Source organism: Aquabacterium sp., from assembly GCF_041909175.1.
Classification (GTDB): Bacteria; Pseudomonadota; Gammaproteobacteria; order Burkholderiales; family Burkholderiaceae_C; genus Aquabacterium.
Map to the genome: position 1 here is coordinate 1 of NZ_JAYRDZ010000002.1, position 114,148 is coordinate 114,148.

The following is a 114,148-nucleotide window of genomic DNA, read 5'->3' on the forward strand; positions in this document are numbered from 1 at the left end:
GCTTTTTCTGGCACGGTCTGCATCGCATGGTGTAGTCGCCATTGAAGATTCATCTGCGTTGGTGACCATCGTCCTGTCTAAGTAGCTCGTTTTGCGAGGCACGGCATGTATTCGAAGAGCCTGACGCGTAGATTGACACGTGAAGTGCAACACCCCGTCATCCGTGATGGTACGCCCAGTGAGGGGATTTAAAACCCAATCTCTTTCTGGGTCTCATATTTAGTTGACGGGCCACTTCATCACAATCAGCCTGGGTAATCTTGCTCATACACATCCCCTTGGGGAAATACTGCCGCAACAGCCCATTGAAATTTTCATTGCTCCCCCTCTCCCACGAGTGGTACGGCGTCGCGAAGTAGCACTTGACGGGGTGAGTCTGCTCGATGACCTGGTAATCATGGAACTCCGTGCCGTTGTCAAAGGTGATCGTCTTGAAGCGCTGTCGGTGCTCGGAGATCGCCATGATCGCCGCCTCGTTGACTTCGGCCATCGAGCGGCTCGTCAGCTTCTTGACGATCGCCATGCCCGTCTTGCGCTCCACCAAGGTCAGTACACAGTGATGCTTGTCCGACCCGATGACTGTGTCACCTTCCCAGTGCCCGATGCGCTGCCTCGACTCCACCTCACGCGGACGCTCACTGATGTGCCGCTTGCCAGGCATCACGCCTCGGTGGTCAATGCTGCGGTAGCGCTTGCGCGCAAACTTCGACATGATCCTCGTATGGCGCCACAGCGTACCGCCCAGCCTGCGGTCTCGCAGGATGTGCCGGTAGATCGTCCGGTAGCTGATCGCCAGTTCCGAGCGCATGCGCAGCGCTCCAGCTATTTGCTCCGGGCTCCACTTCTTGCGCAGCAAGGCATGGATGTAGGCCCAGTCGTCGGCATTGAACAAGCTCCAGCGTCGACATCGCCTTCGCCTCGCTTGCGCGTACTGCTGCGCCTTCGACGGGCGGTACGCCCCGTCATGCCGCGTGGCGTTTCTGGCCACTTCTCTGCTGATCGTCGAGGCACTTCGCCCCATTTCCCGCGCGATCATTCTCATACTCGCGCCACTGCGCAAACGCGTGGAAATGAAGTATCGTTCCTCTCGGGTGAGTTGGTGATACGTCATGTTGCAGCCCCTGTCTTGCCGGAAAGAGGAAGCAGCAGTATCTCCGCTCCCCCACCTTATTCAAAACAGGTGTTGCACTTCGGATGTCAATCCGCGTCAGCCTAACTGGGCGTTCAACGCGGACGCGAAGCTTGTCTGACTTTTGTGGACAGTCAAACCTAACGGAGTGGACGTGAACATCCATCACCGCGCACAGGTCGCGATATGACACGCGAAGTGCATCCACATGACGAACATAAGTGGCATTTCTTCAGCACACTCATAACCGCTCGACGTGCTGAAACGGGCAGTCAACCAGCCCCGTAAGCAAAGCCAGCCCTCATCAGCAAGGACGCACGCATGGACGATGACCTCGACGCCCTCTCCCGCGAAGAGCTGCTTTCAGAAGTCAAAAAGCTGAGGCAGGCGATCCGGGCACACCGTGATGCAACGGGCCATGATCTCTGTTGGCATCACCCTGCGCTCTGGGGTCTCCTGCCTGAGCAAGTCAGCCCCAACATTGCGGTTCCCGCCTGGCCGCAGTTCATTCGGGGGTGCATCCAGTACCGGCAGTCGCTTGATGAACAGGCCCCTGAAGCCCCTCGCACAGACCGTGACTACCCCGCTGCGTGAAAGCGCGCGCCCGTTGGACTACAGTGTGGAGCACGTCAGGCGCCAGACCTGATAACGACCCCACACAGGAGCCAACGCATGTTCAGTCACATCATGGTCGGATCAAACGACATCGAGCGCTCGAAGCGCTTTTACGATGCCGTGCTCGCGGTGCTGGGCGCCGGTGAAGCCGTGCGCAACCAGAACGCCACCGGCCACACGCGGCTTTTCTACCGCCACGATGGCAACACCTTCGGCGTGGTCGAGCCCATCAATGGCGAGCCGGCCACCGTGGCCAACGGTGCCACCATCGGCTTCAAGTGCACGTCGCCCGAGCAGGTGCAGGCCTTTCACGACGTGGCCGTGGCACACGGCGGCAAGTCGATCGAAGACCCGCCCGGCCTGCGCCAGTCGCCCATGGGCTCGCTCTACCTGGCCTATGTGCGCGACCCGGACGGCCACAAGCTCTGCGCCCTCTTCCGGCCTAAGTAAGCCCTAACCCAACTCGTGGGGCCACCATGCTGTACCGGTGCCTGTCGATCTGTGCTGTGCTCTGGCTCGCCTTCGGCGAGGCCTGGGGCGCCGAGCAGCCCATTGAGTTGAACACGCCCACCGGCGTGATCAAGGGCACACTGACCACGCCCGAGCGCGCCGAGCCGGCACCGGTGGTGCTGATCGTCGCCGGGTCGGGCCCAACCGACCGCGACGGCAACTCGGCCATGCTGAAGGGCCCGAACAACAGCTTGAAGCAACTGGCTGCAGCACTGAGCGAGCAAGGCGTGGCTTCGGTGCGCTACGACAAACGCGGCGTGGGTGGCAGCAGCGCAGCCTTGCCTGACCGCACAGCACTGCGGCTGGAAACCTATGTGAGCGATGCCGAAGCCTGGGTGAGGCTGCTGGCTCAAGATGCACGCTTCAACAAGGTGGTGGTGCTGGGGCACAGCGAAGGAGCCTTGATCGGCCTGCTGGCAGCCCAGCACAGCCCGGCGGCAGGCTACGTGTCGCTGGCAGGCTCGGCGCAGCGCGCCTCAGACCTGCTGCGCCGGCAACTGCAGGGGCACATGCCGCCCGAGCTGGCCGAGCAAAACGAAGCCATCCTCACCGCACTGGAAGCCGGCCACACTGTGGCCGATGTGCCGGCGCCGCTGTTGGCGCTGTACCGCCCCAGTGGCCAGCGTTACCTGATGTCGTGGATGTCATACCAGCCAACCGACGAGCTGGCACGTTTGAAGATGCCGTGCCTGATCGTGCAGGGCAGCACCGATATCCAGATCAGGGTGGCCGATGCCGAAGCCCTGCACACCGCCAACCGTGCCTGTGGGCTGAAGGTGATCGATGGCATGAACCACGTCTTGAAGCGGGTGCCGGCCGACCGCCCGCAGCAACTGGCGTCTTACAGTGACCCCACGCTGCCGCTGGCGCCCGAGCTGGTTCAGGCAGTGGCGGCCTTTCTGGCTGCAAAGCCCTAGCCCCCAAAGGAAGCGCACACCGTGCCCAGCTTTTCTACTGCCACCGAGGCAGACATCCCCGCCCTCTGCCATCTGCTGAGCATCCTCTTCACGCAGGAAGCCGAGTTCAAGCCTGACGATGCGGCCCAGCGCCGGGGGCTGGGCATGATCATCGGCAACCCGCAGAGCGGCGCCATTCTGGTGGCACGCGAGGGCACGCAGTTGCTGGCCATGGTGAACCTGCTCTTCACGGTGTCCACCGCCCTGGGTGAGCGTGTGGCCATGCTGGAAGACATGGTGGTGGCACCCGCTGCGCGCGGCACGGGTGTAGGCTCGGCACTGTTGCAACATGCCATTGCCTTTGCTCAGCAACAAGGTGCCCGGCGCATCACCTTGCTGACCGACCACGACAACATGGTCGCCCAGCAGTTTTACGCCAAGGCCGGCTTCACCACGTCACCCATGATCCCCATGCGGCGCCTGCTGCCCCCAGGTGCATGAGGCCCTTGGCCCGCACACCGTTTCACCACCATGTCTCACGCCCTGTTGTTTCGCGAAGTTGAGTTCAGTGCCGTGCGGTCTCAAGGGCCGGGCGGACAGAACGTCAACAAGGTGTCCAGCGCCGTGCACCTGCGCTTTGACATCCAGCGCTCGTCGCTGCCCGAAGCCGTGAAGGAAAGACTGCTGCAGTTGCAGGACCAGCGCATCACCAAGGAAGGTGTGGTGGTCATCAAGGCGCAGTCATCTCGCAGCCGCGACCAGAACAAGGCCGAAGCCCTGGCCCGGCTGGAAGAGCTCATAGCCAAGGCCAGCCATGTGCTGCCACCGCGCCGGCCCACCAAGCCCACCTTCGCATCCAGGCAAAGGCGGCTGGAGTCGAAATCGCTGCGCGCCAGCGTCAAATCAGGTCGAGGCAAGGTACACCTCTGATCTAGGGGGCTGCCGCCGCCCTCGCCTCTTCGTGCATGTGCTGCGCATGACAATGCCGCAACACATACAAAACCCACGGAGAAGCCCCATGGCCACCTTGCTTGACCCCACGTCAAACGAGCAGAAGCACCCCAAGCTCACCAGCGCCGTCATCATTGGCGCCACCACGCCCATCAGCTCCAGGCTGTGGGTGCGTGTGTACCAGCCCGGTCGCTGGGCACTGGTCGTCACCACCCAGCCCTTGACGGGTGACCTGGTGCGGCTCAACAACCAGCCCGTTGCCGACTTCATGGCCAGCCAGGGCGTCCGGCCGGTCTTCATGGGCAGCATCGACATCACGTACGCCAGCAACCTCACAGCTGTATTCGAGGTGAACCCATTGCTGCCCGACACGCGCTACTACTACGCCGTGATCGCCGACACCACCGACGCCAGCGTCGTCCCACGTCGCACGGAAATCGGCGGTGACACGCCGCAGTGCTTCAACACGCCCCCAGCCAGCCCGCGAGAGGTGGTCTTCGGTTTTTACAGCTGCCATGACCACATCAGCGCGGGCGGTGACAGTGGCGCCTGGCCGCACTTTGCCGAGCAACTCAGCGATGCGGGCGCGCACTTCGTGATCGGGGGTGGCGACCAGGCCTATGTGGACACCAATGGCAAGAATGGCTTCCTCGACATCTGGAGCTGGCTGAAGGACAACAAGGCCGCCTTGCTGGAGAAATATGCCCTGGGAGGTGGCCAATACGACGAAGCGGCCATTGAGCAATACCTGCTCAACATCTACCGCTGGTACTACCGGGTTTACTGGGCGGTGCCGGCGCTGCGTGAGGTGTATGAACGCTTCCCGCAGTACATGATCTGGGACGACCACGAGATCATGGATGGCTGGGGCTCGTTGACGAACAAGGAGCGCCGCGCGCGTATTTCCGGCTTTTTTGAAGAGCGCGACAGCAAGACCAACCAGTTGCTTGTGGACTTGATGTGGCGTGCGGCTTGCCGGGCCTATTACGAATACGAGCACAGCCACAACCCGGTCACCCCGGTAGATCTGAACGCCCCCGACAACTGCCAGTGGGACTACGCCTTCCGCCACGGCGATGCGGCCTTTTACGTGCTCGACATGCGCGGCCACCATGATGTCGAGAAGAACAAGGGCAAGAAGGCAAAGGCGGACCCCAACATTTTGTTGGGACAAGCCCAATTCGACCGCTTTTGCGCCTGGCTGCGCAGCCCTGACACCAAGACCGCACGCAGCCTGTTTGTGGTGTCACCGGTGCCCGTGCTGCACTGGGTAGACCGCCTGGTCAACTATGTGGACCTTGGTGAGGCCAAAGACGACTTCATGGACGAATGGGGCCATGAGAGCAACTGGAAGGAACGCAACCAGTTGCTCGACACGGTGTTCAGTGAAGTGGCCAACAGTGGTCGCCCGCTGGTTTTCCTCAGCGGGGATGTGCACTGCGCTTCGGCCTTCAGGCTGCAGCACCGCAAGCACCCAGCGGCGCGCGTCTACCAAGTCACTTCCAGCGCCATCTCACGCAAACCAGCACCCAAAATCAGCCTGCTGGGCATTTCATCAGGCGGCCCCATGGATGGCCACACCGACGTGAGCAGCGAGCGCCTTTACGCCCTCACCGGCAACAAGAATTTCTCGCTGCTCCGGGCTCGCACCAAGGACGATGGGCGGGCCGAAGTGGTGGTGGACTTGCATTGGCCCGGAGGCGAAGAAGGCGAAGTCACCAAACGGCGCTTGGTGCTGGGGTGACAGCGTCGATGCCGGCGGCTTACTCGCCAGCCGGCTTCGGTGCAGGCTCGGGGCTACCGCGGGCCGCGTCGATACCGGCCCCCACAACCTTGCCGGTGACGGTGACACCGGTGCTGACCACCGCCCCCGCCACCGAAATGGCCGCACCCGTTGCGGCACCCGCCACTTCAACCACGGCGCAGCCACCCAGGCTGGCGCCCAGCAACAACGCGGCGGCTACAGACATCCAGAAACGAATGGGCTTCACAGGTGCTTTCTTCAAGAGGAACGCCATTTTCAACCGGATTGGGCTTGCTGAGGCACCAACAGCACCAGGGCACTGTGCAAAGTATGGCTAACGTCACACAAGGGCTGTAAGCTGAAGTAAGCATCACAGCAAGGGGAATGACATGGGATTTTTCGACCCCATTGCCGGGCAGGTACTGAACTCGCTGTCCGGAGCCGGTAGCAATAACGGGCAGCAATCTGCCCTGATCGAGGCCATTGGCGGCCTGCTGAACAACCAGCAAGGCGGTTTGGCCGGGCTGGTGTCGGCCTTTGAGCAGCAAGGGCTGGGCGGCATCATCGGCTCGTGGGTGGGAACCGGGCAGAACCAGGCGATCTCAGCGGATCAACTGCAGTCGGTGCTGGGCAATGGGCAGATTCAGGCCATGGCGGAAAAGCTGGGGCTGTCGCCCGACGCGCTCTCGGGGCACCTGACCGAACTGCTGCCACAGGTGATCGACAAGCTCACCCCGGGCGGGAACGTGCCGGAAGCCGGTGCGTTGGGCGGCTTGCTGGACCTGCTCAAAGGCAGTGCCACTTGAAAAGTTGAGCCTTGAAACAAAAAAGCCCAGCTCTTGCGAACTGGGCTTTTTGTTTTGATCAGATGGTGCCGGAGAAAGGAATCGAACCCTCGACCTTCTCATTACGAATGAGCTGCTCTACCGACTGAGCTACACCGGCGTCCAAGCTTTTAATTCTAGCATGGGTTTTTAAGGCCCATGCATACGTGAAAACGCGCTTATTGAGCTTCGCGGTGGTAAGCCGTGACGCGCTCGACTTCGTTCTTCGAGCCCAGCACCACGCTCACACGTTCGTGCAACTGCGACGGTTGCACTTCCATGATGCGCTGCAGGCCGTTGGTAGACGCGCCGCCAGCCTGTTCGATCAGGAAGCTCATGGGGTTGGCTTCGTACATCAGGCGCAGCTTGCCGGGCTTGTTCGGCTCGCGCTTGTCCCAGGGGTACATGAAGATGCCGCCACGGGTCATGATGCGGTGCACGTCGGCCACCATGGAGGCGATCCAGCGCATGTTGAAGTCTTTGCCGCGCGGGCCTTCCTGGCCCTGCAGACATTCGTCGATGTAGCGCTTGACCGGGGGGGCCCAGTGGCGCATGTTCGACATGTTGATGGCAAATTCCTTGGTGTCTTCCGGAATGCGCACCTTGTCTTCAGTCATGACCCAAGCGCCTTGCTCGCGGTCCAGCGTGAACATGACCACGCCCTGCCCCACGGTCAGCACCAGGGTAGTTTGCGGGCCGTAGACACAGTAGCCAGCAGCGACTTGGGCGGTGCCAGGCTGCAGGAAGCTATCGTTGCTGACGGGGCCGCCTTGGTGCTTGAGCACCGAGAAGATGGTGCCGATGCTGACGTTCACGTCGATGTTGCTGGAGCCGTCGAGCGGATCGAACAGCAGCAGGAATTCACCTTGGGGATAACGGTTGGGCACGGCGTGCATGTCGGTCATTTCTTCCGACGCCATGCCGGCCAGGTGGCCGCCCCATTCGTTGGCTTCGATCAGCACTTCGTTGGCGATGATGTCCAGCTTCTTCTGAACTTCGCCTTGCACGTTTTCGCTGCCAGCGGTGCCGAGCACTTCACCCAGGGCGCCCTTGTTGACGCTGATGGCGATGCGCTTGCAGGCGCGGGCCACCACTTCAATGAGCAGGCGCAGCTGCGGCGGCAACTGGGCCGCGCCCCGCTGCTGCTCGATCAGGTACTGCGTGAGACTGATGTGTTTGGTCATGAAAAAGACTCTTGTGGAATGTGGATTCGTTGACGCCTTCAGGCCTGCAGCGCGCGGGTCACGATTTCGCGCACGTCGTCCGACAACTCTGGGCGCGAGGCCACGCGGTTGAGGGCTTCACGGGCTGCTGAGCGGTAAGGCTCGGCCAAGCGGCTCCAGTGGTCCAGCGCGCGCGCCAGACGGGCTGCGAGCTGCGGGTTCATGGCATCGACCTCGATGACGCGGTCAGCCCAGAACACGTAGCCACCCGCATCAGGACGGTGGAAGGCAGCTGGGTTCATCTGACACAGGGCCATCAGCAGGCTGCGGGCGCGGTTGGGCGTGCGCAGCGTGAAATCGGGGTGCTGCATCAGGGCCTTCACGCGGGCAAAGACCTGGCCGTCCTTTTCCGGGGCGGTGGCCTGCAGGGCAAACCACTTGTCGATGACCAGGGCTTCGTTGCGGAACAACTCATGGAAGCGCTGCAGAGCCGCGCCAGCCAGCTCGCTGTGCGCATTCACCAGGGCGCTGAGCGCACCCAGGCGGTCGGTCATGTTGGTGGCGTCCTTGAAGCGCTGGTAGGCGCGGCCCGGCCAGATCGGGTTGGCACGCACCACGCCGTCGAGCGTCAGCATCATCAAGGCCTGGTTGGCCAGGGCACGGCGGCCCATGCTGACCGCGTCGGGCGTGTAGCCGCCGTTGTCGTGGTGGGCTTCAAAGGCCCAGGCCCAGTCTTCATGCAGGGCATGCGCCAGCTGCAGCTTCATGCTTTCGCGGGCAGCGTGGATGCGCTGCGGGTCGACCACTTCGAGCTGCTCGGCAATGTAGCTTTCGCTCGGCAGCGTCAGCACCAGGTCCTTGAAGGCAGCGTCCAGCTCGGGGTTGCGCAGGATGTGGCGCATGGCGCTCACAAAGCGGCCATCCAACTCGACGTGGCCACCGGCGTGCACACCGGCCAGCAGACGGCTCAGGGCCAGCTTCTGGCCAGCTTCCCAGCGGTTGAAGGGGTCACGGTCGTGCGACAGCAGCGTGAAGAGCTCGTCGTCACCCAGGTTGGCTTCGAGCACCACCGGGGCCGAGAAGCCCTGCAGCAGCGAGGGCACCGGTTTGACCGGCACATGCACGAAGGTGAAGGTCTGCTCGGCTTCCGACAGCACCAGCACGGTGTGCGGGCCAATCGGCATGGCATCGCCTTCCTGGTGCAGGGTGATATGGCGACCGTCATCGGCCACCAGGCCCATGGCCACCGGAATCACGCACGGTGCCTTGGCAGGCTGGCCCGGGGTGGCGGGGCAACTCTGGCGCAGGCGCAGGGTATAGACGTGGTTCTCTGCGTCGTATTGGCCTTCGGCCTCGACGCGGGGCGTACCGGCCTGGGCATACCAGTTCTTGAACTGGGGCAGGCGGCGGGCGAGTTCGGATTCGGGGTTGGCGTCGGCAATGGCCTGGGCGAAGTCATCGCAGGTGACGGCGTGGCCATCGTGGCGATCGAAATACAGCCACATGCCCTTGCGGAAGCCTTCTTCACCCACCAGGGTGTGCATCATGCGCACCACTTCCGCGCCCTTTTCATAGACGGTGGCGGTGTAGAAGTTGTCGATGGCCATGTAGCTGTCAGGACGCACCGGGTGGGCCATCGGGCCCGCATCTTCGGGGAACTGCAGCTGACGCAGGTTGCGCACGTCTTCAATGCGCTTGACGGCACGGGCGCTGGAGCTGCCGGCCATGTCCATGCTGAACTGCTGGTCGCGGAAGACGGTGAGGCCTTCCTTGAGCGACAGCTGGAACCAGTCACGGCAGGTGACGCGGTTGCCGGTCCAGTTGTGGAAGTATTCGTGGGCGACCACGCTTTCGACGTTGGCGAAGTCGACATCTGTGGCCGTGGCCGGGTTGGCCAGCACGAACTTGGTGTTGAAGATGTTCAACCCCTTGTTCTCCATGGCGCCCATGTTGAAGTCGCTGACGGCAACGATCATGAATCGTTCCAGGTCCAGGCTGAGGCCGAACTTGGCCTCGTCCCAGACGATGGAGGCGATGAGGGAATTCATCGCGTGCTCGGTCTTGTCCAGGTCACCGGCGCGCACATAGATCTGCAGCAGGTGGTCCTTGCCGGAGCGGGTGCGGATGCGCTGCTCACGGCGCACCAGGTCAGCCGCGACCAGGGCGAACAGGTAGCAGGGCTTCGGGTGCGGGTCGACCCACACGGCGTAGTGCTTGCCGTTTTCCAGCGGGCCTTCTTCCACCAGGTTGCCGTTGGACAGCAGCACGGGGTACTTGGTCTTGTCCGCCTTCAGGGTCACCTTGTAGGTGGCCATGACATCGGGGCGGTCCAGGAAATAGGTGACGCGGCGGAAACCCAGGGCTTCGCACTGCGTGAAGAAGCCGTTGCTGCTGGTGTAGAGGCCAGACAGTTGGGTGTTCTTCTCGGGCGAGCAGGTGGTGCGGATCTCCAGCGTGAAAGGCTGCTCCGGCAGGTTGTCCAGCACCAGCTGCTGGTCTTCCACCCGGAACGACACCGACTCGCCATCAACCAGCACACGGGTGAGGTTCAGGTCTTCGCCGTCCAGGCGCAGCGGACCGGCGGGTTGGCCGGGGTTGCGCTCCAGGGTCATGCGGTTGATGACCAGGGTCTTGGCCGGGTCCAGATCAAAGGTCAGGTCGACCGTCTTGATCCAGAACGCCGGGGCCGCGTAGTCTTCGCGGCGAATCAGAGGGGCAGTGCCTTCACGCATGGGGAGATCTCTCAGATGCCTTGTTTCAGGCTGGCTTCGATGAACTGGTCCAGGTCACCGTCCAGCACCTTCTGGGTATTGGAAATTTCCACGTTCGTACGCAGGTCCTTGATGCGGCTCTGGTCGAGCACATACGAGCGAATCTGGTGACCCCAACCCACATCGGTCTTGGTGTCTTCCAGTTTCTGCTGTGCTTCCATGCGCTTGCGCATCTCGTAGTCATACAGACGAGAGCGCAGACGGCGCCAGGCCACGTCGCGGTTGCTGTGTTGCGAACGGCTGTCCTGACATTGCACCACGATCCCGGTCGGAATGTGTGTCAGACGCACGGCAGAGTCGGTCTTGTTGATGTGCTGACCACCCGCGCCCGAGGCACGGTAGGTGTCGGTGCGCACATCAGCCGGGTTGATGTCGATCTCGATCGAATCATCGATCTCCGGGTAGACGAACACGGAAGCGAACGAGGTGTGACGGCCACCGGAGGAGTCGAACGGCGACTTGCGGACCAGGCGGTGCACGCCGGTTTCAGTGCGCAGGAAGCCAAAGGCGTACTCGCCTTCCACCTTGATGGTGGCGCTCTTGATGCCGGCGGTGTCCCCGTCGGTGAGGTCTTCCACCGTGGCGGTGAAACCCTTGCGTTCGCAATAGCGCACGTACTGGCGCAGCAGCATGCTGGCCCAGTCGCAGGCTTCGGTGCCACCGGCGCCAGCCTGGATGTCGATGAAGCAGTTGCTCGGGTCGGCAGGGTTGCTGAACATGCGGCGGAACTCGAGGTTCTCGACGTCACTCAGCAGGGTTTGCACATCGTCGAAGATGGCTTGCAGGCCGGCTTCGTCGCCCTCTTCTTTCGACATCTCGAAGAGTTCGCCGTTGTCGGCCAGATTGGTGGTCAGGTGGCTGATGACCACGACCACGTCTTCAAGGGCTTTCTTTTCCTTGCCCAGGGCTTGTGCGCGCTTGGGGTCGTTCCAGACAGACGGGTCTTCGAGTTCAGCGTTGACTTCAGCGAGGCGGCGGGACTTTTCGTCCCAGTCAAAGATACCCCCGAAGGTCGGCCGTCCGCTGGGACAGGTCGGCAATTTGGGCGCCCAGGGCGTTGATGTGTTCGATATCCATGGTGTGATCCAGTCAGAAATACAGGTAGGCGGCGTGCTGCGCCAAATCGCCGTATTTTCTCATGCGACCGGGCCGAGAAAGTCACCAATGTGTGCAGCCAACTCGGCAGGCTGGTCATGGTGCAACATGTGACCGGCCTCCTGGATGGTTTCCACACGGAAATCAGGCACCAGTTGCAGGCGTTCGAGGAACTCTTCCCTGCTGTATTTGGCGTTGAAGAGGAAGAAATACAGGGTCTGCGCCCCTTCGACGAAAAGCACCGGCACGCTGATGCGCTGGAAAAAGGCCTTGACCTCTTCCACCCGGTACAAAAAGGGTTGCGGTTTCTTGTGGGCGGGGTCGGCGTTGATGACCCAGCGGCCGTTTTCCTGCCGAGCCCAGCTGGCGGCCAGCCACAAGGCAAACTCGTTTCGCAGGCGCGGGTTGGTGGCCTGCAGGCGGGCGGCCACTTCTTCGACGCTGGCGTAGTCCTTCATGCGAGATGGTGAGCGGATGTCGTCGAGCCACTTGACGTAGCGGTCAGGCGCCTCGTCGGCCTGGGTGGCCGGCATGCCAAAGCCTTCGAGGTTGACCAGCTTGCGGATGCGCGACGAACGCACACCGGTGTAGAGCATGACGACGTTGCCGCCCATGCTGTGGCCGAGCAGGTCGACGGGGTGATCGGGCGACAGGGCGTCGATGACGGCATCGAGGTCGCCCAGGTAATCAGCGAAGAAATAGCAGTCGCCCTGGGGCACTTCGGTGAGGCCGAAACCACGCCAGTCCAGCGCCACGATGGGACGCTCGGCCCACCCCGGCCGCTGCCGCAATTCGTCGACCATGAACTGGAAGGACGCGCCCACATCCATCCAGCCATGCACCATGACCAGCAGCGGCTGTTCGGGGGTAGCCAGGCTGAGGTCACCCCAGACATGGAGGTGGTAACGCAAGCCTCGCACAGAGAGGAATTCGGACCGTGCCGGATATCGGGGTGAGTAGCTCATCTGTCAGGATCGGGGTGATTCGTGAATTTGTTCCTGTGTCCGCGCCCCTGCCTGAGGGGATGTGCCAACACTGCCGTTGCACATCATGCGCGATTCGACAATTTTTCACATAAGCTGGCACCACAACTGATCCGTGTTTTCCTGTGACTGCGCCTGAACCCGACACCCCTCTGCCGAGCTCCGGCACCCTGCCGGTTCCCGCTCTGGGTCGCTTTGGCCCCCTGGCTGCGGCCGTGGCTGCGGTGACGCTCACGGGTATTGGGCTGATGGCCTGGTCACACACCAGTTGGCTGGCCTTGCAAGAGCGCGGGCATGCCTTTGACAGCCAGTTGGCGGACGTGCGCCACCAGACGCAAAAGGGCCGGTGGCTCGTTGAAGAGTTGCTGGTCGACCACAGGCTGATTGACGAACAGCAGGTCAGCTCAGCCATTGAGCATGCACAGGCCTCTGCCGCCACCCTGTCTGAACACGCCCCTGACAGCCTGAAGCCCAATCTGGTGGCACTGCAGCAAAACCTGACGGACGCGGGCAAGTTGTTCCTGCAGCGGCGCAGCCTGCCACTGGATGTGGCGGCTCAACAGGTGATGGGCGCTCTGGAAACGGTTGACCACGCGGCCGATCAGGCCGCCACCCAGTGGCAGGGTGTGATGAGCCAGCAGTTGCAGCAGCAACGCGAGCTGGACATCATCAACATGGCCATCATGCTCACGCTGACGGGGGGCCTGCTTTACCTGATCTACAAGGCCTACCGGCAGCGTGAAGCCGCGACCAGCGCGCTGATTCACCGTGAAACCGAGTTGCAGGCCTTTGCCAATGCCCTGCCGGATGTGGCCTTCCTGCTCGACAAGAGCGGGCGCTATGCCCACATTTTTGGCAACAACAGCACGGCACTGCTGGGCCGCCCGAAAAGCCAGATGATCGGCAGACCGATCAGCGACTTTTTCCCGCCTGCCGCGACGGCCTTGTTCATGGGCGTGATCACCAAGACGCTGGAGACCCGCCAGACCCAGGCGCTGAGCTACCCGCTGCGGGTGATGGGTGGCGTGCGGCACTTCGACAGCCGCTGCGCCCCTGTTGGCGACACGGACCGCGTGGTCTGGATGATCTGGGATGTGACTGCGCGCCGCCGTGCCGAGCAGCGCCTCGTGCACATGACACGGCTGTACGACTTCCTCAGCCAGATCAACCAGGCCATTGTGTGGTCAACCACCGAGCCGGACCTGATTGCCCATGTCTGTCGATCTGCTCGCGAACATGGCCGTTTCAAGAAGGCCTGGGTGGCCCTCTGTGATTTCGATGACAAGTTCATGCTGCATGAGGCCATGCCGCCGGCTGACATGGACGACCCCATCATCGTGTCCTTCTGCCGCGAACGCACGGCCTTGCTGGACAGTGCGCCAATCAGCGAAGCGCTGTTCAGTGGCAGCATCTTCCACACAACCGATCTGGCGCAAGTGCCGCAACGCCCGGCCTGGGCCGAAATGGCGCTGTCTCAGGGCCTGGCAGGCTGCGCCGTCGTACCGCTGCGCCGTGACCAGGAGCTGGTGGGCCACCTGGTGCTGCTCGACACCCAACTCAACGCCCAGGATCAGGACGAAAAGGCACTGTTCGAAGAAATTGCCAACGACCTGGCTTTTGCGCTGACCAACCTGCACCGCGAGTCCTTGCGGGTGATCGCCGAAGAGCGCATCCGCCTGCATGCGGCGGCACTGGAGAGCACGCGCGACGGCATGATCGTGCTGGACCGCGCCAAGCAGATCGTGTCCATCAACCCGGCGTTCACCGACATCACGGGCTACACCGAAGACGACGTGGTCGGCAGCACCCCCGAATTCCTCTTCGCCGAGAACCCCCAGGAAGTGGTGCAGACCATCCGCGCCGGGCTCAACCACAGCGATGCCTGGCAAGGCGAGGTGTGGAGCCGCCGCAAGAATGGAGAGCTGTTCATGAACAAGCTGTCCGTCAGTGCGGTGCACAACCCGCGTGGCAAGCCCACCCACTTCGTGGCCGTGATGACGGACATCACCCAGCTCAAGGAAACCGAGGCCCGGCTGGCGCGCATGGCGCATTTCGACACGCTCACCGGGTTGCCGAACCGCGCCATGATCCACGACCGGCTCAGCCACGCCGTCAACCTGGCGCAGCGCCATCACACCCTGGTCGGGGTGATCTTTGTTGACCTCGACAACTTCAAGGTGGTCAACGACGGCCTGGGCCATGCCGCTGGCGACAACCTGCTGCAACAGGTTGCCCAGCGTCTGCGCGACCGGGTGCGCCAGGAAGACACGCTGGGGCGCCTGGGCGGCGACGAGTTCCTGCTGGTGCTCGAGCACCTGCGTCACCCGCAGCAGGCGGCCCACGTGGCGCAGGCCATTTTGCAAACACTCAATGAGCCCTTCACGCTGGAGGGCGGGCAGCAGGTCTATGTGCGCGCCAGCATCGGTATCAGCCTGTTCCCCGACGACAGCCGTGACCCGGCCGAGCTGATCCGCGATGCCGACGCGGCGATGTATGAATCGAAGCGCCGTGGCCGCAACAGCTTCAGCTTTTTCACCCAGTCTTTCACCAGCGATGCCACCCACCGCCTGCAGCTGGAAACCCGCCTGCGCCGGGCCGTGGAGCATGGCGAGTTCGTGCTGCACTACCAGCCGCAGGTCCGTTTGAGCGACAACCGCGTGGTGGCGCTGGAAGCCCTGGTGAGACTGAAATCACCCGACGGGGGCGCAGACACCCTGCCCGCCATCGGGCCGACCGAGTTCATTCCAGTGATGGAAGACACCGGCATGATCGTGCCGCTGAGCGAGTGGGTGCTGATGGAGGCCTGCCGCCAAGGCAAGGTGTGGCTGGACGCCGGCATGGAGTTCGGCCGCCTGTCGGTGAACCTGTCACCCAGCGAAATCCGTCGTGGCGGGGTGGTCGAGCGGGTGTCACGCATCCTGAGTCAGACCGGCCTGCCGGCCGAGCGGCTGGAACTGGAGATCACCGAAAGCGGGTTGATGGAATCCAGCGTGGGGGCCGAGCAGTTCCTGCACATGCTGCATGACCTGGGGGTGTCCCTGTCGATCGACGATTTCGGCACGGGCTACTCGTCGCTGGCCTATCTGAAGCGCTTCCCGGTGCACCAGTTGAAGATCGACCGCAGCTTCATCCAGGACTTGCCCGGCAATGCCAGCGATGCCCAGTTGGTGCAGACCATGATTTCACTGGCGCGGGGCCTGAACCTCAGCGTGGTGGCCGAGGGCGTGGAAATGCCGGACCAGGAAACCTTCCTGCACGCGATGGGCTGCGATGTGGTGCAGGGCTATCTGTACAGCCGGCCCGTGCCACCGATCCAGGTCGAGGCCTTGCTGCAAAACGGGTTTGCCAACAAAAAAAGCACGATCGTTCGATAATGGCCGCTCTGCATTCAATCTGAAGGAAGCGCATGAGCGATCACGCTGCACGCACGAGTGTCCTGGAACTGCTGAACGGCCGCCAGATATTGGCCAGCCGCGTCAGCTACCAACTGACCCCGGACTGGGAGCAAGGCCGCACGATCTTTGGCGGCATCCTCTCGGCCCTGGCTGCCCAGGCCATGCGCGATGTGTGCGGTGCCGACTGGCCCCTGCGCGCCCTGCAGACAAACTTCGTCGGACCGGTGTCGTCCGGTATGGTCCACGTCGACATCACCTTGCTGAGGCAAGGCAAGAACGTGCGCCAGGTCAAGGCCCAGATCCTCCAGGCTGGCCCGGACGGACAGGAACAGGTCAGCGGGGTGCTGCTGGGCGTGTTTGGCACAGGTCGTGACTCGAAGTTGACCCCCTTGTCGCCGGCCCAACCGGCGGTGGCCCATGCACCCGAGCAATCGATGCGCATGCCGGTGATCCCGGGCCTGACGCCCAACTTCACCCAGCACCTGGAAATGCATCTTGCCGAGGGTGCTCTGCCCTTCACAGGCAGTGGCAACTGGGCCAGCCGTTATCACCTGCGCATCGCCGATGGGGCTGAACTGGATGCCGAGCTGACGGCCATCATCCTCACGGATGCGGGGCCCACCCCGGCCTTGTCGCTGGCCAATGGCTTTGCGCCGGCCAGTTCGGTGTCGTGGGCGCTGGAACTGCGCCCCATCGAACTGCAGGACCGCGCCGGCCTGTGGCGCCTGGACCAGGACACCATCGTGTATGGCGAGGGCTACGCCAATGACCGCGCCCACCTGTGGACGCCGGAAGGACAACTGGCCGCGCTGGGCTATCAGGTGGTGGCGGTTTATGCCTGAACGGGATGTGGCTGACAGCATGGCGGACAGCGGCTTGAGCCGGCCGCACTCGCTTGCGGAGCTGTTCTGGGCCTTCACCTGGCTGGCCATGCAGGGCTTCGGCGGGGTGATTGCCGTGGCGCAGCGCGAACTGTGCGAACAGCGCCGCTGGCTGACCGCCAAGGAGTTTGTCGAGCTGCTGGGCACGGCCCAGGTGCTGCCCGGCCCGAACGTGTGCAACCTGTCGCTCATGATCGGGGACCGCTTCTATGGCTGGCGGGGCGCCTGTGCCGCCCTGGCCGGGATGATGACGATGCCCCTGGTGGTGATGCTGTTGCTGGCCTGGCTGGTGGGGCAGGCTCCGGATGCGTCCGGTGTGCAAGGCGCCATCAAAGGTGCGCTGGGCGGCATTGCTGCCGTGGCCGCTGGCCAGGTGGTGGGCACCGTGCTGAAGCTGGCCGCGCCCTTGCGCGAGCACCCGCTGACCTGGCCCGTGTGCGTGGCCCTGGCCGCAGCTGCCTTTGGCATGATGGCTTTGCTGCACTGGTCACTGATCTGGGTGCTGCTGGGTCTGGGCGGATGCGCCTGTGCCTGGACCTATGTGGTCCTTCGTCAACAGCAGGTGCGCGCATGAGTGCCGACATCGCAGCCCAGGCCAGCCACGCCGTGTCGCCACTGGTGTGGAACCCCGAAGCCTGGCTCGCCCTGTTCGAGCATTTCGTGTCGCTGTCGCTGATGTCGATTGGCGGAGCCATCACGCTGGTAGCCGACATGCACCGCCGACTGGTGCTGGAGAGCGGCTTGCTGAGCGAAGCCGACTTCACGGCTGCCGTGGCGCTGGCCCAGGCCGCACCAGGGCCGAATGTGCTGTTCGTGTCATTGATGGGCTGGTACAGCGCTGGTCTGGGTGGGGCGCTGGTGAGCACCTTCGGCATGATGCTGCCATCGACCACGCTGACGATGGCCGCCTCACGCTGGGTATCTACCCGCCGGCAATGGCTGAGCGTGCAGGCCTTTCAGGCCGGCATGGTGCCGGTCACGGTGGGGCTGCTCGTCGCCACGGGCTGGACCCTCGCCCCCTCGACCGGGCACCCTGTGGCCCTGGCCCTGAGTGCCGTGGTAGCACTGCTGGTATGGCGCACCAAGGTGCCCTTGATTGCCCTGGTCGGCGCAGGGGCTGTGCTCGGTGCCCTGGGCTGGATTTAGACTAAGCCTCATGAGTACCGAGATCGTGATCACGCACCGGCCGGAAGCTGGTTGTTTCGAGGCCATCGTCGACGGCCACCGCTGTGTGGCCGACTACCAGGTGCAGGGCCAGGTGATGCACATGACCCACACCTTCGTGTCACCCGCGCTGGAAGGGCGTGGCATCGCCGCTGCGCTGGTCAAGGCCGCCCTGAGTTGGGCGCGCACCCAGGGCTACAAGGTGAACCCGGTGTGCAGCTATGTCGCGGTCTACCTGCGACGGCACCCGGAGTGGTCGGACCTGAGCTGACGCTCCGGCCCGACCAGGGGCGTCAGCAACGCCAGAACTGCCCCAGGGCACGTGCCATGCGTTGCGCCGCACCACGGTGGCGCTGAGCAAAGGCCTGCGCAGCCTCGACCATGTCGGGCTGACGCTCGGTGCGGATGATGCTGTCTGCCTCATTGAGGGCCTCGGTGAAGGTCTGCACCCGAACGCCCGCTCCCGCCTCGATGCTGAGCGCTGCCGCCTCTGCAAAGTTGAAGGTGTGCGGCCCCATCACCATGGGGCAGCCACAGGCGGCCGCCTCGATGAGGTTCTGCCCACCCAGTGGCGCAAAGCTGCCACCCAGCAAGGCCACCTTGGCCGCAGCGTAATACGCAGCCATTTCGCCCATGCTGTCACCCAGCCAGACGTCCGCAGCCAGGGCTGCAGCATCAGGGCGCCCGCCTTCCCATGTGCTGCGCCGTGACAGGCTCAGCCCCTTGTCGGTGATGAGCCTGGCCACCTCATCAAACCGCTGCGGGTGACGCGGCACGATCATCAACCTGGGCAGATGGGCCTGGTCAAACGGCAGGCCATGCCACTCGGCGTGGTGTGTGCCCCAGTCGTCCAGCAAGTCCTGCTCTTCGCCTTCACGGGTCACGGCGGCGAGGATGATGGGGCGCGTGTCGGCGGCAGCCCAGTCAAGGCCACGTTCGATCAACTCTGGTTCAGGCGAGATGTCGAACTTGACGTTGCCACAGACCTGCACCTGCGACACGCCTGCCAGTCGCAGGCGTTCCGCATCGGCATCGGTTTGCGCCAGCGCCAGCGCCAGGCTGTGTGCGGCCGGCCGCAGGAGCGCAGCAAAGCGCTGGCCCTGACGCAGGCTCTTGTCGCTCAGACGCGCATTGGCCAACACCATGGGCACACCCAGCTTGCCGGCCTCGTGCAGCACATTGGGCCAGATCTCGGTTTCCATCAGCACGCCCAGGTTCGGGGTGTGCGCGCGCAAAAAGCGGCGCACGGCACCCGGGGTGTCGTAAGGCAACCAGGTCTGCAGGTCCGAGCCCTGCAGCAGCGCCCGACCGGCTTCCATGCCCGTGGCCGTGCTGTGGGTCAGCAGCAGCCGCATGCCCGGCAACTGGGCCCGCAAGGCCGCCACCAAGGGGCGCGCCGCCAGGGTCTCGCCCAGCGACACCGCATGCACCCACACCAGCGGGGCGTGTGCCGCCGAGGCATCGGTGCGGGCCAGGGCGATCTGCGCGCGGTAGCCGGGCTCATAGCTGCCCAGACGCGCAGGCCAGTGGGCCCGGTACAAGGGCTCGGCCTTGCCGCGCCGCCACAGGCGCAAAAGGTAGAAAGGCGTGAGAGATCGCAGCAGCAGGCTGTAGGCCTGCCGCGCCAGCAAACTTTGGACTGTCACGGATTCAGTGTCCTGCTCCGATGTGGGCATCCGGCTTCACCGCCAGAATGGCCGCCATGAAGTGGGCACGGATGCGTTCCAGCGCTTCAGGCGTGTGGCCTTCAAAGCGCAGCACCAGCACTGGGGTGGTGTTCGATGCACGCACCAGGCCAAAGCCGTCGTCATAGTCAGCGCGCAGGCCATCGATGGTGGTCACCTCGCGGGCCCCCTCAAAGGTGGCGGTTTCACGCAGTTTCTCGACCACGGCATGGTGCTCGCCTTCGGCGCAAGGCACGTTCAGCTCAGGGGTGCTGTAGCTGGTGGGCAAGGCGTTGAGCACCGCGCTGGGGTCGGCCACCTTGCTGAGGATTTCCAGCAGGCGCCCGGCGGTGTACATGGCGTCGTCGAAGCCATACCAGCGCTCGGAGAAGAAGATGTGGCCACTCATCTCGCCGGCAAACGGTGCACCGGTTTCCTTGAGCTTGGCCTTCACGAGCGAGTGGCCAGTCTTGTACATCACAGGCACGCCGCCGGCTTCACGCACGGTCTGGGCCAGACGCTGACTGCACTTCACGTCGAAGATGATCTGGCCGCCAGGCACCCGAGCAAGGATGTCTCGCGCAAACAGCATGATCTGACGGTCCGGGAAGATGTTGTTGCCTTCACGGGTGACCACACCCAGGCGGTCGCCGTCACCGTCAAAGGCCAGCCCCAACTCGGCACCATGCTGCTGGACGGCGGCAATCAGGTCCTTGAGGTTTTCCGGCTTGGACGGATCAGGATGGTGGTTGGGGAAGTCGCCATCGACTTCCGAGAACAGCTCGATGACTTCGCAACCCAGGGCGCGCAGGATGCCGGGGGCCGAAGCGCCCGGGATGCCATTGCCCGAATCGACCACGATCTTCATGGGGCGTGCCAGCTTGCAGTCACCCACAATGCGCTGCGTGTATTCGGCCAGCACGTTCAACTCGGTGACGCTGCCCTGCCCTTGCGCATAGTCTTCAGCCTCGATGCGCTGGCGCAGGCCCTGGATGTCATCGCCATAAATGGCACGGCCGGCCAGCACCATCTTGAAGCCGTTGTAGTCCTTGGGGTTGTGGCTGCCGGTGACCTGGATACCACTGTGGCACCCCACCTCCGCACGCGTGGCTGCCACGTAATACAGCATGGGGGTGGTCACGGCGCCCAGATCGATCACGTTGATGCCGGTAGATTGCAGGCCCTTGATCAGGGCGGCACTCAGTGCCGGTCCAGACAGACGACCGTCTCGGCCCACGGCCACGGCCTTCTCGCCCAGCTTCAGCGCCTCGGTGCCAAACGCACGCCCAAGATGCTCGGCCAGGGTCTCGTCGAGGGTCTGCCCGACGATGCCACGGATGTCGTAGGCCTTGAAGATCGAAGCGGCGGCTTGCATGGTGATCCTTTGCTGAATTGAATTGTTGTCGCGACACGGCCCTCCCGGAGGCTGTGCCCACCCGCAATTCTAGAGACCGTATGCACACGGGTCGTGACAGTTCCGGCTACGATCCCCCGATACGGATGTTCAACTGCGGCCACGCGGCCACCCGCCATGTCCGAAATCCATTCTCGACACGGTGCCCAACGCACCGCGCCCTACACGGCACAGACTGTGTGGACCTCCCCCTTGGGTGCCCTGCGCCTGGCGCGTACCGCCTGCGGGCTGGCAGGGGCGTGGTTTGTCGGCCAGAAAGACGACCCCGGCGTGCTGCCCGATGTGGCCATCGCACCCGATGACCCCTTGCTGGCGGAAGCCGTTGTGCAGCTTGATGCCTATTGGCGCGGCCAGCGCCAACAGTTCGACCTGCCGCTGGACCTGATGGGTACCCCTTTTCAGCGCAGGGTCTGGCAAGCGCTGCTGCACATTCCCTTCGGGCAGTGTGGACACTATGGCGACATCGCCATGCACCTGGGGCAACCCAAGGCCAGCAGGGCGGTGGGTGGGGCCATTGGACGCAACCCAATCTCGGTGATCGTGCCGTGTCACCGGGTGATTGGCCAGAATGGCACCCTGACCGGCTATTCCGGCGGCATGCCCCGCAAGGTGGCGCTGCTGCAGTTGGAAGGCCACATGCTTGCTACTGATCGACTCTTATAACGAAGGAAGACAACAGATGAGCAGTTCCACCGCAACCCAGGCGCCTCGCTGGCATTGGGAGGACTTCACCGATGGTCTGACCATGGAGTTCGGCCCCAAGGTGGTTGACCGTGACGAGGTCATCCGCTTCGCCACCGACTTCGACCCCCAGCCCTTCCACCTCAGCGAAGAGGCCGGCAAGGCCTCGCTGTTTGGTGGACTGGCAGCCAGTGGCTGGCACACGGCCGGCATGGTGATGCGCATGATGTGCGATGGCTTTTTGCTCGACTCCAGCAGCCTCGGCTCGCCCGGCCTGGAAAGCCTGAAATGGATCAAACCGGTGATGGTGGGTGACCAATTGCGCGCCCGCATGATCGTGCTCGGCTCACGGGCCATGAAGAGCAAGCCCCACGTGGGTCTGGTCAACACCCGCTGGGAAGCAGTCAACCAGCGTGACGAGGTGGTCATGACCATCGAAAGCTGGGCCATGTTCCGCCGCCGCGAACCTGCCGCCCCCGAGCAGGCCAGCTGACACCGACACCGACACCGACATGCTGTCGGTTTTGTCGTGATCCGCACAGCCCTGCTGCAGGGCCGCATGCAGCCAAACCCTTGATTTGGCTGACTTTTTGATCTGGCACAAGTCTCGCAAGCCTCTTTTCTGCCTGATGCAGGCGTGACAGGAGTCGACCATGCTGGATGTGGCCATTGTCGGTGGAGGACTGTGCGGACTGACCCTTGCACACAGCCTGCAGGCTGCGGGTCAGGTTGACTGGCGCCTGTTCGAGTCGCGCCCGCGACTGGGAGGGCGCGTGCTCACGGTCAAGGCCCAGGATGGCACCCCCATTGACCTGGGTGCCACCTGGTTCTGGCCATCGACGCAGCCGGCCATGACCCGACTGGTTCAGGACCTGGGTCTGCACAGCGTCGAACAGATTGACGATGGCCGGGTGCTGCACCTGCATGACCCCAACCGAACCCCTGAGCCGGTTGCCCTGACAGCCCAGCTCACCCCCGCACTGGAGGCATCTGACCCGGCCCAGCCCGGCTTCGTCCACGGCGGGGCGCGGCGGGTGGTGGGTGGCATGGCGGCCGTGATCGACGCGATTGCCCGCCCTTTGCCGGAAGCCCGCCTGCGTCTGGATCACCAAGTGGAAGCCATCATGGACCGCGGCGACCATGTCGAGCTGCATGTCCGCCATGGTGATGCCCTCTACGCCATGTACGCCCGCCGTGTGGTGCTGGCCTTGCCACCTCGAGTGGCCATGGCCAGTGTGCGCTTCGACCCACCGCTGGATGACGATCTGCAATCGGCCATGCAGGCCACGCCGACCTGGATGGCCACGGCCGCCAAGGCGGGCTACGCCTATCGCCAGGCCTTCTGGCGCGACAAAGGCCTGACCGGCAACGCATGGGTGACCCACGCTCAGGCCATGCTGGCCGAGGTGTTCGATGCCTGCGGCCCGGAAGCCGGTGACCAGACCTACCCTGGCGCAGCACTGGCCGGTTTTGCCGCGCTGAGCAGCCATGACCGCACCCGCTTCACGCTGGGCCTGAGCCTGTTGCTGGAAAGCCAGGTAGTGCAACTATTCGGGCAGGAGGCCGCTGACCCGGCCTTGCTGGTGGAGCAGGTCTGGCACGACTGGGCCACCGAACCGCAAACCTGCACCCCGACCGATGTAGCCGAAGAAAGTTGGGGCGGTGGGCACCCCAGCTATGGCGACCCCTTGCTGGCTGAGGCCCACTGGCAGAACAAGCTCTTTCTGGGCGGCAGCGAAACCGCGCGCCATGGTGGCGGCTACCTGGAAGGGGCACTCAGTGCCACGGCACGGCTGCGCCGTCAGTTGCTGAGCCTGCGCACCACGTCTGCCACAGCCGAGCAAGCCCATGGAGCCACAGCATGAGGCTGCAACTGGATCGCCCGCAGGTGCTGGCCCTGACCAGCCAGTTTCCCGAGCTGGATGGCTTGCAGGAGCAACTCAAGTTCGGTCACCGCATCGAGTTGCGCACCCGCCAGTTGCCGGTGGAAGCCCTGGAATTTCTGGCGGGTCTGTATGAGCAGACTGGCCGAGCCCTGTCAGGACGGGCGGCGCAGTTGCGCGGCCTGGTCCAGGCCTTGAAACACCCCTTGCCACGCTTTCAGGCGGGTGACCCGCTGGAGTCGGTGCTGCCGGCCCTGGTGCGTTTCATGGCGGACGGCGCAGAGCGGGGTTGGCTGTTTGCGGCCAACGTGGATGGCAAACCCCTGCCCTGGGTGCCGACCCGCATCGACTACGTGATCGGCAGCTCGGAGGAGCTGGGCAAGGTCATGGTCGAACTCAAGGCCCATGCACGGGCCACACTGGTGTCGCAGTCGCTGCGCATCACCGAGTCTGACCTCGCGGGCCACACCATCGCTGAAATCCTGGCGGCCAAGGGTTTTCTGAAAGAGACCCCGGACCTGCTGGCTGCCTATGACGCCTCGGTCAGCCGCTACTTCGAATGGCGGGGCCGCTATGGCGGCCAGTTCGCAGGCCAGGGCACGGGCTTCACCGCAGAAGACCCGACAGCCACCCACCGTGACAACGACTGGACCCGCAAGGACCAGATCATCCTCAATGCAGCCGGGGGCGCGGCTCGCCTGGTGAACGATGAAGGCATTCTGCCGCCGCGCAACATGGGGCTCGACTCCACGGGCGACATCCTCGCGCCCTACCTGCGCCGTGCGGCCAAGAGCAGTGACTACGACTACGAAGAAGAGGTCAAGGCGATCAATGCCGCCCTGCCACCGCAACTCTTCAAGGCGCTGCCCGTGCACGCCTATCTGTTTCTCTTCCACCTGGATCTGCACCAGCACCTGTGGGTGCATGCGGACGACATCGAGCTGTATGCCTACCAGCCTGGGTTGAAGCAAAAGCTGGTGCTGCCACCGGAGCAAACGGACCTGATCGACATCCTCACCGCCGAGATGGACGTGCTGCAGGACGATGTGGTGGCGGGCAAAGGTGGCGGCACCACCGTGCTGTGCGCCGGGCCGCCGGGCGTGGGCAAGACCCTCACAGCCGAGGTCTATGCCGAAGTGACCGGCCGCCCGCTCTACCGCGTGCACTCGGGCCAGCTGGGCCTGAGCGTGGCAGCCATGGAAACGGCGCTGAAGGAAGCCCTCACACGCGCCCAGCGCTGGGGGGCCGTCATGCTGATCGACGAGGCCGATGTATACATCCGCAAGCGCAGTGACGATATCGCCGCCAATGCCGTGGTCGGGGTGTTTCTGCGGGTGCTGGAGTATTTCGACGGCCTGCTGTTTCTCACGACCAACCGGATTGACGACATCGATGAAGCCATCGTGTCACGCTGCATTGCCTTGATCCGCTACCACGCGCCCGACGCGCAGGCCCGTCAGCGCATCTGGCAGGTGATGTCCGAGCAGTTCGAACTGAAGCTGGACGAGGCCACCCTGGCCGGCCTGGCCATGACCTACCCGCAAGCCAGTGGGCGGGACATCAAGGGGCTGGCCAAGCTGGTGGCGAAGTACTGCCAGCACAAGCAGCTGGCACCCAGCCTGGCGGTGTTTGCCCGCTGTGCGATGTTCCGGGCACTGGAGCCTGAGGCGGCCTGAAGAGAGGCTGCCGCTCAGCGGTAGCCTTCTTCGGCCAGCACCTGGCGCACCACCGGCCTGGCCTTCATGCGCTCGTAATGGGCCTGGCAAGGAGCGGGCATGGGCAGACCGATCTTGTCAGCCCAGAACTCGACATAGAACAAGGCGGCATCGGCCACCGACAGACGCGGGCCGGCCACGAAACCATCGTCTGGCAAGCTGGCGGCGATCACCTCGAAAGCCCGGCCGACCATGTCACGCCCCTGCGCCTGGATGGCCGCAGACCAACGCTCACGCTCTGCGGCATCCAGCCCCTGGGGCAGATAGGTGTCCGTGGTGAAGATGCGGGTGAAGCCCTGACCATGCACCGTGCCAACGACGTAGTCCATCAAGGCCATCACCCGGGCAGCCAGGAGCGGCTCGTCTGGCAGCAGCCCCGCCTTGGGATAGGACCGTGCAAGCCAGAAGGCAATGGCCTGGAACTCGGTGAGCACCTGGCCATCGTTCAACTGCAGAGCGGGCATGCTGCCCTTCGGGTTGAGCGCCAGGTAAGCAGGCTGCCGGTGGTCACCCGCTGGCAGGTTCAAAATGGTGACCGAAAAGGGCAGCTCCAGCGTCTCCAGCAAGATGTGGATGCCCGTTGAACAAGAGCCCGGTGTCATGAAGAAGGTGAGTGCCATGAGCGGTGCCATGCAAGATGCATGACAGCCCTGCACAGCCCTTGCTTAGTGGGAACAGGCTTCGGCCCCACCAGGGGGCCTGTGTATGTTTTGTCTCCTTTGTCAGGACCATGATGGATGCTGTGCGACTGCTGACCACTGACGACCTGCGCCGCTGGCGCACATGCCCCCGGCATTTCTGGCTTCACCGGCGCCAGCTTGACGAAGGGATGGTGTCAGAAGAGCCAAGCCCGGACGCCCAGGTCGTTGCCGGGCCGGCTGTCCTGGAAGCGCTGAAGGCCAGCTACCCCGGTGCAGCCGTGCTGCCGGAGCCCACCACCCCACAGGAATGGGCTGAGGCCACCCAGCACACTGCCGCCCTGCTCAACGAGGGGTTGTGGAACCTGCCTGGGCAGGCCGTGCTGGGCGCCTGCCTGGCCAGCGATGATGGCGCGCTGGTCCGCGTGGACGTGCTCGCGGCCGGGGCCCTGGGCGTGCGCCTGTTCAAGGTGAAGCTCGCCACGGTCGGCGATGAGGCCGATGTCGACGAAGTGGCCTTGTGGGCCCATGTGGCCGCACGCTGCGGCCTGCGCGTGCAAAGCGTGGGCATGCTGCTGGTGGACACGGCTTTCGTGTACCCCGGACTAGGCTGCTATGCGGGGCTGTTCCGGGAGGTCGACCTGGCACCCGTGCTGGGCTCGCGCGATGTGGCCGGCTGGCTGATCGGCATGCGGGCCTGCGAGCGCGGCGAAGAGCCGGCCAGCGACCCCGGTGCCCACTGCACGAAGACCGACAGCTGTGCCTATGTGGACCACTGCGGCAGCCTGCACACGGATCGTCTGCCACTGCGACCGGACAGCCTGGATGTGCTGGGGCGCGAACTGGCCACCGAGCTGCGGATCAAGGGCTATCAGACCATCCACCAGGTGCCACTCGATGCCCTGCCCGATGCACGGCGGCGGCGCGCCTGGCGGGCCATCCGCGAAGGCCGGGCCGAACTCGAGCCCGACGCCCGCACCGCGATGCAGGCCTTGCCTTATCCCCGTATCGCCCTGCGCATCCACACCATCGGCTTTGCGACGCCGATCTGGCCCGGCACCCGCCCGTATCACACGCTGCCCTACCTCTGGGCTGCCGACATCACCCCAGCTTCAGGACACGGCGTACAGCACCGTGCGTTCCTGGCAGACGAACGCGGTGATCCGCGGCGGGCCTTCGCCGAAAGCCTGCTGGATGCCATGGGGCAGGATGGCGTCATCTTCGCCTACAACGCAGGATTCGAGCGCAACCGGATTCAGGAGTTGGCCTTCCATTTCGAAGACCTGGCCACCGAGCTGAAAGCCCTCCTGCCACGCCTGGTCGACCTCTTCCTGCTGGCGCGTCAGCACTACTATCACCCCGCCATGTGCGGGTCGTGGTCGTTCAAATCCGTGTTTGGGGCTTTGGCTCCTGAACTCAAGCTGGACCACTTCGAGTGCCCCGGCGTGGCGGATGCCCAATCGGCGTTTGCGGAGTCCTTGCAGAAGCAGACCACCGATCAGCGGCGGCAGGTCTTGCGGCAGGCCCTGCTGCACCATGCACAGGATGAAACCGAAGCCCTTCGGCGCATGGTCACCCTGTTCGAGCAGGCTGGCCCGGCATCTCCCGACGCCTGAACCAGCCTGGCGACCCTGGATGGGTCAGTTGGCGTCAACCGAGCTGTTCAAGGCGTCGGACATCACGGTCCACAGGTTGTCCGACACGCCGATCACCTGTTTCTGATCCGACGGGTTGAGACCCTTGCTCATGCGGCTGTTGATGGCCGATTTCAGCAGGGTCAGCTGGTTTTGGGCCAGGTCGAAGGAACTCGACTTGAAGTGCTTGCTCGCCGCACCGCGCATGTCATCCATGCTCTTTTGCACGTCGCTCCAATCGCCGGACAACATCTCAGCACAGTTGGGGTCGCAGAACTCGTAGTCATATGCCAGTTCCTGCACCACCGTCTTGCCTGTGCCGATCAGCGCCGTCTGCCTGGCGCTGCCGCCCACCTTCTGCTGGGCCTGACGGCTGATGTCGTCGGCCAGTTTCAGCAGCGCCAGTCGTTTTGCACGCAAAACGGCCAGGTCGACATTGCCGCTGCCAGCAGCAGCCGCCCAGTCAGCCAGATAGGCCGACACGGTGTCACTCATCTGCTGGTGCTGCTTCTGCAGGCCCAGCTTGGTCAAGCCTGACTGAGACGATTGCACCCCACGCATGAGGCCCTGGGTGCTGTCCTTCAGCTGACCACGCAGCTTCTTCGACAAGATCGGGTCACTGGCGGTGGCCAGCACCTCACGCTGCAAGCGCACAAAACGGTAGGTCTCGGCCTTGATGTCGTACATCGACGCGACAGCCTGTACTTCCGGGCTGGCCACTGCTGTGGAGGATACAAGGCCAGCCAACACACACAGCAAAACGGAATTCAACTTCTTCATGGCAAAACTACATGAATGAAACAAGTAGCCGCCATCCTAATGAAATCCGGTCACACACCAAGTGTTACGGACACATGTTATCAGATCTGATGCAGACAATTCACGTTTTCACCTAATCGCATACCCTTATACGCCGTATTTGCCACATCATGTGTCCCGGATGGCCGGCAGGTTCTGCAACAGGCGAACCAATTCTGACTGGCGGTCCGTGCGTGTCTTGATGAAGGCCGCACGCAGTTGCGTGCGGATGGTCGACATCTTGGCACCCGAGGTCTCCACATACTCCTCCAGCGTCTCGCCACATGCCAATGCCCGCGCCAGCCGCGCTTCGGCCGGCGTCAGGCGGAACAGGGTCATCAGGTGGCGCACACTGGCCAACCGCCGCTGGTCCAGCGGCGAAACGAGGCACAACAACCCGGCGTCGGGAAGCGATGTCGGGCAAACGGCCACGCTGAAGCGCATCACTGAAACCGGCTCGGTCAGCAACACATAACTGGCCTGACGGCTGGCCTTCGCCTTGTCAACCGCATCCTGCAGCATCGTCTGGCTGGCACCATCCACCGCGGTCAACTGCCCCAGCTTGAGGGCCAGCATCGTGGCATCGCGCAGCATCTTCTCGCCACGCGGGTTCGCCCACACCAGACGCCCCTGCAGGTCCAGCGACAACACCGCCATGGGCGTTGTGCCGACGGCATCCGAACAAGCCTGCCCCTTGAATTCAAGCGAGCGCATCCGTTCAGCGAGCATCAAAGCCCGGTTCATGTGCGGAATCAGGTACCTGAGAAAGGCTTGCTCGCGTTCCTGAAACAACCCACGCTCCGGCCCCCGATGCAGGCCCAGCACGTAGTCCCCCGCCTCAGAACTGCGCAGCATCGCACCCATGGCATAGCGCAAACCGTCGGGCAGCAAAAAGTCCTGGTAGAACTCGTTGCGATCGACAAAGCGCTCATCGAACAGATTCTGGTCAGCGCAGACCATGCCCACAGGCGTGCCTCGCACATGCGCCGCGCGGGGGTCGATGGCACCGTAATACGCCTCATAGCGCTGTGCCGCCGCCGCATTGGCGCGCTCCCCACCGACAGCGCACACCTTCACCTGATCACGCACGTGCAGCAATGACCAGCCGTCCAGGCCAATCTCCTGGTGGATGCACTCCAGCACACCGGACCACGCCTGAGGCGCCAGCACCGTGGTGTAGATGGCCTCGATGAGGCCCGTCAGACTCTGCTCTTTCACGCCCTGCCCCTGCACTGGTCATGCAGAGCGGCACCCGCAACCTACCCGGTCTGCATGGACAGCACTTGCGGCTGCTCGTCTCCCACGCGCACCGTGACGGTCTGAAGCGCCCCTCCCTGTTGGTATTCGTAATCGTGGCGCATCTCAACTTCGCCATACACCAGCTTTTCCACACAGGTCATGCGCCCTGACCTGTCATACGTCGCACGGAAACAGGTGTTTCGGTTTTGCACCGCTGCGGCATCCAGCTCCTCGACCAGACACAGCGGCAACTTCACCCCGCGGTAGGTCAGAAAGTAGCGAACCTGTGCAACCGGTTCATGACACTCGGACATGGTGGATGTCGACCCTTTGTTGATTCAGGCAGACATAGCAATTTCCGATCCTGGCGTACGCGTTATAGCACGCAGGTCAGGCATGGCATGGCTCGTGCACAGTCATCACCATGAAAGCGGGCCACCGGACAAACGCCACATCGATGTCGCAAAGCCGACAGGGGGGGCCTTGCCTGCTGGAAGCGGGGCCGTGCGATGCGTGACCTGCTGGTTCAACATGCCCAGGAGGCCGCCCATCAGGCACACCCTCGCCTGGATGATCAGAGCTTGGCCACCATGTGCGTGGCCGTGCAGATGGGCGTGCTGGAGCGGCTGACACCTGATGAAGCCTGGTCCACCCTGGCCTCAGGGCTGATGGCCCCCTACCCGGCCCACTTTCTGGAAGCCCTGCGCGCCTGCGGCGGGCTCAAGCGCTTTCTGCCCGAGGTCGATGCGCTGTTCGGTGTACCGCAACTGTGCGACGGCCCGGAAACCATCGACGTAGGCCTGCACCAGTTGCGGGTTGTCAATGAAACCGCACGGGCTGAAGCGCCGCTTGATGTGCGCTTCGCCGCCTTGATGCACAAGATCGGCATGGGCGGCACCCTGCGAGACATCTGGCCCAGCCACTACAAGCATGAGCAACGTGCCCAGACGCTGCTTGACGGGTTGACCCTGCGCATGCACATCCCTGCAGAAGCCCTGGACCTGGCGCGCCTGGTGGCCGATGAATGCGACCGCGTTCACCGTGCCAGCGACATGCGTGCCGGCGCCATCACCAGCATGCTGGAACGGCTGGATGCACCTGCGCGACCAGCGCGCTTCGAACGGTTGCTGCAGGTCTGCACCTGCGACTACGCCGCCTACCCTGGCCACACGCCAGCGGACTACCCCAAAGCCCCCCGTTTGCGCCGGGCCCTGGCCGCCTACCGCGCCACCGATGTCAACGGCCTCGACGAGGACGCCGCGCTCACGGCGCGCGCCCAGGCGGTAGCCCGCGCCCTGCGTAGCCAGGAACGCCTCAGCTCATAAGGTATCGACCATGCCGAACCTCCTCAGCCACCAATCCTCCAGCTACCTGCGCATGCACGCCGACCAGCCAGTGGACTGGTATCCCTGGGGACATGAAGCCCTGGACCGCGCCCGGCGCGAGGACAAGCCCATCTTGCTGTCCATCGGCTACGCGGCCTGCCACTGGTGCCACGTCATGGCCCGCGAATCATTCTCCGACCCGAGCACAGCCGCGCTGATGAACGAGGGCTTCATCAACATCAAGGTCGACCGGGAAGAGCACCCGGAAATCGACCAGCTCTATCAGAACGCTCACCAGATCCTGCGTCGCTCGGGGGGCGGCTGGCCATTGACCATCTTCCTGTCCCCGCAAGGCATCCCTTTTTACAGCGGCACCTACTTTCCGCATGCGGCCCAGGCCGGGCAAGCGGCCTTCAAGGACATCCTGGGTTCGGTCAGCACCATCTGGCACGACAAGCGCCAGGCGCTCGCCCGCCAGGACCAGGCCGTGCTGGCAGCCCTGAGCGCACGCCAGCCACAACCCCATCCCGGCATCATGCTGGACAGCCAGGTTCAGGCGCAGGCGGTACAGCAACTCGCACTGGCCTTCGACACCCGGCATGGCGGCTTCGGCAATGCCCCCAAGTTCCCTCACCCCACCGACCTGGCTTTTCTGCTGGAAAGAGGCCGCACAGCCAACGACGCACAGGCCCGCCACATGGCCCTGTCGACCTTGCGCAAGATGGCCGAAGGCGGTCTGTACGACCAGGTGGGTGGCGGCTTCTTTCGCTACAGCGTGGACGCGGCCTGGCGCATCCCGCACTTCGAGAAAATGCTGTGCGACAACGCCTTGCTCATCGAGGTCTATGCCGAGGCCTGGCACCAGACCCACGAGGCCGTGTTCCTGCAGGTGGTGGAGCAGACGGTCGACTGGGCTCTGCGCGACATGCAGGCCACATCAGGCGCCTTCCGTGCCTCCTTGCCCGCTGACGATGCGCAAGGCATCGAAGGCGGGCTCTACACCTGGAAGGCCGACACGATCCGCGAACTGCTCAGCCCACAGGAATGGGACGTCTGCTCCGCACACTGGGGCCTGATCGACCCACCCAATATGGAAGGCCAGTTCTGGCACCTGCGGGTGGCCCGCCCCATGACCGAACTGGGGCGGTTCCTCGAACGCCCGCCCGCGGTGCTGGCGGAATACCTCGTCACCGCCCGCCCGAAGCTGCTGGCCGAACGTGCCAAGCGCCCCCTCCCGACGGTGGACGAACAGCACCTCACGAGCTGGAACGCCCTGATGATCCGCGCCCTGACCCGGGCCGCGCAACGCTGCGACCGCCCACAATGGCTGCAAGCCGCGCGTGCAGCCACCACCTTCATTGGCACGCAACGCGTGGGTGCCGATGGGCGACTGCTGTGCCTGCCTGGACAAGACGCCTTCCTCGACGACCACGCCTTCCTGATGGAAGCCCTGCTCACCCTCCATGCGGCGGTGCAGGAACCCGAACTGCTGACCTGGGCAAGCCAGCTGGCCGATGCCCTGCTCGCCCACTTCGAGGACCGACATCAAGGCGGCTTCTACTTCACCCGCCACGACGCGCCGCCCCTGTTCTTCCGAATGAAAACCGGCAATGACACGGCCACGCCCTCAGGCAACGCCAGCGCCGTGATCGGCCTGCAGCGTCTGGCCACCGTGCTGGGCGAGCCGCGCTATGCCGAGGCCGCACGCCGCTGCCTCACCGTGTTTGCAGCCCAGGTGGCCGATGATCCAGCCAGCCATCCGTGCATGCTGGAGGCCGCCGCGCTGAGCCAGCCTGAGGTCGTGCTTCCGGCCTGATCAGGCCGCGCGGCGACGTGTGGCCGCGCGCAGCAGTTGCAGACACGGCAGGCTGGCCGCCATGTCCAGCGCGGTGAAATCATCCTGCGTCTGGTTGTGCGGGTCGGCCCCCAAGGCCAGCAAGGCCTGCACGATTTCCGGTTTGCTGCTCGACGCCGCATACATCAGGCTGGTTGCCCCAGTCAGGTTCTGATGGTCCAGTGGCACACCGGCATCCGCCAGCATCTGCACCAACGCCGGCTGGTTGGACACGCAAGCCAGCCACAAGGCATTGTTGCCATCGTTGTTCACTGCCGTGCGGCTCACGCCGAGCTGCAGCAGGGAAGCCACCAGATCGCCCCTTCCCTGCCAGGCCGCCTGCATCAGGGGCGTATTGCCATGCCCGCCAGCCGTGTGGGCATCGACGAATCCCTGCGCATCCAGCCACGCGAGCAACTCGGCATCCGGTTCGGTCGATACACGGTCACCCAGAGGCTCGGCCACCGAGCGCGCCACCTGCTGCGACCAGGCCTCCCAGCCCCCAATCAGGTCCTGCACAGAGTGGAAACCGAAGTCGGCAAACATCTCGGCGTAAGTCTGACTGGCGTTCCCGTGATAGCAGTAAATGAACACGGGGCGGCTCTTGGGCTCCACCATCAGCATGCGCTCATGGTTGCGACCGTCCAGACGCACACTGCCGGCCAGATGCCCTTGATCATGGTGCGCCGCCTGCCTTGCATCGAGCAACAAGGCATCGGGGTGTTCGGCCAGCCAGGCCTGAGCCTCTTGGGCAGACAGTCGTCGGAATGCGGTCGCTGAGGTCATGGCGTTCTCCAGGCAGGCAGTTCAGCTGCGGTGTGCATAAGGGGGTTCGGTGGTGATGCGCTCGTCCGTCACCGGCACCCCTACCGTGAAGTGGTAGATCGCCTGCCAGTCCGGGCCACGCATCCCCAACAGCTCATGCACAGCGTCATCAAAATAGCAACCGATGCCGGTTCCGCGGAAGCCCTCGGCCTCGGCCTGCAGATAGAGCACCTGCCCCAGCAGCCCCGCCTCCTGCAGCACCGACCGATAGGCCCACGGGGCCGGCTCGTCATCGATGCCCGTTGCCAGCATGCTCACCGCCACGCACGCATCGCTGGCAATGGCCTGGTGACAACTCAAGGTCCGCATGGTGCCAGCGAGCGCGGAGTTGTCAGCCAGCCGCCACACCGGCAAGTCACCCGGTAGCCCCGACACTGGCTCCCATGCCAGATTGGCACCCAGCTGCGACTGCAGCGCCGGCAAGGCTGCGGCATCGCGCACCAGCAGATAGGCCCCTGCTGGCAGCCCATCCACCCGGTGTGCAAACACCACCGGATGCACCCTTGCAGGCTCGCGCCAGACATCCCAGGGGATGCCGGATTCCGGCAGCAAGGCCGCCATCAAGCGACACCAGACAGCCAAAGGCATGGTGGCCGACCGGTCGAAACGCTGGGCACTGCGGCGACCCTTGATCAGCGCACTGAGGCGCGACTGTGCCAGGCGCGCCTGGCCCGCATCCCGACATGACTGGGCGGGGTGCCACGGCAGCACCGGGCTGTCCGGCTCAGCGGGGCGTATCGTGGCACGGCTCACCTCGTCGATCACCGGCCAGCGGTACATGGGGTGCCGATCCAGGCGATTGGCCTCGCCTTGCCACGCACCCGCCAGGTCATCCGGCCAGGTGCCCTCGGCAGGCAACGCTGGCCCCACCTGGCACAGACAGACCGGCAGCTCGCGCTCAGCCTGACCAAAGTCGCCATCGCGATCCAGCCCCAGCAGATGCGCAAGCGCAGCATCTCCCTGCCCTGACACTGGGCACACCTGCCACCCCAACGCAGCTGCCGCATACCGCAGCGCACCGAGTGCATGCCCGGCATCCAGCTCGCAATACCGAAAGGCACGCTCACCATATTTCCAGGCCTCGCGCCACTGGATCAGGCTGAAAGCCAGCCACAGACGAGGTGTGGCAGGACGATCCGAGACCGGCCAGACATGGCGATGCGCCAGGGCGTGGTCCAGCGGGTCGTAGTGGTGCACGCCATCCGCCAGCCCGGACAGCCCCTGCGCCACCACATAAGCTTCGATCGGGTGCAAATTGCCACTCGACGGGTTGGCCCGCAAGGCCCACCGGTCAGGCCCAAACTGCTTCCAGGCGGTCAGCCCCAGACTGAGCTCGAGCAAGGCGGACACACCGGCCGCGTCCAGTGTGCGCGGCTCGACCTGCCCACCAGGGGCCAGATCCGCCCAGGTGGTCAACAGCCCATCGGCACACAGCGGCAAACGACAAAGGGACGCACCAGCCCACACCCGAAAGGGGTTGGGCTGCGCGTCCCAGTCCAGCGTCTCGGGCCCTGCGGCGTAGCGTTGCAACTGGTGCTTGCTGCGCTGGTGGTAAGCCGCCACCACGGAAGATGCAGCCATGGCCGCTACCCGCAGATTGCAATCCGACCCGATCAGACCGGACGGTTTTCGTACAGATTGCGCACGGGGCCCATCAGCTTCAAGCCTTCCTCGTAGGTGATTTTCGGGAAGGTTTCGGTGAAGAAGACGGCCTTGTCAGCAATGGCATCGACCTTACCTGCCGTGTCCAGACGCTTCAGCTCCGTCTTTTCCAGGTACAGCAGTTCCAGCACTTCGTTGTACACAGTGGCTTCATCGATCGGCAGGATGTAGAAGGTGGCACCACCGAAATCGACCTGATAGCGCTTGGACAGGTCGATGTTGTCGCAGAACATGAAGTACTTGCCCTTGGGCGACAGGGACTCGCCCACGACCTCGGCCAGCATTTTCAGGTATTCGAAGCTCAACAGGAAACCAGCCATGAAGGCGATGTAGTCCTGGCCCTCTTCAGCCACGGCAATGATCTGATCGGTGCTGATTTCAGGGGGACGGGCTTCGTCAGCGAGCTTGGCTTGGAACTTCAACGCGATGTCGCCACGGAAGCCGACGCGACCCGGCTTGTGGGTGGGGCCCTTGAGCACGCTGTTGACCAGGCGGCCCTCAGATTCCAGGCGGGCCAGGGCGGTGTTCATGATCGAGGCGGTGGACGTCATGGTGCGGCTTTCTTCGAACAGGTCAGGATGAAAGCGGTTCCCGACAAGGAACCGGGTGACATGGCGCACACTCCGCAGCTCCCTGGACCAACCCCCGTCGACCCGAACCACTGGCAGCGCCACAGCATCCACACTGCAACCGCCATACCAGCCCGGCACAAACACCGCAAACCCTTGATTTCAAATAGAAATCTGCCGCATCAGCATTTCAGCATGCCACCGACAAGCCCCTGCCAAACCCGCCAAGCCGATGTCGGATTCCGTACAAACCTCACGCCGAGTAGGGGTAATGGCTCGACCAACAGACCGACGCACAAAGAAAAACGCCTTGTACGTCCTTTCGGATGCACAAGGCGTTTCGCATTGATGGCGGAGTGGACGGGACTCGAACCCGCGACCCCCGGCGTGACAGGCCGGTATTCTAACCAACTGAACTACCACTCCGCAGTGGCTGACGTCTTTGGCTGCATGCGCAACCCAAGCGCCGTCAAAACTTGGCGTCCCCTAGGGGATTCGAACCCCTGTAGTCACCGTGAAAGGGTGGTGTCCTAGGCCTCTAGACGAAGGGGACTCCGTCAAAACGAATTGTATGCTGCCTGACCTGCCCCACTACCGGTCTGTCGCCACCATCACGACAGGTTGCCCTGTCGGCATCTTTGGTGGAGGTAAGCGGGATCGAACCGCTGACCTCTTGCATGCCATGCAAGCGCTCTCCCAGCTGAGCTATACCCCCTCATGCTTTCGCACTCAGGGCGCCAGACTGGCACCGAGACTGATCATTCAACCAGCACCGCTGTGTCACCAGCAATGCTCAGAATACTTGGCGGAGTGGACGGGACTCGAACCCGCGACCCCCGGCGTGACAGGCCGGTATTCTAACCAACTGAACTACCACTCCGCAGTGGTAACGACTTTGCTGACATCGCTGCCAGCCAAGTGCCGTCAAACTTGGCGTCCCCTAGGGGATTCGAACCCCTGTAGTCACCGTGAAAGGGTGGTGTCCTAGGCCTCTAGACGAAGGGGACTGAATCCTTCTTCCTGATCGACGCACTGCTCGGCAACTTGCAACCGGTACCACCTGCCCACACAAGGTTGACTGGTGGAGGTAAGCGGGATCGAACCGCTGACCTCTTGCATGCCATGCAAGCGCTCTCCCAGCTGAGCTATACCCCCATGAGGACCGCTTTTCAGCGACTCTGGTGCTTAGCCCGGCTGCTTCGTTGTTCAAACAAAGCGTCGTTCAAGCGAGAATGAGAGTATATGTCGATTTTTGCTTTTTTGGCAAGAGGCTGTCGAAATTGTTCAAGCCTTGGCCAACCGTTGCAAAACCACATCACGCTCAAACAAGGCCAGCACGGCATCCACCGACGGTGTCTGCGCGCGGCCACACACCAGCAGACGCACGGGGATCGCCACCTGCGGCATCTTCAGGCCGAACTCACCCAGCGTGTCCTTCAGAGCCTGGTTGATGCTCGCAGCATCCCAGCTCACGTCAGACAGGCGTTTGGCCAAGGCAGCGATGGCTGGTTTGACCGCATCGGTCAGCTTTTCGGCCAATTCCTGTGCCGGCGGCGTCACATCGCTTGCATACATCGACAGCCAGTCAGCCAGTTCCACCGTCGTGGCGCAGCGGTCCTTGAAGAGGTCGCACAGTGCTGCCAGGGTGTCGCCTTCCGACAGGCGGGCCGGCAAGGCCACCCCACGGCGGGCAAACTGACCGCGCACCAGCTCGGCCAGCTGGGTGCCGGCAGCCATCTTCATGTGTTGTTGAGCCACCCAGCGCAGCTTGGCTTCGTCAAACTGCCCGGCGCTCTTGCCCAGGTGATCCAGGTCGAACCAGGCCACCAGCTGTTCACGGGTGAAGATCTCGTCATCACCGTGGCTCCAGCCCAGGCGGGCCAGGTAGTTCACGATGGCGTCCGCCAGATAGCCTTCGTCGCGGTACTGCGTGACGGCCTTGGCGCCATGGCGCTTGGACATCTTCTCGCCCTGCTCGTTGAGCACGGTGGGCAAGTGGGCATAGACCGGCGGTTCCTGACCCAGGGCGCGCAGGATGTTGATCTGACGCGGCGTGTTGTTGACATGGTCGTCGCCACGGATGACGTGGGTGATGCCCATGTCCATGTCGTCTACCACCACGCAGAAGTTGTAGGTCGGCGTGCCATCCGGGCGAGCGATCACGAGGTCATCCAGCTCATCGTTGCTGATCTCGATGCGGCCCTTGACCTTGTCTTCCCACACCACCGACCCACCTTGCGGGTTCTTGAAGCGCAACACGGGCTTGACGCCTTCTGGCACAGGCGGCAGGGTCTTGCCGGGCTCCGGACGCCAGGTACCGTCATAACGGGGCTTTTCCTTGTTGGCCATCTGGCGCTCACGCAGTGCATCCAGCTCTTCGGTCGACATGTAGCAGGGATAGACCAGGCCCTGTTCCTGCATCTGCTGCAGCACAGCCTTGTAGCGCTCCATACGCTGCATCTGGTAGAACGGACCTTCGTCGTGGTCCAGCCCCAGCCACTGCATGCTCTCGATGATCACATCGACCGCTTCCTGAGAGGAGCGCTCGACATCGGTGTCTTCGATGCGCAGCACGAATACGCCCTGATTGGCACGTGCGAAGGCCCAGGGGTACAGCGCCGAGCGGATGTTGCCCAGGTGGATGAAGCCGGTTGGCGACGGCGCAAAGCGCGTGCGGACGGGTTTGGCAGCTTGTGTCATACGTTCAGAGTATCCAGACCGCGGGCCAGATCGGCCGTCAGGTCGTCAATGTGTTCGAGGCCCACGGCCACGCGGATCATGCCCTGCGTGATACCGGCCGACAGGCGTTGCTCTTCCGACAGGCGACCATGCGAGGTGCTGGCCGGATGGGTGATGAGGGTCTTGGTGTCACCCAGATTGGAGGTGATCGAGCACAGGCGGGTGCTGTCGATCACGTGGAAAGCGCCCTGACGCAGACGCGGGGCTTCCTCGCCCTGCCCTGCTGCGGGCTTGACCGTGAAAGACACCACAGCACCACCGCAGCCATGCTGCTGGCGCATGGCCAGTTCGTGCTGCGGGTGGCTGGGCAGGCCCGGGTAATAGACACGGTCGACGCCCGGCTGTTGCTCCAGCCACTGCGCCAGCTTCATGGCATTGGCACTTTGTGCCGCCATGCGGATGGACAAGGTCTCCAGCCCCTTGAGCACGACCCAGGCATTGAAAGGCGACAGGCTCATGCCGGCACTGCGCACGGTGGACATGAAGGGCCCGTTGATGAAGGACTCGGGACCACACAGGGCACCGGCCAGCACACGGCCTTGACCATCCAGATACTTGGTGCCCGAATGGATGACGAAGTCGGCGCCCAGCTTGGCCGGCTGCTGCAAGGCAGGCGTGCAGAAGCAGTTGTCGACAGCCAAGTGCGCACCCGCCCCATGAGCGATATCGGCCAGCGCAGCGATGTCGCACACCTCGGTCAGCGGGTTGCTGGGTGTTTCGGCAAACAGCAGCTTGGTATTGGGCTTGAGCGCGGCACGCCATTCAGCCAGATCGGTCTGCGACACGAAGGTCGACTCGACACCGAACTTGCCGAACTCGCGCTGCAGCAAGGCGATGGTGGAGCCGAACACGCTGCGCGAGCACACCACATGGTCACCCGCCTTCAGCAGGCCCATGATCAGCAGCAGGATGGCTGCCATGCCACTGGAAGTCGCCATGGCGGCGTCCGTGCCCTCAAGGGCCGCCAGGCGACGCTCGAACATCATCGTCGTCGGGTTCGTGAACCGCGAATAGACGAAGGCTTCTTCTTCGTTGGCGAAGCGCGCCGCCGCCGTGGCCGCATCCGGGTGATTGAAGCTGCTCGTCAGGAACAGGGCTTCCGAGTTCTCCCCCCATTGGGTCGGGGGCAGACCTTCGCGCACAGCCAGCGTCTCGATGTGCACATCGGGCGGCAGGTCCTTGCGCGGCAGTTTCTTCTTCGAATCAGATGAGGCCATGGGCCCTCCAGTGTCGGCTTACTCGCCGGGGTTCTGAAGGGCGAGGCGGGAGTTGCTGGCTTCCTCTTCACCCTTCTGGGTCAAACGTTGCGACTCGATGGCGGCAAAGTCTTCCGCACTGACGTCGCCGGTGATGTACACACCGTCAAAACACGATGCCTCGAAGCCCTTGATGGCCGGGTTCAACTCCCCCACCACCTTCTTCATGGCATCCACATCCTGATAGATCAGGGCATCACAGCCAATGATCTTGCGGATCTCCTCGATCGTGCGGCCATGGGCCACCAGCTCGCTCTTGGTCGGCATGTCGATGCCGTAGACATTGGGGAAGCGCACAGGAGGTGCGGCCGAAGCCAGGTACACCTTGTTGGCGCCCGCCTCGCGGGCCATCTGCACGATTTCCTTGGAGGTCGTGCCACGCACGATCGAGTCGTCCACCAGCAGCACGTTGCGCCCCTTGAACTCCAGTCCGATGGCATTGAGCTTTTGACGCACGCTCTTCTTGCGCACGCCCTGCCCCGGCATGATGAAGGTCCGGCCGACATAGCGGTTCTTCACAAAACCTTCGCGATAGGGCTTGCCCAGCTTCTGTGCCAGTTGCATGGCAGACGGGCGGCTCGACTCTGGAATGGGGATGACCACATCGATCTCCGACGGCGGCATGGTCGAGATGACGCGCTGCGCCAGGGTCTCACCCATGTTGAGACGCGCCTGGTAGACCGACACGCCATCGATGACGGAGTCAGGACGCGCCAGGTACACATACTCGAACATGCAGGGGTGCAGCATCGGGTTGTCTGCACACTGTTTGGCATGAACGATGCCGTCGAGATCGACGAACAGCGCTTCGCCTGGCTGCACATCACGCACGAAACGGTGGCTCGTGCCTTCCAGGGCCACAGACTCACTGGACACCATCACTTCGCGACCTTCCGGCAGGTCGGCTTCACCGTAGCACAGCGGACGGATGCCATTGGGGTCACGGAAGGCGACCAGGCCATAGCCGGCGATCAGACAGACCACGGCATAAGAGCCCTTGATACGCTTATGCACGGCACGCACGGCAGCGAAAACGGCATCCGGCGTCAGGGGCAGATCGCGGCCAGCCAGTTCCAGCTCGTGCGCAAACACGTTGATCAGCACTTCGGTGTCGCTGTCGGTATTCAGGTGACGACGGTCGATTTCAAACAACTCGTCACGCAGGGCGTGGGCGTTGGTGAGGTTGCCGTTGTGGACCAGCACCAGACCGAACGGCGCGTTGACGTAGAAAGGCTGCGCCTCTTCTTCGTTGAACGCATTGCCTGCGGTCGGATAACGCACCTGGCCCAACCCCACCGTACCCGGCAAGGCGCGCATGTTGCGGGTACGGAACACGTCCCGCACCATGCCACGGGCCTTGTGCATGTAGAACTTGCGCCCATGCGCATCCGGGCCGGCCGTCACGATGCCGGCTGCATCCTGACCCCGGTGCTGCAGCAGCAGCAAGGCGTCATAGATCAGTTGATTGACTGGCGCCTTGGAAATCACACCAACGATGCCGCACATGGTTCACCTCTCAGCACAAAACAATTCGATCGGATCAGGACTGCCTGGGCAGGAATTTGACCACCTGCTCTGGCAGAACGGGCCTCAAACCCGTCAAAAACACTCGTAACGACGCGACGCTGCGTGAAGCCTGCCACGGCTCCCAGCGCGTCAGCGGGGTCATGTCGACCAAGGTGCACACCACCAGGGCGATCAACAGCCCCCGCAAAAAACCAAAGACCATGCCCATCAGACGATCGGCACCGCTCAATACCGAGCTGCGGATCATCTGGGTCAACAACCAGGTCAACAGCGCCCAGGCCATGAGCGCTGCCACAAACACCACGGCCATCCCGGCCAGCACATTCGTGCGCGAACCAGGCTCGCCAATCGGCACCAGCTGAGCACCCGGCACTGCAAACCAATGCGCCGCAAAGTAGGCAAACACCCAACCCAGCAGCGACAGCAACTCCTTGAGCAGCCCGCGCCAGGCACCCAGGGTGATCGAGACAATCAAACCCAGCGCGAACAACAGATCGACCAGGGTCCAGGACGACAAATCGAACATCACAACGTCAGCACCGCTCCGGTCAACCCTGCCTTGCGCAGGGACGCAGCAGCCTTGTCAGCCTCAGCCTTGCTCGCGAAGGGCCCCACCCGCACGCGAACCTTCTTGGTCCCGTCCGTGGTGACTTCCTGGGTATAGGTCTTGATGCCCAGGCGCTCGACCTTCAGACGAACCTCACGCGCAGCAGAGACATCGGCAAAGGCACCCACCTGCACGATGTAACGGTCGCTGCCGGTATCCGTCGCAGGTTTGGATGGGGCAGCAGCTGTCTTGGTGGCTGCAGTCGGCGCGCTGGCCTTGCCCTTGGGCGCAGAGGCGGCTGCAGCAACCGGCTTGGCTGCAGGCTTGGAAGCCGCCTTGGCCGCCACAACGGGCTTCTCCGCGGGCTTGTCCGCAGCAGTCTTCGCCGGCGCCTTCTCTGCGGGCTTGTCTACAGGCTTCTTGGCAGGAGTGGGTTTGCTGGCCGGTCGAGCGGGCTCGACAGGTTTGTCCTCGATGAACTCTTCCTTCGGCTCCTCGCTCTGCACACGCTGAGGCGCAGGCGCTGGAGGCGTCACCGATGCGATGGCGGGGGCCGGCCCGGAGGCAGCCGATTGCACCACCACCCCACTGGCACGGTTGCCTGCTGCCGCCACCACCTGGACATCACCGGACATCGGGCGCGGTTGGGTCTCGAACAGCCAGGGGAACCCGATCACACCGGCCACCACCAGCACCACCATGCCCACCAGTCGGCGCCGGGCCTTGACCCGGGCCTGCTCGACGTCAGCAGATGACATGGGCACCGCCCCGGAGGCCGGCTCCTGGGCACCCTGGCGGAAACGCTGGAGAAACGAAGGCAGCGGCATGCTCGAATTGGGCTGGTTGGTAGCCTGATCAGGCGGACTGGGGCGAATCTGACTGCAGATGCGGCGCATTCAGCCGAGGCAAGCCCTCGTGCAGCACCCCACCCACGGTGAAGAAGGAACCAAAGACCACGATTCTATCCGCCGGGTCCGCTGCCGCCAGCGCGGCATGCAGCGCATCCATCGGAGAAGCATGCGTGCTCACGGCGACTTCCCGCTTCACCATGGATGTGGAGGTCAGTTCGTCCGATTGCAAGGCCTCCGCCAACCTGGCTGCGCTGGCAGCCCGTGGCGTAGGCAGATCACAGCAATACCAGGCATCAATGATGGGATACAGCTTGCGCACCATGCCCGCCAGATCCTTGTCGGCCATCGCCCCCCACACGGCATGCGTGCGAGGTGAAAAACCCATCTGGTCCAGGTTCGCAGCCAGCGTCGCTGCGGCATGCGGGTTGTGGGCCACATCGAGAATCAAGGTGGGCTGACCGGGAATGATCTGGAACCGACCCGGCAGCTCCACTGTGGCGAGCCCGGTGCGAACCGCTTGCGCCGACACCGGCAGTCGGTTGCGCAGGGCGTCCAGCGCCGCGAGCACCCCTGAAGCATTGAGCAATTGATTGGCGCCGCGCAAAGCCGGGTAGGCCATGCCGTTGAAACGCTTGTGGCGCCCAGCCCATGACCACTGCTGGCGGTCGCCTGCATAGTTGTAGTCGCGCCCGAACAGCCACAGGTCAGCCCCGATCTCTTCCGCATGCGCGACCACGCTGGCCGGCGGTTGCGGATCGGACACCACCACAGGGCGCCCCGCGCGCATGATGCCCGCCTTCTCGCGTCCGATCGATTCGCGATCCGGCCCCAGAAACTCCATGTGATCCAGGTCGACACTCGTGATGATGGCGCAATCCGGGTCCACCACGTTCACCGCATCCAGTCGACCACCCAGGCCGACCTCCAGCACCACGGCATCCAGCCCTGATGTAGCCAGCAGACGCATGATGACCAGGGTGGTGAATTCGAAATAGGTCAGTGCCGTTTCGCCGCGTGCCGCCTCGACCGCCTCGAAATGCGGCAACAGTTGCGAGGCCTCCACCAGCTTGCCCAACAGGCGGCAACGCTCTTCGAAGTGGACCAGATGAGGCGACCCATACACGCCCACCTTGAAGCCGGCGGACTGCAGAATGCCTTCAATCATGGCGCAGGTGGAACCCTTGCCGTTCGTACCGGCCACGGTGAACACCACCGGCGCATCGCGCCCCTCGTCCTCGGTACCGCATGGCGTACCCAGGGTCACCCCCATGCGCTGCCAGACCTGTGCCACCCGCTCCAGACCCATGTCAATGGTCACAGGGTGCAGGCGTTCGCAATGAGCCAGCCACTCGGCCAGCGTTTGAGGAGCACTCATCGATTCAATCGTCCATGCCAGAAACAAAACGGGCTGCAATCAGCGCAGCCCGCATCATGGAGGTTTTCAAAAAACAGCTTGCTGTCGGGGTGATCGCCCCGAATCAGGCCACGGCGTCGGCAGGTTGACGCTGCAACATGGCCAGCGAGCGGGCGATGGTCTGACGCAACTCGCGGCGGTCGAGGATCATGTCGACCGCGCCCTTTTGCAGCAGGAACTCGGCGCGCTGGAAGCCCTCGGGGAGCTTTTCACGCACGGTGTTCTCGATCACGCGCGGACCGGCGAACCCGATCAGGGCCTTGGGTTCAGCGATGACGATATCGCCCACAAAGGCAAACGAAGCCGACACCCCACCCATGGTCGGGTCGGTCAGCACGCTGATATAGGGCAGCTTGGCTTTGGCCAGCAGCGTCAGTGCCGCATTGGTCTTGGCCATTTGCATCAGGCTCAGCAGCCCTTCCTGCATGCGAGCACCACCCGTTGCCGTGAAGGACACGAAAGGCGTCTTTTGCTCCACAGCTGTTTCGACGCCGCGCACAAAGCGTTCGCCGACCACCGAGCCCATCGATCCGCCCATGAAATCGAACTCGAAGCACGCAGCCACCACCGGAATGCTGTGCACCGAACCACCGATCACCACCAGCGCATCGGTTTCACCGGTGGCCTCCATGCCCTGCTTGAGGCGATCGGGATACTTCTTGTTGTCCTTGAATTTCAGGGCATCAACCGGCAGTACCTCCTGACCGATCTCGAAACGACCTTCCGCATCCAGGAAGGCGTCCAGACGGGCGCGGGCGCTGATCCGGTGATGGTGCCCGCACTTGGGACACACATTCAGGTTGGCTTCGAGGTCGTTCTTGTAGAGCACCGTCTCACATGAGGGGCACTTGATCCACAGGCCTTCCGGAATCGAGCGGCGCTCGGCAGGGTCGGTCGGTTGAATCTTGGGCGGCAGCAGTTTCTCAAGCCAGCTCATGCTCAGGCTCCTTTCAAGGTATCCAGGGCAGCGCGGATGTCGGCGATGAAGTCGCGGGCAGCCGACACCACGGTGTCACGGGTCTGTTTTTCCAGCAATTGGACAATAGCCGAACCGATCACGACGGCATCCGACACGGCGGCCACAGCCTTGGCGGTCGCCGCATCACGGATGCCGAAGCCGACGCCCACGGGCGTATTCACATGCTTCTTGATCAGCGGAACCATGCTGGCCACGGCATCGGTATCGAGGTGACCTGCGCCCGTCACGCCCTTCAGCGAGACGTAGTAGACATAGCCACTGGCCACACGACCGACCTGCTCCATGCGGGACTCGGTCGACGTGGGCGCCAGCAGGAAGATCGGGGCCAGGCCCTCTTCCTTCATGTTGGCGGCGAAGGTTTCGCACTCTTCAGGCGGGTAATCGACCACCAGCACACCGTCCACACCAGCCGCCTTAGCATCGCGCACGAAAGCACCCTTGCCGTGGTGCAGGTCATGACACTCGATCGGGTTGGCATAGCCCATCAACACGACGGGCGTATGGGTGTTCTGCTCACGGAAGCGCCGCACATCTGCCAGCACATCCGTCAGGGAAACGCCCTTTGCCAGGGCACGCTCGGCGGCACGCTGGATCACCGGGCCATCGGCCATCGGATCAGAGAACGGTACGCCCAGCTCGATGATGTCGGCACCGGCATCTGCCATGGCCCACATCAGCTCCGGCGTCATGTCCTTGAAAGGGTCACCGCAGGTGATGAAGGGAATCAGGGCCTTGCGCCCCTGGTCGCGCAGCGAAGCAAACGCGGCATCAATACGGAAGGAAGCGCTCACAGCTGGCCTCCTTCCCAGATCTTTTGCTCGGAACCCTTCACGTCCAGCCCACGGCAGGAGGGGCGGCAGTAGAACTCGGCCCCGGTCAGGTCGGCGACCGTGCCGATGTCCTTGTCACCACGCCCGGACAGGTTGACCAGGATGTGCTGATCGGGACGCATCGTGGCGGCCAGCTTCATGGCATGGGCAGCCGCGTGGCTCGACTCGAGCGCGGGGATGATGCCTTCGGTACGGCACAGACGGTGGAAGGCCTCGAGGGCTTCCTTGTCGGTGATGCCGACATACTCCGCACGGCCAATGTCCTTCAGATAGGCATGCTCAGGGCCCACACCCGGGTAGTCCAGGCCCGCCGAGATCGAATGGGTTTCCGTGATCTGGCCATTCGCATCTTGCAGCAGGTAGGTGCGGTTGCCATGCAGCACGCCCGGCACACCCTTTTGCAGCGACATCGAATGCTTGCCGCTGTCAGCCCCCTCGCCTGCAGCCTCCACGCCGATCAGGCGCACCGACTCGTGAGGGATATAGGGGTAGAAAATACCCATCGCGTTCGAGCCACCGCCCACACAGGCGATGACGGCATCTGGCTGGCGGCCAATCTGGTTGGGCATCTGGGTCAGACACTCTTCGCCGATCACGCTCTGGAAGTCGCGCACCATGGCCGGATAGGGATGAGGCCCTGCCACCGTACCGATGATGTAGAAGGTGTTCTCGACATTGGTGACCCAGTCGCGCATAGCCTCGTTGAGCGCATCCTTGAGGGTGCGGCTACCCGATTCAACCGGCACCACCTTGGCACCCAGCAGATGCATGCGGTACACATTGGGCGACTGACGTTTGACGTCTTCCGCCCCCATGTAGACCACGCACTCGAAACCATAGCGGGCACAGATGGTGGCAGTCGCCACACCGTGCTGGCCTGCGCCGGTTTCCGCGATCACGCGGGGCTTGCCCATGCGCTTTGCCAGCAAGGCCTGACCAATCGTGTTGTTGACCTTGTGCGCGCCCGTGTGGTTGAGGTCTTCACGCTTGAAGTGGATCTGCGCCCCACCGATTTCGCGACTCAGGCGCTCGGCGTGGTAGATCGGGCTCGGGCGCCCCACGAAGTGGGCCAGTTCCTTGCGGAACTCGGCAAGGAAGGCCGGATCGTGGCGGTAGTGCTCGTATGCGGCCTTCAGTTCATCCAGCGCATGGATCAGCGTTTCGGAAACAAAAGTGCCGCCGTAGGGGCCAAAGTGGCCCCGCGCATCGGGCTGTTCGTAATTCAGCATGAATTTCTCGGTAACTCAAACCGCGCGAACCGCAGCAGACTCGGCACACAACCGGTCAGCCTCTCGCACGGCCTGACAAAACTGACGCATCAGCACGGCATCCTTGATCCCCTTGGCCGACTCGACGCCAGAACTGACATCGACCGCCCATGGGCGCACGCTTTGCACGCCCTCCTGGACGTTGCCGGGGTGCAGACCGCCAGACAGGATCATCGGGCAGCGCAGACCGGAAGGCAACAGGGACCAGTCAAACACCTTCCCACCGCCACCATAGCCCTCCACGTGGGCATCCACCAGCATGGCCTGGGCAGCAGGAAACTGATGGGCGAAGTCTAACAAATCGAACCCGGGTTCCATGCGGGCAGCGCGGATATATGGGCGCCCAAATTTTTCACATTGTGAAGACACCTCATCGCCATGGAATTGCAGCAGGGCCTGAGGCACCGCCTCAACAGCCAGTTCGACGAGTCTGTCATCTGCGTTGACCAGCAACACCACCGGCATGACAAAGGGGGGCAGACGCTTCGCGAGCTCGGCCGCACGGGCCACCGATACCGCTCTGGGGCTTTTGGCGTAAAGAACGAAACCAATGGCATCCGCACCGGCCTCAACGGCCGCATCCACATCGCCTTCACGGGTCAGGCCACAAATCTTGATGCGGGTACGGTGGTTCGGGGGCAGTTGCGTGTCATTCATGAGGCGGGATTGTCGCCTCAATCAGGCAACCAGGCCATACCGGGCACTTCGGTCGGCAGTTCCCAGACGGGGTCATATTGCGGCCCCAGAAAGTACAGCCCGTCAGGCGAAAAGGTGGGGGCAGCGACCTGACGGTTGCGCGCTGCCAGCACCTGCCGCATCCAGGACGGCGGCTGCGTACCGGTGCCCACCGCGATCAGACAGCCCATGATGTTGCGGATCATGTGGTGCAGAAAGGCCTTGCCCTCGAAATCAAAGCGCCAATACGCACCAGCCATGCCCACAGGCGCGACGCAACGCCGAATGCGGATGGCACGCAATTCCTTGACCGGCGTGGGAGACTGGCACTGGGCCGAACGAAAGCTGCTGAAGTCGTGCTCGCCAATCAAACAGGCCGCAGCTTGCTCCATGGCTGCCAGATCCAAGGGGCGAAACACCCATCCGACCTGCCCCGCCTCGATCGCCGGACGCACAGCCGCCTCCAGCAACACATAGGCGTAACGCCGCCCTTGCGCGCTGTTGCGAGCATGAAAGTCAGGCGTGACTTCCTTGGCCCACTGCACCGCGATATCAGAGGGCAAAAAGGCATTGGTGCCCCGCACCCAGGAAAAGGGCGCGCGGTCCAGGGTCGTGTCGAGATGCACCACCTGGTTGATACCGTGGACACCAGCATCCGTGCGCCCTGCACAGAGCACCTTGACTGGCTCGACGGCGAACGCGGCCAGAGCCGACTCCAGGGCGTCCTGAACCGTGCCGCCACCGGGCTGGCTCTGCCAGCCCTTGTACTGTGTGCCGCGGTAAGAAACGCCGAGGGCGACCCGGCGGGTCGCCCTCGGTGATGTCATGGACATAAAAACGATCAGCTGAGGCTATCGAGCATGGCTTGTGCCTTGACTTGCAATGCACCCGACGAATTGACAACAACTTCCTGCAGCAATTCCCGTGCACCGTCGACATCACCAATCTGACGGAACTCTTCTGCCAGCTCCAGCTTGCGCGCCATGGGGTCTGCAGGCTCGTCCAGCGCAGGCGCAGGCTCGCCAAGCAAATCGCCCGAAGCCGTATCGCCTTCAGACTTTGCTGGCGTATCCAGGTCGAGGCTCAGATCGAAACCACCAGCCGGAGCCACTGCAGCGGGAACCTCTGCAACAGGCTCGTCAAGTGACGGCAGATCAAAATCAAGACTGTTATCTCCCTCGACCTTGTGCTTGACAGGCTCGGGCACATCCCCGCCGGCACCGGGCAGGTCCAGCGATGGCAAGTCTGTGAACGGGTTCAGAGGTGCTGCCTGCGCAGCGCTGGGCGCCACTGGCACGGCCGCAGCCTCAACCGGCTCAGAGGTGATGTCCAGATCGAGGTCCACCATTTCCGGGGCAGGCTCTGGTGCGAGCGGAGCGGCCACCGAATCGAGCTGGCTAGGCGCAGGCACCACAGAGTGCGGAATGGTGCTGGCACCCAGGTAGTCAATCTGCGGCTCGACATCCACGCGTGCAGCAGACGGCTGACCACCAGGTTGATACAAGGGGTTTTCAGGGTCGATACCTTGACCAAGTTCTTGTGCCTTGGTCCAGTCGTCCCCCTTGCCATTGGTCAGGTCGTACAACTGCATGGCAAGTTGTTCGAAGCCCTTGGTATCGCGACGCTTGGCATACACCTCCAACAACTTGGTGCGGATCGCCATGCGTTCCGGCGTGCTGCGCAGAGCTTCCTTGAGGATTTCTTCGGCCTGCAGGTCGCGGCCATAGGCCAGGTACACATCGGCCTCGGCCACAGGGTCCACGTCGCCGATGGCGTCAAGCTGGCTGAGCGAATAGCTCATGGAAGACGGCGCGCCCGTGGCATCACGGGTGTCAACACGTTGCCCACCGCTGGCACCGAAGAATGAATCTGGTTGCAGACGGCTTTCAAGGAAAGAGGTCTCACCCGTGTCCGCACGGCGACGCGAGCGCAGGAACAAGATGGCCGCAGCCAGCACGGCAACACCAGCCCCGGCACCAAACACCATCATCGGGTCGATCGAGCTCAGGAAACCAGGCTCTTCCTCTGGCGCAGGAGCGGGCATCGGAGCCGGCTTCTTGAGTGCCGGAATCGAAGCTGCTGCAGATGCAGCCGACGCGGCCTCGGATGCTGCATCAGCGACCACCGCAGCAGTCGATGCAGCCGCACTGGCGGCCGACGCAACGGCGGGCACACTGGGAGCCGCAGGCGCCGAAGGGATCACCGCCGGAGCAGAAGGCACCACTGGCGCAGCCACCACTGGTGCAGAAGCAGCCTTGTCCTTCAGCTTGCGCAATTCGTCCAGATTTTTCGACAGCTCAGCCACACGAGCGGTGCTCTCAGCCTGAGCGCGGTTCTTGGCCAGCCGGTCTTCAGCCGCAGGCTTATCAGGGGTAGCGGCCACACTGCCCTTGCTCAGCGTGAGCTTGTCAGGCTTGGGTGCCGCTGACTGCTTCTGATCCTTGACCTCGGCCTCCACCTTGCCTGCAGCTTGTCGCTGAGGCGCTTCGGCGACCTTGGTCGACACCGTACCAGCCAGACGCTCACGATAGGCCGCGAAGTCGGCGCTCTGAGCCTGGATGATCTGGCGTGCTTCAGGCTGGCTGACAGACTTCAACTGCTCGGCCGAGGGCACATTGAGCACCACACCGGCCTTCAGCCGGTTCATGTTGCCGGCAAAAGCACTTGGATTGGCCCGGTACAGGCCAACCAGCATCTGATCCAGCGACACCCCATCCAGGGCGTTGCGACCAGCGAGACCAGAGAGCGAGTCGCCCGAGTGAACCTTGATGGCATGCTCGCCTTCAGCCCCTGCAGACGCCGCTGGTGCCGGCTTGGCTACCGTTGCAGGCTTGCTGGTCGGTACAGATGCAGGCGCACTTGCCGGCGGAGGAGCCGACTTGGCTGCCTTGGCCGTCTTGCTGGCAGAAGGCTCGGTGCTCGCCGAAGCCACAGGAGCGGGCTTGGCAGTCAGCGCGACTGGAGCCGGCGCGTCCATCACGGGCGCGGTCGAGGCGCGAGCAGGCGTGCGGGTGTTGGTGGGGGGGTCAAACAGCAGGGTGTATTCACGCACCAGTCGACCGGAAGACCAAGCCAGATCCAGGATCAGGTCCACAAAAGGCTCCTGAACCGTGCGATCACTGGAAATACGGAGAAATGGACGGCCATCAGCCCGGCGCTGCAACGTGATCGTGGCAGAAGACAGGGCGCCATTGAAATCAACACCCGCTGCACGATAGGTTTCCGGCGTTGCCACCTTGACCTGCAGAGTCGATGCCTCTTCGGATGTCAGACTGGTGACATCGATCTCGGCACGCAGGGACTCGCCCAGAGCCGATTGGACATTCAGGCGCCCGAGACCCAACGCCCAGGAGGACGCCGGCAAAGCAGACAAAACGGCACAGGCTGCTGCAACAGCAACCCGATTCAGGGCAAAGCGCCCCGTGGACAACGAATGATCTTTCAAGGCGTCTCCCAAGTCGTCGTGGGGCACTTGGCGGACCCTTGGCACGCCTAGATCATTCAAGATTCTGAGGCTAGCCAGCACCCCGTAGACGGTACGCAGCAGAAAACACAATAGCAGCAAGCAGATAGGGTGACAAGCTCATGCAAATACTGAGTTGGCACCTTATGACCGCGATTGAGACATTCTCCGCCGGCGGATCGGGATATTGTCGTCTGACGACAACAATATCCCGCTTTCTCGGCCAAGTGCGTTGTAACGCCTTGTGTCCGACGCCCTGAAATCAGGCTTATGCGCCCAGCAAGATACGCAGCATGCGGCGCAGCGGCTCTGCAGCACCCCACAGCAACTGGTCACCAATGGTGAAGGCGCCGACATATTCGGGGCCCATGGCCAGCTTGCGCACACGGCCCACAGGAATCGTCAGGGTGCCGGTCACGGCCACCGGGGTCAGATCCTTGATGGTGGCCTCACGCGTGTTGGGCACCACCTTCGCCCACGGGTTGTCTGCGGCGATCATCGCTTCGATGTCGGCCACCGGCACGTCCTTCTTCAGCTTGAAGGTCAGGGCCTGGCTGTGGCAACGCATGGCACCAATGCGGACGCAGAAACCATCGACCGGGATCGGGGCCGAACCAAAGCCTTCACCCAGACCCAGGATCTTGTTGGTTTCGGCCATGCCCTTCCACTCTTCCTTGGACTGGCCATTACCCAGGTCCTTGTCGATCCAGGGAATGAGCGAACCACCCAGCGGCACGCCGAAGTTGGCGGTCTCAGCGCCCGTCAGCGAGCGCTGCTTGGCGATGATCTTGCGGTCGATTTCCAGAATGGCGCTCTTGGGGTCATCCAGCAGGGCCTTGACCTCGCTGTTGAGTGTGCCGAACTGGGTCAGCAGCTCGCGCATGTGCTGAGCACCGCCGCCTGACGCAGCCTGGTAGGTCTGCGTGGACATCCACTCGACGAGACCGGCCTTGTACAGTGCGCCCACGCCCATGAGCATGCACGACACGGTGCAGTTGCCACCCACCCAGTTCTTGCCGCCCTTGGACATGGCGTCCTTGATCACGGGCATGTTCACCGGGTCCAGGATGATGATGGCGTCATCCTTCATGCGCAGCGTCGAAGCAGCGTCAACCCAGTGGCCGTTCCAGCCGGCAGCGCGCAGCTTGGGGAACACCTCGCTGGTGTAGTCGCCGCCTTGCGCCGTGACGATGATGTCGCAGCGCTTGAGCTCATCGATATTGAAGGCGTCCTTCAGGGTCTTCTCGTTCTTGGCCATGGCCGGGGCAGCGCCACCAGCATTGGATGTCGAGAAGAACAGGGGTTCAAAGTGGTCGAAGTCGCCTTCGGCCAGCATGCGGTCCATCAGAACCGAGCCAACCATGCCGCGCCAGCCAACCAGACCAACCAGAGTCGTTGCCATGATGTGAGTCCTCAATCAGATGTGAATATCGTGTTGCCTCAGCCTTGCGCCTTCAGGGCAGCCACCACGGCCTCGCCCATCTCCACGGTGCCGACCTTCTTCGTGCCTTCGCTGTAGATATCGCCCGTGCGCAGGCCTTGCTCCAGCACAGTCTGCACTGCGCGCTCGATGCGGCTGGCGGCTTCTTCCTGGTTCAGGCTGAAGCGCAGCATCATGGCGGCACTCAGGATGGTCGCCAACGGGTTGGCAATGCCCTGCCCCGCGATGTCCGGTGCAGAGCCGTGGCTGGGCTCGTACAGGCCTTGGCCCTTGGCGTTCAGCGAAGCCGAGGGCAGCATGCCGATCGAGCCGGTCAGCATCGAGGCTTCGTCCGACAGGATGTCACCGAACATGTTGCCAGTCACCACCACGTCAAAGCGCTTGGGCGCCTTGACCAGCTGCATGGCAGCGTTGTCCACGTACATGTGATCCAACTCGATGTCGGGGTACTGGGCATGCACTTCGGTGACGATGTCTTTCCAGAACTGGAAAGTTTCCAGCACATTGGCCTTGTCGACGCTGGTCACGCGCTTGTTGCGCTTGCGAGCAGCCTGGAAGGCAACGTGGGCGATGCGCTCGATCTCGGGGCGCGAGTAGCGCATCGTGTCGAATGCCTCCGGAGCGCCCTTGAATTCGCCGTCCGGTGCCTCACGGCGACCGCGTGGTTGCCCAAAGTAGATGTCTCCGGTCAACTCACGGATGATGAGGATGTCCAGGCCTGCCACCAGCTCGGGCTTGAGGCTCGACGCATGGGTCAGTTGCGGATAGCAGATGGCCGGACGGAAGTTGGCGAACAGACCCATGTTCTTGCGCAGACCCAGGATGGCCTGCTCAGGACGCAGTGGGCGGTCCAGCTTGTCGTACTTCCAGTCACCCACCGAGCCAAACAGCACGGCGTCAGACTCCATGGCCAGCTTCAGGGTGTGCTCGGGCAGCGGATGGCCGTGCGCATCGAAAGCGGCACCGCCTACCTTGGCCTCTTGCATCTCGAAGGTCAGGTCCAGGGCTTTGAGCACCTTGACGGCTTCGTTGACGATTTCGGGGCCAATGCCGTCACCCGGCAAAACTGCAATCTTCATGACCATGGTGTCTCGGTTAACGTGGGTTCAAACAATGCGGTTGTTCAGCCAGGGCTTTTGAGCCAGGCGTTGCGCTTCATAACTGCGGATTTCATCGGCATGGCGCAGGGTCAGACCGATGTCGTCAAAGCCGTTGAGCAGGCAGTACTTGCGGAAAGGCTGCACGTCAAAGGCCAGTTCGGCGCCATCAGGCTTCACCACGACCTGACGCTCCAGATCGATGGTGAGTTCATAGCCCGGGAAAGCGAAGACCTCGTTAAAGAGGTTGTCGACCTGCAACTCGCTCAGCACGATGGGCAGCAGCCCGTTCTTGAAGCAGTTGTTGAAGAAGATGTCGGCAAAGCTTGGGGCAATGATGGCGCGGAACCCGTATTGCTCCAGGGCCCAGGGTGCGTGCTCACGACTCGAACCGCAGCCGAAGTTCTTGCGTGCGATGAGGATCGATGCTCCCTGGTAACGCGACTGGTTCAGCACGAAATCAGGGTTGGGCTTGCGAGAGGCCGGGTCTTGTCCTGGCTCACCCACATCCAGATAGCGCCATTCATCGAACAGGTTTGGGCCGAAGCCCGTGCGCTTGATCGACTTCAGGTACTGCTTCGGGATGATCGCGTCGGTATCGACGTTCTCCCGATCCATCGGGGCCACGACCCCTTTGTGAATGCGAAAAGCTTGCATGGCAAATTACTTCTTGGAGGCGTTGGAGATGGCCTCACCAGCCTTCTCGATGTCCTGCCCCACGCCGTGCACGGTGTTGCAACCGGTCAGCGCGACGACAACCAGCAGTGCGAACAGAGAAAACAGACGCTTCATGTGAATCACTCCAGGCTTGGGGGGTTATGAAATTCAGGCGATGCGACGGATGTCGACAAAATGGCCCTGCATGGCAGCCGCCGCAGCCATGGCCGGGCTGACCAGGTGGGTGCGACCACCAGCACCTTGACGGCCTTCGAAATTCCGGTTGCTGGTCGATGCACAGCGCTCTCCCGGGTCGAGTCGGTCGGCGTTCATGGCCAGACACATCGAACAACCTGGCTCACGCCACTCGAAGCCAGCCGCCTTGAAGATCTGATCCAGACCTTCGCGTTCAGCTTGCTCCTTGACCAGACCGGAGCCGGGCACCACCAGCGCCAACTTGATGTTGGAGGCCACACGACCGCCGATGCGCTTGACCACTTCAGCGGCAGCGCGCATGTCTTCGATACGGGAGTTGGTGCAGGACCCGATGAACACCTTGTCAACGACGATGTCGTTGATGGCCTTGTTGGGCTCGAGCGCCATGTATTGCAGCGCACGCTCCATGGCCGACCGCTTGACCGGATCCTTTTCCTTGTCAGGATCGGGCACGCGATCGTCGATGGACAGCACCATCTCGGGCGAAGTGCCCCAGGTCACCTGCGGCTTGATCTGCGATGCATCGAGTTCAACCACGGCATCCCAGTGGGCATCGGCATCAGAATGCAGCGTGCGCCAGTACGCCACGGCCTGATCCCATTCCACACCCGTCGGGGTGAAGGGCCGGCCCTTGACGTAGTTGATGGTGGTGTCGTCGACCGCCACCAGACCCGCGCGGGCACCGCCTTCGATCGCCATGTTGCAGACGGTCATGCGGCCCTCCATGCTCAAGGCACGGATGGCGCTGCCGGCAAACTCGATGGTGTAACCGGTGCCGCCCGCGGTACCGATGCGACCGATGATGGCCAGCACGATGTCCTTGGCGGAACAGCCCTTGGCCAAGGTGCCTTCCACCTTGACGAGCATGTTCTTGGCCTTCTTGGCCAGCAGGGTCTGAGTGGCCAGCACGTGCTCGACTTCGGACGTACCGATGCCGTGGGCCAGCGCACCGAAAGCCCCGTGCGTGGAGGTATGGCTGTCGCCGCAGACCACCGTCATGCCGGGCAAGGTAGCCCCCTGCTCAGGGCCGATGACGTGCACGATACCTTGGCGCTTGTCACTCATCTTGAACTGCGTGATGCCCACGGCATCGCAGTTCTTGTCCAGCGTGTCCACCTGCAGGCGCGACACCGGATCAGCAATGCCATCCGTGCGGTCGGTGGTCGGCACGTTGTGGTCGCTCACAGCCAGGTTGGCTGACAGACGCCACACCTTGCGCCCGGCGATGTTCAGCCCTTCAAAAGCCTGAGGGCTGGTCACTTCATGCAGCAACTGACGGTCGATATAAAGCACGGCGGTGCCGTCTTCTTCCGTGTGGACGACATGCTCGTCCCAGATCTTGTCGTAAAGGGTGCGTCCCATGGTGGCAATCACGCGGGAGGGGCTCACGCCCCAGGTTGAAGAGAATTTGGAATTTTACGACACGGTGACAGTGATACCCCTGCCCTCATGTCAACAAGCCAACAGCTGGAGGTGTCTCTCAACGGATTCAAGCCCCCAAAAAACAAAACCCCGGCCTGGGCCGGGGTTCTTGCCGCAGGCAGCCTGAGCCGCCTGTCTGGGCTGGGGCCGATCAGCGTTGAGCGATAGGCTTGACGTCGCGCTTGTCGGAGCCGACAAACAGCTGGCGGGGACGGCCGATCTTGTACTCGGGGTCACCGATCATTTCGTCGAGCTGGGCGATCCAGCCAACGGTGCGGGCCAGCGCGAAGATGGCGGTGAACAGCGGCACGGGGATGCCGATGGCGCGCTGCACGATGCCCGAGTAGAAGTCGACGTTCGGGTAGAGCTTGCGCTGCACGAAGTAATCGTCTTCCAGGGCGATCTGCTCCAGCTTCTTGGCCAGACCGAACAGCGGATCGTTTTCCAGACCCAGCTCGGACAGCACTTCGTTGCAGGTTTCCTGCATCAGCTTGGCACGAGGATCGTAGTTCTTGTACACGCGGTGACCGAAGCCCATCAGGCGCACGCCAGAGTTCTTGTCCTTCACCTTTTCCATGAACTCGCCCACCTTCGAGATGCCGCCCATGGCCTGGATGTCTTCCAGCATGTTCAGGCAAGCTTCGTTGGCGCCACCGTGAGCAGGGCCCCACAGGCAAGCCACGCCAGCGGCGATGGCAGCAAACGGGTTGGTGCCCGACGAACCGCACAGACGCACGGTCGAGGTCGAAGCATTTTGCTCGTGGTCAGCGTGCAGGATGAAGATGCGGTCCATGGCGCGTTCCAGCACCGGGTTGACCTTGTACTCTTCGCACGGCGTAGCGAACATCATGCGCAGGAAGTTGCCAGCGTAGGACAGGTCGTTGCGCGGATAAGCGTAGGGTTGGCCTTCCGAATACTTGTACGCCATGGCAACCAGGGTCGGCATCTTGGCGATCAGGCGGATGGCCGCAATCTTGCGGTGTTCCGGGTTGTTGATGTCGGTGCTGTCGTGGTAGAAGGCCGACAGGGCACCCACCAGACCGGTCATCACGGCCATCGGGTGCGCATCACGACGGAAGCCGCGCAGGAAGAATTGCAACTGCTCGTTGACCATCGTGTGGCTGGTCACGTTCTGGACGAATGCATCCTTTTGCGTCTGGTTCGGCAGCTCGCCGTTCAGCAGCAGGTAGCAGGTTTCCAGGAAGTCGCAGTTGGTGGCCAATTGCTCGATGGGATAGCCGCGGTACAGCAGCTCACCCTTGTCACCATCGATGTAGGTGATCTTCGAGTTACAGGACGCCGTCGACAGGAAGCCGGGGTCGTAAGTGAACTTGCCGGTCTGTGCGTACAGCTTGCGGATGTCGATCACGTCAGGGCCAATGCTGCCCTTGTAGATCGGCAGATCCATGCTGGGGCTGCCGTCAGAAAACGACAGGGTGGCTTTCACGTCGGACGGGGTCATGAGCGCTCCTAGAGGGTCGGTCTTGCGAATTGGACTAATTATCGGGATATCGGGGCATCTGCCTGGGCAGGCAGACGCGACGCACCGGCGGCATGTATCAACTCCAGCACCTGACGGACGTCGACGGTGTCCAGATCACCTTCAGGGGTCTTGCGACCGATGAAAAGATCCAGCAAGTCATTGTCAGCCAAGTCCATGAGTTGAAGCAAACCCTGTACCAGCGAAACTGTGAGTTTCTCTTCGTGCAGCTCGAAAAACCGGTCGATGAACAGGTCGTTTTCGAGCAGCCCGCGCCGGCAGCGCCAACGCAGTTTCCGCAAAGTGTCGGGATCAGGCACCTCAGTGTGCCCAGCTACAGATTGCGGAGACGGCGTCAGGGTCATGGCTATGCAGGTTCGAGGTCAGTCTTGGATCAGACGGCGCGGCGCACCATCAGTTCCTTGATCTTGCCAATGGCCTTCGTGGGGTTCAGGCCCTTCGGGCAGACGTCCACGCAGTTCATGATGGTGTGACAACGGAACAGACGGTATGGGTCTTCCAGGTTGTCCAGACGCTCGCTCGTGGCTTCGTCGCGGCTGTCGGCGATGAAGCGGTAGGCAGCCAGCAGACCGGCAGGACCCACAAACTTGTCAGGGTTCCACCAGAAGCTCGGGCAGCTGGTCGAGCAGCTCGCGCACAGGATGCACTCGTACAGACCGTCCAGCTCCTCACGCTCTTCCGGCGACTGCAGGCGCTCCTTTTCGGGAGGCAGGTTGTCGTTGATCAGGTAAGGCGTGATCGAGTTGTACTGCTTGAAGAACTGGGTCATGTCCACGATCAGATCGCGAACCACAGGCAGACCTGGCAGCGGCTTCAGCACGATGGTCTGAGGCAGCGTGCGCATGTTGGTCAGGCAGGCCAGACCATTCTTGCCGTTGATGTTCATGGCATCGGAGCCACACACACCTTCACGGCAGGAGCGACGGAATGCGATGGTGGGATCAACCGCCTTCAGCTTGATCAGGGCGTCCAGCAACATGCGTTCGTTACCTTCGAGTTCGATCTCGATGGTCTGCATGTAAGGCTTGGCGTCCTTGTCAGGGTCGTAGCGGTAAATCTGGAAAGTACGCTTTTGGGTCATTTTGGATTCCTCTAGACGACACGCTGACGATCAGAAGGTACGGGCCTTGGGAGGCACGGACTCGACAGTCAGAGGCTGCAGGTTGACGGGCTTGTAGTCGAGGCGGTTGCCTTCGGAGTACCACAGCGAGTGCTTCAGCCAGTTGACGTCATCACGATGAGGATGGTCGTCGTGAGCGTGCGCGCCACGGCTTTCCGGACGGGCGGCAGCAGCCACCATCGTGGCCTGGGCCACTTCGATCAGGTTCTCGACTTCCAGCGCTTCAATGCGGGCGGTGTTGAAGACCTTGGAGTTGTCCTTCAGACCGATGTTCTTCACGCGCTCACGCACGGCAGCGATCTTGCTGACGCCTTCGTCCATCGAGGCCTGCGTACGGAACACACCGGCGTGAGCCTGCATGGTCGAGCGGATGTCGTTGGCGACGGTCTGACAGTATTCGCCGTTCTTGGCGCTGTCGAGGCGAGCCAGACGCGACAGCGTGTAGTCGGCCGCATCCTTGGGCAGCGGCTTGTGCGACTTGGTCGAGCTGGCAAATTCGACGATGTGGTTGCCAGCAGCGCGGCCGAAGACCACCAGGTCGAGCAGCGAGTTCGTGCCCAGACGGTTGGCGCCGTGCACCGACACGCAGGAGCATTCACCCACAGCGTACAGGCCATTGACGATGTCGTTGTACTTGCCATTGGCCGGCACCACGACCTGACCGTGCACGTTCGTCGGGATACCACCCATCTGATAGTGGATAGTCGGCACCACTGGAATGGCTTCCTTCGTGATGTCGATGTTGGCGAAGTTGTGGCCAATTTCGAACACCGACGGCAGACGCTTGTGGATGGTCTCGCCACCCAGGTGGGTCATGTCGAGCAGCACGTAGTCCTTGTTGGGACCGCAACCTCGGCCTTCCTTGATTTCCTGGTCCATGGAGCGAGACACGAAGTCACGCGGAGCCAGATCCTTCAGGGTCGGGGCATAGCGCTCCATGAAGGCTTCGCCATTCACGTTACGCAGGATGGCGCCTTCGCCACGGCAGCCTTCGGTCAGCAGCACGCCCGCACCGGCCACGCCAGTGGGGTGGAACTGCCAGAACTCCATGTCTTGCAGCGGGATACCCGAACGAGCAGCCATGCCCAGGCCGTCACCCGTGTTGATGAAGGCGTTGGTCGAGGCCTGGTAGATACGGCCAGCACCACCGGTGGCGAACAGCACGGTCTTGGCGTGCAGGATGTGGATGTCACCGGTTTCCATTTCCAGCGCAGTCACACCCACCACGTCACCTTCGGCGTCGCGGATCAGGTCCAGGGCCATCCACTCCACGAAGAAGTTGGTGCGGGCCTTGACGTTTTGCTGGTACAGCGTGTGCAGCAGTGCGTGACCGGTACGGTCAGCAGCGGCGCAAGCACGTTGCACCGGCTTTTCACCGTAGTTGGCGGTGTGGCCACCAAACGGACGCTGGTAGATGGTGCCGTCAGCGTTGCGGTCGAAGGGCATGCCGAAGTGTTCGAGTTCGTACACGACCTTCGGTGCTTCGCGGCACATGAACTCGATGGCGTCCTGGTCGCCCAGCCAGTCGGAGCCCTTGATGGTGTCGTAGAAGTGATAGTGCCAGTTGTCTTCGGACATGTTGCCCAGAGAAGCACCGATACCACCTTGCGCAGCCACGGTGTGCGAACGGGTCGGGAACACCTTGGACAACACGGCCACATTCAGGCCAGCCAGAGACAGTTGCAGCGACGCGCGCATGCCGGAGCCGCCGGCACCGACGATCACGACGTCAAATTTGCGAGTGGGAAGAGAAGTTGCGATCGCCATTTTTAGAGTCTCCACAGCACTTGGATCGCCCAGCCAGCGCAGCCAACCAGCCACACGAGCGTGAACACGTGCAGAGCGAGGCGGATGCCAACGGGTTTGATGTAGTCCATCCAGATGTCACGCATGCCGACCCACACGTGGTACAGCAGGGACAGGATCACGACGAAAGTCAGGAACTTCATCCACTGGGCGGAGAAGATGCCGGACCACTTGTAGTAGCTCAGGGGCTCGCCAAAGATGACCTGCGCCAGCAGGACCACCGTGAACAGGGCCATCAGGAGGGCGGTGACACGCTGGGCCATCCAGTCGCGCAGGCCATAGTGCGCACCGACGACGATGCGCTTGGTACCGTAGTTTTGAGACATGGTGAGAATTTCCTGCGATCAGAAAATCAGAAGAGGCCAAACAGCTTGGCGCCGAGGATGACGGTCAGACCGACGCTGATCACCATGGTGGCGACAGCCGACGACTTGCCTTGTTCCTTCGTGACACTGTGGGTCAGGTCCATCCACAGGTGACGAACACCTGCGGTGAAGTGGTGCAGATAGCCCCAGATCAGAGCCAATGCAATCAGTTTGAAGAACCAGCCTGGAACAGCTCCACCAGCGCAACCGACATTGAAGACGGATGTGAACTGGTCATATGAGATCTCCGACGACACGCTGGTGTCGAACATCCAGATGATGAAGGGCATCAACAGGAACATCATTGCGCCGCTGACGCGGTGCAGGATCGACACGAAGCCCGCAACCGGCAAGCGGTAGGTGCGGATATCGGTGATGTGGATGTTCCGGTAGACGGGGCGGGGGGGTTTCGCGGTATCAGCCATTTTTCTGGAGGCTCCTGCCTAGCGTCAAAAAACAGTCAAAGAGAGAATCCGGGATTTTAGGGCAATCCCTTGTCCGGCGGATCTGGAGAACACGATTTCAGAGTGACATGCACATGAAATCGACTTCGGGGCAAAGAATCGGGGCGTGCGCATCAGCTGAGTTCGTTTCGATAGTGGTGCGCCTCCGTGAGGTACAGGCCCCTGCGCAACTCGACCGGCTTGTCGTCGTACGTGCGCGACAGGCGTTCAACGCTGAGCAAGGGGGTTCCAACGGGAATCTGCAAAACCTGTGCGTCGGCCTCCTTGGCCAGCACCGCGCGGATCTTTTCTTCGGCGCGGATCATGCGCACACCGAATTCACTTTCGAAGAGGCCGTACATGGGCCCCTTGTACTGGCTCATGCGTTCAGCCGTCAGACCTTTGAAGAGATGCGCCGGCAACCAGATGTCATCAAGCACGACCGGACGGTTGTTGAAATGCAGCACACGGCGCACTTCGACCACCATGTCGCCCGCCTTGAGCTGGAGTGCACGGGCCACATCGGCTGGCGCACGTTGTCGACGGCAATCCAGGAATTCACGCTTGGACTCCCTACCCGTCTCGGGGTTGTCTGGTGTCAAGCGCAGGAATCGGTACTGGACCCGCTCTTCCGAATGGGTGGCTACAAAGGTGCCTTTACCCTGGCGGCGAACAAGGAGATTTTCAGCAGCCAGTTCGTCGATCGCCTTGCGAACGGTGCCTTGGCTGACCTTGAAACGGGCGGCGAGCTCAACCTCGCTGGGGATGGCCTCACCAGGGCGCCACTCTCCGGTCTGGAGGCTGCGCAGGATGAGGGCCTTGATCTGCTGATAGAGGGGACTGAAGGACGGCCCCACAACGCCAGCGGGCGAAGCCACAGTGGCTTCGTCGGAAACGGCAGAGGAAGGCGTAGGGGTCACCACAGCAGAAATGTCTCTTTTGTCAGTGCGATCGGGGTGTGATCGATACGGGTTGGGTTGGGCAGGGATGTCGCCCGTTGTCAACCAGGACGGGCATGATTGCACCACATCTGGCGAGCAAAGTCCAATCATAGACTGAAAGATATCTTATATAAGACATAAGATGCTTGACACGCAAAAAATGGACACTTCCACTGCGTGAGCGCTACACTAGCGGGCTGTTACCTCACCCCTTCCTACCTTCTCTATCTCTCGGAGTTGCCCTATGAGCAAAGCACCCGTTCGCGTCGCCGTCACTGGCGCCGCTGGTCAAATCGGTTACGCCCTCCTGTTCCGCATCGCCTCTGGCGAAATGCTCGGCAAAGATCAGCCGGTGATCCTGCAATTGCTGGAAATCCCTGATGAGAAGGCTCAAAACGCGCTGAAGGGCGTGATCATGGAGCTGGAAGACTGCGCATTCCCGCTGCTGGCCGGCATCGAAGCCCACGCTGACCCGATGACCGCCTTCAAGGACACCGACTACGCTCTGCTGGTCGGCGCACGTCCCCGTGGCCCCGGCATGGAACGTGCCGACCTGCTGGCCGCCAACGCCCAGATCTTCACCGCTCAAGGCAAGGCCCTGAACGCCGTGGCTTCGCGCAACGTGAAGGTGCTGGTTGTCGGCAACCCCGCCAACACCAACGCCTACATCGCCATGAAGTCGGCTCCGGACCTGAAGCCGGGCAACTTCACCGCCATGCTGCGCCTGGACCACAACCGCGCCGCTTCGCAAATCGCCACCAAGATCGGCTGCGCCGTGGGCGACATCGAGAAGCTGGCCGTGTGGGGCAACCACTCGCCCACCATGTACGCTGACTACCGCTTCGCCACCGTGAACGGCAAGTCGGTCAAGGACACCATCAACGATCAAGTCTGGAACGCTGAAGTGTTCCTGCCGACCGTGGGCAAGCGTGGCGCCGCCATCATCGCCGCTCGCGGCCTGTCGTCGGCTGCTTCGGCCGCCAACGCCGCCATCGACCACATGCGCGACTGGGCCCTGGGCACCAACGGCAAGTGGGTCACGATGGGTATCCCGTCGCAAGGCTGGTATGGCATCCCCAAGGATGTCATGTTCGGCTTCCCCGTCACCTGTGAAAACGGTGAGTACAAGGTCATCGAAGGTCTGGAAATCGACGCTTTCTCTCAAGAATGCATCAACAAGACCCTGGCCGAGCTGGAAGGCGAAAAGGACGGCGTCAAGCACCTGCTGTGATCGCCAACGAGCAGGCTGACGTGAACCACTTGGTTGAAACCGAAGCCTGACTCACAATCAAAGCCGGCTGTCATCCGACAGGCCGGCTTTTGTTTTTTCTGACACCCACCCACCGCGCATTTCCAAGAGGTTGCGGACATGTCCACCTTGAGTCTCATCCACCCCCGTCAAGCCCTGTTTGGCGCCGAAGCCAGTCGCCCCGCCCTGCCCGTCTGTGATCACTATGCCGGCGTGGAAGCCAGAATGCGCAAGAGCCTGGCGCTGCAAGAAGAAATGGGGATCAGCTCCGGCCACGCCCTGTTTGACGTGACGCTGGACCTGGAAGATGGTGCCCCAGTGGGTGGAGAGGACGACCACGTGCAACTGGTGGCCGAACTCGTCAACAGCGAGGCCAATGCGTACGACCGCGTCGGCGCGCGGGTTCACAGCCCAAGCCATCCGCACTTTGCAGAAGACATCGACACACTGGTCAAGTTGTCGGGCCACCGCCTGGCCTACCTGATGCTGCCCAAGGTGGCTGATGCCGATGAGGCCCGGCGGGCACTGGGTACCATCCGTGAAGCCCGCACCCGCCACGGCCTGAACCGCCCGATTCCGGTTCACGTGCTGATCGAAACCCTGACGGCCGTGCAGGATGTGAACGCGATTGCCCGCCTGGCCGGCATCGAATCCTTGTCGTTCGGCCTGATGGATTTCGTCTCGGAGCACCGCGGCGCCATCCCAGCCTCGGCCATGAGTGCGCAAGGGCAGTTCACCCATCCGCTGGTGCTGCGCGCCAAGCTGGAAATCTCGGCCGCAGCCCACGCGGCACGCATCACGCCATCACACTGCGTGGTCACCGAGTTCAAGAACCACCGCGCGCTGGCCGATGCCGCTCGCAAGGCCTCGCACGACCTGGGCTACACCCGGATGTGGAGCATCCATCCCGATCAGATCCCGGTCATCATCGAGGCGTTTGCCCCGGTCACAGCCGAGGTGGACGACGCCATCGAGATCCTGATGGCAGCTCAGGCTGCTCACTGGGCCCCCACCTCACACCGAGGCAACCTGCATGACCGCGCCAGCTACCGTCACTATTGGGCCGTGCTGGAACGCGCGTGGCTGACAGGGCAACCCATCCCCGAAGAGGTGGAAGCCGCCTTCTTCAGCGCCTGAACAGGCGCTGCATGAGCGGCCAAAGTACCCCGGCCGTCACAGCACCTCAGCGAGGAAGGCGACCGTGCGGTCCCAGGCCAGTTCGGCACTGGCCGCGTCATATACCTCGGGCCGCGCCTTGTTGAAAAAGGCGTGGTCCACCCCCTCATAGCGACAGAAAGTGCGCAACGCACCGCTGCCTTGCATGCGCTGCTCGAGCTCATTGACCGCCTCAGGGGTGCACCAGCCATCGAGGCTGGCAAAGTGCCCCATGAAGGGAATGCGGATGTTGGCGGGGTCGGCGAACTCGCGTGGCGGGATGCCGTAGAAGCACACCGCAGCCGACAAGCCTGGCACGTGCACGGCCGAGGCAATGGTCAAGGCCCCGCCCATGCAAAAACCCATGACGGCCACCTTGCTGCAACGCTCAGACAGGTATGCCGTGGCACCACGGATGTCCTGGTGTGTGGCATCCGGAAAATCAAGGCCATTCATCATGTGACTGGCCTCATCTGCACTGCTGGCCAGCCGGCCTCGATACAGATCGGGCGCCAACGTTGTGAAGCCCGCAGCAGCCAGACGGTCTGCGATGGTCTTCATGTTGTCATTGAGCCCCCACCATTCCTGAATCAGGATGACCCCTGGACGCCCAGCGCCAGCCTCAGCCAGATAGGCGTTGCTTTGTGCGCCATCCGGGCGCGAGAAGGTGATCATTTGTCCCATGAATATGCTCCTGCGAAAGCACGATGCCTTCGATGCGCGCCGACTTTAGCGCAGCTTGCGCCACAGCGTCGTGCGACTGATACCCAGGCGGCGTGCCGCCTCGACCCGGTCACCGCCACAAGCCTGGAGCACCTGCTGGATGCGTTCACGCTCTGCCTGGGCAGCCTCGCTGCGCAAGTCAACCGGCACCGGCACAGCGGGATGCACATGGGCCGCAGCAAAAAGCTCTGGCGCCATCAACCGCAAGGCTTCACCGGCCTTCGCCTCAGCCGCAGCCCCGCCGGCATAGGCCAGCACGCGCTCGATGAGGTTTTCCAGTTCGCGCACATTGCCTGGCCAGGCGTAATGTGATGCCCCAGCCACCAGGGCATCGACCCAGCCATCAGCCTGCACCGGCGGCAAGCCCAGCCGCGCACACACACGCCGACCGATGGCACGGGCGATTTCGGGCAAATCAGCCACCCGCTCGCGCAAGGAAGGCACATCCATGCGCAGGATGTTCAGGCGGTAGAAAAGGTCGAGCCTGAAACGCCCCTGCGCGACGTGATCCTGCAGGTCGCGGTGGGTGGCTGCGATGACCCTCACGTTGACGGGCGTCGGCTCGGTAGCCCCAATTCGCAGCACCTCGCGCTCCTGCAGCACCCGCAACAGCCGCGTCTGCAAAGGTGCAGGCATTTCACCGATTTCATCCAGAAAAATGGTGCCGTTGTGCGCAGCTTCAAACAGGCCAATTTTGCCGCCACGCCGCGCCCCGGTGAAGGCCCCGTCTTCGTAGCCAAACAGCTCGCTTTCCAGCAGCGACTCGGAGACAGCCGCACAGTTGACGGCCACGAAAGGCATATCGCGCCGATCACTGGCCATGTGAATGCCTTGCGCCAGGAGTTCCTTGCCGGTGCCACTCTCACCTATGAGCAACACCGTGGCCTCGCTGCGGGCGCAGCGCCAGCCAAGATCACGGACACGCTGCGCCACCTGGCTGTGCCCCAGGAACTGGCCCAGCTCGTAGCGTGATGCCGAGGACAGGGGTTTGATGCGGGTACGGATATGGCGGTCGACCCGTTGAATCGAAATCGGGTCCTGGCAGGTCAGCACCGCCCCCGTGAGAACGCCCTGCTCCACGATGGGCATGCGGTTGACGATGAGCGTCTTGCCCTTGACCCGCTCGATGTGCTCCAGGTCAGGCACGGCCAGACGCAAAACATGCTGCAAACCCAGCTCCGGACAGACTTCACTGAGCACACGCCCCAGCCAGTGCGCAGGCTCGATACCGAGCCACTGCGCCATGGTCGGGTTGATGGTCTGGATGCGCTCCTGCCGGTCCACGGCAATCACACCATCACTCAGCTGAGCGAGGATGGTGCTGAGCCGTTCACGCTTGGCCTGCTCGATACGCGAGGTACGCGCCACCTCCACGGCGTCCTCCAGCGCCTCCCGCACCGCATCGATCGAATACAGAAAGACCCCGTTCAGACCGGCCTGATCGGCCAGGTCGGCGACCAGGCCCGGCCCGACCACCACCGAGACGCCAGCCTGCCGCATCTGGCTGATCCGCGCCCCAGCCTCCTCCTCGGTCCGGTAGGTCAGCTGAACCAGACCCAGGTCGAACAGCGATGCGAACGGGCTGAGATCAGGGGCCATGCCCTCATAGGTCAGCAAGCCAATGCGGTCGGATACCTGGCGGGCGCGTGCCAGGGCCTGCAACAGATCAAAGCCACCGACCTTGACCAGCACCACCGGCGTCTCCAGGTGCTGACGAAGATAAGCCCCGTTCGAGCCCGCCGACACCACCACATCGATCGGACGATCGGCCTGAATGGCGCGGATGCGCGAGACCGCCTGCTCGAAGCCCATGTCCAGCACTTCAACCGAGGCACGCGCGGCGAAATCTGGCGCCAACTCCTGCAGCAGTTTGTTGATACGCCGAAACCCCACCGCCACGATGTGCGGTGGATCTGAAACGACGGCAGAAGCAGACGGCAAAGTCGGTGTCATCGGGGCCATGACGAGGAAGGCGTTTCACCATTGTTTCACAATACAACGCAACATTGTTTCAACAACGAAACAGACATTGAAACAAGCTTGTACACATTGGTATCCACCCGGAGTGGCACACCTGGGTTTCACCTTGAAAATCAAACAGTTATCCGGCCGTACGCACCCCGATCGCAAGCTGGCACAAGCGTTGCGAAACAAGACCTCAGCTCACGCTGAACCCCATTCATACTGGAGACCGACATGGCCACTCTGACCCCGGGCGCACGCTTTCGCCAGGCCCTGAAAGAAGAAGCCCCCCTGCAAGTCATGGGCACCATCAACGCCAACCATGCCTTGCTGGCCAAGCGCGCTGGTTTCAAGGCCATCTACCTGTCTGGTGGCGGCGTGGCAGCCGGCTCACTGGGCTTGCCAGACCTGGGTATCAGCGGCCTGGAAGATGTGCTGATCGACGTGCGCCGCATCACCGATGTGTGCGACACGCCGCTGCTGGTCGACATCGACACCGGGTTCGGCCCCAGCGCCTTCAACATTGAGCGCACGGTCAAGAGCCTGATCAAGGCCGGCGCCGCCGCTTGCCACATTGAAGACCAGGTTGGTGCCAAGCGCTGCGGCCACCGCCCCGGCAAGGAAATCGTCACCACCGAAGAAATGGTGGACCGCGTGAAGGCTGCAGCCGACGCCAAGAGCGACCCCAACTTCTTCCTGATTGCCCGCACCGACGCCATCCAGGTGCATGGCGTGGACGCTGCCATCGAGCGCGCGATTGCCTGCGTGGAAGCGGGCGCCGACGGCATCTTTGCCGAAGCCGCCTACGACCTCGACACCTACAAGAAGTTTGTCGACGCTGTGAAGGTGCCTGTGCTGGCCAACATCACCGAGTTCGGAAAGACGCCCCTGTTCAGCGTGGACGACCTGCGCCCCACCGGCGTGGGCATGGTGCTCTACCCCTTGAGCGCCTTCCGCGCCATGAACAAGGCCGCTGAAGCTGTCTACACTGCAGTTCGTCGTGACGGACATCAACGCAACGTCGTGGACATCATGCAGACTCGCGAAGAGCTGTATGACCGCATCGGTTACCACGCCTTCGAGCAAAAGCTCGACGCACTGTTTGCTGCCAAGAAATAAACCGCCCTGCCTAACGTACCAGGAGACTCTGAACATGAGCGCCACCCCCGAGACCAAGACCCCCGGTTTCAAGCCCAAGAAGTCTGTTGCCCTGTCGGGCACCGCTGCGGGCAACACCGCCCTGTGCACCGTGGGCCGTACCGGCAATGACCTGGCCTACCGCGGCTACGACATCCTCGACTTGGCCACCACCAGCGAATTCGAAGAAATCGCCCACCTGCTGGTGCACGGCAAGCTGCCCACCGTGGCCGAGCTGGCTGGCTACAAGGCCAAGCTGAAGTCGCTTCGCGGCCTGCCCGCTGCTGTGAAGGTCGCCCTCGAGCAATTGCCCCCGTCGTCGCACCCGATGGACGTGATGCGCACCGGCGTGTCGGTGCTGGGTTGCGTCAAGCCTGAAAAGGAAGACCACAACCACCCTGGCGCCCGCGACATCGCCGACAAGCTGATGGCCTCGCTGGGTTCGATGCTGCTGTACTGGTACCACTTCGCCTACAACGGCAAGCGCATTGAAGTCGAAACCGATGACGACTCCATCGGCGGCCACTTCCTGCACCTGCTGCATGGCGAGAAGCCGCGCGACAGCTGGGTGCGCGCCATGCACACCAGCCTGATCCTGTACGCAGAACACGAGTTCAACGCATCGACCTTCACCTCGCGCGTGGTGGCCGGCACGGGTTCCGACATGTACTCGGCCATCTGCGGCGGCATCGGTGCCCTGCGTGGCCCGAAGCATGGTGGCGCCAACGAAGTCGCTTTCGAAATCCAGAAGCGCTATGACAACCCGGAAGAGGCTGAGGCCGACATCCGCGCCCGCGTCGAGCGCAAGGAAGTGGTGATCGGCTTTGGTCACCCGGTGTACACCGTGAGCGACCCACGCAACGTGGTCATCAAGAAGGTGGCCCAGGATCTGAGCGCCGAGCAAAGCAACATGAAGATGTACAACATCGCCGAGCGCCTGGAGTCGGTGATGTGGGAAATCAAGAAGATGTTCCCGAACCTGGACTGGTTCTCGGCCGTGAGCTACCACATGATGGGCGTGCCCACCGACATGTTCACCCCGCTGTTCGTGATCGCCCGCACCTCCGGCTGGTCGGCACACATCATTGAACAACGCATCGACGGCAAGATCATCCGTCCGTCGGCCAACTACGTCGGCCCGGAAGACCAGAAGTTCGTGCCGCTGAAGAAGCGCAAGTAAGGACAGCGTCCCCATGAACACCGCTTACCGCAAAGCCCTGCCCGGCACCTCGCTGGATTACTTCGACACCCAGGCGGCTGTCGAAGCGATCAAGCCCGGCGCGTGGGCCACGCTGCCCTACACCTCGCGCGTGCATGCCGAAAACATCGTGCGCAAGGCTGACCCGGCCATCGTCACCGAATGCCTGACCCAGCTCATCGAGCGCAAGCGCGAGCGTGACTTCCCCTGGTTCCCGGCCCGCGTGGCCTGCCACGACATCCTGGGCCAGACCGCCCTGGTGGACCTGGCCGGCCTGCGTGACGCCATTGCCAAGGAAGGCGGCGACCCCGCCAAGGTCAACCCGGTCGTGCCCGTGCAACTGATCGTCGACCACTCGCTGGCCGTGGAGTGTGGCGGCTTCGACCCCGATGCGTTCCAGAAGAACCGCGACATCGAAGAGCGCCGCAACGAGGACCGCTTCCACTTCATCAACTGGACGAAGCATGCCTTCGCCAACGTGGATGTGATCCCGGCCGGCAACGGCATCATGCACCAGATCAATCTGGAAAAGATGTCGCCGGTGATCCATGCCGACAAGGGCCTGGCCTACCCCGACACCTGTGTTGGCACCGACTCGCATACCCCGCACGTGGACGCCCTGGGCGTCATCGCCGTGGGTGTGGGTGGACTGGAAGCCGAGAACGTCATGCTGGGCCGCGCATCCTGGATGCGCCTGCCTGAGATCGTCGGCGTGAAGCTGACAGGCAAACGTCAACCCGGCATCACCGCCACCGACGTCGTGCTGGCCTTGACCGAGTTCCTGCGCAAGAACAAGGTGGTGGGCGCTTACCTCGAGTTCCATGGCGAAGGCGCTTCCAGCCTGACCATCGGCGACCGTGCAACCATCTCGAACATGGCACCGGAATACGGTGCGACAGCCGCCCTGTTCAGCATCGACCAACAGACGCTGGACTACCTGGCGCTGACCGGCCGCACAGCCGAGCAGATCAAGCTGGTCGAGACCTATGCCAAGACCGCCGGCCTGTGGTCGGACACACTGAAGGGTGCAGTCTACGAACGCAACCTCGAGTTCGACCTGTCGAGCGTGGTGCGCAACATGGCTGGCCCGTCGAACCCGCACGCCCGCGTGGCCACCGCTGACCTGGCATCCAAGGGCATTGCCGGCAAGTGGCAAATGCCTGCGGCCAGTGAAGGCACGATGCCTGACGGCGCCGTGATCATTGCCGCCATCACCAGCTGCACCAACACCTCCAACCCACGCAACGTGATTGCCGCAGCCTTGCTGGCCCGTAACGCCAACAAGCTGGGCCTGACGCGCAAGCCCTGGGTGAAGTCCTCGCTGGCCCCTGGCTCGAAGGCTGTAGAGCTGTACCTGAAGGAAGCCAACCTGCTGGACGACCTGGAAAAACTGGGCTTCGGCATCGTGGCTTTTGCCTGCACGACCTGCAACGGCATGTCTGGCGCGCTGGATCCGAAGATCCAGCAAGAGATCATCGACCGCGACCTCTACGCCACCGCCGTGCTGTCGGGCAACCGCAACTTCGACGGCCGCATCCACCCATACGCCAAGCAGGCCTTCCTGGCCTCGCCCCCGCTGGTCGTGGCCTACGCCATCGCCGGCACGGTGCGATTCGACATCGAAAACGACGTGCTGACGGTCGTCGATGGCAAGGAAATCCGCCTGAAGGACATCTGGCCTTCCGACGAAGAGATCGACGCCGTGGTGAAGGCCGCGGTGAAACCCGAGCAATACCGCGCGGTCTACGAGCCGATGTTCGCCATCAAGGCAGACGACGGCGAGAAGGTGACGCCACAGTATGACTGGCGTCCGCAGTCGACCTACATCCGCCGCCCGCCCTACTGGGACACGGAAGGTGTGGGTGCGCTGGCCGCCAACCCGCGCACGCTCAAGAGCATGCGCCCGCTGGCCATCCTGCCGGACAACATCACCACCGACCACTTGTCGCCGTCGAACGCCATCCTGGCCAACTCGGCTGCAGGCGAGTACCTGGCGAAGATGGGCCTGCCGGAAGAAGACTTCAACTCCTACGCCACCCACCGCGGCGACCACCTGACCGCCATGCGTGCCACCTTCGCGAACCCCACGCTGAAGAACGAAATGGTGCGCAAGGAAGACGGTTCGATCAAGGTGGGCTCGTGGGCCCGCGTGGAGCCTGAAGGCCAGGTGATGCGCATGTGGGAGGCCATGGAGACCTACCTCAACCGCCGTCAGCCCCTGATCATCATCGCGGGCGCCGACTACGGTCAGGGCTCCTCACGTGACTGGGCTGCCAAGGGTGTCCGTCTGGCTGGTGTGGAAACCGTCGTGGCCGAAGGCTTCGAGCGCATCCACCGCACCAACCTGATCGGCATGGGCGTGCTGCCGCTGGAGTTCAAGCCGGGCACCAACCGCCTGACACTGGGCCTCGACGGCACCGAGACGTTTGACGTCGAAGGTGAACTGCAGCCTCGCGCCGACCTGACGCTGGTCATCCACCGCCGTAACGGTGAAGTCACGAAGGTGCCGATGACCTGCCGCCTGGACACGGCAGAAGAAGTGTCGGTGTACGAAGCCGGCGGTGTGCTGCAGCGCTTTGCCCAGGACTTCCTGGCCGAAAACAAGGCTGCCTGATCATCACCCCGATATGAGCTGATCACCGAGGCGGCCCGGCAACGTGCCGCCTCGTTTCGTTTTGACATAGGAGCATCCATGGCTCACTCACCCCAGATCAAGATCCCTGCCACCTACATCCGTGGCGGCACCAGCAAGGGCGTGTTCTTCCGCCTGCAAGACCTGCCCGCAGCCTGCCAGGTACCGGGCGAAGCCCGCGACAAGCTGTTCATGCGCGTCATCGGCAGCCCCGACCCTTATGCGGCCCACATCGATGGCATGGGTGGGGCAACCTCATCGACTTCCAAGTGCGTGATCCTGTCCAAGAGCACACAGGCGGATCACGATGTCGACTATCTCTACGGCCAGGTATCCATCGACAAGCCTTTTGTGGACTGGTCAGGTAATTGCGGCAACCTGTCAACGGCAGCTGGCGCTTTCGCCATCCACGCCGGTCTGGTCGATCCGGCCCGCATCCCCCAAAACGGCACTTGCGTCGTTCGCATCTGGCAGGCCAATATCCACAAGACCATCATCGCCCATGTGCCTGTCACCAACGGGCAGGTACAGGAAACCGGCGACTTCGAACTCGATGGGGTGACCTTCCCGGCCGCCGAGATCGTGCTCGAATTCATGGACCCCTCGGATGACGGCGAGGAAGGTGGCTCGATGTTCCCCACCGGCAACCTGGTCGATGACCTCGACGTACCTGGTGTCGGCACCTTCAAGGCCACCATGATCACGGCCGGCATACCCACGGTGTTCGTCAATGCCAAGGACATCGGCTACACCGGCACGGAACTGCGCGAACAGATCAACACCGACCCCGAAGCACTGAAGCGCTTCGAGGCCATCCGCGTGGCGGGTGCACTGCGCATGGGGCTGATCAAGACACCGGAAGAAGCAGCCACCCGTCAGCACACGCCCAAGATCGCCTTTGTGGCTCCCCCCACCACCTACACCGCGTCCAGCGGCAAGACCATTGACGCCAAGGATGTCGACCTGCTGGTGCGCGCGCTCTCCATGGGCAAGCTGCACCACGCCATGATGGGAACGGCCGCCGTGGCCATCGGCACCGCTGCCGCCATCCCTGGCACGCTGGTCAACCTGGCAGCCGGTGGTGGCGAACGCGAAGCCGTGCGCTTTGGCCACCCATCCGGCACCTTGCGCGTCGGCGCCCAGGCCAAACAGGTCGAAGGCCAGTGGACCGTGACCAAGGCCATCATGAGCCGCAGCGCCCGCATCCTCATGGAAGGGTGGGTCCGCATCCCTGGTGACACCTTCTAAGCTTTGTCACAAACTTCCGCCGCGATTACCGGGGAATTTGGCGGAAAATGGATAACACCATGACGTTGGCCAGACCTCTGAGGTCTGGACCAACACCACCCCCGCTCATCACGAAGTTCATACCATGACTGCTCGTATCGCCCGCACTCAACGCGTTCGTCAACTGGCCCTGGCAACAGGCGTCATGCTGGGCCTGGTGGCCGGCACGCTGGCACCGCAACTGGCTCGCGCCAGCAACATCAAGCCCGCCAAAACCCGCCCTGCGATCGTTGAGAAGCTGGCCAGCATCCCTGAAGCGTCGGTAGAACAACTGCAAGCAGCTGAACACGTGCTGGTTGGGCACTATGACTGCGAGTTCGGCAAGAAAGTCTCCATCTCGCCGAACGAAACCTACAAGGGCTACTTCAACCTGAACCTGGGTAGCCAGTCGTGGCTGATGAAGCCTGTGCTCAGCAGCACGGGCGCCACCCGTCTGGAAGATGTGCGCGGTGCAGCACTGATGATCCAGATCCTGACCAAGTCCATGCTCATGGATCCCAAGTCAGGTCACCGCCTGGTTGACGACTGCCGTCACGATGTGCAGCGTGCTGCGCAGAGTGAACTTGATCGCCATCCTCAGGCTTCCGTGTTCAATCTGAACAACTGAACCTGACCGCTTTTCCAAGAGGTTTCCCTCATGTGGCACCCTGTGCGAAGGCACCGGGTGCTTTTTTGCGCCGCGAATCAGCACATTCTTTGAATGTTTTCGCGACGACCATGTGACATTTACCGCACTCGTAAGCGAAAATAGGAGTCTGCACAAAAAAGCAACCCGGATCTATCCGGTCCGGGGAGACGCTTGTTGTGCCTCTTTCCGTGTTTTCCGCCTCCGCTGCGGTGAATTCGTTTGAATCAGCCCCTGCCCTCCACCCGAGGTAAACAACATGTTGCAAGCCTATCGCCAACACGCTGCCGAGCGCGCTGCACTCGGTATCCCTCCGCTGCCCCTGTCTGCCCAGCAGACCGCCGAGCTGATCGAGCTGATCAAGAACCCGCCCGCAGGCGAGGACGCATTCCTGGTTGACCTGCTGACCCACCGCGTTCCCCCGGGCGTGGACGACGCAGCCAAGGTCAAGGCATCCTTCCTGTCGGCCGTGGCCCACGGTGACCTGAAGGTGGCTCTGATCTCCAAGGCCAAGGCCACTGAGCTGCTCGGCACCATGGTGGGTGGCTACAACGTCAAGCCCCTGATCGACCTGCTGTCCGACGCTGAAGTCGGCGCTGTGGCTGCTGAAGCCCTGAAGAAGACCCTGCTGATGTTCGACGCCTTCCACGACGTCGCTGAACTGGTCAAGGCTGGCAACGCCAACGCCAAGGCCGTGATGCAATCGTGGGCCGACGCTGAGTGGTTCACCAGCCGTCCTGAAGTCGCCAAGAAGATCACCGTGACCGTGTTCAAGGTGCCTGGCGAAACCAACACCGACGACCTGTCGCCCGCTCCTGACGCATGGAGCCGTCCTGACATCCCGATGCACTATCTGGCGATGCTCAAGAACACCCGTCCTGACGCGGCCTTCAAGCCCGAAGAAGACGGCAAGCGCGGCCCGATGCAGTTCATCGAAGACCTGAAGAAGAAGGGCAACCTGGTTGCCTACGTGGGCGACGTGGTCGGCACCGGTTCTTCGCGTAAGTCGGCGACCAACAGCGTGATCTGGGCAACCGGCGAAGACATCCCCTTCGTGCCCAACAAGCGCTTCGGCGGCGTGACCCTGGGCGGCAAGATCGCCCCCATCTTCTTCAACACGCAAGAAGACTCCGGCTCGCTGCCCATCGAAGTCGATGTGAGCAAGCTGGAAATGGGCGACGTGATCGACATCTTCCCGTACGACGGCAAGATCGAGAAGAACGGCGCTGTGGTGACCGAGTTCGCTCTGAAGTCGCAAGTCCTGCTGGACGAAGTCCGCGCTGGTGGCCGTATCAACCTGATCATCGGTCGTTCGCTGACTGGCAAGGCACGTGAGTTCCTGGGCCTGGGCGCTTCGACCCTGTTCCGCCTGCCCGTGGCTCCGAAGGACACCGGCAAGGGCTTCACCCTGGCGCAGAAGATGGTTGGCCGTGCTTGCGGTCTGCCTGAAGGTCAAGGCGTGCGTCCTGGCACCTACTGCGAACCCAAGATGACCACCGTTGGTTCGCAAGACACCACCGGCCCGATGACCCGCGACGAGCTGAAGGACCTGGCTTGCCTGGGCTTCTCCGCTGACCTGGTCATGCAATCGTTCTGCCACACGGCTGCTTATCCGAAGCCCGTGGACGTGAAGATGCACCGCGAACTGCCCGCTTTCATCTCCAACCGCGGTGGCGTGGCCCTGCGTCCTGGTGACGGCGTGATCCACTCGTGGCTGAACCGTCTGCTGTTGCCTGACACCGTTGGTACCGGCGGTGACTCGCACACCCGCTTCCCCATTGGTATCTCCTTCCCCGCTGGTTCCGGCCTGGTCGCTTTCGGCGCCGCCACTGGCGTGATGCCTCTGGACATGCCTGAGTCCGTGCTGGTTCGCTTCAAGGGCAAGATGCAGCCTGGCATCACCCTGCGCGACCTGGTGCACGCTATTCCTCTGTACGCCATCAAGGCAGGTCTGCTGACCGTGGCCAAGGCTGGCAAGAAGAACATCTTCTCCGGTCGCGTGCTGGAAATCGAAGGCCTGCCTGACCTGAAGGTCGAGCAAGCGTTCGAACTGTCTGACGCTTCGGCTGAGCGTTCTGCTGCTGGTTGCACCATCAAGCTGAACAAGGAGCCTGTGGCCGAGTACCTGAAGTCGAACATCGTTCTGATGAAGAACATGATCGCCGATGGTTACCAGGACGCTCGCACTCTGCAACGCCGTATCGAAGCCCAGGAAGCCTGGCTGGCCAACCCGCAACTGCTGGAAGCCGACAAGGACGCCGAGTACGCCGCCGTGATCGAAATCGATCTGGCCGACATCAAGGAGCCCATCGTCTGCTGCCCGAACGACCCGGACGACGCCAAGTTCCTGTCCGAAGTGGCTGGCACCAAGATCGACGAAGCTTTCATCGGTTCGTGCATGACCAACATCGGTCACTTCCGTGCCGCCGGCAAGCTGCTGGAAGGCAAGAAGGACATCCCGGTGCGTCTGTGGGTGGCACCGCCCACCAAGATGGACGCCGCCGAGCTGACCAAGGAAGGCTTCTACAACACCTTCGGCACCGCTGGCGCCCGTACCGAAATGCCCGGCTGTTCGCTGTGCATGGGTAACCAGGCTCAGATCAAGGAAGGTTCGACCTGTATCTCCACGTCGACCCGTAACTTCCCGAACCGCCTGGGCAAGAACACCAACGTGTTCCTGGGCTCGGCTGAGTTGGTGGCCGTGGCTTCCAAGCTGGGCAAGCTGCCGACCCCGGCTGAGTACCTGACTGAGACCGGTGTGATCGCCAAGGACTCCGACAAGATCTACAAGTACATGAACTTCAACCAGATTGAAGAGTACGTGGAGACCGCCAAGTCGGTGAATGCCTGAGGCATGAACTGATCACCTCGCAGCGCCCTTCTCCATGAAGGGGCTGCTTGGGTTGAATCGAAGAAAGGCCCGCCTGCAATGCAGACGGGCCTTTTGTTTTGTCTCGCGTCAGACTGCCAGGTCAGGGCACGCTCCGGGCCGCCACCTGTTCGCTTGCCTGGTAGGCCGCTTCGGCTTGTTGCAGCCGATCAAGCTCACGCTGTTGCCGTTGCGCCCGCACTGATGGGTCCGCCACCGCATCGGCGATCAAGGGATTCAGCTTGGCCTGTGCGTCGGCCAGCGCCAGGTCACCATGGGCCACGCGGTTGGGCAGGTCATCCAGCAACTGGACCGCCAACCTGCGGCGTTTGGCTGCCTTGTCTGGCATGGCAGCCATGTCCTCCCAGAGCTCCATCTGCCGGGTGAAACGCAGCGAGTTGACCAGCCGGGCAAGTGCCTTGGGTGGGTCCGCATCCTGCTGGGCCACGCCTTGCAGCATGGCCCACTCCATCGGCGACACGTAATCTGGCCGTTCGCTCAGATGGCGGTCAACCGGCTTCACTTCCGGCTCACGTGCCACCACCGAAGCTGCTGCAGCTTGTTGGCTCTCGATGGCACGCACTTCCGCCAGCTGACCGGGGTCGAAAACCGAGGGCGCCACGTTGCCGGCCAGTGCACCGCCCCCGGACTGATCACCCTCAGCAGCCGGTGACTGGATCAGCCACCACGCACCCCATGCAGCCATGCACAGCGCCACGGTCACAGCCACGGCCATCCAACGGGATGCCGATGGCGCACTGTTGATCATCACCTGTGCCATGGGTGTCTCAGATGAATGCAGTTGGCTGCATCAGTTGGTTAAGGGCTCAGGCGGCGCAACCGTGAAGCTGTACGCCTGCCCAGGGCCGGACATCAAGGCAGTCAGCACGGCAGACACCAGGCAGCCCTTGAGCGCCGGGAAAGAAGTCGTGCCTGTGAAGGTCAGCCCACTGCCCAGTCCGGACACCGATCCCGATGAGCTCAGCGCAAAGTTCACCGGTGTGGCGGTCTTGCACTCACCAATGGGCAGGCCCAGGATGGAGGTCACAGTGATGTCAGCCTTGGCTGTGGCCGTGATCGACAGCACGCCAGCCTTGTCGAGCGCGGCGGTACCCGTGGCATCTCCAACTGGCGTCACCCGCATGCCAACCGGCACGCTCAAGCCCAGGATCTTGATGGACTGACGGAAAGCAGGGATGCTCATCTGGCCCGTCAGATTCGGGTTGGTCAGGTTCGCCACCGCCGTCAAGCTCGAAGTGGATGGCAAGGTCACCGTCTGCTGCAAGGTCTTGAGCACCACCTTGGCATCAAGCGGCCAGTGGTCCAGTGCCACCTTGTAGTCGCCCCCGCCAGGTAAGGCCGTCACAGCTGGTTGCGTGGTATTCGAGCAGGTGTTCGGGGCGGCTTTGCCAGCGAGGCGATCCGACATCCAGGCCAGCACCTTCGGGGCAGACTGCACCATGGTCACCAGGTGTTCGCTGGGGTAGGCGTCGAACTTCACCTTGGCCCCACCCGCGCAATACTGCTTCTTGAGGTTGAACGCCTGTGCCAGCGGAATGAACTCGTCAGCCTGGCCATGGTAGTGGTAGATCGGCATGGTCGGTGTCTGTTTGCCAAGCTGCTGCTCATCCAGCACGTCGCTGACCACATCCAGCAGGTCATCCAGGGCCTGGTTGCCCACCGTCAAGGAACCGAGGGTGCGGTTCTGCAGGTCCAGCAGCGCTTCAAACACGCACTCACCCGACAGTTTCGCCAGTTCGGCCTTGCCGGCTGTCGTAGCGATGATGCTGATAGGCACGCGCTTGCCGTACTCATTCGCCAACCCGGCAACAGTCGACATCAGGAAAGCCGCTCCCGTGTTGCCATCGAGGTTGCGAGCCACGCTGCGCAGCTCGGCCGGCACGCCGCCCGTGGCCACGCCCACGATGTTGATGTCAGGCGCATAGGTAGAGGCGATCTCTGCCACCTTGGCCGCTGTCTGACCGCCTTGCGAATAGCCCCAGACACCGACCTTGGCCTTGGGATCGATGCCGGCCCCGGGCAAGGCTGTAGCCGCCCGGAAGATGTCCAGTGCCGCATGGGCCTGACTTTCGCCAGCCATGTAGATGGCCTTCTGATCATTGAGGTAGCCGGCGTAATCCGTCACCAGCACGGCATAGCCTGCGTTGAGTGCCGCGGCGATGTTGCCAGACTCATAGTCTGTACCTGCCGCCATTTGACGCGATGGGGCGCAACTCGTTGCGAGCCCATGGGTACCAATGGCGTAGATCATCACCGGGCGCGAACCTCCCCCCGTCCAGGCCTTGGTCGGGACCAGGACCGTGCCCGAAACTGCATTGTCCTTGGGCGCCACCTCGACGCCGCCCGACACCGTGTGAGCCGTCTTCGACTGGTAGATGACGTTCCAGGCCGATACCGCCGGCGCGCCGGTGCCCAGCTTCACGGAAGCCGTGCGGTAGGACAGCAGGTCTCCCGCCGCACCGCTCAACGCGGTCGGGGCAGCGTAGAACACCAGGTCATCGGCCGAGCCCTGCACGGGCACAGCCAAAGCCGCCGTGGCCGCCAGAATTGAAGCTCCCAGGGTCAAGCTCAACGCGTGCCTGCCAAACCAGTTTGATTTGCTCACTCCACTCTCCTCGCATCGAACACATTTGTTCTGTTGTCGTTAAATATTTCACGATTTTCTGGAGCAATGCGCCTGATATGGCTTGGGGTTTCCTCTTCGTTTTCAGCGTCCAGCGCCCCTGCCCCCATGTATCGGGGGGAGCAGAACCCCCGAGCCATGCATGTGCTCCACAGAGAAAATTTCTGTATTGACAGAAATTTATGATTGGATAGACTGCACACATGGAACTCTCTGACATTGCACGCAAATTTGTTGTCCACTGGGGCGAGATGGGGTCAGCCTGGGGCGTCAACCGCACCGTGGCGCAGATTCACGCCCTGCTGTTCTTCCACGGACGCCCACTGCATGCGGAAGACATTGCGGAAACATTGGGCGTGGCGCGGTCCAATGTCAGCAACAGCATCAAGGAGTTGATCAGCTGGAAGCTCGTCCGCACGACCCAGATGCTGGGCGATCGCCGAGACTATTTCGAGACGTCAATGGACGTATGGGAGTTGTTCCGCACGGTCATCCGCGAGCGCAAGGAACGCGAATTCGACCCCACCACCCGGATGCTGGAAGAGTTGGTCAAGCGGGATGATTTCGGCATCGAGACACCAGATGCACAAGATCGTGTACGAGAAACGCTCAAGCTGATGCAGTCCTTGGGCTCCTGGTCTGACGAGATGCTGCGGCTGTCACCCGCCACGCTGGAAAAAGTCCTGCACATGGGTGCCAGCATCCAGAAGTTCGTTCGGGGAAGTTGACTCCCCTTTTTTTAACAAGTTATTTCTGTTAATACTGAAATTTCAAAAGGAGTAGACCATGGGCCAGGCGATCTATCCGATGACCATCTTCTACGATGCGTCGTGCCCCTTGTGCAACGCCGAGATGCACAACCTGATGCTGCGCAACACCGAAGACTTGCTTCAGTTTGTCGACGCCTCAGAGGCTGGCTTTGAATCGCCTCTGCAGGGCGTGACACAGGCCAACCTGATGAACCTGATCCATGCCCGGTGTGCAGACGGTCGCGTGGTCAAAGGCGTGGAGGTCTTCCGCCTGGCCTATGGTGCCGTCGGCATGGGTTGGCTGACTGCACCCACGGCCTGGCCCGTTCTGAAGCAAATGGCTGACAGGGCCTACCCATGGGTGGTGCGACATCGCTACCGCTTTCCCCGCTGGCTGGTTCATGCCTTGTTCGAAGGGCCGACGCGGCGGGCAGCAGAGCGTGCCGCCAGCCGTGCTCGCTGCAACGACAGCCAGTGCCGTGCTCAATGAATATTCCCCACCAGAGGACATCACATGAACACACACTACTTCCTGCTGTCATTGCTGTTGGCCTTTGCGGTGCCGGTCATCGTCGTGAGTTACCTGCGACCCATTCTGATGCGGGTGCTGCACACGCTGTGTGACGCCGACGGCGGCGCCGAATTCTGGATCCGATGCGCCTATGTGCTCACCATCAGTGGCACCGTGCTGATGACCCTGATGTTTGGGGGATTCGATGCCGGCATCGAGCCTCTGAGCATGTTGCGCCGCACGCTGGTGATCGTCATGGGCGGGGTCTTTTTGAGTATCGGCATCATCAGCCGTCGCGTCTGGTTCCAGGTACGCCAGCTTCAGCATGCCCAACGTCAGGCGACCATGCTGGCACAGGTCGTCTCCAGCCAAGGAGTATCCTCATGAATATCCTGCTTTGCGGTGCAAGAGGCTTCATTGGGAGCCACATCCATCAGGCCCTGCTGGCAGCTGGCCACGAGGTTCGCGTCGCGGGAACAGTTCGCCATCGGGATCCTGCCGTGATCCCCGTCGACTTCACTCGCGACACACACGCTTCCAACTGGCTGGATCGACTGGAGGGTATCGACGCGGTGGTCAATGCCGTGGGCATTCTGCGCGACAGCCGCCAGCGCCCCATGCGCGCCATCCATACCGACACACCCAAGGCCCTGTTTGATGCCTGCGCCCAGGCTGGCATTCGCAGGGTGACTCAGGTGTCCGCGCTCGGGGTCGACCAAGGTCACACGCCCTATGCCATCACCAAGCTGGCCGCCGACCAGCACCTGCTGGCCTTGACCGAGGCTGGCGCGCTGGATGGGGTGGTGATCCGCCCCAGCATCGTGTTTGGCCAGGCAGGCGCCAGCAGCCAACTGTTTCTGAACCTGGCGCGCCTGCCCCTGCTGGTGCTACCTCAGGCCGTTCTGAAGGCCCGGGTGCAACCCGTCGCCGTACAAGATCTGGCAGAAGCTGTGGCACGCCTCATGGACTCGCCCTTCCACAAGGGCGTGCTCACAGCAACCGGTCCCAGTCCTTTGCCACTGGCCGCGTTCATCGCGTCGCTGCGCGCGCAACTGGGCCATGCGCCCGCACGGGTCTGGACACTACCGGCACCGCTCACGCAACTGAGCGCACGCATGGGCGATCTGGTTCCGGTATCACCCTGGTGCAGCGACACGTTGGCCATGCTCGGTCAGGACAATGTCGGACCGGCACAGCCACTTCAATCGTTGCTGGGGCACCCCACGATTGCCCCCGAACACATGCTCGCGCGGATGGTTTGACATGAACCACGTCAAGCCCGTGTCTTGGGCCCGGTGGAGCCTGATCACGGTCTGGCTATTGACGGCCTTGGTCAGCGTGCTTGATCCGGACCGCATCGGTCACAGTTTGCTGCGCCAGGCGAGCTGGCTGCCTTCAGCCAGCCACGATGGCCTGATCGAGCTGGGGGTGGTCGCCGACCTGGGCATTGGCGTGTGGATGTGGCTGAAGCCTGGCCGCCCGGCTTATCTGGCTGCCGCATGCATGACCTGTTTGATGACACTGCTGGCCACCGTCATCGCTCCGACACTGTGGTGGCACCCTCTGGGGCCGTTGAGCAAGAACCTGCCCATCCTGGCCCTGCTCTCGATCCTGATCGCACAAGAACCATGAACACCTACCTGTTGCTCAAGTATCTGCACATCGTCTCCAGCGTGCTGATGGTCGGCACGGGCCTGGGTTCAGCGTTTTACATGTTCTTTGCCAACCGCAGTGGATCGGTGGCTGCGCAGGCCGTGGTCAGCCGGCTGGTTGTCCGGGCAGACTGGTGGTTCACCACCCCCACCGTGGTCATACAGCCTCTGTCGGGCCTGGCCATGGTGTACCTGGCGGGCTGGCCACTGAGCAGCCCCTGGTTGATGGTGTCGATGGCGCTGTACATGCTCGCCGGCGCCTGCTGGGTGCCGGTGGTGTTCCTGCAGATTCGCATGGCCCGCATTGCGGCTGCCAGCCACATGGCCGGCCAGCCCCTCCCAGTGGACTACTGGCGGGATGCCAGCAGGTGGGAGCGCCTGGGCTACCCTGCTTTCGCCGCCATGGTGATCGTGTTCTACCTGATGGTCGTCAAGCCCGGACTCTGGTCCGCATGAGCGGACTTCAAAGGGGCTGACTCCGGCGCTTACACACCCTTCACGCAGGCGCGTGATAATCGGCCTCCCTGCCGCTTTTGCGCACCGTATGACCGCTTTCGGCCTGTTGCCCCTGTCTCGCCGCCCTGTTCGGGCCTCTCAACGAGGTCTGGCTCTGCTGGGTACCCTCTTGCTCGCAGCGGGTGCTGCCGTCTTGCTCGCTGTGGTCGGCCTGTTGATCAGCCTGGCGGTGCTTTACCCGCAGTTGCCCGACACCAGCTCGCTCAACAACTACCACCCGAAGCAGCCCCTGCGCGTCTACACCGCTGACGGGGTCGAAATCGCAGGCTTCGGCCAGGAGCGGCGGCAATACACCCCGCTGAACGAGATCCCGAAGCTGATGCGCGACGCATTGTTGTCGGTGGAAGACTCGCGCTTCTATGAACACCATGGCATTGATCCCATCGGGGTGGCTCGCGCCGTGGTGTCCAACCTGACGGGCGGACAGCGCCAGGGCGCATCGACCATCACCCAACAGGTGGCCCGCACCTTCTTTCTAACCCGCGAACGCACCATCTCGCGCAAGCTGAAAGAGGCCATGCTGTCGGTCCGGATCGAGCACCAGCTCGGCAAGGACCGCATCCTCGAGCTGTACATGAACCAGATCTACCTGGGCGCACGCAGCTACGGCTTTGCGGAAGCATCCCAGACCTATTTCGGCAAGCCGCTGAAGGATCTGTCGGTAGCAGAAGTAGCCATGCTGGCGGGCCTGCCACAGAACCCGGCCTATGCGAACCCGGTACGCAATCCGGATCGTGCACGCGTTCGCCAGCAGGTGGTGTTGCAGCGCATGCTGGCCGAGAACGTGATCACCCAGGCGCAATACGACGCTGCGCTGAAAGAGAAGCTGGTGGTGCGGGACCCACAGGATGTGGAGGTGCATGCCGAGCATGTCGCCGAGATGGTGCGCCAGCAAGTGTTCGCCCAGTATGGTGAGTCGGCCTACACATCAGGGATGAAGGTCTACACCACGCTGAACTCGGTCAAACAACGTGCAGCCTGGGCTGCCCTGCGTCAGACACTGATTGACCGTGAAGCCACCCTGGTATGGCGCGGCCCCGAGGCCAAGGAAGACCTTGACAAGGACCTGGCCGATACGGATGCAGCGGTGGCCGATGCCCTGCAGGACCACCTGGACGACGAAGCCCTGCGCGTGGCCATCGTGACCAAGGCATCGCCCCAACAGGTCACCGTGGTGCTGTCGTCCGGCGATGTGCTGCAGATCACCGGCAAGGGCTTGCGTCAGGCCATGCCCGGTCTGCAGGCCAAGGCCAAGCCCAACCTGCGCATCGAGCGCGGGTCGGTGGTGCGTGTGGTCAAGCAAGCCGGCGCCTGGCGCATCACACAGATGCCGGAAGCCGATGGCGCCCTGGTCGCGCTCAACCCGCACAGCGGTGATGTCGAGGCCCTAGTAGGTGGCTTCGACTTCCGTCGCAATCAGTTCAACCACGTCACCCAGGGCTGGCGCCAACCGGGTTCGTCTTTCAAGCCTTTCCTCTATTCGGCGGCGCTGGAAAAAGGCGTGACGCCCGAAACGCTGGTCAACGATGCCCCGCTGACCGATGTGGGCACCTGGAACCCCAGCAACGCCGACGGGTCTGCCGATGGGCCCATCACGGTCAAGGAAGGGCTGACCAAGTCCAAGAACCTGGTGAGCATCCGGCTGGTTCAGCTGGTTGGGGCCACGGCGGCGAGAGACTGGACCGCCCAGTTCGGCTTTGACGCCGACAAGCAGCCAGACAACCTGACACTCGCCCTGGGTACCGGCTCGACCACGCCGTTGCAACTGGCCAGCGCCTACGCGGTGCTCGCCAATGGTGGGCTGAAAACCTCACCCGTGGTGATCCGCAAGGTGATCAATGGCGAGGGCAAGGTGGTGTTCGAGGCGCCGGTGACCAAACCAGATGAATCCCAACGCGCCATCCCGGCACGCAACGCCTACCTGACATCCACCCTGCTCAATGAGGTCACCCGTGTGGGTACTGCTGCGCGCGCCCAGGCCACCCTGAAGCGCCCGGACCTGTACGGCAAGACCGGCACCACCACCGACGTGGTTGACGCCTGGTTTGCAGGCTTCCAGCCTGATCTGGTCGCCGTGGTCTGGCTGGGCTACGACACACCGCGCAGCCTGGGCAGCCACAGTTCAGGCGCATCGCTGGCCCTGCCCGCCTGGATCCAGTTCATGGGGCAAGCCCTGGCCGGCAAGCCCGTGCATGACCTGGCTGTGCCGGAGGGGCTGGTCCAGGTGGACGGCCACTGGCGCTACAGCGAATGGGCTGATGGCGGCTATATCGAGGAGTTGGGCATGAATGGTCAGTCGGTCAGCCCGGCACTGATTCCGACGCCACCAGATCCGAATGCGCCCAAGGATGTCCTGGGCGATGCCATCAAAAAGCTGATCAACAAGATCTTTTAAGCATCTGGCACCGCAACCGCTGCGGTGCCAGCGCCGCCCCACTCGCGCACGGTGAGCCACAAACGCAGATCGAATTCGATCTGGTGGTAGTCGGGCTGCATGTGGGTGCACAGTTGGTAGAAGGCCTTGTTGTGCTCGCGCTCCTTGAGGTGCGCCAGTTCGTGCACCACGATCATGTCGAGGAAGGCTGCCGGCGCCTCCTTGAACAGCGACGCCACGCGAATTTCGCGCTTGGCCTTGAGCTTGCTGCCCTGCACGCGCGACACCATGGTGTGCGTGCCCAGCGCATGCTGGATGATCTTGAGCTTGCTGTCGTAGGCCACCTTGCTGATGGGATCAGCCCCACGAAGGTATTGGTTCTTCTGCGCCAGCACGTAGTCGTACAGCGCCTTGTCCGTGCGGACTTCGTGCTGCTCCGGATAGCGTTTGGCCAGCACCGCGCTGGCCCGGCCATCATCAAGCAGTTGGCGCACCTGTTGCAACAGCGGCTCGGGGTAGCCCTGAAGGTATTTCAGCGAGGTGCTCATGGCGCAATCTGCTCGGCGTATTCATACAGCGCGCCCAGAATGTGCTGGGCACGCTCATCGTCTTCACCCAGGCTTTCCCCGAGGGCGTCGATGCGTTCGAAAAAGGCTTGCAGCGACAGCCCGGGGCCTTGCCCGTCAATCAGCCATGCGGTGCGCAGGGCATGCCAGCGGGCGAGTTCTTCATCGCTCAAGGTGTCTGGGAAATTGCGGGCGCGGTAGCGAAACAGCAGTTCAGCCAGCCGATGGTCGTCGAAGCCATCGCGGCGGGTCGCCAGCTCATCCGGGCTCAAGGCACGCAGGCGGTCCAACCGTTGGCGGTCTTCCCGACCAATGAAGGCCCCATACAAGTCTTCATCCACATCGGGTTCCACGGCGGGCTTGGCACGGGCGAACACGTCGGGCCAGATGCCGGCCATGCTGGCCCCATGCTGGGCTGCCACCTCTGCATGCTGCAAAGCCTGGCTGCGGTCGATGCCCCAGCGGGCGGCCAGCTCATCGCTGAGCATCTTCAGGTTGCCGATGACGATGGGCGACTTGTTGAGGTGAATGCTCTTGATGGGCAAGCGCCTGGTGCCCTCGGGCAAGGCGTCAGCCTTGACAAACAGCCGAGCCCGGATGGCCTCCGCATCCAGATCGAACAACTCGGACGGGTCATGAGCGAGGTCCCAGACAATGAGCTCGTTCTTGTTGGTTGGGTGCGGGGCCAGCGGCCACACCAGGGCCAGACAGCCATGATCGGTGCCGTATTGGCCGGACACGTGCAGGAAGGGCCGCCCCACCCCAATTTCAGCCAGCACCGCCTCTTTTTTGCGCAGGCGCAGGCAGAACTCCCACAGCTTGGGCTGGCGCGCCTTGATCAGCCGCGCCATGCCGATGGTCGCCCGCACATCAGACAAGGCATCGTGCGCGGCCTCGTGTGCCAGGTCGTTGGCAGCAGTGAGGTGCTCCAGCTTGAACGAGGGCTTGCCATCGGCATTGACTGGCCAGTGGATGCCCTCAGGCCGCAAGGCCCAGGTGCAACGCACGACATCCAGCAGGTCCCAGCGACCACACTCGTTTTGCCATTCGCGGGCGTAGGGATCGATGAGGTTGCGCCAGAACAGGTGGCGCGTCACCTCGTCATCGAAGCGGATGGTGTTGTAGCCGACACCGACGGTGCCGGGGCGAGCCAACTCGGTTTCGATCATCCCGGCAAACACATGCTCGGGGTCCCCCTGGTCCAGACAGGTCTGCGGAAGGATGCCGGTGAGCAGGCAGGACTCCGGATCGGGCAGGTAATCCGGCGCCGGCTGGCAATAGATCATCAAGGGGTCGCCAATCTCATTGAGATCGGCATCGGTGCGGACGCCGGCAAACTGCGCAGGTCGGTCACGCCGTGGCACCCGGCCAAAGGTTTCGTAATCGTGCCAGTAGAAGGTGTGAGCGGTCATGGTGACTCAGATCCAGGTGGGCTCGATGCCATGGGCGTGGCACCAGGTCAGCGCCTCCTGGGCGCCGGTTTCGTGTTGCGCCCTCACCCATGCATCGCGCCAGGCCGGAAATGCCGGCAACGCCGCCATGAAGGCCTCCAGAGGCTCGTCGTGCTGCACCGCGACCGTCAGCACATCCCGCACCAGCTTGTCCGGAATGGCCGCAACGAACTGCTCGATCTGCGCCAGCGAGGCCTCACCCGAGCGGGGCTCGATCCAGACGTAGCGGGCATTGTCCTTCAGGTCGGCAGGCAGGTCTTCCAGGCCCTCGCCGGCATACAAGACCTGTCCGGTCTGGCGGTCCAGGTAGTGCGCCGGGTCATCCAGCTCGTACAGGGAGCCCAGCGCCAGCGTCAGGTCATCCAGGTCTATCGTCAAAGACAGTCGGGTGTCGGTCATGGGGTCTCGCATCGGCCATCAAAAAGGCACTGCGCTGTGCAGCGCCAGAGTGCCTCCGTGATCAGGGTGAAGTAGGGTCAAATCGGCAGCATGCAAGAGCAGGCGAGGCGCCGCATCACGGTCACGCTCGCAGGCGTAGAGCGTATCGCCCAGAATGGGATGGCCCAGCGCCATCATGTGAACACGCAACTGATGCGAGCGGCCCGTGACGGGCTCCAGTGACACACGGGTGCGCCCTTGTGCGACGTCACGTGCCAGCACGCGCCATCGCGTCAAGGCCCGCTTGCCGTGTTCGTGGTCCACCATCTGGCGCGGCCGGTTAGGCCAATCGGTGATGAGGGGCAGATCCACCTCACCCGCGTCGTCGACGATCAACCCGCTGACCAGCGCTTCATAGCGCTTGTGGACCTGCCTGCTTTCGAACAACTGGCTCAAGCGCCGCTGGGCATCCAGGCCTCGCCCCATGACCAGCAAGCCGGATGTGGGCAAATCCAGCCGGTGGACGATCAAGGCATCCGGATAAACCGCCTGCACGCGACTGGCCAGGCAGTCCTGCATCCGCTCGCCTCGGCCGGGCACACTGAGCAGGCCACTCGGCTTGTCGACCACCAGCATCCGCTCGTCTGCATAGAACAGCGCCAGCCCGGCGTCCGGTGGCGGGGTGTAATCAGCCAGCTGGTGCTCGACCGGCGGGAGCTCGCCCGTCATCAGGCAGCCTTGTCCTCGCCGGCCTGGTCACGCTGGGCATACCGGCGCGCCATGACCGTGCAGACGAACAGTTGCATCTGGTGATAGAACATGATGGGCAGCACCATCAGCCCCACTGCCGCGCTGGACCCGAACAGCAGCTTGGCCATGGGCATGCCCGACGCCAAGGTTTTCTTCGACCCACAAAAGACGGCCGCGATCTCGTCTTCCACATGGAAGCCCAGCCAGCGCGCCAGATGCCGGGTGACCCACAGCATGGGGAACAGGAACAGGGCCACCCCCATGATGGTCTCGACCAGCAGCAAGATGCCGTTGTCGCGCCACAGCCCACCAGCGACCGCATCACTGAACGAGGACCACACCAACAGCAGGATCACGCCGCGGTCGAAGATCTGCGTATAGCGCTTGTGGCGGGCAAACCAGGTGCCCCACCACCGCCGCAGCACATGCCCTACCACAAAGGGCAGCAGCAGCAAGCGGGCGATCTTCAGCATGGTGTCACCCAGGTGAATCGCATGGGTGCTGTCGTTGCCCATCATCAGGCTCACCAGCATCGGGGTCAGAAACACCCCCAGCAAGGTCGACAAGGTGGCATTGAGCACAGCAGCAGCCACGTTGCCGCGCGCCAGCGCCGTCATCGCGACCGAGGAGGACACCGTGGACGGCAGCACCGCCAGGTAGAAAAACCCCATCAGCAAGCCCTGCGGCATGAAAGGACCGGCCACCTTGGCAAACAGCCACCACCACAGCGGAAACAGCACATAGGTGCAGGTCTGGATCAGCAAATGCAATTTCCAGCGCGAGGCACCGTGTTTGAGGCTGTCGGTCGACAGGCCCATGCCATGCAGGAAAAACAGCGCAAACACGCCAGCATCGGTCACCTGATCCAGATGCAACCAACCACCCGAACGCCCCACATCGGGCACCGCGGAGGCGATCAGGACCGACGCCACCATCCCGATCAGGAACCAGTCACCGGCGCCCCGCTGCGATACCCGACTCGTTTCACGTCTGCTCACGACCCACACTCCCACGACCACCCTGGGTCCGACAAAACCCGAAAGCCTACCTGAAACCGGAAATGCACGACGGGAGGCCAACTCATTCGCCCATTAAAGTTTTCCATTACGCGCACGATAACCAGACAGCAAAGAAACCGACAACAGCTACCGAGGCCCCCATGCGTTTGAATCTGCCCGTCACCGGTCGGGAATTTGATTACCCCGACAGCGAGATGCTGGTGTCCATGACCGACAAGCAAGGGGTCATCACGCACTGCAACGCCGCATTTGTGAAAGTAAGCGGCTACACCTACGACGAGTTGATCGGCCAGCCGCACAATCTGATCCGGCACCCCGACATGCCCGCAGACGCTTTCAAGGACATGTGGTCGACGATCGGGCGCGGTCGCCCCTGGACGGCCATGGTCAAAAACCGCCGCAAGGATGGCGACCACTACTGGGTTCAGGCCCATGTGACGCCACTCAAGGATCACGGCAAGCTAGTCGGCTACATGTCGGTGCGGACCAAGCCGACGCGCGAGCAGATCAACAGCGCAGACGCGCTGTACAAGAAAATGGCCGACGAACTGGCCAAAGGCAAACAGACTTTCAAGATTCACGCCGGGCGCATCCGCTATTTCGGCTGGCGTGACCTCCTCGGCAAGACGGGGCGGCTCCACCTCACCAGCCGTTTCGGCATTGCTTCGGCCGTCCTGCTGCCGTTGCTGTTCCTGCCCGAATACATCGGTCTGTCCGAATCGGTCCAGCGCATCGCACAGGGTGCCATTGCTGTGACCCTATGGGCTCTGTTCGTCTACTGCATCCGGGTCATGGTCAGCCGTCCGTTGGAAGACGCTATCCAGACAGCCCACAGCATGGCCTCGGGCGACCTGACCTTTGCACAGGATTCCGATCGAACCGACCAGGTCGGTGTCCTGATCCGTGCGCTCAAGCAGGCCACGATGAACACGCGGGCCTTTGTGTATGACGTGCGCACCGAAGCTGACGGCATCCAGCAAGCGATCACCCACATCAGCTCCGGCAATGCCAATCTCGCCTCGCGCACTGAGTCGCAGGTCCAGAGCCTGGTGCAAACCACGCACGCGCTGAGTCTGCTGACAGGCAATGTCAAGCAGACCGCCGATACAGCCCAGCAAGTTGCCCAGGTCAGTGCGGAAACCACGCAGGCCGCGCAGCAAGGCGGTCAGGTCGTGCAACAGGTCATTCAGGCGATGCAGGGCATCCAGTCCTCGTCTCAACACATGTCCGACATCACCCAGCTGATCGAAAGCATCGCATTCCAGACCAATATCCTGGCGCTCAACGCAGCGGTGGAAGCGGCCCGTGCAGGCGAGCAAGGCCGCGGTTTTGCCGTGGTGGCAGGTGAAGTGCGCTCGCTGGCCCAACGCAGCTCGTCTGCGGCCAAGGAAATCCGTGAGCTCATCAGCAAGTCGGTTGATCAGGTCAGCTCCGGGACCAGGCAGGTGGAAGAGGCGGGCGCGACCATCAACCGCGTCGTGGATGCCGTCACCCACGTGACCGACCTGATCCAGGGCATCACGGCGGCCACGGCAGAACAATCGGGTGACATCGCACAGGTCAACACCTCCATCACGCAGATTGATGGCGTGACCCAGCAAAACGCTGCGCTGGTAGAAGAGGCATCAACCGCCACCAGTTCGCTGAAAAACCAGGCCGACACCCTGGTCCGCGCTGCCAGCGTGTTCCGGGTGAAGTGACACGGTCATCAAGGGCTCTCACCCCACGGGCAGACCATGACACATTGAAGTAGTAGCATGGAAGGCATCTGCTAGGAGATGTCCCCCATGGCTACCGCCTCAACACATGCATTCCCGAAGACGCTCAAGACCTTCAAGGACAGCACGGACAAGAAGCGCCAGTTCTTCTCCCTGCCCGAACTGAGCAAGCAATACCCCAACGTCAAGCGCCTGCCGGTATCGATCCGCATCGTGCTGGAATCGGTGCTGCGCCATTGCGATGGCAAGAAGATCACCGCGGCCCATGTGGGCCATCTGGCCAACTGGCAACCTGGGGCAGCGCGCGTCGATGAGATCCCCTTCGTGGTGTCACGTGTGGTGCTGCAGGACTTCACCGGCGTGCCGCTGCTCGCCGACCTTGCCGCCATGCGCAATGTGGCTGCCGACCTGGGCAAGCCAGCCAAAGCCATCGAACCGCTGGTGCCCGTCGATCTGGTTGTCGACCACTCGGTGATGATCGATCACTTCGGCGACAAGAAGGCCCTGGATCTCAACATGAAGCTGGAGTTCGAGCGCAACCGCGAGCGCTACGAATTCATGAAGTGGGGCATGCAGGCCTTCGATACCTTTGGCGTCGTGCCACCCGGCTTTGGCATCGTCCACCAGGTCAATCTGGAATACCTGGCACGTGGCATCCACGTCGGCAAGGATGGTGTGGCCTACCCGGATTCCCTCGTCGGCACAGACAGCCACACGACCATGATCAACGGCATTGGCGTGGTCGGCTGGGGTGTCGGCGGCATCGAGGCTGAGGCCGCCATGCTGGGGCAACCGGTCTACTTCCTGACCCCCGATGTGGTCGGCTTCGAACTGAAGGGGCAACTGCGCGAAGGCGTGACCGCCACCGACCTCGTGCTGACCATCACCGAGATCCTGCGCAAGGCCAAGGTGGTCGGCAAGTTCGTCGAGTTTTTTGGCGAAGGTCTGTCGACACTGACCCTGCCCGACCGAGCCACGATTGCCAACATGGCCCCGGAATACGGCGCCACGATGGGCTTCTTCCCCGTCGACGATCAGACGGTTGCCTACTTCAAGGGCACAGGCCGAACCAAGGCCGAAATTGCCGCGTTCGAGGGCTACTTCAAGGCTCAGGGCCTGTATGGCATCCCCAAGGCTGGCGACATCGACTACTCGAGCGTCATCACCCTGGACCTGGGCACCGTGGCACCATCCCTGGCGGGACCCAAGCGCCCGCAAGACCGCATCGAGATCGGTCAGGTGGCCCACACCTTCAGCAGCCTCTACACCAAGCCGGTGGCTGAGAACGGCTTCAACCAGCCCGCCGACAAGCTCGACCAGAGCTTCAAGACAGCCGACGGCATCGACTTGCACAACGGCGATGTGCTGATCGCAGCCATCACCTCCTGCACCAACACATCGAACCCCGGCGTGCTGCTGGCAGCTGGCTTGCTGGCCAAGAAGGCAGTGAAGGCGGGCTTGCGTGTGCCGGCACACGTGAAGACCTCACTGGCCCCTGGGTCGCGTGTCGTCACCGAATACCTTGAAAAGGCTGGCCTGCTGCCCTACCTGGAAAAGCTGGGCTTCAACGTGGCGGCGTACGGTTGCACCACGTGTATCGGCAATGCAGGCGACCTCACGCCGGACATCAATGCCGCCATCACGCAAAACGATCTGGTCTGTGCGGCTGTGCTGTCTGGGAACCGCAATTTCGAAGCCCGCATCCACCCCAATCTGAAGGCCAATTTCCTGGCTTCGCCGCCGCTGGTGGTGGCCTACGCCCTCGCCGGCAACGTGCGCCGCGATCTGATGACCGAGCCCGTGGGCAAGGGCAAGAACGGCCGCGATATCTACCTGGGCGACATCTGGCCGAGCACCAGGGAAGTCGGCAAGCTGCTGAAGTACGCCCTCAACGGCAAGGCCTATCGCAAGAACTACGAGAAGGTCACCGACAAGCCCGGCAAGCTGTGGGAAAAGATCAATGGCGTGAGTGGCGAGGTCTACAACTGGCCAGCCAGCACCTACATTGCCCGCCCGCCCTTCTTTGACGGTTTCTCGCTCAAGCCCGCGCCCAGTGAAGCGGCAGTACGCGGTGCCCGCATCATGGGTCTGTTTGGCGATTCCATCACCACGGACCACATCTCGCCAGCAGGCTCGTTCAAGGACACCACCCCGGCCGGTCAATACCTGCTGGCCCAGGGCGTGAAGAAGGATGAGTTCAACAGCTATGGCTCACGCCGCGGCAACCATGAGGTGATGATGCGCGGCACCTTTGCCAATGTGCGCATCAAGAATCTCATGTTGCCGGCCCGAGAAGACGGTTCGCGCGAGGAAGGTGGCTACACCCTGCTCCAGCTTGACGGTGAGAACAAGGGCCACAAGCTGCCCATCTACGACGCCGCCATGGCCTATCAGGCCGCGGGCGTGCCCACGGTGATCTTTGCAGGCGAAGAGTACGGTACGGGCTCCAGTCGTGACTGGGCGGCCAAGGGTACCCAGTTGCTGGGCATCAAGGCCGTGGTGGCCCGTAGTTTCGAGCGTATCCACCGATCCAACCTGGTTGGCATGGGGGTGCTGCCGCTGCAGTTCAAGGATCAGGACTCCTGGAGCACCCTCAAGCTGACGGGCTCGGAAGTGATCGACATCGAACTGGACCAGGACATCAAGCCACAGGGTGATGCCCGCATCGTGATCACACGCCCGGATGGTCGGCGTGATACGGTAGTGGTGAAGCTCCGCATCGATACGCCCATTGAGGTCGAGTACTACCAACAAGGTGGCATCCTGCCGTACGTGTTGCGGCAACTTCTGGCCGCCTGACCTGCTGACAGGCTGACCTGAACGAGGCACGCCATGCCAACCAGCATGGCGTGCTTCATTTTGGGGTCAGCAAGTGGCATCCAACTTGCGTTATTTCATTCATGAAGCAGTACCCCCCATCCCTGTTGAAGGGCTCGCAGGTCATGATGCTGGCCCTGGCCTGTGGCGTGATCGTGGCCAACCTCTATTACGCCCAGCCGCTGCTCGGCCTCATTCGGGCCGATATCGGCCTCTCGGCTGGCGCGGCAGGGCTGATCGTCACCCTCACCCAGATTGGCTATGGCGTGGGCCTGCTGCTCATCGTGCCGCTCGGCGATCTGGTAGAGAACAAACGCCTGGTTGTCACAGCCTTGCTGGCCAGTGCCGTCGCACTCGTCGGTCTCAGTTCGGTTCATGACGCCAGCAGCTTCCTGCTGGGTGCCTGGTTGCTCGGGCTGAGTTGCGTGTCAGCACAGGTGCTGGTGCCCTATGCGGCGCACTTGTCGCCTCCAGAAAAGCGCGGCGAAATGGTGGGACGTGTCATGAGCGGCTTGCTGCTGGGCATCATGCTCGCACGCCCCATTTCCAGCCTGATGGCCCATGCCTGGGGCTGGCGCCCCGTCTTCTGGATGTCGGCCACCTGCGTGGTGCTGCTGGCCGTGGCCGTGCACCTGACGCTGCCTCAACGCACGCCCCCATCCATGTCAGTGACCTACCCGCAACTGCTGCGCTCCATGTGGGGACTGCTGATGCAGACTCCCATCCTGCAACGGCGTGCCTTCTATCATGCGTTGCTGTTTGCTGCATTCAGCCTGTTCTGGAGCACCGCCCCACTGTGGCTGACCAGCCCCCGCTTTGGCCTCACACAGGAAGGTGTCGCCTGGTTTGCATTGGCTGGTGTCGCTGGCGCCATCGCCGCGCCCATTGCGGGACGTTGGGCCGATCGGGGGCTGACGCGCAAAGCCACCAACTGGGCCTTGCTGGTCAGTGCGCTGTCATTCGCCCTGCCCTGGCTCATCCCGTTTGACCGCACCTGGACCCTGGTGCTGCTGACCGCGGCCGCCATCCTGCTGGACATGGGGGTCTCGGCCAACCTGGTACTCAGCCAGCGCGCCATCTACTCGCTGGGAGACGAACAACGTGGCCGCCTCAACGGGCTGTTCATGACCCTGTTCTTCGTTGGCGGAGCCACCGGCTCCGGCCTGGGCGTATGGGCTTATGCGCAAGGCGGGTGGGCTGCCAGCACCGTGCTGGGGGCCGCGTTCCCTGTTGTGGCCTGGCTGGCTTTCCTCGCAGAAAAGCGCGCAGCCCAAGGCCCGGCTACGCAGCGCAGCTGATCACAAACCCGCTGCGGCGAGGACCTCGGCCTTCTTGTCGTCAAAGCCGACACTCAGAACCTGGCCGCCCTGCTCCACCACAGGGCGCTTGATCACGCTCGGGCTGGACAGCATCAAGGCCTTCGCACTGGCCGCATCGGTCACTCCGGCCTTGGTTGCGTCGTCCAGCTTGCGCCAGGTCGTGCCCTGGCGGTTCACCAGCACTTCCCAGCCCACGGCCTTGATCCAGGCATCCAGCCGGTCTGCCGGCACACCCTGCTTCTTGTAGTCATGGAAGGTATAGCCCACGCCGCGCTCTTCCAGCCAGGTTCGGGCTTTCTTGACGGTGTTGCAGTTGGGGATGCCGTAGACCAGGATGCTCATGTGTCGGAACTCCGCTGTGATTCGGAGTTGCACTGTGGCACAAGATAGTCCTGCCCCGCTCGCACAGGCAGGAAAGTTGACCATTCCTCATCGCTGAGCGGACGTGTGTGCGACACGAAATGGACATTCAGCATGGATTCCAGCGAATAGGAGTTACCCATGCCTTCGGCGATGTCGAACACCCACATCACATGCGGCATGTGCTCATACTGGCTGCGGCTCATGAACACCGGGCAGCCGCCGATCTGCCCCAGTCGGACATCCGACTCGCCCACCTTCAGCTCGCCCAGCGGATAGCACATGGGCTCGGCGCCTTCGCAGCACCCGCCTGACAAATGGAACATCAGCGGGCCATAACGCAGCAGCAGCCGCTCGATCACCTTGAGGGCTGCATCCGTAGCCACCACGCGCTCAGCGGTCACCATTTCCATGTCTGCTCTCCGGAAAAAACGGGGGGCCCAAAGCCCCCCAAAGACGCGCAACACAATCACTGGACACCCGGGGGATCTGCCCCGGATACCCCCGGTTCGGACGGCGGACCTTGTGGATCCACCAAACCGAACCGGCTCGACACAAACATGTGTAATCGGGCTCTGCGGCCCGTCGTTCAGTTCGAACTCAGAAGAAGCCCAGGGCGTTCGGGCTGTAGCTCACCAGCAGGTTCTTGGTCTGCTGGTAGTGGTCCAGCATCTGCTTGTGGGTTTCACGGCCGATACCCGATTCCTTGTAGCCACCGAATGCAGCGTGAGCCGGGTAGGCGTGGTAGCAGTTCGTCCACACGCGACCAGCCTGGATGCCGCGGCCGAAGCGGTAAGCACGGCTGCCATCGCGTGACCACACACCGGCGCCCAGACCATACGGCGTGTCGTTGGCAATGGCCAGAGCCTCTTCCTCGGTCTTGAAGGTGGTCACGGCGAGCACGGGGCCGAAGATTTCTTCGCGGAAGACGCGCATCTGGTTGTGGCCCTTGAACAGGGTCGGCTGGATGTAGTAGCCACCTTCCAGTTCGCCACCCAGCTTGGCTGCGTCGCCACCGATCAGCACCTTGGCGCCTTCTTCCTTGCCCACGGCCAGGTAGGACAGGATCTTGTCCATCTGCATGGCCGAAGCCTGGGCGCCCATCATGGTGTCGGTATCCAGCGGGTTACCCTGCTTGATGGCAGCCACACGCTTGAGCACGCGCTCGATGAACCGGTCGTAAATGGATTCCTGGATCAGGGCACGCGACGGGCAGGTGCAGACCTCACCCTGGTTGAATGCGAACAGCACCATGCCTTCGATGGCCTTGTCCAGGAAGGCATCGTCAGCAGCCATGACGTCTTCAAAGAAGATGTTGGGGCTCTTGCCACCCAGTTCCAGCGTGGCGGGGATCAGGTTGCCTGCAGCAGCCTGGGCGATCACGCGGCCCGTTGCAGTCGAGCCCGTGAAAGCGATCTTGGCAATGCGCTTGCTGGTGGCCAGCGGCATGCCGGCTTCACGGCCAAAACCATTCACCACGTTCAGCACGCCAGGCGGCAGCAGGTCGGCAATCAGCTCGACCAGCACCAGGATGCTGATGGGGGTCGACTCGGCCGGCTTCAGCACCACGCAGTTACCGGCGCCCAGGGCGGGAGCCAGCTTCCAGGCTGCCATCAGGATCGGGAAGTTCCAGGGAATGATCTGGCCGACCACGCCGAGCGGCTCATGGAAGTGGTAGGCGATGGTGTTGTGGTCGATTTCGGAAAGCGAGCCTTCCTGAGCACGCACACAACCAGCGAAATAACGGAAATGGTCGACAGCCAGAGGGATGTCGGCGTTCAGGGTTTCGCGGATCGGCTTGCCGTTATCGACCGTTTCGGCATAAGCCAGCTTTTCGAGGTTCTGCTCAAGACGATCGGCGATCTTCAGCAGGATGTTGGCGCGATCCGAAGGAGCCGTGGCCGCCCACTTGTCCTTCGCAGCATGTGCGGCGTCCAGCGCCAGCTCAATGTCGGCCTCGGTCGAGCGAGCGGCCTGCGTGTAGACCTTGCCGCTGATCGGGGTGATCACATCGAAGTACTCCCCGCCAACCGGGGCGACGAACTTGCCATTGATGAAATTGTCATAACGGCTCTTGTAAGCCAGGGGTGCGTCGGCGTTTCCAGGTGCTGCGTAGATCATGGGATGTCTCCTGTTGTCCAAGACCACAAGGGCGTGGCCGACATCCTTAGCGCACGGCGCGTGCCAGTCAGGGTTGCCACCAAGCCAGCTTGTTGTCGTGATCTGCCGCTGATCTGCCGCCAACATAGACGCCATGCGCCTTACAGCCGTTTTCCGCCATTCCCCCTACGTGTACCGGGCACTGTCACCCCTGTGACAGGCCAAATGCGCCAGTACGTCACACTGTCCCAAAATGACACAGGGAGACTACGGGTTCCCACAATCCCAACCCCCCGCATACTGGCAGCGAGCCCTCGAACAAACCCTGATCCCGCTGAGAAACTCATGCCCCTGCCCGCCTCGCCCCCTGCGACGGACCTGCGCCAGGTCCGGCAACGCCTGCTGGAGTCAGGTGACCTGCCCAACGGCGTGGTCGATGAACGACTGAGCCGCTCCTGGCTGCGCAGTCGCCATGCGGGACTGAGCCCGGTAGAACATGCCGGCGAGCCGCCGCTGTGCAGTGCCACCGAGTTGCGTCTGGCCATCCAGGGCCAGCACGACTTTCTCGCTCAGGCCAAGCCGGTCATGGAGTTCGTGTTCGACCAGATCAAAGACTCGGGCAATCTGGTTGTGCTGTCAGACGCCCGCGGCCTCCTCATCCACAGCATGGGTGACCCGGACTTTGTGCCCCGTGCCGACAGCGTTTCGCTGCGACCAGGCGCCCTGTGGCACGAAGCCGATCGCGGCACCAACGCCATCGGCACTGCCCTGGCTGAAGAACACCCCATCGTCATCCACGGCGAAGAACACTATCTGGACCGCAACAGCTTCCTGACCTGCGCTGCGGCACCGGTACGCGGCTCGGACGGCAAACTGCGCGGCGTACTCGACATCTCAGGTGACCAGCGCGGGCGCCACCCCCATACCTTTGCCCTGGTGCGCTCGGCTGCGCGCATGATCGAAGACCGGCTCTTCCATGCCCGACACCACCATGACCTCATCCTGCACCTGCACACCCTGCCAGAAGGGCTGGGGGGCGTCGGCGAAGGGCTGCTGGCCCTGTCGGACGATGGCTGGCTGATTGGCGCCAATTCGGTCGCACAGCACTGGCTGCGTATCGACGGGATCCGCGTCGGCAGTTGCACGCTGGAAGAGCTCGCCGGCATATCCTTGCGTGAATTGCCGCCGGGACAGGTGCTGCGCATCCCGTCACGCCATCACCGCCAACTGTTCGGTCGCCTGGACACCCCGCAAAAGCCAGCGGTCTCCATGCCAGCTACAGGGCTGACGAATCTGCTCACCCCCCATGCAGCTCAGGCTGAGTCGCCACCTGCCGCTCCAGCAGTCGACCCGCGCCTCATCGAAGCACTGAGGCGGGCCTTGCGGGTGCAGGCGCAAGGCATTGCCGTGCTGATTCAAGGTGAGTCGGGCACCGGCAAGGAAGTATTTGCCCGGCACCTGCATGAAGAAGGCGAGCGCAGCCACCAGCCCTTTGTAGCGCTCAACTGCGCCGCCCTGCCTGAAACCCTGATTGAAGCCGAACTGTTTGGTTATGTCGGGGGAGCCTTCACTGGCGCCCGCCGTGAAGGCTCCCCCGGGCGCATCCGCGAGGCCGATGGCGGCACCTTGTTCCTCGATGAAATCGGCGACATGCCTCTGGCGCTGCAAGCCCGCCTGCTGCGCGTACTGCAGGACCGCATGGTGCTGCCACTCGGGGGCAGCAAACCCGTGCCGGTGGACTTTGTGCTGGTGTGTGCGACGCACCGGCAATTGCGCGAAGCCGTCCGCCAGGGCAGCTTCCGTGAAGACCTCTACTACCGACTCAATGGCCTGACAGTCACCCTGCCAGCCTTGCGCGAGCGCCAGGACATTCCACGGCTGATCAGTGAGATCATCGAGCAGACCTGCGCCACCATGGGCCGCCCCCGTATAGGCCACATCCGCCCCGATCTGCTCGAAGCCCTTTGTCATCACCACTGGCCAGGCAATCTGCGCCAATTGCACAGCCTCTTGCGAACGGCCTGTGCACTGGCAGCCAACCGCGACACCACGCTCGACTGGCACCACCTGCCAGATGACATGTCCGATGAATTGCGGGAAGCGCTGCGCCCCACCGCAACCGTGCCGCTGTCAACGGTGTCCTCCACGGATACCGGCATCCAGATGGCCAATCTGCGCAAGCTGTCCGACCAGGCCATTCTGCAAGTGGTGTCAGCCACGGCAGGCAACATGTCCGAAGCGGCGCGTCGACTGGGCATCAGCCGCAACACACTTTACCGGCGACTCAAGCAAGCCGGCATCTGAGATTTGGCCTGCGGATTGGGTACGATTGCACCCATGACGAACGCAGACCCTCAAGAACTGGCGAAATTCAGCGAACTGGCCCACCGCTGGTGGGACCCCGAGAGCGAATTCCGCCCCCTGCACCAGATCAACCCCCTGCGCCTGGACTGGATCGACCAGCTTGCGTCCATCCAGGGCAAGCGTGTGGTCGACGTGGGATGTGGCGGTGGCATCCTGGCTGAATCGATGGCGCGCCGAGGCGCCCATGTGCTTGGCATTGACCTGGCCGACCGCCCCTTGAAGGTGGCCCAACTGCACGCCATGGAAGGCGGCGTAGCCAACCTGGAATACCGCAGCGTGGCCGCCGAGGCCCTGGCGGCAGAACAGCCTGGACAGTTTGACGTCGTGACCTGTATGGAAATGCTGGAACACGTCCCTGATCCCGCTTCGGTCATCCAGGCCTGTACCGACATGGTCAAACCAGGCGGCTGGGTGTTTTTCTCGACGCTCAACCGCAACCCCAAATCTTTCCTGCTGGCCATCGTCGGGGCCGAATATGTGCTCAAGCTGCTGCCGAAAGGCACACATGACTACGCACGCTTCATCACGCCAGCCGAACTCAATCGCTGGATCCGCGAGTCCGGTCTGGACACCTTCCAGATGAAGGGGCTCGAGTACAACCCGCTGACCCGCATCTACAAGCTGTCGTCAGACACCAGCGTCAACTACCTGGTGGCTTGCCGCAAGGCCGCCGCATGAGCGGCCGACACGCCTGGGCCCAGCCCATCCGGGCCGTGTTGTTCGATCTGGACGGCACCCTGGCCGACACCGCAGGAGACCTGGGTGCGGCACTCAACACCCTGCGCGTGGCAAGGGGGCTGGAACCATTGCCCCTGGCCACGCTGCGGCCACATGCATCAGCCGGGGCGCGTGGTCTGATCGGAGTGGGCCTCGACATCCACCCTGGTGACGATGAATTCGAGCCGTTGCGGCAAGCCTTTCTGGATGCCTACATGGCCTGCCTTGCCGATTCGACCTGCCTTTTCGACGGCATGGCCGAGCTCCTGCTGCGTCTGGAAGCTGCCAACATGCCCTGGGGCGTGGTCACCAACAAACCCCATCGCTTCACACTGCCTGTGATGGCTGGCCTGCAGCTGCAAGCGCGCGCTGCCACCATCATCAGCGGCGACAGCACGGCCCACGCCAAGCCCCACCCCTTGCCACTGCTCACTGCCTGCGAGCAGGCCGGTATCGCAGCATCTGCGACGCTGTATGTGGGCGACGACCTGCGAGACATCCAGGCCGCACAGGCAGCCGGCATGCCCAGTGCTGTTGCCGGCTGGGGCTATCTGGGTGGCGACACACCGGTGCCCGACTGGGGGGCGGACATCATCTGCCCCCACCCCATGGACATCTGGTCTGCCGTTCAGGCCGAGCGGCCGTAGTTGTCCTGGAAGCGGACGATGTCGTCCTCACCGAGGTAGCTGCCTGACTGCACCTCGATGATCTCCAGCGGAATGGTGCCCGGGTTGATCAAACGGTGCACCGTACCCAGCGGAATATAGGTCGACTGGTTCTCGGACAAGAGCACCACCTTGTCACCCACCGTGACTTCAGCCGTTCCACTCACGACAATCCAGTGCTCGGCACGGTGGTGGTGCATCTGCAGGCTCAGCGAAGCCTTGGGCTTGACCATGATGCGCTTGACCTGAAACCGCGCGCCAGCATCGATCGAGTCATACCAGCCCCAGGGCCGGTGTACACGGCGATGCAGCGAGCCCTCGGTACGTTCGTGCTCGGACAACTTCGAGACAATTTTCTTGACGTCCTGACTGCGACTGCGATCGGCCACCAGCACCGCATCCGGGGTTTCGACCACCACCACATTGTCCAGACCGACTGCGGCCACCAGGCGGCTGTTGGCATGCACCAGGGTGTTGTGGCTGTCCTGAATCAGGGCATCACCTTGCTGGGCATTGCCGTTTTCATCGTGCGGCAACACCTGCCATACGGCATCCCATGCGCCCAGATCAGACCAACCGGCGTCCAGCGGCACCATGCGCACCTTGAAGCCGCTTTCCGGGTGAGTAGGGCACTGCTCCATCACGGCGTAGTCCACCGACTCGGAAGGCACAGCCGCAAACTCGGCCTTGCCTGGGCGCACAAAGCTGGCATCGGTCGTCCGTACATCGAAGGCCTGCTGCGTTGCCTTGGCGATATCAGGCCGGAAATGCCCCAATGCAGCCAGCCAACGCGAGGCCCGCATCACGAACATGCCGCTGTTCCAGTAGTAGCACCCTTCATCGAGATAACGTTGCGCCGTCGCCAGATCAGGCTTTTCGACAAACGCCTCAACACCGCGGGCGCCGTCGGCAGCCGCATCACCCACACGGATGTAACCAAACCCCGTTTCCGGGCGATCCGGCGTGATCCCCAGGATCACGATGTCGCCTTCTGCCGCGCAACGGACCGCTGCCTGCAAGGCTGCTGTGTAAGCTGCCTGGTTGACGACCGTCTGATCAGCTGGTGTCACCACCAGAATTGGGTCGCTGTCGCCAACCATCGCCTGCAAGGCAGCCAGCGCAACGGCCGGAGCGGTGTTGCGCCCTACGGGCTCCAGCAGCAGTGAAGACGGTTCACCCTTGACTTCACGCAACTGGTCCAGCACGAGAAAACGATGCTCTTCATTGCCCACCACACAGGGGCTGGCCACCTCGATATCGTCCGCCACCAGCGCTTGCAAACGCAAATGGGCTTGCTGGAACAGGCTCTGATTACCCTCCAGCACCAGAAACTGTTTCGGATACAGCGCACGTGACAGCGGCCACAGGCGGGTGCCGGAGCCACCGGCCATGATCACGGGCAGCAGGTTCAGTTTCATGACAGTCTTCATCCCTCAAAACCATTTGGATTCGTTGATTGCCAGCGCCAGGAATCGACACACATGTCGTCCAGCCCTCGCGCGGCGCGCCAACCCATCGTCTCCCACGCGTGGGTGGGGTCGGCATAGCAGGCATCGATGTCGCCCGGACGGCGCGGCGCGAACACGACCGGGATATCGCGACCACTGGCTCGCCCATAAGCCTGCGCCAACTCCAGCACGCTGTAGCCCTGCCCGGTGCCGAGATTGACGGTCAGCGACTGCTGTTGGTCGGCCAGATAGCGCAAGGCGGCCACATGGCCTTCAGCCAGATCACAGACATGGATGTAATCGCGCACCCCTGTGCCATCCGGTGTGTCGTAATCGTTGCCAAACACATTCAGGTGAGGCCGCTTGCCTGCGGCCACCTGGGCCACGTAGGGCATCAGGTTATTGGGAATGCCGCGAGGGTCTTCGCCGATGAGGCCACTGGCATGGGCCCCTACCGGGTTGAAATAGCGCAGGTAGGCGATGTGCCAACTGGTATCGCAGCGCTCCAGCTCTCGCAAAATCTCCTCGCCCATGAGCTTGGTCTGCCCATAGGGGTTGGTCACACGCAGCGCAGCGCGCTCGGTGATGGGCAAGCTGTCTGGCTTGCCATAAACCGTGGCAGAAGAACTGAACACCAGGTTGTGGACCCCATGGCGCTTCATGGCCTGACATACCGCCAGCAGACCACCCAGGTTGTTTTCGAAATAGTCCAGCGGACGCTCGACCGACTCGCCCACAGCCTTGAGGGCAGCAAAGTGCACCACCGCCTGTATGCCGCCAAAACGCGAGCGCCCCAGCTCGAAGCAGCGATCCAGCGCGACCGCATCCCGGACATCCCCCTCGACCAGCACGGGCTCCAGCCCACCAATCTGCGCCAGACGAGCCAGCACCTTGGGTGAACTGTTAACGAAGTTGTCGATGCCGATGACGTCAAACCCTGCCTGCTGCAAGGCCAGCCAGGTGTGTGACCCAATATAACCGGTTGCGCCGGTCAGAAGGATGCAAGCCATGGAAAACTACCTCGTCAATCGATCGTGAAGCTGGCGTTGCAGCTGAATTGATGGCCGTCGTAAGCGATACGCGGCGAGATGTCTGCAGTCTGCTTGTATTGCTCGGCACTGCAACCAAACGCCAGTGCCCGGGAATATTGGTAATCACCTGACAGGCGCAGATTGATGTAATGACTTTGCGTAGGCCCATCCACATCGCCCGCCAAGACACCGCTCTGCGTCCGCTTGACATCGTATTGATACCAGCCAGCCGCCAGCGACAAGCCCAACTTGGCAGTGGGTTCCCAACGTGCAGAGCCATAAACCGAGGTTGTCACCGTGTTGAGCGCTGTGTCGAGCAGCCCACCAATCTGGTAGACCCGTGTGCTGGTCTGGGTGCTGTCGCTGTCGGTCGTACGCGCTACCTGAACGGTGTAACGCATGTGCCCCCGCGGCGTGAAGTTCCAGTTCAACCGGCCAGTCAAACCATTGAACTTCGCGTCGGCATCTGAGCGGTAGCTGTTGCGCGTCAAGCTCAGCACACCCGCAAACGAGCTGAAGCCCGTGACTTGCCAATTGGCGGACAAATCAAGACTGCGCTGATCCACACGCTCGGATTCGCCGCCAATGATGTAATCCGGGTAATCGGACACTGCCTTGCTGACACCCACCCCGAAATTCAGCATATCGGTCGTGGCGTAGACCACCCTCATGCCCATAGAGCGTTGATCACGGTTTTTGTAGGCCTGCGTCGACAGTGAATAGTCGAGTTTGCCAGCGCCGACATTGACCAAGGCATACAGCCGCCCTGCCACCCCATAACGCAGGTTGAGCCCGACATTGCGGTCAGAAACGTTGTTCTTCACCACACGCTGCGCGGTGGGGTTGTCCTGGTTCGGGTTCAGATATTCCGAAGCATTGCCGTTGACGTCCACCTGCCAATTCGCAGCAATCCCCGACGAGAAAGCCCCAGAAATGTCGTAATTAGACCCATTCAACTGCTCGCCAAAATGGGCGTAGCGCGCGAGGCCATAGCGCGCAGCCGCCTGATAGGTCTGCCGCCCAAAGGACTTGTCGAGTTTCAGTTGCAGATTCGTCTGGGAAATGGTCTCGCTGTCACTGGCCGCATTCTTGGAGAAGTTGGAGTCATAGGTGACACTCTGACTGACCGTCAAAGACAGGGGGTCTGCCAGAGCCGAACCGCACAGCACGGTCAACCCACCAGATGCAAGGGCAAACTGATGGCATATGAACCCAACCGTCTTCCGCATCAGTCTTCCTCTCTTTTGAATGGTTTTCGGGCACGCCAGCTTCGTCAATACGCATTGCGGTCAAAAACCATCAAGCGAACAGTTCGAATGATGATCTGCAGGTCCAGACCCAAAGACCAATTGCGCAAGTACTCCAGATCGTATTCAACACGGGCTTGCATCTTGTCGATGGTCTCGGTTTCCCCACGATAACCATTGACCTGCGCCCAACCAGTGATGCCGGGGCGGACCTTGTGTCGCACCATGTAGGCCTTGATCAACTGTCGGTACTCTTCATTGTGGGCAACGGCGTGCGGGCGAGGCCCCACGATACTCATGCGGCCTTGCAAGACATTGATGAACTGAGGCAATTCGTCCAGCGATGTCTTGCGAATGAACGCCCCAAACGGGGTGATGCGGCTGTCGCCCTTGATGGCTTGCTTCACCACAGCCCCGTTGTCCTGTGTACGCATGGAGCGGAACTTGTAAACGAGGATTTCCTCGCCATCCAAGCCATTGCGCTTCTGCCTGAAGATGATGGGCCCCGGCGAACTGAGCTTCACGCCGATGGCCACAGCCAGCAAAATAGGGGAAATCAGGACCAGAATGACGCTGGCCAGGACAATATCCGACAGACGTTTGACCAGCTCATTCGTGCCCGTAAAGGGTGTTTCACAAATGCCCACGACGGGCACGCCGTTGATGTCCTGCAGTCGGCCCTGAATGATGCTGATACCGAAAACATCCGGCACGAAATAGAGTGATGCTGTCGTTCCTTGCACGGCATCCAGCAACTCCACAATGCGCGGTTGTGACCCGAGCGGAAGCGTGATGTACACCTCGTGTATACCGTGTGCATAAACATAATTGGCGACGTCCCGCAAACCACCCAGGCGCTTGCTCTGCGCCTCCGGAATCACGCGAGCATCGGTCCGATCTTCAAAATAACCGACAAACTCCGTCCCCCCATCCGGATTGGTTTCCAGGGCACGCGCCACTTTTCCCCCTAGAGGACTGGCACCCACCACAATGGCACGCCGACGGGCATGCGCCTGCGACGCCCGATGCTGCAGGATGGACTTGCCAGCCAGCACCACCAACCATTGCAGAGCCGGCGTCACGATGGCCCAACATGCCATGACACGAAAGGCAAAGAAACCCAAGCTGCTTGTGGCATAGCCACATAACCAAAGAATCAACAACATGGCCACCCAGGAGGTGGTGATGTCAACTGCGGCCTCCAGCCGAGAATCAAAAAACCTGTTACGCCCCGGGAAGGTCAAGGCAAACACAAGCAAACACAAAGCCATCACGGCCCGCTCGACCGGCTCATCAAAATAAGCCATGGTGCCCAGCAAGGACAACACCGAGATCATGGGCTCCAGAAAGGCCGCCACGAAAGACGTCACAGACTGGGGGGCGCTGAAGAATGTTCTGTTGTAGTTGCGGTTATTAAACATGTACATCTGGGGCAGGCTTCCCCGCCCCGAAAACGACAGCCACCTTCGACAAGTTGCACAACCCAACTGGGGCATACACAGATGCGGCCAACATGGTCAACGACCATGCATAAAGTCTGCCAACGATTGTGTATGAATTTTCGTGACAAGACAGCCCGTACCCGCCCCCGGTTGATGGGGTAACTGTAACCAACTGACCACAGCTGCAAGCCACCTACAATCGAGGGCATGGCACAGAACCCTCTCTCCTGGATCGGCCCGGTCGCCCTGCCGCGCCTGACTTTGCTGCTCAACCACATCGTGTCGAGCGAACCCGCCGCCATGGCGCGACTCAAGCCTCATGCGGGCCGCGTCATCGACATCCGCTGGACGTCGTCCTTCGTGCCGCCATTCGCAGCATTCCTGGCACCCGGCAGCACCAGCCAGGATTGGGCACCGCCACCGATGCGCCTGGCGATCACGCCAGCCGGCCTGTTTGAACAACAGGACGCCGAGGTCCCCAGCGACGCCACGGGCCTGACCCTGACCGTGCACCTGAGCGCGCCCTGGACCGTCGTGCGCCGAGCCCTGCAAGGCGAGCGTCCGGAAGTCAGCATCGAAGGCGATGCCGCACTGGCTGAAGCTGCGTCCTGGCTTATGAGCAACCTGCGCTGGGATCTCGAAGATGACCTGGCCCGCTGGCTGGGCAACACGCCGACCCAGATGCTGCGCACCATCGGTGAGAGCATCAAGCAAGCCATCTTGCGCTGGCGCCCTGACAGCCGTCGGGCCCACACGCCCGACAGCCCGCTCTGACACCTGACAGGACCCCAGATGCGAGCCCTGTTCATTGGCCTGATCTTTCTGCGATACGGCCTGGATGCCCTGGCCCTGGACAGCCTCCGCCGGCCTGGCCTGCGTTTGCTGTCCCGCATCATTTCGACCGGGCGCAAACTGCATGCGCCGCGCGGCGAGCGCCTGCGAGAAGCCCTGGAGCAACTGGGGCCCATTTTCGTCAAGTTCGGACAGATGCTGTCCACACGCAGGGACCTGCTGCCGCCCGATGTCGCCGACGAGCTGGCCAAACTGCAGGACCGCGTCCCGCCATTCCCCGGCGAGGAATCCATCCAGCTGGTTGAAAAGGCCTTGGGCAAGTCCATCGCCGAGGTATTCAGCCAGTTTGACGCCCAACCCATTGCCAGCGCCTCCATCGCCCAGGTTCACTTTGCGGTGTTGCACGATGGGCGCGAAGTGGCCGTCAAGGTGCTGCGCCCTGGCATGCTGCGTGTCATCGATGACGACCTGGCCTTGATGCGCCGGCTCGCCCGCTGGGTGGAGCGGCTGTCGGAAGATGGTCGCCGGCTCAAGCCCATCGAAGTGGTGGCCGAGTTCGACAAATACCTGCACGATGAGCTCGACCTGGTTCGCGAAGCGGCGAATGCGGCTCAATTGCGGCGCAATATGGCCGGGCTGGACCTGGTACTGGTGCCCGAGATGATCTGGGACTACTGCACCCCCACCGTCATGGTGATGGAGCGCATGAAAGGCGTCCCCATCAGCCAGATGGGCCGCCTGCGCGAAGCGGGTGTCGACATCAAGAAGCTCGCGCGCGATGGCGTCACCATCTTTTTCACCCAGGTATTCCGCGATGGTTTCTTCCATGCGGACATGCACCCCGGCAACATCCAGGTCAGCCTGGACCCCCGCACCTTCGGGCGCTACGTGGCGCTTGATTTCGGCATCATCGGCACCCTGACCGAGGTCGACAAGGAATACCTGGCGCAAAACTTCATCGCCTTCTTCCGCCGCGACTACAAGCGGGTAGCCGAACTCCACATCGAAAGCGGCTGGGTTCCCCCTGCTACCCGTGTGGACGAACTCGAAGGCGCGGTGCGCACCGTGTGTGAACCCTACTTCGACCGTCCGCTCAAGGAAATTTCCCTGGGACAGGTGTTGTTGCGCCTGTTTCAGATTTCGCGCCGCTTCAATGTCGAGATCCAGCCCCAACTGGTGCTGCTGCAGAAAACCCTGCTCAATGTGGAAGGACTGGGGCGGCAACTGGACCCCGAGCTCGATTTGTGGAGCACGGCCAAGCCCTTCCTGGAGCGCTGGATGAACGAGCAGGTGGGCTGGCGCGCCCTGCTGGAACAGTTGCGTCGCGAAGCCCCCCGCTACGCGAAGCTGCTACCCGAGTTGCCGCGCCTGGTGCACCACAACCTGAAGACCAGTGACAGTGGCCTGCGACGCGATCTGGCCCTGATGCTCAGAGAACAGCGCCGCACCAACAGCACGCTGTCGGCCATGCTGTGGGTCATCCTGGGCTTCATCATGGGTCTCATGGTGGCGCAATTCCTGCTGCGACTGCACGCCTACGGCGTCATCTGACGCGCCCAAAGCGCATTACACTGCGCGCCATTTCCCGCCCACCGTTCCTCGGCCTGTCAGTGAAAGGTTTTTGCCGACATGAACACCACCCTGCTCGCGTTCGTCATCCTGTATCTCCTCGGGACGATGGCCATCGGGATATACGCCGGCACGCGCATCCACAACACCACGGACTTTGCCGTGGCCGGGCGCAGCCTGCCGCTGGCGATGGTGATCACCACCACCTTTGCCACCTGGTTTGGTGCTGAAACCGTGATGGGCATCCCGGCGCGCTTTGCCGAAGGCGGCTTGAATGCCATCGTGGAAGACCCATTCGGTGCATCCATGTGCCTGGTGCTGGTAGGCGCGTTCTTCGCCGCGCGCCTTTACAAGATGAGTCTGCTGACCATCGGTGACTTTTACCGCCATCGATTCGGCAAAGGTGTCGAAATCTTCTGCTCCGTCGCTGTGATCCTCAGCTACCTCGGCTGGGTAGCCGCCCAGATCACGGCGCTGGGCCTGGTGTTCTCGGTACTGTCCGGCGGAGCGATCAGCGCCGCGACCGGCATGATCATCGGGACCACGCTGGTGCTGATCTACGTGATGATCGGCGGGATGCTGGCCGTGGCCTGGACCGATTTCATCCAGATGATCGTGCTGGTGGCCGGACTGAGTTTCATCGCCATCATGGCGGGTGGTCAGGCGGGCGGCGCAGACAAGGTGCTGGTGCTGGCCCAGGAAAAGAACTGGTTCCAGTTTTTCCCGGCAGAGTCCACCCCATCGAACTGGATCGGCTTCATTGCCGCAGGTCTGACCATGCTGCTGGGCTCCATCCCGCAACAGGACGTGTTTCAGCGCGTGATGTCCGCCAAGGACGCTGCCACCGCGCGCAAAGGCGCCATGATTGGCGGCTTCTGCTACCTGGGTTTTGCCTTCGTGCCCATGTTCATCGTGGCCTCGGCACTGATCATCATGCCGGAACAGACCCAGGAGCTGTTGGCCAATGACCCGCAGAAAGTACTGCCCACCCTGATCCTGACCAAGATGCCGCTGGTGGCGCAGATCTTCTTCTTCGGCGCCCTGGTGTCGGCCATCAAGTCGACCTCGTCGGCCACCCTGTTGGCCCCCTCGACCAGCTTCGTTGAAAACATCCTGAAGAACCTTCGCCCCGGCATGAGCGACAAGCAGATGCTGCGGGCCTTGCGGATCACCATCCTGATCTTCACGGCACTGGTGCTGACCTACGCCATCAAGATGCAGGGCACCACCATCTATGAGCTGGTGTCATCGGCCTACCAGGTGACCCTGGTGGGTGCATTCATCCCCCTGAGCTTTGGTCTTTACTGGCGACGCGCCACCACACAGGGTGCCGTGGCCTCGATCGTCCTGGGCATTGGTGTCTGGGCCGCATTCCTGATCGAACCGACCTGGGGCGAAGCCTTCCCGGGCCAGTTGGCTGGACTGCTGGCAGCCATCGTCGGCATGATCGGCGGCTCGCTGGCGCCACAATTCATGACCGACCATCGCACCCACCTTGAGCACATGGCTTGACAGCTCGCCGTAAAATGCGGGTTTTACTGGACATTCCGAGGATTTTGCGATGCCGATCTACGCATACCGCTGTGAGTCTTGCGGTCACGCCAAAGACGTTTTGCAAAAGATGTCCGATGCTCCGCTGACCACCTGCCCGGCCTGTGGAGCCGAGACATTCAAGAAGCAACTCACCGCAGCAGGGTTCCAACTCAAGGGTTCGGGCTGGTACGCCACCGACTTCCGTGGTGGAAGCGGCGGGACCAGCGCACCGGCCACCGGTCCGGCCGGTGAGGCCTCACCTGCCGACTCCAGCTCTTCGTCGGGTAGCGACAGCGGCTCGGGCACACCCCCATGCGGCTCGTCCTGCGCCTGTCACTGACCTCCACCCACACCGATTCAATCGGGCCGGAACGGCCTGAAGCAAGGCGTTGACGTGAAAAAATACCTTCTGACCGGGCTGCTTGCATGGCTGCCTCTGGCCATCACCATCTGGGTACTGATGAGCGTCCTGGGGGCGCTCGACAGTGTCTTCTCCTGGGTGCTGATTGCCGTGCAGACCGTCCTGCCCAAGGAGGTCGGCGCCTCGCTGGATGCCTTGCGCCATGTTCCCGGCCTGGGCGTGGTGATCGTGGCCGTGGCACTGCTGCTCACAGGCCTGGCAGTGACCAATTTCGTTGGTCAATGGATCGTCAAACAGTCCAACCGACTGATTTCGCACATCCCCATCGTCAAGAGCATCTACACCTCGGTCAAGCAGGTGTCTGACACCCTGTTTTCCAGCAGCGGCCAGGCTTTTCGCCAGGCTGTGCTGGTTCAGTACCCACGTGCCGGTTCCTGGACCATCGCTTTTGTCACGGGCAAGCCCAGCGGTGAGGTGGCTGCAGGCCTGCCTGACGACATGCTCACCGTTTATGTGCCGACCACCCCCAACCCGACTTCCGGCTTCATGCTGATGGTGCCGCGCGCCGAGGTGGTTGAACTGCACATGTCTGTGGACGAAGCCCTGAAGTACATCATTTCCATGGGCGTGGTGGCCCCGCCCACCTCGCCTGCATCCCATTCCTGAACGACAATGGAGGGTTTGGGGCTGTCCGCAACGGCAGTCCACGATCCTCATCCCCGGAGAAAGCAACAATGCGCACCACATACTGCGGTCTGGTCAGCGAAACGCTGATGGGCCAGACCGTGACGCTGATGGGCTGGGCCCACCGTCGCCGTGACCACGGCGGCGTGATCTTCATCGACCTGCGTGACCGCGAGGGTCTGGTGCAGGTGGTGTTCGACCCTGATCGCGCCGATTCGTTCGCCACGGCTGAAGGCGTGCGCAACGAGTTCTGTCTGAAGGTCACTGGCGTGGTTCGCGCCCGTCCGGCCGGCACCGAGAACACGGGCCTGACCAGCGGCAAGATCGAAGTGCTGGGCCACACCCTGGAAGTGCTGAACGCCTCGGTGACGCCGCCCTTCCAGCTCGACGACGAAAACCTGTCGGAAACCACCCGCCTGACGCACCGCGTGCTGGACCTGCGCCGTCCTTACATGCAGAAGAACCTGATGCTGCGCTACCGCGTGGCCATGGAAGCGCGCAAGTTCCTAGACGAGCATGGCTTTGTCGACATCGAAACCCCGATGCTGACCAAGTCGACGCCCGAAGGTGCACGCGACTATCTGGTGCCATCCCGTGTGCACGACGGTCACTTCTTCGCCCTGCCGCAATCGCCTCAGCTGTTCAAGCAGTTGCTGATGGTGGCCGGCTTCGACCGTTACTACCAGATCACCAAGTGCTTCCGCGACGAAGACCTGCGTGCTGACCGCCAACCCGAATTCACCCAGATCGATATTGAAACGAGCTTCCTGACGGAACAGGAAATCCGTGACATGTTCGAAGGCATGATCCGCCACGTCTTCAAGAAGGCGCTGGATGTGGATCTGGGCGACTACCCGGTCATGCAGTATGCCGACGCCATGCACCTGTATGGTTCGGACAAGCCTGACCTGCGCGTCAAGCTGCAGTTCACCGAGCTGACCGACGTCATGACCGACGTGGACTTCAAGGTCTTCTCCACCCCTGCCACCACCAAGGGCGGCCGCGTGGTCGGCCTGTGCGTGCCGGGCGGCGGTGCCATGTCGCGTGGCGAAATCGATGCCTACACCGAGTTCGTGAAGATTTACGGTGCCAAGGGCCTGGCCTGGATCAAGGTCAACGAAGTGGCCAAGGGTCGCGAAGGCCTGCAGTCGCCCATCGTGAAGAACCTGCACGACGCCGCCATCGCCAAGATCCTGGAGCGCACGGGCGCCAAGGACGGCGACCTGATCTTCTTCGGCGCCGACAAGGCCAAGGTGGTCAACGACGCCATCGGTGCTTTGCGCCTGAAGGTGGGTCACTCGGACTTCGGCAAGAAGGCCGGCCTGTTCGAAGACCGCTGGGCCCCGCTGTGGGTGGTGGACTTCCCGATGTTCGAATACGACGACGAGGAAGACCGCTGGAACGCCGTGCACCACCCGTTCACGGCACCGAAGGACGGCCACGAAGACTACATGGACACCGATCCGGGCAAGTGCATTGCCAAGGCCTATGACATGGTGCTCAACGGCTGGGAACTGGGTGGCGGCTCGATCCGTATCCACCGTGCCGAGGTGCAATCGAAGGTCTTCCAGGCGCTCAACATCAGCGACGAAGACGCCAAGGTCAAGTTCGGCTTCCTGCTCGACGCCCTGCAATACGGCGCGCCTCCTCACGGTGGTCTGGCCTTCGGCCTGGACCGTCTGGTTACCCTGATGACCAAGGCCGAGTCCATCCGTGATGTGATCGCCTTCCCGAAGACGCAACGTGCCCAGTGTCTGCTGACCGGCGCACCGTCCAACGTCGACGAGAAGCAGCTGCGCGAACTGCACATCCGCCTGCGCAATGCCCAGGCTGCTGCCGGCAAGGCAGAATAAGCCCCCTGACACCTTGTCACAACAGGCCACCTTCGGGTGGCCTTTTTCATGGGGCTGCAATCGTGCCAAACTCAAGGGATGCAAACGATGCGTGCGCCGAAGATTCCGCTGTCCGTGCTGG

Annotated in this window: 101 protein-coding genes and 7 tRNA genes (1 of these 108 cut by a window edge); 46 read left to right on the forward strand and 62 right to left on the reverse strand. The window is 62.6% G+C overall.

What is annotated here, in order from left to right:
* Nucleotides 1–157 precede the first annotated feature (157 nt).
* A complete protein-coding gene (locus ACE3PH_RS02600; RefSeq protein ID WP_374316246.1) occupies nt 158–1,111 on the reverse strand; it encodes an IS30 family transposase in 954 nt (317 codons plus the stop codon).
* 690 nt (nt 1,112–1,801) lie between these two features.
* On the opposite strand from ACE3PH_RS02600, the gene ACE3PH_RS02605 reads away from it, so the two are divergent.
* The 5 genes from ACE3PH_RS02605 (at nt 1,802) to ACE3PH_RS02625 (ending at nt 5,845) form a co-directional block, all read left to right on the forward strand.
* On the forward strand, nt 1,802–2,194 hold the full coding sequence (locus ACE3PH_RS02605; RefSeq protein WP_374316248.1) for a VOC family protein: 393 nt from the start codon (nt 1,802–1,804) through the stop codon (nt 2,192–2,194).
* Between the two features lie 26 nt (nt 2,195–2,220).
* The gene (locus tag ACE3PH_RS02610; protein WP_374316250.1) at nt 2,221–3,171 is read left to right on the forward strand and encodes an alpha/beta hydrolase; all 951 of its coding nucleotides are present in this window, start codon (nt 2,221–2,223) and stop codon (nt 3,169–3,171) included.
* A gap of 21 nt (nt 3,172–3,192) precedes the next feature.
* The gene (locus tag ACE3PH_RS02615) at nt 3,193–3,651 is read left to right on the forward strand and encodes a GNAT family N-acetyltransferase (protein WP_374316252.1); all 459 of its coding nucleotides are present in this window, start codon (nt 3,193–3,195) and stop codon (nt 3,649–3,651) included.
* Nucleotides 3,652–3,681: 30 nt separating this feature from the next.
* A complete protein-coding gene (arfB, locus tag ACE3PH_RS02620; RefSeq protein ID WP_374316254.1) occupies nt 3,682–4,080 on the forward strand; it encodes an alternative ribosome rescue aminoacyl-tRNA hydrolase ArfB in 399 nt (132 codons plus the stop codon).
* A gap of 88 nt (nt 4,081–4,168) precedes the next feature.
* Nucleotides 4,169–5,845: an alkaline phosphatase D family protein gene (locus tag ACE3PH_RS02625; protein WP_374316256.1), complete on the forward strand. Its 1,677-nt coding sequence runs from the start codon at nt 4,169–4,171 to the stop codon at nt 5,843–5,845.
* A 19-nt stretch (nt 5,846–5,864) separates the two neighbouring features.
* Here the strand turns inward: ACE3PH_RS02625 and ACE3PH_RS02630 are convergent, their stop codons facing one another.
* Entirely contained in the window at nt 5,865–6,107 is a 243-nt protein-coding gene (locus ACE3PH_RS02630) for a hypothetical protein (protein WP_374316258.1), read from the reverse strand.
* Nucleotides 6,108–6,234: 127 nt separating this feature from the next.
* Here ACE3PH_RS02630 and ACE3PH_RS02635 point away from each other — a divergent pair, with 127 nt between their 5' ends.
* Nucleotides 6,235–6,651 carry a YidB family protein gene (locus ACE3PH_RS02635; RefSeq protein ID WP_374316260.1) on the forward strand — a complete coding sequence of 139 codons (417 nt, stop codon included), beginning with the start codon at nt 6,235–6,237 and terminating at the stop codon, nt 6,649–6,651.
* A gap of 63 nt (nt 6,652–6,714) precedes the next feature.
* Here the strand turns inward: ACE3PH_RS02635 and ACE3PH_RS02640 are convergent.
* The 5 genes from ACE3PH_RS02640 to ACE3PH_RS02660 all read right to left on the reverse strand — a co-directional run bounded on the left by ACE3PH_RS02640 (nt 6,715) and on the right by ACE3PH_RS02660 (nt 12,663).
* Nucleotides 6,715–6,790: transfer RNA gene (locus ACE3PH_RS02640), tRNA-Thr, on the reverse strand.
* Nucleotides 6,791–6,848: 58 nt separating this feature from the next.
* Entirely contained in the window at nt 6,849–7,853 is a 1,005-nt protein-coding gene (locus ACE3PH_RS02645) for a class 1 fructose-bisphosphatase (RefSeq protein ID WP_374316262.1), read from the reverse strand.
* A gap of 38 nt (nt 7,854–7,891) precedes the next feature.
* Nucleotides 7,892–10,564, reverse strand: a complete 2,673-nt coding sequence (pepN, locus tag ACE3PH_RS02650) for an aminopeptidase N (protein ID WP_374316264.1) — start codon at nt 10,562–10,564, stop codon at nt 7,892–7,894.
* A gap of 11 nt (nt 10,565–10,575) precedes the next feature.
* Nucleotides 10,576–11,680 (reverse strand): peptide chain release factor 2 gene (prfB, locus tag ACE3PH_RS02655; protein ID WP_374316266.1). Its coding sequence is split into 2 segments (ribosomal slippage): nt 10,576–11,598 and nt 11,600–11,680, totalling 1,104 coding nucleotides; the frame shifts between segments, so codons are not numbered across the junction.
* A 59-nt stretch (nt 11,681–11,739) separates the two neighbouring features.
* The gene (locus tag ACE3PH_RS02660; protein WP_374316268.1) at nt 11,740–12,663 is read right to left on the reverse strand and encodes an alpha/beta fold hydrolase; all 924 of its coding nucleotides are present in this window, start codon (nt 12,661–12,663) and stop codon (nt 11,740–11,742) included.
* 143 nt (nt 12,664–12,806) lie between these two features.
* Between ACE3PH_RS02660 and ACE3PH_RS02665 the strand changes: the two genes are divergently transcribed.
* From ACE3PH_RS02665 to ACE3PH_RS02685, 5 genes are read left to right on the forward strand one after another with little or no spacing between them, the layout of a single operon-like run.
* Nucleotides 12,807–16,055, forward strand: a complete 3,249-nt coding sequence (locus ACE3PH_RS02665) for an EAL domain-containing protein (protein WP_374316270.1) — start codon at nt 12,807–12,809, stop codon at nt 16,053–16,055.
* 32 nt (nt 16,056–16,087) lie between these two features.
* Entirely contained in the window at nt 16,088–16,918 is an 831-nt protein-coding gene (locus ACE3PH_RS02670) for an acyl-CoA thioesterase (protein WP_374316272.1), read from the forward strand.
* The gene (locus ACE3PH_RS02675) at nt 16,911–17,531 is read left to right on the forward strand and encodes a chromate transporter (RefSeq protein ID WP_374316274.1); all 621 of its coding nucleotides are present in this window, start codon (nt 16,911–16,913) and stop codon (nt 17,529–17,531) included. Before ACE3PH_RS02670 ends, ACE3PH_RS02675 begins: the two co-directional genes overlap by 8 nt.
* Nucleotides 17,528–18,103 carry a chromate transporter gene (locus ACE3PH_RS02680; protein WP_374316276.1) on the forward strand — a complete coding sequence of 192 codons (576 nt, stop codon included), beginning with the start codon at nt 17,528–17,530 and terminating at the stop codon, nt 18,101–18,103. The genes ACE3PH_RS02675 and ACE3PH_RS02680 overlap by 4 nt, the downstream gene beginning before the upstream one ends.
* A gap of 10 nt (nt 18,104–18,113) precedes the next feature.
* The gene (locus tag ACE3PH_RS02685; RefSeq protein ID WP_374316278.1) at nt 18,114–18,392 is read left to right on the forward strand and encodes a GNAT family N-acetyltransferase; all 279 of its coding nucleotides are present in this window, start codon (nt 18,114–18,116) and stop codon (nt 18,390–18,392) included.
* Between the two features lie 22 nt (nt 18,393–18,414).
* On the opposite strand, the gene ACE3PH_RS02690 is transcribed toward ACE3PH_RS02685, so the two are convergent.
* Both ACE3PH_RS02690 and ACE3PH_RS02695 read right to left on the reverse strand, forming a co-directional pair.
* The gene (locus ACE3PH_RS02690) at nt 18,415–19,767 is read right to left on the reverse strand and encodes a 3-deoxy-D-manno-octulosonic acid transferase (RefSeq protein WP_374316280.1); all 1,353 of its coding nucleotides are present in this window, start codon (nt 19,765–19,767) and stop codon (nt 18,415–18,417) included.
* 4 nt (nt 19,768–19,771) lie between these two features.
* Nucleotides 19,772–21,160: a phosphomannomutase/phosphoglucomutase gene (locus tag ACE3PH_RS02695; protein ID WP_374316282.1), complete on the reverse strand. Its 1,389-nt coding sequence runs from the start codon at nt 21,158–21,160 to the stop codon at nt 19,772–19,774.
* Nucleotides 21,161–21,316: 156 nt separating this feature from the next.
* On the opposite strand from ACE3PH_RS02695, the gene ACE3PH_RS02700 reads away from it, so the two are divergent.
* The 4 genes from ACE3PH_RS02700 (at nt 21,317) to ACE3PH_RS02715 (ending at nt 25,439) form a co-directional block, all read left to right on the forward strand.
* A complete protein-coding gene (locus ACE3PH_RS02700) occupies nt 21,317–21,862 on the forward strand; it encodes a methylated-DNA--[protein]-cysteine S-methyltransferase (protein ID WP_374316284.1) in 546 nt (181 codons plus the stop codon).
* 16 nt (nt 21,863–21,878) lie between these two features.
* Nucleotides 21,879–22,373 carry a MaoC family dehydratase gene (locus ACE3PH_RS02705; protein ID WP_374316286.1) on the forward strand — a complete coding sequence of 165 codons (495 nt, stop codon included), beginning with the start codon at nt 21,879–21,881 and terminating at the stop codon, nt 22,371–22,373.
* A gap of 160 nt (nt 22,374–22,533) precedes the next feature.
* Complete coding sequence (locus ACE3PH_RS02710) at nt 22,534–23,745, forward strand: flavin monoamine oxidase family protein (protein WP_374316288.1); 1,212 nt, start codon at nt 22,534–22,536, stop codon at nt 23,743–23,745.
* Nucleotides 23,742–25,439, forward strand: a complete 1,698-nt coding sequence (locus tag ACE3PH_RS02715) for an AAA family ATPase (protein WP_374316290.1) — start codon at nt 23,742–23,744, stop codon at nt 25,437–25,439. Before ACE3PH_RS02710 ends, ACE3PH_RS02715 begins: the two co-directional genes overlap by 4 nt.
* 14 nt (nt 25,440–25,453) lie before the next feature.
* On the opposite strand, the gene ACE3PH_RS02720 is transcribed toward ACE3PH_RS02715, so the two are convergent.
* The gene (locus tag ACE3PH_RS02720) at nt 25,454–26,110 is read right to left on the reverse strand and encodes a glutathione S-transferase family protein (RefSeq protein ID WP_374316292.1); all 657 of its coding nucleotides are present in this window, start codon (nt 26,108–26,110) and stop codon (nt 25,454–25,456) included.
* A 98-nt stretch (nt 26,111–26,208) separates the two neighbouring features.
* Here ACE3PH_RS02720 and ACE3PH_RS02725 point away from each other — a divergent pair, with 98 nt between their 5' ends.
* On the forward strand, nt 26,209–27,732 hold the full coding sequence (locus ACE3PH_RS02725) for a DUF2779 domain-containing protein (RefSeq protein WP_374316294.1): 1,524 nt from the start codon (nt 26,209–26,211) through the stop codon (nt 27,730–27,732).
* 24 nt (nt 27,733–27,756) lie between these two features.
* Here the strand turns inward: ACE3PH_RS02725 and ACE3PH_RS02730 are convergent, their stop codons facing one another.
* From ACE3PH_RS02730 to ACE3PH_RS02740, 3 genes are all read right to left on the reverse strand, one after another.
* Nucleotides 27,757–28,530, reverse strand: coding sequence for a hypothetical protein (locus tag ACE3PH_RS02730; RefSeq protein ID WP_374316296.1), 774 nt, complete (start codon nt 28,528–28,530; stop codon nt 27,757–27,759).
* A 147-nt stretch (nt 28,531–28,677) separates the two neighbouring features.
* Nucleotides 28,678–29,766 (reverse strand): PAS domain-containing protein, encoded by a 1,089-nt coding sequence (locus tag ACE3PH_RS02735; RefSeq protein ID WP_374316298.1) that lies wholly within the window; start codon nt 29,764–29,766, stop codon nt 28,678–28,680.
* Nucleotides 29,767–29,807: 41 nt separating this feature from the next.
* Nucleotides 29,808–30,101 (reverse strand): DUF6156 family protein, encoded by a 294-nt coding sequence (locus tag ACE3PH_RS02740; protein WP_374316300.1) that lies wholly within the window; start codon nt 30,099–30,101, stop codon nt 29,808–29,810.
* 195 nt (nt 30,102–30,296) lie between these two features.
* On the opposite strand from ACE3PH_RS02740, the gene ACE3PH_RS02745 reads away from it, so the two are divergent.
* On the forward strand, nt 30,297–31,112 hold the full coding sequence (locus tag ACE3PH_RS02745) for a hypothetical protein (protein ID WP_374316302.1): 816 nt from the start codon (nt 30,297–30,299) through the stop codon (nt 31,110–31,112).
* Nucleotides 31,113–31,122: 10 nt separating this feature from the next.
* Nucleotides 31,123–32,928 (forward strand): thioredoxin domain-containing protein, encoded by a 1,806-nt coding sequence (locus ACE3PH_RS02750; RefSeq protein ID WP_374316304.1) that lies wholly within the window; start codon nt 31,123–31,125, stop codon nt 32,926–32,928.
* Here the strand turns inward: ACE3PH_RS02750 and ACE3PH_RS02755 are convergent, their stop codons facing one another.
* The 33 genes from ACE3PH_RS02755 to ACE3PH_RS02915 all read right to left on the reverse strand — a co-directional run bounded on the left by ACE3PH_RS02755 (nt 32,929) and on the right by ACE3PH_RS02915 (nt 62,551).
* Nucleotides 32,929–33,732, reverse strand: coding sequence for an ankyrin repeat domain-containing protein (locus ACE3PH_RS02755; protein ID WP_374316306.1), 804 nt, complete (start codon nt 33,730–33,732; stop codon nt 32,929–32,931). It lies immediately after the preceding gene.
* A gap of 21 nt (nt 33,733–33,753) precedes the next feature.
* Nucleotides 33,754–35,352 carry a SagB family peptide dehydrogenase gene (locus ACE3PH_RS02760; protein ID WP_374316308.1) on the reverse strand — a complete coding sequence of 533 codons (1,599 nt, stop codon included), beginning with the start codon at nt 35,350–35,352 and terminating at the stop codon, nt 33,754–33,756.
* A 32-nt stretch (nt 35,353–35,384) separates the two neighbouring features.
* Nucleotides 35,385–35,984 carry a hypothetical protein gene (locus ACE3PH_RS02765; RefSeq protein WP_374316310.1) on the reverse strand — a complete coding sequence of 200 codons (600 nt, stop codon included), beginning with the start codon at nt 35,982–35,984 and terminating at the stop codon, nt 35,385–35,387.
* A gap of 367 nt (nt 35,985–36,351) precedes the next feature.
* Nucleotides 36,352–36,428: transfer RNA gene (locus ACE3PH_RS02770), tRNA-Asp, on the reverse strand.
* Between the two features lie 51 nt (nt 36,429–36,479).
* Nucleotides 36,480–36,555 (reverse strand) — tRNA-Glu (locus tag ACE3PH_RS02775).
* An 86-nt stretch (nt 36,556–36,641) separates the two neighbouring features.
* Nucleotides 36,642–36,717, reverse strand: a tRNA-Ala gene (locus tag ACE3PH_RS02780).
* 88 nt (nt 36,718–36,805) lie between these two features.
* Nucleotides 36,806–36,882: transfer RNA gene (locus ACE3PH_RS02785), tRNA-Asp, on the reverse strand.
* 51 nt (nt 36,883–36,933) lie between these two features.
* Nucleotides 36,934–37,009: transfer RNA gene (locus ACE3PH_RS02790), tRNA-Glu, on the reverse strand.
* 72 nt (nt 37,010–37,081) lie between these two features.
* A tRNA-Ala gene (locus tag ACE3PH_RS02795) sits at nt 37,082–37,157 on the reverse strand.
* A 129-nt stretch (nt 37,158–37,286) separates the two neighbouring features.
* On the reverse strand, nt 37,287–38,702 hold the full coding sequence (gltX, locus tag ACE3PH_RS02800) for a glutamate--tRNA ligase (RefSeq protein ID WP_374316312.1): 1,416 nt from the start codon (nt 38,700–38,702) through the stop codon (nt 37,287–37,289).
* On the reverse strand, nt 38,699–39,958 hold the full coding sequence (locus ACE3PH_RS02805) for an O-succinylhomoserine sulfhydrylase (RefSeq protein WP_374316314.1): 1,260 nt from the start codon (nt 39,956–39,958) through the stop codon (nt 38,699–38,701). Before ACE3PH_RS02805 ends, gltX begins: the two co-directional genes overlap by 4 nt.
* An 18-nt stretch (nt 39,959–39,976) precedes the next feature.
* Nucleotides 39,977–41,503, reverse strand: coding sequence for an amidophosphoribosyltransferase (purF, locus tag ACE3PH_RS02810; protein ID WP_374316316.1), 1,527 nt, complete (start codon nt 41,501–41,503; stop codon nt 39,977–39,979).
* 34 nt (nt 41,504–41,537) lie between these two features.
* Nucleotides 41,538–42,050, reverse strand: coding sequence for a CvpA family protein (locus ACE3PH_RS02815; protein WP_374316318.1), 513 nt, complete (start codon nt 42,048–42,050; stop codon nt 41,538–41,540).
* A complete protein-coding gene (locus ACE3PH_RS02820) occupies nt 42,050–42,898 on the reverse strand; it encodes an SPOR domain-containing protein (RefSeq protein ID WP_374316320.1) in 849 nt (282 codons plus the stop codon). Before ACE3PH_RS02820 ends, ACE3PH_RS02815 begins: the two co-directional genes overlap by 1 nt.
* Before the next feature lie 28 nt (nt 42,899–42,926).
* Nucleotides 42,927–44,297 (reverse strand): bifunctional tetrahydrofolate synthase/dihydrofolate synthase, encoded by a 1,371-nt coding sequence (gene folC / locus ACE3PH_RS02825; RefSeq protein WP_374316322.1) that lies wholly within the window; start codon nt 44,295–44,297, stop codon nt 42,927–42,929.
* Between the two features lie 103 nt (nt 44,298–44,400).
* Entirely contained in the window at nt 44,401–45,273 is an 873-nt protein-coding gene (gene accD, locus ACE3PH_RS02830) for an acetyl-CoA carboxylase, carboxyltransferase subunit beta (protein ID WP_374316324.1), read from the reverse strand.
* A gap of 2 nt (nt 45,274–45,275) precedes the next feature.
* On the reverse strand, nt 45,276–46,106 hold the full coding sequence (trpA, locus tag ACE3PH_RS02835) for a tryptophan synthase subunit alpha (protein WP_374316326.1): 831 nt from the start codon (nt 46,104–46,106) through the stop codon (nt 45,276–45,278).
* Complete coding sequence (gene trpB, locus ACE3PH_RS02840) at nt 46,103–47,374, reverse strand: tryptophan synthase subunit beta (protein WP_374316328.1); 1,272 nt, start codon at nt 47,372–47,374, stop codon at nt 46,103–46,105. The genes trpA and trpB overlap by 4 nt, the downstream gene beginning before the upstream one ends.
* Before the next feature lie 15 nt (nt 47,375–47,389).
* Nucleotides 47,390–48,070 carry a phosphoribosylanthranilate isomerase gene (locus tag ACE3PH_RS02845; protein WP_374316330.1) on the reverse strand — a complete coding sequence of 227 codons (681 nt, stop codon included), beginning with the start codon at nt 48,068–48,070 and terminating at the stop codon, nt 47,390–47,392.
* A 17-nt stretch (nt 48,071–48,087) separates the two neighbouring features.
* Nucleotides 48,088–48,921: a tRNA pseudouridine(38-40) synthase TruA gene (gene truA, locus ACE3PH_RS02850; RefSeq protein ID WP_374316332.1), complete on the reverse strand. Its 834-nt coding sequence runs from the start codon at nt 48,919–48,921 to the stop codon at nt 48,088–48,090.
* Nucleotides 48,922–48,929: 8 nt separating this feature from the next.
* Nucleotides 48,930–51,533 (reverse strand): FimV/HubP family polar landmark protein, encoded by a 2,604-nt coding sequence (locus tag ACE3PH_RS02855; protein WP_374316334.1) that lies wholly within the window; start codon nt 51,531–51,533, stop codon nt 48,930–48,932.
* Between the two features lie 286 nt (nt 51,534–51,819).
* Nucleotides 51,820–52,953 carry an aspartate-semialdehyde dehydrogenase gene (gene asd / locus ACE3PH_RS02860; protein WP_374316336.1) on the reverse strand — a complete coding sequence of 378 codons (1,134 nt, stop codon included), beginning with the start codon at nt 52,951–52,953 and terminating at the stop codon, nt 51,820–51,822.
* Nucleotides 52,954–52,991: 38 nt separating this feature from the next.
* The gene (leuB, locus tag ACE3PH_RS02865) at nt 52,992–54,071 is read right to left on the reverse strand and encodes a 3-isopropylmalate dehydrogenase (protein WP_374316338.1); all 1,080 of its coding nucleotides are present in this window, start codon (nt 54,069–54,071) and stop codon (nt 52,992–52,994) included.
* Between the two features lie 27 nt (nt 54,072–54,098).
* On the reverse strand, nt 54,099–54,746 hold the full coding sequence (gene leuD, locus ACE3PH_RS02870) for a 3-isopropylmalate dehydratase small subunit (RefSeq protein WP_374316340.1): 648 nt from the start codon (nt 54,744–54,746) through the stop codon (nt 54,099–54,101).
* A gap of 6 nt (nt 54,747–54,752) precedes the next feature.
* Nucleotides 54,753–54,881, reverse strand: coding sequence for an entericidin A/B family lipoprotein (locus tag ACE3PH_RS02875; RefSeq protein WP_374316342.1), 129 nt, complete (start codon nt 54,879–54,881; stop codon nt 54,753–54,755).
* Between the two features lie 33 nt (nt 54,882–54,914).
* Nucleotides 54,915–56,324, reverse strand: a complete 1,410-nt coding sequence (gene leuC, locus ACE3PH_RS02880) for a 3-isopropylmalate dehydratase large subunit (RefSeq protein WP_374316344.1) — start codon at nt 56,322–56,324, stop codon at nt 54,915–54,917.
* Nucleotides 56,325–56,535: 211 nt separating this feature from the next.
* Nucleotides 56,536–57,846, reverse strand: coding sequence for a citrate synthase (locus tag ACE3PH_RS02885; protein WP_374316346.1), 1,311 nt, complete (start codon nt 57,844–57,846; stop codon nt 56,536–56,538).
* A gap of 38 nt (nt 57,847–57,884) precedes the next feature.
* Nucleotides 57,885–58,229 (reverse strand): succinate dehydrogenase assembly factor 2, encoded by a 345-nt coding sequence (locus ACE3PH_RS02890; protein ID WP_374316348.1) that lies wholly within the window; start codon nt 58,227–58,229, stop codon nt 57,885–57,887.
* A gap of 29 nt (nt 58,230–58,258) precedes the next feature.
* Entirely contained in the window at nt 58,259–58,966 is a 708-nt protein-coding gene (locus ACE3PH_RS02895; protein ID WP_374316350.1) for a succinate dehydrogenase iron-sulfur subunit, read from the reverse strand.
* Between the two features lie 30 nt (nt 58,967–58,996).
* The gene (gene sdhA / locus ACE3PH_RS02900) at nt 58,997–60,772 is read right to left on the reverse strand and encodes a succinate dehydrogenase flavoprotein subunit (RefSeq protein WP_374316352.1); all 1,776 of its coding nucleotides are present in this window, start codon (nt 60,770–60,772) and stop codon (nt 58,997–58,999) included.
* Nucleotides 60,773–60,774: 2 nt separating this feature from the next.
* Nucleotides 60,775–61,137 carry a succinate dehydrogenase, hydrophobic membrane anchor protein gene (sdhD, locus tag ACE3PH_RS02905; RefSeq protein ID WP_374316354.1) on the reverse strand — a complete coding sequence of 121 codons (363 nt, stop codon included), beginning with the start codon at nt 61,135–61,137 and terminating at the stop codon, nt 60,775–60,777.
* Between the two features lie 26 nt (nt 61,138–61,163).
* Complete coding sequence (gene sdhC / locus ACE3PH_RS02910) at nt 61,164–61,601, reverse strand: succinate dehydrogenase, cytochrome b556 subunit (protein ID WP_374316356.1); 438 nt, start codon at nt 61,599–61,601, stop codon at nt 61,164–61,166.
* Nucleotides 61,602–61,753: 152 nt separating this feature from the next.
* Nucleotides 61,754–62,551, reverse strand: a complete 798-nt coding sequence (locus tag ACE3PH_RS02915; protein WP_374316884.1) for a GntR family transcriptional regulator — start codon at nt 62,549–62,551, stop codon at nt 61,754–61,756.
* 253 nt (nt 62,552–62,804) lie between these two features.
* Here ACE3PH_RS02915 and ACE3PH_RS02920 point away from each other — a divergent pair, with 253 nt between their 5' ends.
* Together ACE3PH_RS02920 and ACE3PH_RS02925 are read left to right on the forward strand one after the other, a co-directional pair.
* Nucleotides 62,805–63,791 (forward strand): malate dehydrogenase, encoded by a 987-nt coding sequence (locus ACE3PH_RS02920; protein ID WP_374316358.1) that lies wholly within the window; start codon nt 62,805–62,807, stop codon nt 63,789–63,791.
* A 138-nt stretch (nt 63,792–63,929) separates the two neighbouring features.
* A complete protein-coding gene (locus ACE3PH_RS02925) occupies nt 63,930–64,946 on the forward strand; it encodes a CoA ester lyase (protein WP_374316360.1) in 1,017 nt (338 codons plus the stop codon).
* A gap of 36 nt (nt 64,947–64,982) precedes the next feature.
* Here ACE3PH_RS02925 and ACE3PH_RS02930 read toward each other — a convergent pair whose 3' ends face one another.
* Both ACE3PH_RS02930 and prpR read right to left on the reverse strand, forming a co-directional pair.
* On the reverse strand, nt 64,983–65,648 hold the full coding sequence (locus ACE3PH_RS02930) for a dienelactone hydrolase family protein (protein WP_374316362.1): 666 nt from the start codon (nt 65,646–65,648) through the stop codon (nt 64,983–64,985).
* A 45-nt stretch (nt 65,649–65,693) separates the two neighbouring features.
* On the reverse strand, nt 65,694–67,640 hold the full coding sequence (gene prpR, locus ACE3PH_RS02935) for a propionate catabolism operon regulatory protein PrpR (RefSeq protein ID WP_374316364.1): 1,947 nt from the start codon (nt 67,638–67,640) through the stop codon (nt 65,694–65,696).
* 243 nt (nt 67,641–67,883) lie between these two features.
* Between prpR and prpB the strand changes: the two genes are divergently transcribed.
* From prpB to acnB, 6 genes are all read left to right on the forward strand, one after another.
* A complete protein-coding gene (gene prpB / locus ACE3PH_RS02940; protein WP_374316366.1) occupies nt 67,884–68,768 on the forward strand; it encodes a methylisocitrate lyase in 885 nt (294 codons plus the stop codon).
* 34 nt (nt 68,769–68,802) lie between these two features.
* Nucleotides 68,803–69,966, forward strand: coding sequence for a 2-methylcitrate synthase (gene prpC, locus ACE3PH_RS02945; protein ID WP_374316368.1), 1,164 nt, complete (start codon nt 68,803–68,805; stop codon nt 69,964–69,966).
* Nucleotides 69,967–69,979: 13 nt separating this feature from the next.
* Complete coding sequence (gene acnD, locus ACE3PH_RS02950; RefSeq protein WP_374316370.1) at nt 69,980–72,598, forward strand: Fe/S-dependent 2-methylisocitrate dehydratase AcnD; 2,619 nt, start codon at nt 69,980–69,982, stop codon at nt 72,596–72,598.
* A gap of 78 nt (nt 72,599–72,676) precedes the next feature.
* Nucleotides 72,677–73,864, forward strand: a complete 1,188-nt coding sequence (gene prpF, locus ACE3PH_RS02955; protein WP_374316372.1) for a 2-methylaconitate cis-trans isomerase PrpF — start codon at nt 72,677–72,679, stop codon at nt 73,862–73,864.
* Between the two features lie 124 nt (nt 73,865–73,988).
* Nucleotides 73,989–74,510: a hypothetical protein gene (locus ACE3PH_RS02960; RefSeq protein WP_374316374.1), complete on the forward strand. Its 522-nt coding sequence runs from the start codon at nt 73,989–73,991 to the stop codon at nt 74,508–74,510.
* A 277-nt stretch (nt 74,511–74,787) separates the two neighbouring features.
* Entirely contained in the window at nt 74,788–77,379 is a 2,592-nt protein-coding gene (acnB, locus tag ACE3PH_RS02965) for a bifunctional aconitate hydratase 2/2-methylisocitrate dehydratase (protein WP_374316376.1), read from the forward strand.
* A 121-nt stretch (nt 77,380–77,500) separates the two neighbouring features.
* Here the strand turns inward: acnB and ACE3PH_RS02970 are convergent, their stop codons facing one another.
* Together ACE3PH_RS02970 and ACE3PH_RS02975 are read right to left on the reverse strand one after the other, a co-directional pair.
* Complete coding sequence (locus tag ACE3PH_RS02970; protein ID WP_374316378.1) at nt 77,501–78,178, reverse strand: hypothetical protein; 678 nt, start codon at nt 78,176–78,178, stop codon at nt 77,501–77,503.
* A gap of 30 nt (nt 78,179–78,208) precedes the next feature.
* The gene (locus ACE3PH_RS02975; RefSeq protein ID WP_374316380.1) at nt 78,209–80,023 is read right to left on the reverse strand and encodes a lipase family protein; all 1,815 of its coding nucleotides are present in this window, start codon (nt 80,021–80,023) and stop codon (nt 78,209–78,211) included.
* Between the two features lie 221 nt (nt 80,024–80,244).
* On the opposite strand from ACE3PH_RS02975, the gene ACE3PH_RS02980 reads away from it, so the two are divergent.
* From ACE3PH_RS02980 to ACE3PH_RS03010, 7 genes are all read left to right on the forward strand, one after another.
* Entirely contained in the window at nt 80,245–80,769 is a 525-nt protein-coding gene (locus ACE3PH_RS02980; RefSeq protein WP_374316382.1) for a GbsR/MarR family transcriptional regulator, read from the forward strand.
* Nucleotides 80,770–80,827: 58 nt separating this feature from the next.
* Entirely contained in the window at nt 80,828–81,280 is a 453-nt protein-coding gene (locus ACE3PH_RS02985) for a thiol-disulfide oxidoreductase DCC family protein (protein ID WP_374316384.1), read from the forward strand.
* A 24-nt stretch (nt 81,281–81,304) separates the two neighbouring features.
* Entirely contained in the window at nt 81,305–81,688 is a 384-nt protein-coding gene (locus ACE3PH_RS02990) for a hypothetical protein (protein WP_374316386.1), read from the forward strand.
* A complete protein-coding gene (locus ACE3PH_RS02995; protein WP_374316388.1) occupies nt 81,685–82,563 on the forward strand; it encodes an NAD-dependent epimerase/dehydratase family protein in 879 nt (292 codons plus the stop codon). Before ACE3PH_RS02990 ends, ACE3PH_RS02995 begins: the two co-directional genes overlap by 4 nt.
* A gap of 1 nt (nt 82,564) precedes the next feature.
* Nucleotides 82,565–82,933: a DoxX-like family protein gene (locus tag ACE3PH_RS03000; protein ID WP_374316390.1), complete on the forward strand. Its 369-nt coding sequence runs from the start codon at nt 82,565–82,567 to the stop codon at nt 82,931–82,933.
* Nucleotides 82,930–83,409: a DUF2269 family protein gene (locus ACE3PH_RS03005; protein WP_374316391.1), complete on the forward strand. Its 480-nt coding sequence runs from the start codon at nt 82,930–82,932 to the stop codon at nt 83,407–83,409. Before ACE3PH_RS03000 ends, ACE3PH_RS03005 begins: the two co-directional genes overlap by 4 nt.
* Nucleotides 83,410–83,497: 88 nt before the next feature.
* Nucleotides 83,498–85,864, forward strand: a complete 2,367-nt coding sequence (locus tag ACE3PH_RS03010; RefSeq protein ID WP_374316392.1) for a penicillin-binding protein 1A — start codon at nt 83,498–83,500, stop codon at nt 85,862–85,864.
* Here ACE3PH_RS03010 and ACE3PH_RS03015 read toward each other — a convergent pair.
* The 5 genes from ACE3PH_RS03015 to ACE3PH_RS03035 are packed head-to-tail and all read right to left on the reverse strand — an operon-like array spanning nt 85,861 to nt 89,986.
* The gene (locus ACE3PH_RS03015; RefSeq protein ID WP_374316394.1) at nt 85,861–86,391 is read right to left on the reverse strand and encodes a M48 family metallopeptidase; all 531 of its coding nucleotides are present in this window, start codon (nt 86,389–86,391) and stop codon (nt 85,861–85,863) included. The two genes, ACE3PH_RS03010 and ACE3PH_RS03015, sit on opposite strands and share 4 nt — an antisense overlap.
* On the reverse strand, nt 86,388–87,821 hold the full coding sequence (sbcB, locus tag ACE3PH_RS03020; protein ID WP_374316396.1) for an exodeoxyribonuclease I: 1,434 nt from the start codon (nt 87,819–87,821) through the stop codon (nt 86,388–86,390). Before sbcB ends, ACE3PH_RS03015 begins: the two co-directional genes overlap by 4 nt.
* A gap of 6 nt (nt 87,822–87,827) precedes the next feature.
* Complete coding sequence (locus tag ACE3PH_RS03025; protein ID WP_374316398.1) at nt 87,828–88,259, reverse strand: UPF0158 family protein; 432 nt, start codon at nt 88,257–88,259, stop codon at nt 87,828–87,830.
* A gap of 18 nt (nt 88,260–88,277) precedes the next feature.
* Nucleotides 88,278–88,967 (reverse strand): pseudouridine synthase, encoded by a 690-nt coding sequence (locus ACE3PH_RS03030; RefSeq protein WP_374316400.1) that lies wholly within the window; start codon nt 88,965–88,967, stop codon nt 88,278–88,280.
* Nucleotides 88,967–89,986 carry a bile acid:sodium symporter family protein gene (locus ACE3PH_RS03035; protein ID WP_374316402.1) on the reverse strand — a complete coding sequence of 340 codons (1,020 nt, stop codon included), beginning with the start codon at nt 89,984–89,986 and terminating at the stop codon, nt 88,967–88,969. Before ACE3PH_RS03035 ends, ACE3PH_RS03030 begins: the two co-directional genes overlap by 1 nt.
* Nucleotides 89,987–90,147: 161 nt before the next feature.
* On the opposite strand from ACE3PH_RS03035, the gene ACE3PH_RS03040 reads away from it, so the two are divergent.
* From ACE3PH_RS03040 to ACE3PH_RS03050, 3 genes are all read left to right on the forward strand, one after another.
* On the forward strand, nt 90,148–91,707 hold the full coding sequence (locus ACE3PH_RS03040) for a methyl-accepting chemotaxis protein (protein WP_374316404.1): 1,560 nt from the start codon (nt 90,148–90,150) through the stop codon (nt 91,705–91,707).
* Nucleotides 91,708–91,794: 87 nt separating this feature from the next.
* Nucleotides 91,795–94,524, forward strand: coding sequence for an aconitate hydratase AcnA (gene acnA / locus ACE3PH_RS03045; RefSeq protein WP_374316406.1), 2,730 nt, complete (start codon nt 91,795–91,797; stop codon nt 94,522–94,524).
* Between the two features lie 101 nt (nt 94,525–94,625).
* A complete protein-coding gene (locus tag ACE3PH_RS03050; RefSeq protein ID WP_374316408.1) occupies nt 94,626–95,840 on the forward strand; it encodes an MFS transporter in 1,215 nt (404 codons plus the stop codon).
* Here ACE3PH_RS03050 and ACE3PH_RS03055 read toward each other — a convergent pair whose 3' ends face one another.
* From ACE3PH_RS03055 to ACE3PH_RS03065, 3 genes are all read right to left on the reverse strand, one after another.
* Entirely contained in the window at nt 95,841–96,203 is a 363-nt protein-coding gene (locus ACE3PH_RS03055; RefSeq protein WP_374316410.1) for an ArsC family reductase, read from the reverse strand.
* Nucleotides 96,200–96,634: a DUF779 domain-containing protein gene (locus ACE3PH_RS03060; protein WP_374316412.1), complete on the reverse strand. Its 435-nt coding sequence runs from the start codon at nt 96,632–96,634 to the stop codon at nt 96,200–96,202. Before ACE3PH_RS03060 ends, ACE3PH_RS03055 begins: the two co-directional genes overlap by 4 nt.
* A 187-nt stretch (nt 96,635–96,821) precedes the next feature.
* Complete coding sequence (locus ACE3PH_RS03065) at nt 96,822–98,342, reverse strand: aldehyde dehydrogenase family protein (RefSeq protein ID WP_374316414.1); 1,521 nt, start codon at nt 98,340–98,342, stop codon at nt 96,822–96,824.
* A 324-nt stretch (nt 98,343–98,666) separates the two neighbouring features.
* Between ACE3PH_RS03065 and ACE3PH_RS03070 the strand changes: the two genes are divergently transcribed.
* The 3 genes from ACE3PH_RS03070 to ACE3PH_RS03080 are packed head-to-tail and all read left to right on the forward strand — an operon-like array spanning nt 98,667 to nt 102,049.
* Nucleotides 98,667–100,625: a sigma-54-dependent Fis family transcriptional regulator gene (locus ACE3PH_RS03070; RefSeq protein WP_374316416.1), complete on the forward strand. Its 1,959-nt coding sequence runs from the start codon at nt 98,667–98,669 to the stop codon at nt 100,623–100,625.
* Nucleotides 100,626–100,658: 33 nt separating this feature from the next.
* Nucleotides 100,659–101,363 carry a bifunctional 2-polyprenyl-6-hydroxyphenol methylase/3-demethylubiquinol 3-O-methyltransferase UbiG gene (gene ubiG / locus ACE3PH_RS03075; RefSeq protein ID WP_374316418.1) on the forward strand — a complete coding sequence of 235 codons (705 nt, stop codon included), beginning with the start codon at nt 100,659–100,661 and terminating at the stop codon, nt 101,361–101,363.
* Nucleotides 101,360–102,049, forward strand: coding sequence for an HAD-IA family hydrolase (locus ACE3PH_RS03080; protein WP_374316420.1), 690 nt, complete (start codon nt 101,360–101,362; stop codon nt 102,047–102,049). Before ubiG ends, ACE3PH_RS03080 begins: the two co-directional genes overlap by 4 nt.
* Here ACE3PH_RS03080 and ACE3PH_RS03085 read toward each other — a convergent pair.
* Genes ACE3PH_RS03085 through ACE3PH_RS03100 form a run of 4 tightly spaced genes read right to left on the reverse strand, consistent with a single transcriptional unit; the run spans nt 102,031 to nt 107,214 of the window.
* Nucleotides 102,031–103,485 (reverse strand): mannose-1-phosphate guanylyltransferase/mannose-6-phosphate isomerase, encoded by a 1,455-nt coding sequence (locus ACE3PH_RS03085; RefSeq protein ID WP_374316422.1) that lies wholly within the window; start codon nt 103,483–103,485, stop codon nt 102,031–102,033. The genes ACE3PH_RS03080 and ACE3PH_RS03085 overlap by 19 nt on opposite strands.
* Before the next feature lie 8 nt (nt 103,486–103,493).
* Nucleotides 103,494–104,525, reverse strand: coding sequence for a UDP-glucose 4-epimerase GalE (gene galE / locus ACE3PH_RS03090; RefSeq protein ID WP_374316424.1), 1,032 nt, complete (start codon nt 104,523–104,525; stop codon nt 103,494–103,496).
* 14 nt (nt 104,526–104,539) lie between these two features.
* Nucleotides 104,540–105,775, reverse strand: a complete 1,236-nt coding sequence (locus ACE3PH_RS03095; RefSeq protein ID WP_374316426.1) for a hypothetical protein — start codon at nt 105,773–105,775, stop codon at nt 104,540–104,542.
* A gap of 44 nt (nt 105,776–105,819) precedes the next feature.
* Complete coding sequence (locus ACE3PH_RS03100; protein ID WP_374316428.1) at nt 105,820–107,214, reverse strand: undecaprenyl-phosphate glucose phosphotransferase; 1,395 nt, start codon at nt 107,212–107,214, stop codon at nt 105,820–105,822.
* Between the two features lie 228 nt (nt 107,215–107,442).
* Between ACE3PH_RS03100 and ACE3PH_RS03105 the strand changes: the two genes are divergently transcribed.
* The 7 genes from ACE3PH_RS03105 to nudB form a co-directional block, all read left to right on the forward strand.
* Complete coding sequence (locus ACE3PH_RS03105; protein WP_374316430.1) at nt 107,443–108,009, forward strand: hypothetical protein; 567 nt, start codon at nt 107,443–107,445, stop codon at nt 108,007–108,009.
* A gap of 18 nt (nt 108,010–108,027) precedes the next feature.
* Complete coding sequence (gene ubiB / locus ACE3PH_RS03110) at nt 108,028–109,578, forward strand: ubiquinone biosynthesis regulatory protein kinase UbiB (RefSeq protein WP_374316432.1); 1,551 nt, start codon at nt 108,028–108,030, stop codon at nt 109,576–109,578.
* A 78-nt stretch (nt 109,579–109,656) separates the two neighbouring features.
* Entirely contained in the window at nt 109,657–111,108 is a 1,452-nt protein-coding gene (locus ACE3PH_RS03115) for a sodium:solute symporter family protein (RefSeq protein WP_374316434.1), read from the forward strand.
* A gap of 49 nt (nt 111,109–111,157) precedes the next feature.
* Entirely contained in the window at nt 111,158–111,469 is a 312-nt protein-coding gene (locus ACE3PH_RS03120; RefSeq protein WP_374316436.1) for an FmdB family zinc ribbon protein, read from the forward strand.
* Nucleotides 111,470–111,523: 54 nt separating this feature from the next.
* Complete coding sequence (locus tag ACE3PH_RS03125; protein ID WP_374316438.1) at nt 111,524–112,156, forward strand: DUF502 domain-containing protein; 633 nt, start codon at nt 111,524–111,526, stop codon at nt 112,154–112,156.
* A 68-nt stretch (nt 112,157–112,224) separates the two neighbouring features.
* The gene (gene aspS / locus ACE3PH_RS03130; RefSeq protein ID WP_374316440.1) at nt 112,225–114,027 is read left to right on the forward strand and encodes an aspartate--tRNA ligase; all 1,803 of its coding nucleotides are present in this window, start codon (nt 112,225–112,227) and stop codon (nt 114,025–114,027) included.
* An 87-nt stretch (nt 114,028–114,114) separates the two neighbouring features.
* Nucleotides 114,115–114,148, forward strand: partial view of a dihydroneopterin triphosphate diphosphatase gene (gene nudB, locus ACE3PH_RS03135; RefSeq protein ID WP_374316442.1) — the beginning only. The gene runs 455 nt beyond the window's last position; only the first 34 of its 489 coding nucleotides appear in the window; the start codon lies at nt 114,115–114,117; its stop codon lies beyond the right edge, outside the window.

What these genes read in the sequence shown, in the direction of transcription:
- ACE3PH_RS02600 (WP_374316246.1), bottom strand. Translation starts at nt 1,111, where the DNA reads ATGACGTATCACCAACTCACCCGAGAGGAACGATACTTCATTTCCACG.
- ACE3PH_RS02605 (WP_374316248.1), top strand. Translation starts at nt 1,802, where the DNA reads ATGTTCAGTCACATCATGGTCGGATCAAACGACATCGAGCGCTCGAAG.
- ACE3PH_RS02610 (WP_374316250.1), top strand. Translation starts at nt 2,221, where the DNA reads ATGCTGTACCGGTGCCTGTCGATCTGTGCTGTGCTCTGGCTCGCCTTC.
- arfB (WP_374316254.1), top strand. Translation starts at nt 3,682, where the DNA reads ATGTCTCACGCCCTGTTGTTTCGCGAAGTTGAGTTCAGTGCCGTGCGG.
- ACE3PH_RS02625 (WP_374316256.1), top strand. Translation starts at nt 4,169, where the DNA reads ATGGCCACCTTGCTTGACCCCACGTCAAACGAGCAGAAGCACCCCAAG.
- ACE3PH_RS02635 (WP_374316260.1), top strand. Translation starts at nt 6,235, where the DNA reads ATGGGATTTTTCGACCCCATTGCCGGGCAGGTACTGAACTCGCTGTCC.
- ACE3PH_RS02645 (WP_374316262.1), bottom strand. Translation starts at nt 7,853, where the DNA reads ATGACCAAACACATCAGTCTCACGCAGTACCTGATCGAGCAGCAGCGG.
- pepN (WP_374316264.1), bottom strand. Translation starts at nt 10,564, where the DNA reads ATGCGTGAAGGCACTGCCCCTCTGATTCGCCGCGAAGACTACGCGGCC.
- ACE3PH_RS02660 (WP_374316268.1), bottom strand. Translation starts at nt 12,663, where the DNA reads ATGAGCTACTCACCCCGATATCCGGCACGGTCCGAATTCCTCTCTGTG.
- ACE3PH_RS02670 (WP_374316272.1), top strand. Translation starts at nt 16,088, where the DNA reads ATGAGCGATCACGCTGCACGCACGAGTGTCCTGGAACTGCTGAACGGC.
- ACE3PH_RS02675 (WP_374316274.1), top strand. Translation starts at nt 16,911, where the DNA reads ATGCCTGAACGGGATGTGGCTGACAGCATGGCGGACAGCGGCTTGAGC.
- ACE3PH_RS02680 (WP_374316276.1), top strand. Translation starts at nt 17,528, where the DNA reads ATGAGTGCCGACATCGCAGCCCAGGCCAGCCACGCCGTGTCGCCACTG.
- ACE3PH_RS02685 (WP_374316278.1), top strand. Translation starts at nt 18,114, where the DNA reads ATGAGTACCGAGATCGTGATCACGCACCGGCCGGAAGCTGGTTGTTTC.
- ACE3PH_RS02695 (WP_374316282.1), bottom strand. Translation starts at nt 21,160, where the DNA reads ATGCAAGCCGCCGCTTCGATCTTCAAGGCCTACGACATCCGTGGCATC.
- ACE3PH_RS02700 (WP_374316284.1), top strand. Translation starts at nt 21,317, where the DNA reads ATGTCCGAAATCCATTCTCGACACGGTGCCCAACGCACCGCGCCCTAC.
- ACE3PH_RS02705 (WP_374316286.1), top strand. Translation starts at nt 21,879, where the DNA reads ATGAGCAGTTCCACCGCAACCCAGGCGCCTCGCTGGCATTGGGAGGAC.
- ACE3PH_RS02710 (WP_374316288.1), top strand. Translation starts at nt 22,534, where the DNA reads ATGCTGGATGTGGCCATTGTCGGTGGAGGACTGTGCGGACTGACCCTT.
- ACE3PH_RS02715 (WP_374316290.1), top strand. Translation starts at nt 23,742, where the DNA reads ATGAGGCTGCAACTGGATCGCCCGCAGGTGCTGGCCCTGACCAGCCAG.
- ACE3PH_RS02720 (WP_374316292.1), bottom strand. Translation starts at nt 26,110, where the DNA reads ATGGCACCGCTCATGGCACTCACCTTCTTCATGACACCGGGCTCTTGT.
- ACE3PH_RS02725 (WP_374316294.1), top strand. Translation starts at nt 26,209, where the DNA reads ATGATGGATGCTGTGCGACTGCTGACCACTGACGACCTGCGCCGCTGG.
- ACE3PH_RS02730 (WP_374316296.1), bottom strand. Translation starts at nt 28,530, where the DNA reads ATGAAGAAGTTGAATTCCGTTTTGCTGTGTGTGTTGGCTGGCCTTGTA.
- ACE3PH_RS02740 (WP_374316300.1), bottom strand. Translation starts at nt 30,101, where the DNA reads ATGTCCGAGTGTCATGAACCGGTTGCACAGGTTCGCTACTTTCTGACC.
- ACE3PH_RS02745 (WP_374316302.1), top strand. Translation starts at nt 30,297, where the DNA reads ATGCGTGACCTGCTGGTTCAACATGCCCAGGAGGCCGCCCATCAGGCA.
- ACE3PH_RS02750 (WP_374316304.1), top strand. Translation starts at nt 31,123, where the DNA reads ATGCCGAACCTCCTCAGCCACCAATCCTCCAGCTACCTGCGCATGCAC.
- ACE3PH_RS02755 (WP_374316306.1), bottom strand. Translation starts at nt 33,732, where the DNA reads ATGACCTCAGCGACCGCATTCCGACGACTGTCTGCCCAAGAGGCTCAG.
- ACE3PH_RS02760 (WP_374316308.1), bottom strand. Translation starts at nt 35,352, where the DNA reads ATGGCTGCATCTTCCGTGGTGGCGGCTTACCACCAGCGCAGCAAGCAC.
- ACE3PH_RS02765 (WP_374316310.1), bottom strand. Translation starts at nt 35,984, where the DNA reads ATGACGTCCACCGCCTCGATCATGAACACCGCCCTGGCCCGCCTGGAA.
- gltX (WP_374316312.1), bottom strand. Translation starts at nt 38,702, where the DNA reads ATGACACAAGCTGCCAAACCCGTCCGCACGCGCTTTGCGCCGTCGCCA.
- ACE3PH_RS02805 (WP_374316314.1), bottom strand. Translation starts at nt 39,958, where the DNA reads ATGGCCTCATCTGATTCGAAGAAGAAACTGCCGCGCAAGGACCTGCCG.
- purF (WP_374316316.1), bottom strand. Translation starts at nt 41,503, where the DNA reads ATGTGCGGCATCGTTGGTGTGATTTCCAAGGCGCCAGTCAATCAACTG.
- ACE3PH_RS02815 (WP_374316318.1), bottom strand. Translation starts at nt 42,050, where the DNA reads ATGTTCGATTTGTCGTCCTGGACCCTGGTCGATCTGTTGTTCGCGCTG.
- ACE3PH_RS02820 (WP_374316320.1), bottom strand. Translation starts at nt 42,898, where the DNA reads ATGCCGCTGCCTTCGTTTCTCCAGCGTTTCCGCCAGGGTGCCCAGGAG.
- folC (WP_374316322.1), bottom strand. Translation starts at nt 44,297, where the DNA reads ATGAGTGCTCCTCAAACGCTGGCCGAGTGGCTGGCTCATTGCGAACGC.
- accD (WP_374316324.1), bottom strand. Translation starts at nt 45,273, where the DNA reads ATGAGCTGGCTTGAGAAACTGCTGCCGCCCAAGATTCAACCGACCGAC.
- trpB (WP_374316328.1), bottom strand. Translation starts at nt 47,374, where the DNA reads ATGCTGAATTACGAACAGCCCGATGCGCGGGGCCACTTTGGCCCCTAC.
- ACE3PH_RS02845 (WP_374316330.1), bottom strand. Translation starts at nt 48,070, where the DNA reads ATGAATGACACGCAACTGCCCCCGAACCACCGTACCCGCATCAAGATT.
- truA (WP_374316332.1), bottom strand. Translation starts at nt 48,921, where the DNA reads ATGTCCATGACATCACCGAGGGCGACCCGCCGGGTCGCCCTCGGCGTT.
- asd (WP_374316336.1), bottom strand. Translation starts at nt 52,953, where the DNA reads ATGGCAACGACTCTGGTTGGTCTGGTTGGCTGGCGCGGCATGGTTGGC.
- leuB (WP_374316338.1), bottom strand. Translation starts at nt 54,071, where the DNA reads ATGAAGATTGCAGTTTTGCCGGGTGACGGCATTGGCCCCGAAATCGTC.
- leuD (WP_374316340.1), bottom strand. Translation starts at nt 54,746, where the DNA reads ATGCAAGCTTTTCGCATTCACAAAGGGGTCGTGGCCCCGATGGATCGG.
- ACE3PH_RS02875 (WP_374316342.1), bottom strand. Translation starts at nt 54,881, where the DNA reads ATGAAGCGTCTGTTTTCTCTGTTCGCACTGCTGGTTGTCGTCGCGCTG.
- leuC (WP_374316344.1), bottom strand. Translation starts at nt 56,324, where the DNA reads ATGGGACGCACCCTTTACGACAAGATCTGGGACGAGCATGTCGTCCAC.
- ACE3PH_RS02885 (WP_374316346.1), bottom strand. Translation starts at nt 57,846, where the DNA reads ATGACCCCGTCCGACGTGAAAGCCACCCTGTCGTTTTCTGACGGCAGC.
- ACE3PH_RS02890 (WP_374316348.1), bottom strand. Translation starts at nt 58,229, where the DNA reads ATGACCCTGACGCCGTCTCCGCAATCTGTAGCTGGGCACACTGAGGTG.
- ACE3PH_RS02895 (WP_374316350.1), bottom strand. Translation starts at nt 58,966, where the DNA reads ATGACCCAAAAGCGTACTTTCCAGATTTACCGCTACGACCCTGACAAG.
- sdhA (WP_374316352.1), bottom strand. Translation starts at nt 60,772, where the DNA reads ATGGCGATCGCAACTTCTCTTCCCACTCGCAAATTTGACGTCGTGATC.
- sdhD (WP_374316354.1), bottom strand. Translation starts at nt 61,137, where the DNA reads ATGTCTCAAAACTACGGTACCAAGCGCATCGTCGTCGGTGCGCACTAT.
- sdhC (WP_374316356.1), bottom strand. Translation starts at nt 61,601, where the DNA reads ATGGCTGATACCGCGAAACCCCCCCGCCCCGTCTACCGGAACATCCAC.
- ACE3PH_RS02920 (WP_374316358.1), top strand. Translation starts at nt 62,805, where the DNA reads ATGAGCAAAGCACCCGTTCGCGTCGCCGTCACTGGCGCCGCTGGTCAA.
- ACE3PH_RS02925 (WP_374316360.1), top strand. Translation starts at nt 63,930, where the DNA reads ATGTCCACCTTGAGTCTCATCCACCCCCGTCAAGCCCTGTTTGGCGCC.
- ACE3PH_RS02930 (WP_374316362.1), bottom strand. Translation starts at nt 65,648, where the DNA reads ATGGGACAAATGATCACCTTCTCGCGCCCGGATGGCGCACAAAGCAAC.
- prpR (WP_374316364.1), bottom strand. Translation starts at nt 67,640, where the DNA reads ATGACACCGACTTTGCCGTCTGCTTCTGCCGTCGTTTCAGATCCACCG.
- prpB (WP_374316366.1), top strand. Translation starts at nt 67,884, where the DNA reads ATGGCCACTCTGACCCCGGGCGCACGCTTTCGCCAGGCCCTGAAAGAA.
- prpC (WP_374316368.1), top strand. Translation starts at nt 68,803, where the DNA reads ATGAGCGCCACCCCCGAGACCAAGACCCCCGGTTTCAAGCCCAAGAAG.
- acnD (WP_374316370.1), top strand. Translation starts at nt 69,980, where the DNA reads ATGAACACCGCTTACCGCAAAGCCCTGCCCGGCACCTCGCTGGATTAC.
- prpF (WP_374316372.1), top strand. Translation starts at nt 72,677, where the DNA reads ATGGCTCACTCACCCCAGATCAAGATCCCTGCCACCTACATCCGTGGC.
- ACE3PH_RS02960 (WP_374316374.1), top strand. Translation starts at nt 73,989, where the DNA reads ATGACTGCTCGTATCGCCCGCACTCAACGCGTTCGTCAACTGGCCCTG.
- acnB (WP_374316376.1), top strand. Translation starts at nt 74,788, where the DNA reads ATGTTGCAAGCCTATCGCCAACACGCTGCCGAGCGCGCTGCACTCGGT.
- ACE3PH_RS02970 (WP_374316378.1), bottom strand. Translation starts at nt 78,178, where the DNA reads ATGGCACAGGTGATGATCAACAGTGCGCCATCGGCATCCCGTTGGATG.
- ACE3PH_RS02980 (WP_374316382.1), top strand. Translation starts at nt 80,245, where the DNA reads ATGGAACTCTCTGACATTGCACGCAAATTTGTTGTCCACTGGGGCGAG.
- ACE3PH_RS02985 (WP_374316384.1), top strand. Translation starts at nt 80,828, where the DNA reads ATGGGCCAGGCGATCTATCCGATGACCATCTTCTACGATGCGTCGTGC.
- ACE3PH_RS02990 (WP_374316386.1), top strand. Translation starts at nt 81,305, where the DNA reads ATGAACACACACTACTTCCTGCTGTCATTGCTGTTGGCCTTTGCGGTG.
- ACE3PH_RS02995 (WP_374316388.1), top strand. Translation starts at nt 81,685, where the DNA reads ATGAATATCCTGCTTTGCGGTGCAAGAGGCTTCATTGGGAGCCACATC.
- ACE3PH_RS03000 (WP_374316390.1), top strand. Translation starts at nt 82,565, where the DNA reads ATGAACCACGTCAAGCCCGTGTCTTGGGCCCGGTGGAGCCTGATCACG.
- ACE3PH_RS03005 (WP_374316391.1), top strand. Translation starts at nt 82,930, where the DNA reads ATGAACACCTACCTGTTGCTCAAGTATCTGCACATCGTCTCCAGCGTG.
- ACE3PH_RS03010 (WP_374316392.1), top strand. Translation starts at nt 83,498, where the DNA reads ATGACCGCTTTCGGCCTGTTGCCCCTGTCTCGCCGCCCTGTTCGGGCC.
- ACE3PH_RS03015 (WP_374316394.1), bottom strand. Translation starts at nt 86,391, where the DNA reads ATGAGCACCTCGCTGAAATACCTTCAGGGCTACCCCGAGCCGCTGTTG.
- sbcB (WP_374316396.1), bottom strand. Translation starts at nt 87,821, where the DNA reads ATGACCGCTCACACCTTCTACTGGCACGATTACGAAACCTTTGGCCGG.
- ACE3PH_RS03025 (WP_374316398.1), bottom strand. Translation starts at nt 88,259, where the DNA reads ATGACCGACACCCGACTGTCTTTGACGATAGACCTGGATGACCTGACG.
- ACE3PH_RS03030 (WP_374316400.1), bottom strand. Translation starts at nt 88,967, where the DNA reads ATGACGGGCGAGCTCCCGCCGGTCGAGCACCAGCTGGCTGATTACACC.
- ACE3PH_RS03040 (WP_374316404.1), top strand. Translation starts at nt 90,148, where the DNA reads ATGCGTTTGAATCTGCCCGTCACCGGTCGGGAATTTGATTACCCCGAC.
- acnA (WP_374316406.1), top strand. Translation starts at nt 91,795, where the DNA reads ATGGCTACCGCCTCAACACATGCATTCCCGAAGACGCTCAAGACCTTC.
- ACE3PH_RS03050 (WP_374316408.1), top strand. Translation starts at nt 94,626, where the DNA reads ATGAAGCAGTACCCCCCATCCCTGTTGAAGGGCTCGCAGGTCATGATG.
- ACE3PH_RS03055 (WP_374316410.1), bottom strand. Translation starts at nt 96,203, where the DNA reads ATGAGCATCCTGGTCTACGGCATCCCCAACTGCAACACCGTCAAGAAA.
- ACE3PH_RS03060 (WP_374316412.1), bottom strand. Translation starts at nt 96,634, where the DNA reads ATGGAAATGGTGACCGCTGAGCGCGTGGTGGCTACGGATGCAGCCCTC.
- ACE3PH_RS03065 (WP_374316414.1), bottom strand. Translation starts at nt 98,342, where the DNA reads ATGATCTACGCAGCACCTGGAAACGCCGACGCACCCCTGGCTTACAAG.
- ACE3PH_RS03070 (WP_374316416.1), top strand. Translation starts at nt 98,667, where the DNA reads ATGCCCCTGCCCGCCTCGCCCCCTGCGACGGACCTGCGCCAGGTCCGG.
- ubiG (WP_374316418.1), top strand. Translation starts at nt 100,659, where the DNA reads ATGACGAACGCAGACCCTCAAGAACTGGCGAAATTCAGCGAACTGGCC.
- ACE3PH_RS03080 (WP_374316420.1), top strand. Translation starts at nt 101,360, where the DNA reads ATGAGCGGCCGACACGCCTGGGCCCAGCCCATCCGGGCCGTGTTGTTC.
- ACE3PH_RS03085 (WP_374316422.1), bottom strand. Translation starts at nt 103,485, where the DNA reads ATGAAACTGAACCTGCTGCCCGTGATCATGGCCGGTGGCTCCGGCACC.
- galE (WP_374316424.1), bottom strand. Translation starts at nt 104,525, where the DNA reads ATGGCTTGCATCCTTCTGACCGGCGCAACCGGTTATATTGGGTCACAC.
- ACE3PH_RS03095 (WP_374316426.1), bottom strand. Translation starts at nt 105,775, where the DNA reads ATGCGGAAGACGGTTGGGTTCATATGCCATCAGTTTGCCCTTGCATCT.
- ACE3PH_RS03100 (WP_374316428.1), bottom strand. Translation starts at nt 107,214, where the DNA reads ATGTTTAATAACCGCAACTACAACAGAACATTCTTCAGCGCCCCCCAG.
- ACE3PH_RS03105 (WP_374316430.1), top strand. Translation starts at nt 107,443, where the DNA reads ATGGCACAGAACCCTCTCTCCTGGATCGGCCCGGTCGCCCTGCCGCGC.
- ubiB (WP_374316432.1), top strand. Translation starts at nt 108,028, where the DNA reads ATGCGAGCCCTGTTCATTGGCCTGATCTTTCTGCGATACGGCCTGGAT.
- ACE3PH_RS03115 (WP_374316434.1), top strand. Translation starts at nt 109,657, where the DNA reads ATGAACACCACCCTGCTCGCGTTCGTCATCCTGTATCTCCTCGGGACG.
- ACE3PH_RS03120 (WP_374316436.1), top strand. Translation starts at nt 111,158, where the DNA reads ATGCCGATCTACGCATACCGCTGTGAGTCTTGCGGTCACGCCAAAGAC.
- aspS (WP_374316440.1), top strand. Translation starts at nt 112,225, where the DNA reads ATGCGCACCACATACTGCGGTCTGGTCAGCGAAACGCTGATGGGCCAG.